Below are 112,062 nucleotides of genomic sequence, written 5' to 3' on the forward strand. Positions count from 1 at the left end.
CCCATGCCGCCGCCCATCCCTCCACCCATGTCGCCGCCGAAGGGATCGTCGTCGCCGTCCATACCCCCGGAACCGTCGTCGCCGGATCCGTCGTCGTCGAGGAACCTGTCGAGGACGCTCGCACCGACGAGCCCCAGCGTGGCGACTGCCCAGGCGGCGGTTGGAGCTCCCCACACCGGTAGTTCGAGGCCCATTACCGTGTACGACCCGCAGAACGCACTTCAATTCACCCCTCAAAATATCAACCGTGAGAAAGCATGCCGTCGGTCGAATATCGGACGTTACAGGACTAAATGCGGAGAACTGAGACGGAAAGGGGACCGAACCGCCGCCGATCGGCGCTCAGATCGCCCGCTCGAAGCCGTCGGCGGCGCGGACGACGAGCCGACCGTCCGAGCGGAACCGGACCGTGCGGCCGACCGCGTCGCCGACGTCGCTGGCGACGATCGGGACGCCGGCGGCGTCGAGCACCTCGCCGACCCGCTCGACGTTCCGCGGACCGACCGCGTCAGTGAGGTCGAGCATCTCGGCGCCGCCGGCGACCCGCGCCTTCAACCGCCGGGGGTCGGCGCCGGCGTCGTCGAGGGACGCGATCAGCGAGTCGACCCCGGTGTCGACGTACTTCGCGGGTCGCGAGGTCGCGGTCGTCCGCCCCTCGCCCGCGGGCAGCATGGCGTGGAGGAGGCCGCGAGCGCCGGCCCGCTCGTCGACGAGCGCGACCGCGACGCAGGAGCCGAGCCCGCTGGTGGTCAGGACCGCGTCGTCGGTCGTCACCGCGAGTTCGCCGACGCCCACTTTGATTCGGCCGGGGTCGTCGGCCGCGGCACCGCCGGTGACGGCGGCCGGGTCGGCGACCGCGTCGCTCTCCGTCCGCTCCGCCGGGTCGTCCGGTGGGTCGTCGGAGAGCGAGCGGGTCACGAGTCGGAGAGTCGGTCGAGCGCCCGAGCCAGTTCGCGCTCGTCGGGGAGCGCGTACACGTCACAGCGCGCCTGGATCCCCTCGGTCTCGATGGCGGTGTCGATCACGAACCCGTAGTCCTGTCGCTCGCTCAGCTTCGCGACGAGCGGGCTGATCGTCGAGGCCCCGATGTCGTGGACGAACTCCGGCGGCGAGTGGGTGATCGACGTGCCGAGCACGTTCGCCCAGCCGTCGATGAACCCGCTCGTCATCACGTTGCCGAGCTCGCAGAGCGCGTTCTCGGCCATGTCGCCCAAGGGTTCGTCCGGCTCCATCGGGAGCATCGCGTCGGCGACCGCCGCCGCCGAGGACTCCTCGAAGAGGATCGCGAGGTAGCCGCTCGGCTCTCCCTGGAGCTCGAACACCGTGCCGGCATGCGGCTCGGTCCCCACTTCCGCGGGCACGTCAGCGAGCGGGACGAACCGGAGCCGGCTCACGTCGACGCTCGTCTCTAACCCGGTCATCATCGAGATGTTGTCGGCGGCGTTCGCCGACCCCCGCTTCGCCAGCGAGGAGAACGTCGACAGCGACTCGTACGGCACCGCCGTGCTCTCCGTCCCGCCGTTCGCCTCGCCGCCGGCCGTCGCCGCGGGGGCCGTCTTCCCGACGATGAGGTCGCGGAAGGGCCCCGAGTCGGGAAGCATGTAGATGGAGAAGTCGAGGTCGGTCGTCGTGGCGTCCAGCCGACTCTCGAAGAGGAACACGCCGTCGCCCGCGAGCGCGCCGTCGGGCAGCACCGCGGCGCCGTCCGCCTCGAAGTACCGCGGGGGCGACATGTCTATCGCCTTCCCGAGGTAGTTCGCCCAACCGTCGAGGAAGCCGCCGAGCGCGATGTTGCCGACCTCCGTCACCGCGCTGCGCTCCATCGACTGCCCGCCGGGTAAAAGCGAGAGGAGGGCGTCGGCGTTGACCGCGTCGAACGCGAGGACCGCCTCGCCGTCTAACCCGCCGCGGAGCCCGACGCTCACGCCGATCGACTCCCGGCCCGCGAACGACTCCGCGAGGTCCTCGCCGCTGGCGACGCTCGCGCCCGTCACCTCCACCGCGAGGTCGGTCCCGGTCAGGTCCGAGAGCGCGCCGGCGGCCTGTTTGGCCCCCCGCTCCGCGAGGCGATTACAGGCCCCGAGCGCGCGGACGTCGACGCGCATTATACCGCCGAGCCGATGGCGTCGAGCACGTTCGGCTTCTGGAACGGCTTCGTGATGTACCCCTCAGCGCCCGCCTTGATGGCCGCCTTCATCTTCTCCTCCTGCCCGACGCTGGTACACATGATTACCGTCGCGTCGGGATTCTCCTCTAAGATCTCCGTCGTCGCCTCGATCCCGTCGCGGATCGGCATCACGATGTCCATCATCACGAGGTCCGGACCGTGCTCTTCGTACATGTTGACCGCCTCCACGCCGTTCTCCGCCTCCCCGACGATCTCGAACTCGCCTTCGAGGATCTCTCGGAGGAGGTTCCGCATGAACTCCGAGTCGTCGGCGATGAGTACCCGCGTAGCCATTGTTGTCTGAATCCGGGCACAGCGATCACTTAACCGCTCCCCCGCGGTTCTCAGCGCTGAGAACGGAGCAGGACGCGGCCGGTCGCCGCCGGGTGAGTCACACCCAGTGGCCGAGGATGTGGATCGCACCGACGACGACGGTGCCGCCGAACGCCTCGCGGGTGCCGATGCCGAAGGGGAGGAAGGTCGCTGGCTCATCCTCGCCGTCACCCCCGCCGGAATCGCCGGTCGGGTCCGACGAGTTGCCGTCGGGGTTCGTAGAGTTGCCGCCGGGATTCGAGGAGTTCCCGTCGGGGTCCGCGGCGCCCGCGGAGTCGTTCGCAGTAGAGTTTCCACCGGCGTCCGTCGAGTTCCCGTCGGTGTTCGTAGCGTTCTCGTCACCCTCACTGACGTTCGAAGCGTTCTCGGCGTCGTCGGTGTCGCTTCCGTCGGCCTCGCCGTCGCCGTCGTCGATCGTCGTCCGCGCCGGGTTCTCCGCGACGGTCACCGTTCCGTTCCGCTGGTCGCCGTCGAGGGTGACGGAGAACGGGTACTCCCCGGGGTCGAGACGGACGGTCTCGGACGGGAAGCCGACAGTGCGCGACTCGTTCGACGACAGCGTCAGGTCGCGAGCGGTCGTTATGTTCCCGTCGTCGACATCGAGCGCGAGCGTTCCCGCTCCCTCCAGCCCGCCGGCGTTTCGGACGCCGATTCCGAGCGCGGAGAGGTTCCCGCCCGTCGCGACGGTGACGTTCTCGGGGACGCTGTCGATCGCGAGCCGGTCCGGGTCGTCGGTGTCCTCGACGACGACCACCGTGCGGCTGTCGCGGAGCGTCGTCCCGTCGTACAGCTCGTAGTTCAGCCGCGTTCCGGGGTCGGCGTTGCCGAGGTCGGCGCCGATGGTGAAGTTCCCATCGTCGGAGAGCGATACTTCGGACTCCGACCGGAAGGGCTCGTCGCGCTTGTCGTCGACGAAGGTGGCGGACATCTCGATCGGTGGGAGGATCGTTGTCGTCCCCGTCACCGCCCCGCCCGAGGCCTCGACGAGGAGTTCGCCGTCGTCGGTGACGTGGTCGTATTCGAAGTAGCGCTCCTGGATCGAGAACGACGCCTCCGCGCTCACGGTCCCGTCGTTGGTCTCCCAGTACGGGAACTGGTCCGGGGTGTTCGATTTATGTCTGAACGGGTCCGGCGGCTCCGAGTCAGTTTCAGCGAACGCGTACCGCTGCCCCTCGGTGCCCTCCAGAGCGAACTCGACGGCGAACTCGTCTCCCGGTTCGGGGTTCCCGAGGGGCCCCCCGTCGCTCGTGTCCAGAACGAGGTAGAACCGGCCCGGGGTTGAGTCACCAGTCTCTAGCTTCTTAGCGTCGGCAAGGAGAAGCGAGACGTCCTCGGGGTCGGCGTCCGCGAGGTCGAGCTTCGAGCGGGGCTCGTTCATGCTCGGGTTCGTCTGTCGAACGCTGAGGGTGACGCCCTCTTCGGCCCTGAGGAAATCTCTCAGAACGGTGTGGTTGATCGCTTGGCCGGCCTGAAGCGAGTCTTCACCCTCTTTCTCGGCGAAGTGCGACAGCGCTCCCCAGATGCCGGTCGCTTCGAAGCCGAGGACAACGCGGTCGCCCTTCGTCACCGCGGTTCGCTCAAGCCCGTTCTGTTCGAGTGCGCTGAGCGACTCGTCGCCGCCACCGCCTTCGACGTTCTCCGGATCTGCGGTGGTGAACACCTCGATCTCGTCGTGGAACGTCGGCTTCGTCAACACGAGGTCCGACGAGGCGGCCGACTCAACGGGAGGCACCGCGCCGGAGTCCTCGATCATGAACGTGCCGTTGGTGATCGCCAGCCGGTACCGCTGCGGAACGAGCGGACGGGCGAGTCCGCCGGCACCGGTGGCACCGCTGAGGTCGGAGAGGTCCTTGTCGAGCGTGTCGCCGTCCTGATCGCGGAACTCCAAGTCACAGGACGTGTTCTCTCGGGCACAGCTACTGGCGGTTCCCTCGGCCGTTCCGAGAAGGCGGGTGTTGACCGTGCCGTCGAAATCGTCTAGCTTCACGACGTCGGTGAACCCGACCAACTTTCCGGAGTCGGTGAGGCGATTCCCGCCGATCAGGAGGTACGCGCTTCCGTTGCTGTTGCTGGCGGTGTACCTGATATTGACCGGGTCGCCCGCGATTCCGGTGTAGGTCGGACGGGAGAACGAACCGCTGAGTTCGGGTCGGGCCGTCGGGGCGGGTTCCGTCGAGTCGGTAGAGACGGCGTTGGTTTCGAGGGAGTCGCCCGAGGGCACGTGGTCGGCCGCCGAGAGGCCGGCGGCGACGGGACCGGTAGCCACGACGGAGAACACGGCGACGAGGGCGACGAACACCGCCATGCCTCGTCGGAGCGTCGAGCGCCGGCGGAGCCGAGACGCGAGCGCTTCGTCGGTGCCTCCGGGAGCGTCGGGACCACCGAGTCGGGCGGGTCTCGGCCGCGGGGGCGAGTCTCGGTCGTCGTCGTCGGGCGTGTCTGTCATTGTGAGTCGGACGGATCGTCGACCCCGCGAGTGTCACGGGGGCGTGTCAGTCGTTCGACGCTCCGCCGTTCTCCGACTAAAACGTACCCTCCCGATTATCACTCCTGTGAACGGAGTCGGGGAGACAGCGTCGAACGAGCGCCAGATCGACCGACTGCGAGGGTGTCGACCGCTCGGCCGTTCCCCGAAGAATTAAGCCGAACGGGCGTCCGCTTTCCACCACGATGGCATCGTGTCCCCGCTGTGAGGCGTCGATCGACGAGGAAGCCCGGTACTGCGCGCAGTGCGGTGCCCCGCAGACGGAGGACGCGGCCGAGGAGTTAGACGAGTACGTCCAGCGACAGGCGGAGCAGGTGGCGGGGGGCGGCGGAGACGGCGGAGGCGACGCGAGCGGGTCCAGCGGATTCGCCGACATGGCCGACCTCAGCGACCGCGAGCAGCTCTGGCGGCGCGGCTGTTACGTCGTCGGGTACGGCACCGTCGTCGTCGCGCTCACCCTCGTCCCCGCGATCGGGTCTTTCCCCCTGATCCTCGCCGGGATCGCGATCCTCCCGCCGATCCGCCGGCTCACCGCCGAGCCGCTCGGCAGCCCGCTGAAACGCGAAGTGATGGCGGGACTGTACGCGATATTCGCGGTGGTCGGCGCCGCGCTGCTGTTCCTCCTGTAGCTTCCCGTTCTCCTTCCCGACTCACTCGACCCGGAACCCGCCCTCTTTCTCGGCGGCGCGCACCAGATCGCCGATGCTGTCGCTCGCGGAGAGCCCCTGACTCGCCGCGAACCGCTTGATCATCACCGGCGGGAGGTCGACGGTCGTCTCGGAGGCGGCGAGCAGCAGCCCGATCGCCTCCGGCGTCGGCGAACTCGGGCCGGCGTTCGACGCGAACCACGAGATCAGCGTGTCGAACGTCGCCGTCACGTCGTTCGACACCATGCGCTGGCGGGTGGTGTCGCCTTCCGCGTGGAGCGTCGCGTCGATGCCGTAGTCGAAGCCGTCGCCGTCGAAGGAGGTCGCCAGCCACCGGCTCACCGCCTGTCGATCGACCGCGTCTGCGCCAGTCGGCCGCTGGCCGCCTGAACTCGCTCCGGCGCTTCCACGGCCGTCGTTCCGTCCGCCTCCGCCGCCGCGTCCCTGTCCGGCTGCGCGACCCTCCCCGCCAGCCTGTCGCCGATCGCGGTCCTCGACGCCGGGCCCGGCGGCGCTCGCGCGGGGGTCGTCACCCGCGGGCCGGCGGTCGTCCGGGTTCGCGGGCTCCGCGGCGGTGAACCCGGCTCCCTCGTTCGCCCGCTGCTCCCGCTGCCGCTCCCGCGATCGGCCGACGTTAGGGCGGCCGTTGGTCCCGACGACGTACCGACCCTCCTCGATCTCGACGACGTTCTCGTCGTCGGTGAAGTCGAGTTCATCGGGGTCGGCCGGCGGCGCGTCGGGGTCGGCGGCCGGTGCGTCGCGGTCGCTCATAGTAATGCCGTGAACGCGCGAGAAAATAGGTGTTCCGGGCGGATCGGTTCCGCAGAAGGTGGTTCGCGAGCGGTTCGGGGCTCGTTAGAGCCGGACCGCTTCGCCCTCCTCGCTGAAGAGGTCGGGGGCGGTCAGTTCGATCGACGTCGTCGCCGACGACGGCGAAACGATCTCGAGTGACGAGGTGTCGCTCTGGCCGAAGGAATCGTAGCCGTCGTCGAGATGGGCGTAATTGAAGCCTGAACTACCAGCACCATCATTGTAGTAGACGCCGCCATCCGAGCTATTTTCTGCGACGAGGTCACCGAACGGCTCTGCGCCGGGATTGATGACGATCGTGTAGTCCTCTTCACCGTTCAGAACGGCGCTGTCACCAGAGACCCACGCGCCGGTGCCGTTCTTGACCGCGAACTTGGTCTGGTTGAGGTGAGTGGCATTGCTGGTGAAACTGTCCAGCGACGTGCTGTTCGCGGCCTGATCAGTGAACACGAGGTTCGCCTGGCCGTTCGGCCCGACCGCCTGTATCGTCGTTTCCGACAGGTCGATCTGATCGGAGCCGGCGGCGCCGGAGACGGCGACGCGGATGGAATCCAGTTCGCCGGAGGTGGCGTTACCGACGATCCCGACCTCACTCGTCACGTCGATCCGCTCGGAGACGAGGTCCGTACTCTCTTGGCCGGTCGCCTCAGCCTGCGACTGAAGGAAGCCGGCCGTGTTGATCAGGACGCCGGCGGCGATCGCCGCCACCAACACCATCGCGATGAACACGATGAGCGTCCCGATACCAACCTGACCGCGGTCTTCGTTGTCAGTGATGAATTCGAACATTGTTACAGCCTCACAGAAGTCTGTTCCTCAGTCAGCGTCGTCGGGACACGAAGTTCGGTCGTCGTTGACGAACCGGACGCCGTCGTGAACGTCACCGAGAGACTGTCGCCGGCCTCGATCCCGCCATCGCTGTTCGTGGGATCGAGGTTGTAGCCGAAGTCACCGTCGGTAGAGTTGAGGTTCAAGGTGATTTCCGCGCGGTCGCCGCTGTCGGTGAGGACGACGGCATCCTCATTCTCATCCGTGAAGATATCGATGTTCTCTGTGCCGTTAAGCGTCCCCGACACCTGTCCGCCGGTGCCGATCAGCTCGACACTCACTTCAGAGAGGTCGATGTTGCCGGCGCCGGGCGACTGCGCGACCGTGATCTGTAGCTTGTCGATCGCGCGTTCGGTACTCGTGTTCGTGATGTTAAGATCGGTCACATTCCCGGACTGACTCACGACCTGAAGCCGGTCAGAGACCTGACTTGTACTCTCTTCGCCCGTTGCTTCCGCCTGCGTTTGGAGGAACCCGGCCGTGTTGATCAGGACGCCGGCAGCGATCGCCGCCACCAGCACCATCGCGATGAACACGATGAGGGTCCCGATCCCCACTTGACCGCGCTCTTCCTCGTCCAGTATGGTTTCGAACATTGTGTGTTGCGTCGGCCCCCGGCCTGCCCGGCGGGCGTTATCGATAGCGAAGTGGATTTCCTACTTAAGATCACGTTCCCGGTTATCCAAGTTGATAAACGCGTCACGTCGTGCGATTTTTGGGTTATTTTGAGTAATTTAGTTACAGAATATATCAACGACTTCGGCGAGAGAGTATCAGATCTGGATCTGCGGCGCAGCGGCGGTACCGACCGGTCTCCGGACGAATCCGATGTGCGAACGAGCGGCGGCCGCGTCGGGCGAGACTGACGAGCAAGAAGGGGTGAATACCGGGTGTCAACGACGCCGTTCGAAAGAGCGATCCCCCCGAGGCCGTTTCAGCGCTCGTGCTCGGGGGCAGTCGTCTCGGGCGTCCCGCGTCGAGACGCCGAGTCGGTTCGGTCGCGGTCGGCGGAGACCAGTCGGTCGAGGCGGCGCTCGAACTCCGCGTCGGAGATATCGCCCTCGACGTAGCGGTGTTTGAGGCGCTCGATCGGCGTCGCGGGCGCCTCGGGGTCGGCGTCCGCCGGCGAGGTACCGCGGTCCTCGGCGATCCGGTCCGCGAGGTAGCCGCCGAGCGCGCCGCTGCCGACGACGTACGCCGCGCCGAACAGCGTGAGCGCGAGGACGCCCACGGTCGCCGCGGGCGACACCGCGGCCGCGACCCAGACGGCGAAGAACGTCAGCGGCAGCGACAGCAGCGCGACCAGCGCGCCCGTAGCGGCCCCGATCTTCGGGCCGCGGGGGCGCTCCGCGTCGTCGGTCCAACTCGCCACGCCGGCGCCGACCGCGGGTGCGACCAGCCCGACGACGGGCAGGACGCTCACGAGCACCGTGACCCCGGCGCCGACGCCAGCGCGCGCGGCGAGGTCCGAGAGGCGCGCGACCGGCGAGAGGCCGCCGCGGCCGTCGGCGGTCGTCATCGTCGACGCCCCGGGCCTCGGGGCGATTCACCGGGTCGGCGCCGCCGCGGAGCCGGTGGCGGGCTCGCGGTCGCGCCGCTGTCTCGACAGCGATCTGTCATCGAGATCGCTACGGACCGAGAACGCAAAAGGGCGTCGGGGAGCGGGGTACGCCTCCGGTTTCGCGGCGTTCGCTCGGGATCGATTCGGCGGCGGCGCGGGGGGTTGGGGCTCGGACCCGACTGTCACCGATCGCGGAGGCGCGACAGCTCCGACTCGGGGATCACGAACTCGCGCGTCCCCGGCTCGTACACCGCGAGGCTCCCGGCGACGAGCGCCATCGACGCCGCCAGCAGCCCGGTGTTGACTAAGAGTAGCGCCTCGGCGTTCGCGAAGCCGGTCCGGAAGGCGACCGCGGGCGTTCCGACCGCCGCGACGACGACGAGGCCGAAGCCGGCCGCCAGGTACGCCATCGCCGTGCGGCCGGACGACCGGTACGCCGCGACGGCGAACGCGACGAGCGTCGCGCTCGCGCCGGCCAGCACGGTGGTCGTCATCAGGTACAACCCCTCGATGAGCTCCATACCCCACCTGCTCGAACGCGGATAATAAACCCACGGTGGCGGGTATCAGCGGCGATAACACGGCGAACCGATTCGAGTCGCCGAACCGCCCGCGGTCCCGTACCGCGCGCCGGATCGCGAGGATTGCCGCCCGGGGCACTCACCGGTACCATTATAAGAGATAAAAATCAATCTCGATAACGTGAATGGTGGGGGACGATCTGATCACCGTACTCGGTAACAAATACAACACGGACATCCTGACGGCGACGGGCGACGCGAAGTCGGCGCAGGACCTCAGCGACCAGTTGGACGTCCCGATCGCGACGTGTTACCGACGGATCAACGAGTTGGAGGAGGCGGACCTCCTCGAGTTACACGATCGCCCGCTCTCGGACGAACACCGGCGCGTGAAGGTGTACCGCCGGAAGGTCGACGGGGTCGAGGTCGACTTCCGCGACGGGCTCACCGTCGAGGTGGAGGAGCGGTCGGCGGTGAAGAACCGCCTCGACGACGTCTGGCGCGACCTCTCGTCGCGGGAGTAGCGGGCCGAACGGCCGGACGCGTCGGGCGCCTACCGCCGGCGTCAGAACGACGGCTGGTCGTCGGAGCCGCCCATCATCGAGAACCCGCCGGCGCGCTCGTGGACCGTGATCCCGCCCTGCCCGATCTCCATCGGGAAGATGTCGGTGTCGATGTCCTGTTTCCGCATCTTCGCCACCCAGACGTAGCGGTTGACGCCCGAGTCCGTCGGCGTCTGGATGAAGTAGATGTTCCCGTCCGTGAGGAAGTTCTCTAAGCCGACCTCGGTGTCGGGGAAGACGGCGCCCTGCTCGTTGATGAGCAGCGAGGTGAGCCCGTTCGCCTTGAGGATGTCCGAGAACTTCAGCAGGTAGGTGCGCTTCTCCTGTTCGGCGTCGAAGAAGAGCTGGAACATCGACAGCGAGTCGAGGACGAGCCGGTCGAACTCGCCGTCCTCGACCGTGTCGAGTAGGCGGTCGACCGCGGTCGAGAAGTCGGTCTCGCGGAGCATCTCCCGCTTGTCGAGGATCACGATGTCGCCGTCGTCGACCATCTCGTCGAACCCCTCGAAGCCGACGGACGCGGCCGCGCCGCGGATGTCGGCCTCGTCCTCCTCGAAGGAGACGTACACGCCGCGCTCGTCGTGTTCGGAGACGCCGTGATGGAGGTACTGGATGCCGAAAATGCTCTTGCCGGTGCCCGGGTTGCCGGAGACGAGGACCGTCGACCGCTCGGTGATGCCGCCGGTGAGAATGGAGTCGAGCCCCTCGACCCCGGTGGAGACGAGTTCTGACATTCGTCTCCCCCTTGGCGGCCGGAGTATATAAAAGACGGTTGAGCACATCGGGCGATCGAACGGCGACAGTTTTATCTCTCGACACGCCGCCCGTTCGTGTATGCCCGGTGAAGCGTGTCCGGTCGCCCTCGGCGGTGATCGGCGGTGAGCGATCCGTCGGTGCTCGTCGTGGAGGACGAGCCAGACATCGCGGCGCTGTACGCCGGCTTCTTAGAGGAGCGGTACGCCGTCGACGTGGCGGAGACCGCCGCCGAGGCGATCGACCGCGTCGACGCCGCCGTCGACGTGGTGCTCCTCGACCGCCGCCTCCCCGACGGGAGCGGCGACGACGTCTTGGGACACATCCGCGAGGAGGGGTACGACTGTCGCGTGGCGATGGTCACCGCGGTTGAACCCGACTTCGACATCATCGACATGGGGTTCGACCTCTACCTCACCAAGCCGGTGAGCCGCTCGAAGCTGCTCGCAGCCATCGACACGCTACTGACGCGCAGCGAGTACGACGACCTCGTTCAGGAGGCCGCCGCCCTCGCCAGCAAACGCGCGGTCCTCAGCTCGCAGAAACCGGCCGCACAGCGCGAGGAGAACGAGGCGTACGCCGAACTGGTCGACCGGTTGGAGGACTTGGACGCCGACATCGACGACCTCGGCGAGTCGCTGTCGACCGACGACTACCGCGCGATGTTCCGCGACCTCGGCGAGGCCTGAGGCGGCGACTGTTTTCTCCGCCGCGCTCATCGACCCCGAGCGTCGCCTGCCGCGCCGGTAGCGACGGGTGGCGGAACCCGCCGACCGCGTCCGGATCCCGAACGAAGTTTGAACGGAGTTCGCCCCGACTCCGCACCGAGTTTGTTCCGTACTTGAAAAATCTATATCCCCGTCATCGCCCTCGCCGAAGCCATGACGCACCGAGACGCGCGGCGACGGTTCCTGACGGCGAGCGGCGGACTCGCGACGCTGGCACTCGCCGGTTGCCTCGGCGACGGCGGGACGGGTGACCGAGGCGGCATGGATGACGGCAGCGGGATGGACGGCGACGGTGCGATGAACGGTGACGGCGGGGCGGACGACGATGAGGCGATGGACGGCGACGGCGGAACGGACGACGACGAGACGGGTGACGACGGGATGGCGGAGTCCGCCACCGTGCGAGTGCGGATCGAGAACGTCGCGTCCCCGGACTTCTATCCCGCCGAGACGCCGACGGACGGCGCCGTCTGGATCACGCCGGGCGCGTACGCCGTCCACGAGGGAGAGAACCCGGTCTACGAACTCGGCGAGTCGGCCTCGATCGGCCTCGAAGGGCTCGCGGAGGCGGGTCCGCCGACCGGCTTCGAGGGGGCAGACGGGCTCGTCGACGAACTGGAGGCGTCGTCGGTCGTCGCCCACTCGGGGGTGTACGCGCCGGCCGACACCGTCGCGGACCCGAACGACCCGACTGGCGAGGTTCCGGGGGCACCGCCGATCGCGCCCGGCGGCGCGTTCGAGTTCGAGGTCGACGTCTCGCCCGGCCACCGGCTCTCGTTCGCCTCGATGTTCGTCCCCTCGAACGACGTGTTCGTCTCGACGGAGGAGACGGGGATCGTGCTCTGGCCGGAGGACGGCGACCCGGTCGACGGCGACGTCACCGACGCCGCGGCGCTGTTCGACGCGGGGACGGAGCCGAACGCGGAGCCGCCCGGAAGGGGCCCGGACCAAGCCCCGGCGCAGGAGGCGCCGGACCAAGGCGCGGACGAGGGCGGCGTCGTGCGTCGACTGCGCGAGGTCGACGACGGCCATGAGTACCCGGCGGTCGGGGACGTAGTTCAAGTGACCGTAACCCCGACGTAAAGTATGATCAACGGTCCCAAACGCCGAGACGCGCTGCTGGCGGCGGCTGCCGGCGCCGCCGCGGTCGCGGGGTCGTACCTCGCGACGGGATGGACGCCGTCGTTCGTCGTGCGGCCGGTCGACCAGGCGATCGTCAACCTGACTCCGGGGCCCGTCGTGACGTTCGCGATCGCGACGTTCGGCGACGCCGGCCACCTGATCCACATCGGGATGGCGGTCGCGGCCGTCGCGGGGCTGTTCGGCGCGGTCGCGTTCGCGGGCCTCCGGGTCGCCGCGCGCACAGAGCGACGGGCGACCGCGGCGGCCGCGGCGGGCGGCGGGGCGTGGCTCCTCGCGGCGGCGCTGACCGGCGTCTCGATCGGGGCACTGGGCGCGGCGCTCCCCGCGGCGGCGGTCGCCGGGGTCGGCTGGCTCCCGCCGAGCGCCGACGGCCCCGCGTCTCCGTCCCCGTCGGACTCTGCGCCGGACGACGCTTCCGACCGGGAGGGAATCGCCGCGGACGGAAGTCGGCTACCCGCCGGCGTCGACGCGGTGCGTCGTCGGACGCTCGGCGTCGTCGCGGGGGCGCTCGGGTTCGTCGTCGCGGCGGCCGGCGGCCGGCGGCTGTCCGCCGCGGGCGACGACCCCCTCCCGGACGCCCCGCGGTCCGAGGGCGCCGCAGTCCGACTCCAGGAGCTCGACGCGGCGGGGCTGGCGTTCGAGAGCGACGACCTCCACGACATGGTGAGTCCGATCGGCGAGTTCTACAACGTCGACATCGCGGAGTTCGACCCGGAGGTCACCGCCGCCGAGTGGTCGCTGACGTTCACCGGCGAGACCGAGACCGACCGGACGGTCACCTTCGACGAGCTGGTCGACCGGCCGGTCGAACACCGCGCGATCACGCTGCGGTGCGTCGGCGAGGACCTGAACGGGCGGAAGCTGGACAACGCCGTCTGGACCGGAACGCCGATCCGGCCCCTGATCGAGTCCGTCGACCCGCAGGGCGAGTGCGACTGCGCGATGCTGCGCGGCGAGGACGGCTACTACGTCCAGTTCCCGGTCGACGTGCTCGCCGAGGGGTTCCTCGCGTGGGGGATGAACGGGAAAGAACTCCCCTCCGGTCACGGCCACCCGGTCCGGGTGCTGATCCCGGGCCACTGGGGCGAGACGAACGTGAAGTGGCTCTCGGAGATCGAGCTCCTCAGCGTCGAGGACGACGGCTACTGGGAGGAGCGCGGTTGGGAAGGGACCGGCGAGGTGAAGACGGTCGCCAAGCTCTGGGACGAGGGGATCACCGAACTCGGCGACGGGCGAGTCGAACTGGCCGGCCACGCCTACGCCGGGACCCGCGGGGTCGAGCGCGTCGAGGTGTCGACCGACGGCGGCGACTCGTGGACGGACGCCGCCCTCTCCGACGCGCTGCCCGACACGGACGTCTGGCGGCAGTGGCGCCACGTCTTCGAGCCCGACGGGGAACACGAGGTCGTCGTCCGCGCCACCGACGGGACGGGGGCCCTCCAGTCGGGCGAGGAGTCGGGCTCCGTCCCGAGCGGCGCGTCGGGGTGGGTCCGGCGGACGGTCGGCTGACGTGGCCGCCGCGCTCGGTGCGCTCGCCGGGACCGACCCGGGGCGAAACGACTTTCATCACATACCGGACACACCAGTACGTCAGATGGAGAAGGCCCTGTGGTACCTGTTCGTCGCGAGCCGCGGTGGCGCCAACAGGGCCCGGATCGTCCGGCGGCTCCGCGACCGTCCGCGGAACGCGAACGAGCTCGCGGAGGCGCTGGACGTCGACTACAACACGATCACACACCACCTCGACATGCTGAAAGACCACGACGTCGTCGAGCCGAGCGACCACGACTACGGGAAGCTGTACTTCCTGACCGACCGCTTCGAGCGCCACGCGGAGACGTTCGAGGAGATCACCGGGGAGGTGGACGCGGAATGAACCCCGCGTCGCCGACCGGCGTCGCCGTGCTGATCGCGGTCGTCAACAGCGCCCTGCTGGCGGTGCTGGGTTCGGTCTGGCTCCGCAACTACCGCGAGTTCGGGTCGACGCTGCTGCTCGGGCTGGTCGGGTTCAGCGGCGTGCTCCTGATCGAGAACCTCGTCTCGGTCGCCTTCTTCTTCGCGAGCATGCGGACGCTGTACGCGATGGACCCGCTCGTGGGGCGGGTGGTCCTCGCGATGAGCGTGCTGGAACTGCTCGCGGTGTCGCTACTGACCTACGCGACGGTCAGGTGACCGGGGCGGCGGTGAGTTGACGAGGCGACCGCGTCCCCGCGAGCGGGGAGCGCGGCGGCTCACGAGAGCTGGTCGCCGACGATCCGGTCGGCCGCGGCGAGGAACGCGTCGCGCTCGTCGATGGGGATCGTCGCGCCCGCGGCCACGTCGTGCCCCCCGCCGTCGCCGCCGACCGACCGGCTCGCCTCGCGCATCACCGCGGAGAGGTCGAGCCCCTTGCGGACGAGCGCGTGCGAGCCGCGCGAGGACACCTTCAGCTCCTCGGCGCTCTCCTCGGCGAAGGCGATCACCGGCTTCGATCGGTCGACCGCGGGGGAGCCGACCGCCATCCCTGCGACGATGCCGACGATGGTCTCGCGGATGCGCGACCCCGCGTCGAACCACTGGAGGTGCTCCTCGTGGGTGACGCCCTCGTTTTTGACCCACTGGAGCCCCTCGGAGAGGTTCTGTCGGTGGGTGCGGAGGAGCCGGCGCGCCTCCGCGAGCGCGTCGCCGCGGTCGCCGAGACACACCGCGAGCCCGACGTCGCCGCGCTCGTAGCGCGCGGTCGCGTTGAGCAGCGTGGAGAACTCGCTGACGTCGCGAAGCTCGGTGCCTGGCTCCTCGTCGGTCAGGGTGTAGGCGGTGCCGACGAGCGCCTCGATCCGCTCGGAGGGGACACCGGAGGCGACCGCGCGGCGCATCAGCGCGGAGGCGAGCCGCTGGCGCTCTTCCGCGTCGAGGTCGACCCAGCGGCGCCACTCCCCGTCGCGTTTCACGTCGAGGTCGAGGTCGGTGAGGAAGGAGATGGCCCCCGCCTCGTCGTTCGAGATCCCCGGGATGTCCACGTCGGAGGCGTACTCCAGCAGCTTCGGGAGCGGGCGGGTCTGTCTGCCGTACAGGTCGAGATCGGTCTGCGCGTCGAGGACGCCGGCGTCGACACCGTCAGCGACGATCGACTCGTTGGCGCCGACGAGCCCGTCCGCCGAGTCCTGCATGTCGCCGACCGCGCCGACGACGGCGAGCCCGGCGAGGTCGCGGTTGTCGCCGTCGGGCCCCTCCAGCGCGCGGGCGAGGAGGTAGCTCGCGCCGGCACCCGACAGCTCGCTCGCGCCGTCGATCCCCTCCAAGAGGGGGTTGAGGTGGTACCGCGTGTCGCGGTCGGCGGGCTGGTGGTGGTCAGCGATGACGGGGACGAAGTCGCCGCGGTCCTCGTGGTCGGCGATGGCGTCGAGCTGGCCGGAGCCGAAGTCGGTGAACAGCACCACGTCGAACTCGCGGGCGGCGATTCCGGCGATCGAGTCGGCGTCCAACTGCTTCTCGAAGACGACCTCGTGGTCGATCCCCGCACGGGCGAGCCCGGTGGACGCGACCGCGGCGCTCGTGATCCCGTCGGCGTCGATGTGGGACGCGAGCAACACCCGGTCGGCCTCGCGCAGCCGGTCGGCGCAGTCGGTCGCGCGGTCGGCGAGGTCGGGGACTGGGACGGCGACTGCCATTACCACCGGTTGGCGCCCGACCGGTCATAAACGCACGCTTCGGGCGCGGAACGACGCGACGGCGACGGCGGCGGCGCCCAGCGGCGCCGCCCGGCGGACGCGGCGCCGAAGGGGCATCAATTGCCGTAACTGACAGTTATAGATGTATGTGGTCGTATGAGCAACAAACATGACACGTGGGTTTTCGACCCGGAGTCTCCACGCCGGCGCCGAGCCCGACGCGGCGACCGGCGCCCGCGCCACGCCGATCCACCAGACGACCTCGTACGTTTTCGACGACGCGGACACGGCGGCGGAGCTGTACGCGCTCCGGGCGGAGGGCCACGTCTACTCCCGGCTCTCGAACCCGACGGTGAACGTCTTAGAAGAGCGGCTCGCCGACCTCGCCGGCGGGTCGGACGCGGTCGCGACGGGCTCGGGGATGGCCGCGTTCGACGCGATAACCACCGTCCTCGCGAGCGCGGGCGACAACGTCGTCGCCAGCTCCGAGATGTACGGCGGGACGGCCGCGTACCTCACCAGCGTCGCGGACCGCCGCGGGATCGAGACGCGGCTCGTGGAGACCCTCGACTACGACGCGTACGCCGACGCGATCGACGACGACACCGCGTTCGTCCACGTCGAGACGCTCGCGAACCCCTCGCTCGTCACGCCCGACTTCGAGCGGCTCGCCGAGATCGCCCACGAGAACGCAGTGCCGCTCGTCGTCGACAACACGTTCGCGACGCCGTACTGCTGTCGGCCGTTCGAGCACGGCGCCGACGTGGTCTGGGAGTCGACGACGAAGTGGATCACGGGCAACGGCACCACCGTCGGCGGCGTCGTGATCGACGGCGGGCAGTTCCCGTGGGACCACCCCGACGCCGACTACGCCGAGCTCGACGGCGAATCGCCCGCGTACCCGATCGACTTCGTCGAGCAGTTCGGCGACGCCGCGTTCGCGAACGTCGCCCGCCAGCGCGGCGTGCGGCCGACCGGCGGCCAGCAGTCGCCCTTCGACGCGTGGCAGACGATCCAGGGGCTGAACACGCTCCCCTTGCGAATGGATCGCCACTGCGAGAACGCGCGGCGGGTGGCCGAGTTCCTCCGCGGCGACGACCGCGTCGACTGGGTGACGTACCCCGGCTTCGAGGACCACGAGAGCCACGGCAACGCCGCGGAGTACCTCGACGGCTTCGGCGGGATGGTCACCTTCGGCGTCGACGGCGGGTACGAGGCCGCAAAGACCTTCTGCGAGTCGGTCGACCTGACGAGTTTCCTCGCGAACATCGGCGACGCGAAGACGCTCGTCATCCACCCCGCCTCGACCACCCACGCGCAGATGGACGAGGACGAGCAGCGGCTCGCGGGCGTCTACCCCGAGATGCTCCGGCTCTCGGTGGGGATCGAGGACCCCGACGACGTGATCGCCGACCTCGACGCGGGACTGGCCGCGGGCGAGCACGTCGCGGCGGGCCGGACCGAGGAGGAGCGGGCCGCGGACGAGGGGGCGGACCGATGAGCGCCGTCCCGACCGACCACGGCGTCGCCTCGCTCGGCGAGTTCACCTTCGAGTGCGGGCAGTCGGTCCCCGACTTCGAGGTCGCCTACGAGACGCACGGCGAGTTCGACGGCGACAACGTCGTGCTCGTCTGCCACGCGCTCACCGGGAGCCAGAACGTCGCGCGCTCCCCCGAGCCGGAGCGGGACGCGGAGACCACCGGGGCCGGGCAGGCCGGGCAGGCCCGGGCGTGGTGGGACGACGTCGTCGGCCCGGGGAAGGCGATCGACACGACCGAGTACTACGTCGTCTGCGCGAACGTCCCGGGCTCCTGTTACGGGACGACCGGTCCCGCCAGCGAGCGACCCGCGGACCTCGACCTCCGCGAGGAGCCCGACCACGACCGGTGGGGGACCGCGTTCCCGCCGGTCCAAGTTGAGGACTGGGCGCGCGCGCAGCGCCGGCTGCTCGACCACCTCGGCGTGGGGCGGCTCCGGGCGGTCGTCGGCGGCAGCGTCGGCGGGATGAACGCCTTGGAGTGGGCGAAGCGGTACCCGGACGACGTCGACCGCGTGGTCGCGATCGCGACGGCCGGACGCCTCGACGCGCAGTGTCTCGCGCTCGACGCGGTGGCGCGCCGGGCGATCCGCGCGGACGCGGACTGGAACGGAGGCGACTACTACGGCGACGACCGGCCGGCCCCGACCGAGGGACTCGCGATCGCCCGCCAGATCGGCCACATCATGTACCTCTCGAAGGCGTCGATGGAGCGGAAGTTCGGGCGCCGGTCGGCCGGCCGCGACTCCCTGACGCGCGAGGACGGGGACCTCGGGCTGCCGCCGGAGCCGACGGCCGGGTTCTTCCCGTACCGCGAGGTCGAGTCGTACCTCGACTACCAGGCGGAGGGGTTCGGCGACCGCTTCGACGCGAACAGCTACCTCTATCTGACGCGCGCGATGGACGAGTACGACCTCGCCGCCGGCCACGGGACCGACGCCGACGCCCTCGCCGCGTTCGAGGGCGAGACGCTGCTGATGAGCTTCACCGCCGACTGGCACTTCACCGTCGAGCAGTCGGCGTCGTTGGGCGACGCGTTCCGCGAGGCCGGGGTGCCGGTCGCCCACCACGTGGTCGACTCCGACCACGGCCACGACGCGTTCCTCGTCGAGCCGGAACACGTCGGCCCGCCGGTCCGGGACTTCCTCGCCGACGGCGTCGACGGCCGCGCCGTCTCCGACGAGGACGGCGACGACGGCGACGACCCGCGGCCAGACTCCGACCACGCGCCGGTCCACGCGAGCCTGTTTCGGGGGTAATCCACTCGCTTGAATTGGGTGCGGTGGCGCGCGCCTCCGAGCGGGCCACCGACCCGCGAGGAGCGCGTGCGAGGTCGCCGGCGCTACGCGCCGGCCGCCAGGGAATATTCGATTCTCGCTGGAGTCGGCCGACCGGAGCGAAGCGGAGGGAGGCCGACGAGGCTGGGGCGGCGTGAGGTGCGGTGCTGTGCGGTGCGGGGCGGGACGCGAAGTGGCAGCCGCGAGGCGGCCGCAGGCGACGTAAGCACCGCAGGAGCGACTGACACGAGCGACGGGGTGCGTGGTGCGAGACGCCAGAGGCGTCTCGTCATCACGAAAGGCGCTCCGGACCTTTCGACCGGCAGCGAGCGTACGCCCGCCTCACGGCCGGGGCTCCGGTGGTGTTCGTGTCGATCGGCCATTTATACGCAGATGCGTAGAGACAAGTGTCCGGGGCTTCGGCGGCGTCCACCGAGGATCCGCGATCAATCAGTTACTCGTAAAGAATCACGATCAATCATGATAACGTTCATAGTTCCAGACCGCGTGAGGTGAGAAGTATGCCAGGCGGACACGCGCAGACCCTGCGACCGTTCATGTGGCGCGCCGAGCGACTGTACCCCGACACCGAGATCGTCTCGCGGACGCACGAGGGGCGGACGCGGCACACGTATGCCGAGTACGCCGACCGGACGGCCCGGCTCGCGAACGCCTTAGACGACCACGGGATCGAGCGCGGCGACCGCGTCGCGACGTTCTGTTGGAACCACACGCGGCACTTCGAGACGTACTTCGGCGTCCCGAACACGGGCGCGCAGCTCCACACGATCAACCCGCTGCTGCCCGACGAGCACATCCGGTACATCGTCGACGACGCACAAGACGAGATCATCTTCGTCGACCCGTCGCTCGCCGAGAAGATCGCGGGCGCCGCGGAGGGGGCAGCGGAGTTCGACGGCGTCGACTTCGTCGCGATGGGCTCGGAGGGCATCGACGCGCTCGACGCGCCCGCCTACGAGGAGTTCATCGCGGACCACTCGACCGAGTACGACTGGCCGGACCTCGACGGCGACCAGCCCGCCGGCCTCTGTTACACCTCCGGCACGACGGGGAAGCCGAAGGGGGTCGAGTACACCCACTCGATGCTGTGGAGCCACACGATGGCCTCCCAGACCCCGCAGGGGATCCCGATGGAGGACTCCGACGTGGTGATGCCCGTCGTTCCCATGTTCCACGTCAACGCGTGGGGGATGCCGTTCACCGCCGCCGCCGCGGGCGCGAAGCACGTCTACCCCGGTCCCTCGCCGGACCCCGCGGACCTCGCGGCGCTGATCGAAGAGGAGGGCGTGACCATCTCCGCGGGCGTGCCGACGGTGTGGCTCGGCCTCCGCGAGTACATCGAGGGGGGTAACGAGGTAGACCTCTCGACGCTCGACACCGTGATCATCGGCGGCGCGGCCGCGCCGCAGGCGCTGATCGAGTGGTACGACGAGCGCGACGTGGAGGTGCTCCACGCGTGGGGGATGACGGAGCTGTCGCCGATCGGCACCGTCTCGCATCTCAAAGACGACCTTCGCGACGCCGAGTACGAGACTCAGGTGAACAAGCGCTCGAAGCAGGGGCTCGTCGCTCCCGGCCTGGAGTTCGAGGTCATCGACGAGGACGGCGAGGAGATCCCGTGGGACGGCGAGGCGTTCGGCGAGCTCCGGATCCGCGGCCCGTGGGTCACGAAGGAGTACTTCAAGCGCCCCGAGGCGAACGAGGAGGAGTTCGTCGACGGCTGGCTGAAGACCGGCGACGTGGTCACCGTCGACGAGGACGGCTACATGCAGCTCGTCGACCGGACGAAGGACGTGATCAAGTCCGGCGGCGAGTGGATCTCCAGCGTCGAGCTGGAGAACGCGATCATGGCCTACGACGGCGTCAGCGAGGCGGCCGTCGTCGGCGTGCCCCACGAGCGCTGGCAGGAGCGCCCCGTGGCGTTCATCGTCGTGGCCGAGGGCGTCGACCGCGACGAGCTCGTCGAGCGGATCGAGACCGGGCTCCGCGAGGAGTACCCCAAGTGGTGGGTCCCGGACGCGGTGGAGTTCATCGACGAGGTTCCCAAGACCGCCACCGGGAAGTTCTCGAAGAAGGACCTCCGGGAGCAGTACGGCGACCAGTCGCTCGTCGACGGGGCCGTCCCGGAAGACGACGCGCCCGAGCAGGAGTAGTCGAGCCGAGCGGGTAGCCGGTCGCTCGGCGGGCTTTCAGTCGTCGCGGTCGCCGACGACCCACTTGTGCGAGTAGCTCTCGCCGCAGGTACAGTGAGCGTACGCGTGAACCACGTCGCCCTCGGCGTAGAGGCCGCCGACCTCCTCGTTTTGCGCCTCGGCGAACGCGAAGATGAACTGGATGTCGTGGTCGGCTTCGGGATCCTCGCTCGCGTCGTCCGCGTCCGGGCCGTCCGCGAACGGACACGCGCCGTCGTCGAGCGAGCGCGCGATCTCGCCCTCCGCGGCCATCGCCGTCTTCGCGAACTCCATCGCGCCCATGCCCGTGCCGGCCTGGAACGCCGACCGCCCGGTCTCGCCGTCGAGGATCAGCCGCACGCCGCCGGCGGTCTCGGTGCCGACCTCGCGCAGCCGGGAGTCGTCGTCGAGGTACGCGTCGCTCAGGTAGAAGACCACGTCGTCGAGCCGCTCGCCCGCGAGGAACTCGTCGAGGTTGCTCATGCCGGCCGGAGGCGCGTGAGCGGTAAAAGGCGTGCGTGTCGCCCCGAGCGGAACCGGCTCCGGTCGCGGGCGATCGCGGAGCGGCGATCCGCCGAGCAGATAATAGATCGTGTGGAATCGGGGTAACTGTTAATACGCACCACGGAGATCCGTCGCGTGATGAGCACGCAGAACAGATCCGACGACCGGCTCGCGGAGTGGGCGCAGCTGGTCGACGAGGACGTTCCGGAGGAGCTCCGAGAGGAGCGTTCCGTCGACGGATAACTTTCACCCCGCTTCGCGAAGGCTTTAGGCCGACGGCGGCGAAGCACCGCCGATGGCGACCGAGGCCGCCGGGATCGACAGACCCCTGCTCGTCGACGACTTCCTCCAGCGGCGCCGCTACCAGCTCCAGCTGGCGGACGCCGCCGCCGACGAACACACGCTGGTCTGTCTCCCGACCGGCCTCGGCAAGACGACGGTCAGCCTGCTCGTCACCGTCGAGCGCCTCCACGAGGCGGGCGGGAAGGCGCTCTTCTTGGCCCCCACGAAGCCCCTCGTCCAGCAGCACGCGGACTTCTACCGCGAGGCGCTTGAGATTCCGGACGACGAGATCGTCGTGTTCACCGGCGACGTGAAGCCCGACGACCGTGCCGCGCTCTGGGACGACGCGCGCATCGCGATCGCGACGCCGCAGGTCGTCGAGAACGACCTCGTCGGCAACCGGATCTCGCTGCGCGACGTGACCCACCTCACCTTCGACGAGTGCCACCGCGCGACCGGCGACTACGCGTACGTCTACATCGCGGAGCGGTACCACGCCGACGCGGCCGACCCCCTCGTCACCGGGATGTCGGCCTCGCCGGGCGGCGACACCGAGGAGATCGAGACGGTCTGCGAGAACCTCGGGCTCGTCAACGTCGAGGTGATGACCGAGGAGGACGCCGACGTCGACGAGTACACTCACGACACCGACGTCCAGTGGGAGCAAGTCACCTTGCCGGACGAGGTGCTCGCGATCCGGGACGCGCTCAACGAGGTAATCACGGACCGGCTAGAGAAGCTGAAACAGCTCGGCGTGACGAACACGACGAACCCCGACCTCTCGCAGAAGGACCTCAACAAGATGCGGGGGCAGCTGAAACAGATGATGGACAACGACCAGTCGGAGGGGTACAAGGGGATGTCCACCCACGCCGAGGTGATGAAGCTCCGGCGCGCGACCGAGCTTGTCGAGACGCAGTCCGTCGAGTCCGTGCGTCGCTACTTCGAGCGCCAGCGCGAGGCCGCCCGGTCGTCGGGCGCGTCGAAGGCGAGCCAGCGCATGGTCGCGGACCCCAAAGTGAGAGAAGCGATGCGGAAGGCGGAGTCGTTCGACGGGCTCCACCCGAAGTTCTCGAAGGCCCGCATCCTGCTGGCGGAGACGCTCGGGATCAACGAGGGCGAGCGCGCCATCCTGTTCACCGAGTCCCGCGACACCGCCGAGGCGCTCGTGGAGTTCCTCTCCGCCAGCTTCGACGTGCGCAAGTTCGTCGGACAGGGCGACAAGGACGGCTCCGACGGGATGAGCCAGAAACAGCAACAGGAGACGCTCGACGAGTTCAAGGCGGGCGAGTTCGAGGTGCTCGTCTCCACCTCGGTCGCGGAGGAGGGCCTCGACGTGCCCGAGGTCGACCTCGTCTGCTTCTACGAGCCGGTACCCACTGCGATCCGCTCGATCCAGCGCAAGGGGCGGACGGGCCGGCAGGCCGAGGGAAAGGTCGTCGTCCTGATGGCCGAGGACACCCGCGACGAGGCGTTCTTCTGGATCTCACGGCGCCGCGAAAAGAAGATGGCCAGCCAGCTCGCCGAGCTGAAGGAGGCCACCGACGACATCGAGGAGTCAGTCGGCGACGAGGGACAGGCGGGCCTCGACGCGTTCGCCGGCGGGTCCGCGAGCGAGGGCGACTCTGGCGAAGGCGGCTCGGGCGATGACCAGGGTGAGGCTGAGGGCGAAGTCGATGGTGACGATGAAGGCGAGATCGGCGGTGACGACGAGGGCGACGCCGGTCTCACCGACTTCGCTGCGGAAGCGCGGGAGGGAGAAGACGACGTGGACGACGTTGAGGCCGAGGCTGACGGAGAGACGGAGGTCGAGGGAGAGACGGGCGCAGGCGACGACGGCGTCGTCGCCACCGCCGGGGTCGACGAGGGCGTCGAGGTCGTCGTCGACCAGCGCGAGCTCGACTCCTCGATCGCGAAGGACCTCTCGACGCGCGACGGCCTCGTCACCCGGCTGGAGACGCTCGCGGTCGGCGACTACGTCCTCTCGGACCGCGTCGCGGTCGAGCGCAAGTCGGCGGCCGACTTCGTCGACTCGATGCTCGATTCCGACCGGTCGATGTTCGAGCAGGTGGGCGAGCTCTCGCGGGCGTACGCTCGCCCCGTCATGGTCGTCGAAGGGACGAACCTCTACGGCCAACGCGATATCGACCCGAACGCGATCCGCGGCGCGCTCGCGTCGCTCGCGGTCGACTTCGACGTGAGCGTCCTCCGCACCGAGGGCGAGGAGGATACCACCGAGCTGCTCGCGACGATCGCCAAGCGGGAGCAGGAGACGCGCGACCGCGAGGTGAGCGTCCACGGCGAGAAGACGACGAAGACCCGCGCGGAACAGCAGGAGTACGTCGTCTCCTCGATCGCCGACATCGGGCCCGTGACGGCGCGGACGCTGCTGGAACACTTCGGCACCGTCGAGGCCGTGATGACCGCGCCCGAAGGCGACTTACTGGACGTCGACGGCGTCGGCCCGGTGACCGCGGAGCGCATCCGCGAGGTCGTCGGGACCGAGTACGAGTGAGGCCGGACCGGCCGCGGAGTTAGTCGAACCCGCTCACCAGCGTCACCACCCACTTCCCGAGGTCGTACTCCGACCGGACCTCCACGCGCGTCACCCATTTCACCCACTGGAAACCCCGGCGGTCGGGCGCGACCAGTCGGGCGGGCGCGCCGTGCCCGTGGCTCAGCCGCTCTCCGCCCACGTGCGTCGCGAGCAGCGCGTCCTCGGCCTCGTCGAGGGGGAGACTCCAGCGGTAGCCGGTGACGGACGTGAACCGGACGTATGCCGCGTCGTCGTCGATATCTCCGGCCGCGTCGAGCAGGTCGCCGACGCGGATCCCGCCCCACTCCTGGACCGTGTACCAGCCGCTCGTACAGTCGAGCAGCGCCTCCGTCTCGTGGCCCGCCGCCAGCTCGTCGGCGGTCAGTTCGACGGCGTCGCTCACGAGGCCGTCGACCGCCAGCCGGTACGCGTCGCGGTCGATCGGGTCGGGGTCGTCGGCGACCCACGAGGTGATCGGGAAGGCGCCGTTTCCGTCGCCCTCGCGGGGCTGCGAGCCGGTGAACCGCCGGTCTGCCCCGGCCGTGTCGAGCGCGTCGTTGATCCCCTGCTGGAGGCGGTAGGTCGTGCCGCCGGCCGCGAGCAGCGCGAAGTAGGTGACTGCGGTCCGACGGCGCTCGAAGTCGACGCGCCGAGGCGGGCGGAACCGGGTGGCGGCGTGCGCGGCCACGAGCGGGACGAGCGCGAGCCCGAACCCGACGTGAACGGAGAGGAGCGTCCAGTAGGAGAGCCGCACGTCAAGGCCGAACACCCACATGGTGCCGGTCGCGAGCGCGCCGACCGCGGCGACGAGCGTCAGGACGGAGAGCGCGGTCGACCGCCGCCACAGGTTCGGGTCGGTGAGCCGACGCCGGACGCGGGCGAGCTTCCACCCGAGCAGCGCGACGATGCCGACGCCGAGCGCGCGGTGGAGCCAGAACAGCGGCCACCCTTCCGGGACGCCGACGGTGAAGGAGACCAGCCCGGTGGCCGCCTCGGCGACGACGAACGCGAACAGCGACCAGTCGACCGCGCGCGGCGGCGGCTCCAAGCGGTCGAGCGCGGTTCGGAGTCGGTCCGTCGCGGCCATCTACGCGTGCTACGTGCTAGCGAGACAAAAGGATACAGCCCGCGGAGAATCGCCGTGCTCGCTACAGCTCGTACACCTCGCCGTCGACCGCGAGCGGCTCCTCGAACGCCTCGTCGGCGGGGTAGTAGTGGGCGAGGTGGACGAGCCGCGTCCGGTCGGGGTCGAGCTCGTCCGCGAGCGCGAGCGCCCCCTCCCGGGTCATGTGCTTCGTGCCGAACGTGCGGGCGACGCCGTCCGGCCCCTCGTGTCGGCCGCCGATCGGGTGGTGTTCACAGAGCGAGGCGGGGACGATGGCGTCGGCGAGGAGGAGGTCCGCGCCGGCGAGCGCCTCGCGGGAGCGTTCGGGAACGTCGTAGCTGGTGTCGCCCGTGAGCGAGAGTTTCGCGCCGGTCACCGGATCTCGGACGACGACCCCGTAACAGACGAGCGGCGGGTGGTCGACCGGGACGAACCGCACCTCGAAGCCGCAGGTCTCGAAGGGCTCGAAGGGGTCGCGGGCGTGGACGCCGATCCGGTCTTCGAGGTAGTCGTACTTGTCTCGGATCGTCTCCGCGACGCTCTCGTCGGTCGCTGGGTCGGTCTCCGCTGGCGCGTGGACCGGCAGCCCGTCGACGAGCCGGTAGACGTTCCCCAGCCCGTCGAGGTGGTCGAAGTGGATGTGCGTCACGAGGCCGGCGTCCGGCAGCGGGACGTCGGCCGCGAGGAACTGCTGTCTGAAGTCGGGGCTGAAGTCGACGAGCAGCGACTCGCCGGTCCGCTCGTTGGCGACGTGGACGGAGAAGCGCGACCGCGACACCCCGCGCTCGCGAGCCGTCTCGCAGGTGTCGCAGTCGCAGCCGACCGTCGGCGTCCCCGTCGTGTCGCCCGTCCCGAGCAGGGTGACGCGCATGGAACGTGGTGTGCGGGCCACGGCCTTAGCGTCCGCGGTCGGACGGGGGTCCGTAGGGGTCAGAGTCACACCCGGACGTATAACTCCGAGCCGGCCCGAGCCGCTCGCATGCACACAAGTCGCAGCCTCACCCTCGCGCGGCTCCCGTCGGGCGTGCCGATCCGGACGACCGTCCACGCCTACGGCGAGGGGGAGATCGTCCACGGAGACGGCGGGCCAGAGCTCGACGCGCCCGGAGACGCGCCCGTGGTGTACGCGCAGGCGGCTCAGCACGGTCGGGAGGTGAACGGGACCGCGGTGCTCCGGCGGCTCCACGACCGGCTCGTCGGCGACGGCGCCGAGGGCGCGTCCGGAGCCGAAACCGGGGACGGAGCCGAGTCCACGGCCGCCGGTCTCACCGGCACGCTCGTGACGGTCCCCGTCGCCGACCCGCTCACCTTCGACCGGGTCTCGTACACGACGCCGGAGTCGCTCGACTCGCGCCAGCCGAACATGAACCGATGCTGGCCCGGCGACCCGGAGGGGTCGCTCCACGACCGGATGGCCGCCCGGCTCTGGGCGTTCGCGGGCGAGGCGGACGCGATCGTCGACCTCCACACCGGGTCGCCGTCGATGGCGACCCACGCGGTGTACATGCGCGGCGACGACGCCTGCCGCGGGCTCGCGGAGGCGTTCGGCACCGACCTGCTGCTCGCGGAGGCGGCCGGAGACGACGCGGACACGGAGTGGGACGAGCGCGGGTTCGCCGGGAAGCTCCGGGTCGCGGCCACCCGCGAGGGGATCCCGACGATCACGCCCGAGCTCGCCCACAGCCGGGAGGTCGTCCCGGCGGCGGTCGAGACCGGCGTGGCCGGGATGATCGGCGCGCTGCGACACGAGGGGCTGCTCGACGGCGAGCCCGAGCCGTGGGACGGCGTCGTCGCGCGCAACCACCTCGGGCGGGTGACCGCCGGCGACTCCGGGCTGTTCGTCCCCGAGCCAGACCTCGCCGTCGGGGACCGGGTGACCGAGGGTGACCGCGTCGGCGAGGTGTTCGACCCGACGACGTTCGAGACGCATCAGGTCGCGCGCGCCGACCGCAGCGGGATCGCGTACTCGGTCGCCCGCGAGGCAACGGTCACCGCGGGCGCGACGCTCGTCGGCGTCGCGGAGCGGATCGACGTGGAGTGAGAGAGCGGAAACCGACTGCGGCGCGAGGCTACGGCCGCCGGACGCGGATCTGCCCGTCGGCGGCGACCGTGACGAACAGCCGGTTGCGGACCTCGCGGCCGTGGACCGCGTCGCCCGCGCGGTCGCCGATCGCCTTCATCAGCTCCGGGGCGGTCTGGTTCACCTTGACGCCCGCCTCGTCGCAGGCGTCGTACACCCGCTTCGGCGCGTCGTAGAGGTCGGTTCCCGCCTCGATCTCGACGCGGACCGGCGAGGACAGCGCCTCCGCGAACGCGACCGTCTCGCGGGCGCGCTCGACGTTGTCGCGGGCGCTCGCCTCGACGCTGGAGACGTTCGCGCGCGAGGTGCCGAGTCGGTCGGCGATGTCCGACTGTCGGAGCCCGCGCTCGCGGAGCGCTAACACCTCCGCCTGCCGGCGCGTGAGCACGCTCTCGTCGGCGTCGAACCCGGCCCCCTCCAGGATCGAGTCGGCGTCGACGTCGGCCGGCTCCGGCTGCTCGTCGTCTGCCACCATGTGGTCATCGACGGGCCGGTCGCTCAAAAAACGGCGGTTTCAGGCGACGGGCGTCGCGGGAGTCGGGCGGCGGAGAATCGCGCGACGGATCGACGGCGTCCGGACTGTCCGTGGGGCGGGGCTCCCCCGAGACGCCGTCACTTGCCCCAGAAGTTCTCGCGGCTGCCGAGCCGTTCGCGGTCCGGGCGGTCGCGGCGACTGCGACCCTCGTCGTCCTCGCTCTCCTCTTCGTCGTTCCCCTCGGCGTCCGCGTCGTCGTCGGACTCCTCGGCGTCCGGGTCGTCGGGGAGGCGCTCGACGACTTCCTGCGCCGTCGCGTGGCTGGACTTCACGCGGTGGATCTTGACCTCGGCGCGCGCCGGGGGGAGGAGCCCGTCGACGAGGACGATGAACCCGTCGTCGGTGCGGCCGACGCCAGCACCGCTCTCGTGGATGTCGTCGACCTCGACGACGACCGCCTCGCCGGGCTGGACCGGCTGCTGTTTCAGCTCGTAGATCGGCATGTCGTAGTGGTTACACCACTCCGCGCCGCCTTTGTTGCCGTAGTGTTGACACCCCATCCCCTGGATCCGTTCGTCGAAGCTGGGGCAGTCGTCGGCGAGTGGACAGTCCGCCATACCGTAGGGGAGACCGGCCGCTGTTGTAAACGTTTTCGACTCTCAGACCGAAGTTCGCGAAAAACGTCGCCTCACGCGGGCGAGCGGCGGCTGTTTCGGTGGGGTCCGACGACGCAGAGCGGCGGCAGAGAAGCTTCGACGCTCGGCGGCGCGGGCGGCGGCCTCAGAGGAACTCGCGGACCTCGGAGTACCACATGTCGTGGTGGTCGACGGCGTCGAGCGCGTCCGCGACGTCGACCGCGATGGCGTGCCAGCAGCGCTCGTCGGGGTCGTCGGCGTCGAGGTTGTACGTCGCGTCCGCGCAGGTACACTCCCCGTCTTCGACCACGTACTCGTCCTCGTGGCCGACGACGACGGTGAAATCGCGGTACCGCTTCACGCGCCCCTCGCCGACGGCCTCGATCGCGCGCTGGCCGCGGTCGCCGTGGGCCTCGACGAGGGCCGCGGCGATCGGGCCGGTCAGCTCGCCGGCCTCGGCGATCGCCGACCGCCAGTCGTCGACCGGTTCCATACCCCCTCGTTCTCGGGCGTTCGGTTAAACAGCGTCGGTCAGATCGGCCCGACCGACGTCGCGGTCCCCCCGCTCCGACTCGGGTGCGGCCCTACGCGGCCGCGTCGAACTCGAACCGCGCGCCGCCGTCGCTCCCCCCCGTCACGGCGACCGTCCAGCCGTGCGCCTCCGCGATGTCGGCCACGATCGAGAGCCCGAAGCCGGTCCCTCCGTCGCTGGACGTGACGCCGTGACGGAGCACCTCGTCGCGTCGATCCGGCGGGATCCCGCTCCCGTCGTCCTCCACGTAGAAGCCCCCGTCACCGTCCAGCCGCCCGACGGTCACGGAGACGGTCGACCCGCCGTGTTCGACCGCGTTCCGGAAGAGGTTCTCGAAAAGCTGCGTCAGGCGCCCCGGATCGCCGGTGACCGTCGGGACGGCGTCCGCGACCGCGAGCGCCGCCTCGTCCGTGTCGACGTACCCCCACGCCTCCGTCGTCACGGTCCCGAGGTCCACGGTCTCGGCGTCCTCGACCGCGGCCTCGCCGCGAGCCAGCGCGAGCAGGTCGTCGATGAGCCGCTCGGTCCGGTCGTGCGCCGACTGTACCCGGTCGAAGTGGTCCGGGTCGCCCGTCTCCGCCGCGATTTCGAGGAACCCCTGCGCGACGGTGATCGGGTTCCTGAGGTCGTGGGCGACGACGCTCGCGAACTCGTCGAGCCGCTCGTTCTGTCGCTGGAGCTCCGCCTCACGGCTCGCCCGCGCGAAGGCCGCCTCGACGGTCGCGCCGAGGATCCGGAACAGGTCGACGTCGGTCTCGGAGAACTCGCGGGACGACGTCGACCCGGTGATCATGACGCCGTACTCGCCCAGCGGGACGATGACCACGCTCTGGATCGCCGTGTCGGGGTCGTGTCGGCGGTCCGCGTCGCCGAGGTCGTCGTACACCCGCGTCTCTCCCGACTCGAACGCGTCCCACGCGAGCCCCTCGCCGCGGTCTAACCGAGGCGCCGCTCCGAACAGGTCCGTCGTCGCCGGCGTTTCGCTGATCGGGACGAGCGCGTCCGCCCGCTCGTCGTGCTCCCACGCCGCGGTGACGTCGAGGCCGAGCACGTCGGCCGCGGCGTCGACGGCGACGGAGCCGATCGCCCCGGCGGACTCGGCGCTGCTGAGCCGCTGAGCGGTCTCCTGGAGCGCCCGGAGCCGGCCCTCCAGCTGCTTCTGGTCGGAGATGTCCTCGACGACGGCGAGCGTGCCCGTGACCTCGGCGTCGGGATCCGTTATCGGGGCGATAGACAGGAGGAGATCCAGCTCCGCCCCGGCCTTCGTCTCCAGCCGCACCTCCTCGGCACGGACCCGCTCGCCGCGGAGCGCCCGTCGCCGGTGCGCGGCGAACTCGTCCCACCGCTCCGCCGAGACGAGCGGGTTCTCCTCGCCGCGCACCTCCTCGTGGGACCAGCCGAACATGGTCTCGGCCTCCTCGTTCCAGCGGACGACGCTCCCGTCGGCGTCGACTTCCATGACGGTGAGCGGGGTCGCCTCGATGAGCGACTCCAGCCGCTGGTTCGTCGCCTCGAGCTCCCGCTCCCGTTCGACCCGCTCGGTCACGTTCCGGGCGATACCCACGAGCCGGACCGTCTCGCCGTCGACGATCACCGGTGCGAGGCTGGTCTCCCAGAAGCGGCCGTCGGCGACGGTCTCGAGCTCCTCGCTGTACGATATCGGCTCGCCCTCCGCGACGCAGCGGGCGTAGTTGGCCGCGAGTTCGGCCCCCTGCTCCTCCCCGAACACCGCCCGCGGCGTCTCGCCCCGGACGTCCGCGGTCGTGAGCCCGGTCTGCGACTCGTAGCCGGGGCTGAGTCGGGCGAACTCGAACGACGGCTCGTCGCCGGCGGCGTCGACGTCGAGCAGGAATATCGTGTCGCCGGACGTCTCCAGCAGCGCCGCGTACTCCTCCGCGAGCGCCTGGTGTTCGCGGCGCTTCGCCTCCCGCTCCGTCACGTCTTGGAACACGCCGCGAAGCGCCGCGTCGCCCCGCCGCGCGTCCTCGACGTACTCCCCCCACGCTCGGACGTCGCGCACCTCGCCGTCCGCCCGCTCGATCCGGAGGTCGAGGTCGTACCGCTCCCCGTCCTCGACCGCGGCCTCGACCGCGTCGGTGATCGTCGCGCGGTCGTCCGGGTGGTAGAACTCGACCGCGTTGTCGATCGACGGCTCGTACCCCGCGTCGACGCCGTGGATCCGGCGCGTCCCGTCCGACCACGTGAGCTCCTCTCGCGACGGGAAGTACTCCCAGACGCCGATGTCCGCGATGTCCTGGACGCGGTCGAAGAGGAACTCCTGTCGCTCCAGTTCGGCGCGGTCTCGCGCCCGGGAGAGCTCGGCGCTCACGAGCTCGGCCAACAGCTCGACGAACGTCCGTTCGAGCGCCCCGAACGGGGCAACCCGCGTCGTCGGGCTCGAGAAGTTGACCGTCCCGTAGCGGGCGTCGTCGACGACGAGCGGCACGCCGATGTACGACTCGAGTTCGAGGTCGCGGTACGCGGGATGCGTCTCCTTCCCGTCGCTGACCGCGTCGGCGAACGAGCAGACGGAGTCGGTCTCGACCACTTCCGCGCAGTACGTCGTTTCGAGGTCGAACCGATCGCCGGCCTCGAGGTCGGCGTCCGGCGCGTGAACCGCTTCGACCGTGTAGTCGTCGTCGCGGATCCGCGAGACGATGCCGATCTCGAGCCCGAGCGTCCGGCAGCCGACACGGAGGAGGTCCCGGAGGCGAGCCGTGGCCGAGATGTCGTTTTTCCCCATGACGGTCTGGAGCTCTCGGAGCGCGTCTCGCTCCCGTTCCAGGTGGCGTTTCGCCCCGCTCTGTTCGGTCACGTCGCGGGCGACGACGAGCACCTGGTTGGTCGATCGGCGCTGGAACGGCGTCAGCCGAATGTCGAACGTCCGCTGGCCGCCTCCGACGGCGACGTCCATCTGGAGGTCTGCGTCGTAGAACCCGGAGGTCCCGCCGTCGCTCTCCATCTCGTCGAGCGTCAGGTCGACGGTCTCGGAGAACGCGCGAGCGTCCGACTCGCCGACGCGGTCGCCGACGAGGTCGGAGAGCCGCTCCCCCGTGAGGTCCGCCAACCGATCGTCCGACAGCAGTCGGCCCGCGGCCGCGTTCGCGAAGACGACGGACCGGTCCTCGTCGACGACCGTCACCGCGTCGTGGACGTTCTCCAGTACCGCTTCGCTGCGCTCCAGCTCCAGTTCGCGTTCCCGGTCGTCAGTGATCTCCCGCGAGAAGACGGTGAGCCCGTCCTCGTCCGGGAACGCCCGCACCTCGACCCAGTAGTCGAACGGCTCGCCGAGCCGCTGCTCGAACGACGCCGGTTCCCCGGTGGCCATCGCCGTGCGATACCGCTCTTCGAGCTCCGTCCCCACTATCGACGGGAACGCCTCCCAGATCGTGTTCCCGACGATGCGCTCCGGGTCGCGGTCGACCCGCTCGGCCATCGTGTCGTTCATGTACTCCACCCGCCAGTCGTCGTCGACCGCGTAGATCGCGTCGGTGGCGCGTTCGAGCGTCCGCTGGAAGCGGTCCGACAACCGCTCGGCGGCCGCCTGCTTGCGCGCCGCGTCGACGAGCGTCCGGATCCGCCCGGCGAGCAGTTCGAAGCTGTCCTGGGTCCCGTGGATCGGGATGTAGTCCGACACGCCGGCCTGGGTCGCCTCGCTGGCGATCCGTTCGCTGCCCCTCCCGGTGAAGAGGACCGTCGGCAGGTCGGGGCGCTCGGTCCCGACTCGCGAGACGAGGTCGATCCCGGTCCCCTCCGGCAGCGAGTACGAGGTGACGAGGCAGTCGGCGGAGCCCTCGATCGCCCGATCGAGGGCGGCCCGCGCGTCGCCGACGGTCGTCACCGTGACTCGCGGGGCGATCCGTTCGAGTTTCGCCCGGGCGAGTTCGGCGAAGTCGGCGTCGCCGTTCACGTACAGCACGTGAATCCGCTCCGGGTGTTCGTCGCTCGGGTGTTCCATTACGGACTCTCGGCGACGCGGTCGTATCAATCATTCCCGCCGATTATTTCCAGTGATAGAGCCACCGAGAGTGCCGTGAGAGACGGGTTCGTCACCGAGGAAACGCGCGAAGCGACTCGCGGGGACGGGAGTCCGACTACTCCAACACGATCAGCACGTCGCCCATGTCGACGCTGTCGCCCTCCGCGACGTGGACCCCCGCGACGGTGCCGCCGCGCTCGGCGACCACGTCGTTCTCCATCTTCATCGCCTCGAGGACGCAGACCACGTCGCCGGCGGCGACCTCGTCGCCCTCCGCGACGTCGACCGAGAGGATCGTTCCCTGCATCTCCGCGTCGATCGCCTCGCCGCCCTCCGCGACGTCGACGTCGCCCTCGTCGCCGCCGTCGTCGGATTTCGCTTGCGGCGGGCGTTGCTGGCCGCTACCACCGCCCTCCGGGACCGGGATCGCGGGCGCGCCGCGCTCCTCTAACTCGACGTCGAAGCGCTTGCCGTTCACCTCGACGGTGAACTCGCGTTCGGTCACCTCCTCGTCGTCGTCCGCGGCGCCGACCGTCTCGGAGCCCCAGCGCTCCTGCGCCTCGGCGACCAGCTCCCGGTCGAGCTCCTCGTCGAGGTACTTCGTCGTGTGCGTCCCGTCGACGAAGCGCTCGTCGTCGAGCATGAGCCGGTGGAACGGGACGATGGTGACGACGCCGTCGATGTCGTACTCCGCGAGCGCGCGCTTCGAGCGGGCAAGACAGGTCTCGCGGTCGCCGGCCCGTACGATCAGCTTCGCGATCATCGAGTCGTAGTCCGTGACGAGCTCGTCGCCCTGCCGGAGCGCGTCGTCGACGCGGACGCCGATCCCGCCCGGCGGGTCGTACGTGTCCAGCGACCCCTCGTTGGCGGGCTGGAAGTCGTCCGCGGCGTTCTCGGCGTTGATCCGGAACTCGATCGCGTGACCCTCCAGCTCGACGTCGTCCTGCGAGACGGAGAGCCCCTCGCCGCTGGCGACCCGGAGCTGCTCTTTGACGATGTCGATCCCGGTCAGCTCCTCGGTGACGGTGTGTTCGACCTGAATCCGAGTGTTGACCTCGAGGAAGTAGAATGGGGTGTCGGGCCCGAGCGGCTCCGACGGGTCGCGGTCGGGGTCCTCCTCGACGAGGAACTCGACGGTGCCGGCGTTGGTGTAGTCGGCGGCGGCGACGCCCCGGCGGGCGGCCTCGCCGATCTTCTCGCGCAGCTCGTCGGAGAGCGCGGGGGAGGGCCCCTCCTCGATCACCTTCTGGTGGCGGCGCTGGAGCGAGCAGTCGCGCTCGCCGAGGTGGACCACGTCGGACGTGTCGGCGGGGCCCTCGCCGTCGTCGCCCTCGTCGGCGACGATCTGGACCTCGACGTGGCGGGGGGTCTGGAGGTAGCGTTCGAGGTACACCGAGTCGTTCGAGAAGTACGCCTCGCCCTCGCGTTTGGCGGATTCGAGCGCCTCCTCGGCCTCGTCGGCGCTCTCGACGACCTTCATCCCGCGGCCGCCGCCGCCGCCCTCCGCTTTGATCGCGACGGGGTAGCCGTACTCGTCGCCGAACGCCGTGACGGCCTCCACGTCGGTGACCGGCTCCGTCGTCCCGGGGACGATTGGCACGTCCGCGTCGTCCATCACGCGGCGCGCGTGCGTCTTCTCGCCGAGCCGCTCCATCGCGTCGCTCGCGGGACCGATCCACGTGATCCCGTCGGCAGCCTCGACGCGGGCGGCGAACTCGGCGTTCTCAGCGAGGAAGCCGTAGCCGGGGTGGATCGCGTCGGCACCGGCGGACCGCGCCGCGTCGACGACCGCCTCGCCGTCGAGGTACGAGTCGGCCGCGCGGGCGGGCCCGACGTTGTACGCCTCGTCCGCGTACCGGACGTGGCCGCCGTGCTTGTCGGCGTCGCTGTAGACGGCGACGGTGTCGACGCCGAGCTCTTCACAGGCGCGCATCACGCGGACCGCGATCTCGCCGCGGTTCGCCACGAGAACCTTATCGAACATTCCTGTCGGTTCTTCCACGAACTGCTACCAAACTCTGTCGGTCCGTGCCGAGACGGTTAAGGGGGCGGCGGGCGCCACGGTGAGGTATGCTCGACGCCGGGAACCCGTACATGCTGCCGTCGGTCCTCGTCGGCGCCGCCGTCTACCTCGGACTCACGGTAGCGACCGACGCGTCGCTGTTGGTCCGAGTCGGCGCCCTCCTCGCCTTCGTGGTCGTCGTTCCGATGGTCCTCAACCGGCTGTTCGGCGACCGGGGGGGGCCGTCGACCTCCGGCGGCGACGAGCTCGGAGAGGAGTGACCGACCGCGAGAGAGACTACCACAGGTATATATGTCAGTGGACGGATCTACCAACGCGCCCTGAGTCAGGGCCGGGTCGACGGCGCGACGGGTCGACGGCGCGCCGTCGGGGGAATGTACGCGGCCGGACGCCACCGCGTCCGGCGACGCTATTCGACGTGTCGAGTGTCCGACCAGCGACGGCGCGAGCGACCGTCTGAACTCGACCGTCACAGAGCGAAGCGAAGTGGGTCTGGCGAGAAGTCGGGGTCGGTCGCCTCCGCCGAGAGGGTCAGAACCGGTCGCTCCGACCGGCCGCGGTCCACGGGTCCGTCGGCGCGTCGACGGGGACGCGCACCCGGCGGCGGTGGAGCCGGTCGATCCGGGCGGCGAAGCCCCAGCGGTCCTCGTCGCGGTCGTCGTCCGCGTCGCTCGCGGCGGCCGCCGCGGCGAGTTCGCCGTCCCGGAGGTGCGCGGCGACCGCGGCGGCGATCGCGGCCGCCTCGTCGTCGCGGGCGTCGTCGGGGATCGAGAGGCCGGCGAGCGCGGGCGCCGGATCTGTGGTCGGAGCCTCGTCGGCCGCACCCTCGCCCGCCGACCCCTCGCGGCCCGGTTCGTGGTCGGTCGCCATCAGATCGGGATGTTGCCGTGCTTCTTCGCGGGCTGGTCCGAGCGCTTCCCCTTCAGCATTTTCAGGTCCTCGATCAGGCGGGCGCGCGTCTCGGTCGGTTCGATCACGTCGTCGACGAAGCCGCGGTCGGCGGCGGTGTAGGGGTTCGCGAACTCCTCGCGGTACTCGTCGATGAGCTCCTGTCTGCGCGCGTCGGGGTCGTCCGCCTCGGCCAGCTCCTCGCGGTAGAGGACGTTGACCGCGCCTTTCGGTCCCATCACCGCGATCTCCGCGGTGGGCCACGCGTAGTTGACGTCCCCGCCGATGTGCTTCGACGACATCACGCAGTAGGCGCCGCCGTACGCCTTCCGGGTGATGACGGTGAGCAGCGGGACGGTCGCCTCGGAGAAGGCGTACAGCAGCTTCGCGCCGTGGCGGATGATCCCGTTGTGCTCCTGATCCGTGCCGGGCATGAACCCGGGCACGTCCTCGAAGGTGACGATGGGGATGTTGAACGCGTCGCAGAAGCGGACGAACCGCGCGCCCTTCTGGCTCGACTCGATGTCGAGGGTGCCGGCGTTCACGCGGGGGTTGTTCGCGACGACGCCGACGGAGTGGCCGTCGAGCCGGGCGAAGCCGACCACGATGTTCTTCGCGAAGTTCTCCTGAACCTCGAAGAAGGAGCCCTCGTCGGTGACGCTCTCGATCACGTCTTTCATGTCGTACGGCTTCCGGGGGGCGTCGGGGACGATCTCGGCGAGCGCGTCGTCCGCGCGCTCCGGGTCGTCCCACGGCTCGACGCGCGGCGGGTCCTCCACGTTGTTCGCCGGGAGGTACGACAGCAGCCGCGCGATGTTGTCCAGCGCCTCCTCCTCGCTCTCCTCGGCGAAGTGCGCCACGCCGGATGTCGACGAGTGGGTCACTGCGCCGCCCAGCTCCTCGAAGCTCACCTCCTCGCCGGTGACCGTCTCGATGACGTCCGGCCCGGTGATGAACATGTGCGACGTGTCTTTCACCATGAAGGTGAAGTCCGTGATCGCCGGGGAGTACACCGCGCCGCCGGCGCACGGCCCCATGATCGCCGATATCTGGGGGATCACGCCCGAGGCCTCCGTGTTGCGCCGGAAGATCTCGGCGAAGCCGCCGAGCGAGGCGACCCCCTCCTGAATGCGGGCGCCCGCGGAGTCGTTGAGGCCGACGACCGGCGCGCCCACGTCCATCGCCTTGTCCATCACCTTACACACCTTCTCGGCGAACACCTCGCCGAGGGACCCGCCGAAGACGGTGAAGTCGTGCGCGAAGACGAACGTCTTCCGGCCGTTCACCTCGCCGTAGCCGGTCACCACGCCGTCGCCCGGGATCTGCTTCTCCTCCATCCCGAAGGTGTGGTTGCGGTGGGTGCGGAACCGGTCGAACTCGTGGAACGTGCCGTCGTCGAGGAAGTAGTCGATCCGCTCGCGAGCGGTCATCTTCCCCTTGTCGTGTTGCGACTGGATCCGGTCTTCGCCGCCGCCCCTGGCCGCCCGCTCGCGGCGCTCCCGGAGGTCGTCGATGCGGTCGTCCATCGTCACGGCGGACCACCCTGCGTCATTACTTCGTGGGTCGAAGAGCGCCGTCAAAAGGGTTCCCCTATCCGACGTTTTGGCGTTCGACGCCCGTCGAATCCGAGTCCTGCGGCCCGGCGAAGCGGGCGCGACCGCGTGACCGCCGGCGAGCGGCCCTGCCTCCGGTTCACACGGCGACCGGCGGTTCGACGCTTTTAAACCTCCGATGAACCACTCTCCGATGAGACAGGCTTCGCCTGTTTCACTGACCCGTAGGAGCGACCTGCGTACTACGGAGGTGAAAATGGCAGACACAATACAAGAGGCCGTAACCCTCGCACTCGACGATGCGCCCGAGCGGAACTTCCGCGAGACCGTGGACATCGCGATCAACCTGCGAGACCTCGACCTCAACGATCCGTCGAACCGTATCGACGAGTCCGTCGTGCTGCCGGCTGGAACGGGGCAGGAGACACAGATCGTCGTCTTCGCGGAGGGCGAAACCGCCGTCCGCGCAGAGGAGGTCGCTGACGAAGTGCTGGACAGCGACGACCTCGAAGACTTAGGAGACGACGACGACCGCGCAAAGGACCTCGCCGGCGAGACCGACTTCTTCGTCGCGGAGGCCAACCTGATGCAGGACATCGGTCGGTACCTCGGTACCGTCCTCGGTCCGCGCGGGAAGATGCCTACCCCACTGCAGCCGGACGACGACGTCGTCGACACAGTCAACCGGATGAAGAACACGGTGCAGCTCCGGTCGCGCGACCGGCGCACGTTCCACACCCGCGTGGGCGCCGAGGACATGGGCGCCGACGCGATCTCGGACAACATCGACGTCATCATCCGGCGACTCGAAGCAGACCTCGAGAAGGGCCCGCTCAACATCGACGGGATCTACGTGAAGACCACGATGGGTCCCGCGAAGGAGGTGCCCGTATGAGCTCGGTCCGCAAGACCGAGACGATCCCCGAGTGGAAACGAGAGGAAGTCGACGAGCTCGTCGAGTTCATCGACTCCTACCAGTCCGTCGGGATCGTCGGCGTGGCCGGCATCCCGAGCCGGCAGCTCCAGGCCATGCGCCGGGAGCTCCACGGCTCGGCCGCCGTCCGCATGAGCCGCAACACGCTCACGACCCGAGCGCTCGAGGAGGTCGGCGACAGCGTCGAGGCGCTGACGGAGTACGTCAGCGGCCAGGTGGCGCTCGTCGGCACCAACGACAACCCGTTCGGCCTCTTCAAGCAGCTCGAAGCCTCGAAGACCCCCGCCCCGATCAACGCGGGCGAGGTGGCCCCCAACGACATCGTGATCCCCGAGGGCGACACCGGCGTCGACCCGGGACCGTTCGTCGGCGAGCTCCAGACGGTCGGCGCGTCCGCCCGCATCATGGACGGCTCGATCAAGGTGACCGAGGACTCGACCGTGCTGGAGGAGGGCGAGGTCGTCGACGACGACCTCGCGAACGTCCTCGTCGAGCTCGGCATCGAGCCCAAGGAGGTCGGTCTCGACCTGCGCGCCGTCTACTCCGAGGGCGTCCTGTTCGAGCCGGAAGAACTCGAACTCGACGTCGACGAGTACGAGGCGGACATCCGGTCCGCCGCGGCCGCCGCGCGAAACCTCTCGGTCAACGCCGCGTACCCGACGGCCGCCACCGCCGGCACCCTTCTCGCGAAGGCGTCCGGCGAGGCGAAGTCCGTCGGGCTGTTCGCGGAGATCGAGAGCCCGGACGTCGTGCCCGACCTGATCGGGAAGGCCGACGCCCAGCTGCGCGCGCTCGCGGCGCAGATCGACGACGACGAGGCGCTCCCCGAGGAGCTCCAGGGCGTCGAGGCCGCGCCGGCGGCGGAGCCGGCGACAGACGACGCCGACGACGAGGAGGAACAGGCGGACGACAACACGGAAGACGCCGAGGAGGCCGACGCCGACGACGCCGACGAGGACGACGGCGACGACGGCGGCGACGGTCTCGGCGCGATGTTCGGATAACACGAGGTACACACCAATGGAATACGTTTACGCTGCGCTCATCCTGAACGAGACTGGCGAAGAGATCAACGAAGACAACGTCACCGGCGTGCTGGAAGCCGCCGGCGTCGACGTCGAGGAGTCCCGCGTCAAGGCGCTCGTCGCCGCGCTGGAGGACGTCGACATCGAGGAGGCCATCGAGACGGCCGCCGCGGCCCCGGCCGCCGGCGCGTCTGCCGGTGGCGCCGTCGACGCCGACGCCGCCGACGAGGCGGACGACGACGAGGAGGAAGAGGCCGACGAGGCCGAGGAGGCCGACGAGGCCGGCGACGACGAAGAGGACGGCGACGGCGGCGAGGGCCTCGGCGAGCTCTTCGGCTAACGCCGGAGCCCACCGACCCCCGACCGCATCGACCGACGCTCGAACGCGATTTTTTCGACCGCCGATATCCGGAGTGATAACGCCGGCCGCGATTTTATGTACGGATCCCGGGTACCGAGAGGCGATGAAGATCGTCGACGGCGACAAGGCGGAGTGCGACCGGTGCGAGTCGGTGTTCCCGCTCGAAGACGTCTCCCTGTTGGAGAAGGAAACGAACCGCGACTACGAGCGGGTGCTGTGCGCCGACTGCCTGGAGGTCGTCGGCGTGCCGCGGGGGTACAGCCTGCGGCGGGACATCACCCATCTCGCGCGGTGAGCCGCCGGGCGGGACGCCCATCGAAGTCCTTTTTTAGCGGCGACGGGAAGCCGCAGCCATGGAAATCGACGCGGAACTCCGTCGGCAGATCACCGTCTCGCTGGCGGCGGCCGCGGTGTTCATCGTCGGGTTAGTCGGGATCGGGGTCACCTTCGGCGGGTCGACGGTCCTCCCCGAGGCAGGGGCGATCGCGCTCATCGCGCTGCTGGCCGGATTCGTCCTGCTGATGGCCGGCATCGGGACGTACCTGATGCGCGCGAAAGACGAGCCGTAGCCGGTCCGACCTCGCCGACTCTTTCTCCGCGTCCGGGGCGTCGCGTTCACGCCCCGGTCGTCTCGTCCGGGCGTCGCTCGGCCCGCCAGTCCGTCACCTCGTCGGCGGCCGCCACGCGCTTCTCGTAGTACGAGAGCGGGTCGACCGCGACCTGCATGTGGTCGTCCTCGTTGTGGCAGATCCCGTAGTTCGCGAGCGTCTCGCAGGTCGGCGGGGGGTACTGGGTGCCCCGGTCGTCGGTCAGGAACTCGGTCTGGTAGCGGATCCCCTCGGCGTCGAGGCTCGTGTCGGCACAGAAGGCGACGACCTCGTCGGGCGTCATCCCGATGCCGACGAGGAACGCCATCAGCGCGAACGACTCGGCCGACGAGAGCGCGGCGTCGCGCTCCGCCTTCTCGACCAGGTTGGTCATACACGGCGGGAACAGCGGGGGGGCGACCACGTCCGGCGGTTCGGCGTACGTCCGCTCGGAGAGCAGGCGCCGGAGGTCGGCCACGCGGGGCTCCAGCGCCTCGGCGAGCGATTCCCCGAGGTCCTCGAACGGGAGCCCCTCGGCGACGCGCTCCTCGACGGCGGCCTCCAGCGCCGCCAGTAGCTCGTCGCGCGTGACGCGCACCGCGCCGTCGGCGAGCGCGCGGTTGACGAGCCGCCACGAGTCCCCCCACTCGGGCGAGGTGAGCCGGAGGTAGGATCCGACGTCGATCCGGTAGTGGTCGGGGTCGCGGCCCGCGACGTTCCCGGTCGGTCCCCCGGCCGCGCCGCCCCTCGAACCGCCGCTGACGCCGGCGGGGGCGCTACGGTCGGGGCGCACCGCGTCCGCGAGGTCGAACTCGGCGAGCAGGTCGTCGAGCGCAACCGTCGCGGTCGACACCGACCGCAACTCGTCGTCGGTCTCGAGGTCGCGACGAACCCGGTCCATGGCAGTCGCCGCCTCAGCGGCGGCGTACTTCTCGATGGCGGGGTCGGAGTCGAGCAGCGAGACGAGGATCCGGGCGATGGGGTACGAGAGGAGTTCGGCCTGTACGTCGTACGCCGACTCGCCGGGGAACGCGCCGCTCTCCGAGGCGACCGTTCCTTCGAGGAGCGCGCGCTCGACGCGCTCGCGGGCGCGCTCGACGGCCGGGGCGTCGGCCGCGACGAGGTCGGGCAGCGACACCCCGGCGGACGCGACCGCCTCGCGGGCGCTCGCGAAGAACGGGTACTTGGCGTCGAGCGCGTCCATGTCGGCCCGAGGTAGTGAGGGCCGGCGAATAAGCGGTGCGGTCCGCGGTCGGTCGAGCGGGATCGGACCGGGCGGGTCGAAGCCGCAGACCGGGCGGGCGGTGCTACTCCTCGGATTCCTCGGCGTCTCCGGGCTCCTCGACGGCCGCGCCCGGCGCGTTCGACTTGACGCTGCGCAGCCCCTGTTTCGCCTTCTGTTTGGAGGCGTACCCCTGTCCCCCGTCGGCGATGACGTTGCCGTTGTCGTGCCGGAGCCGCCAGCGGTACTTGTCCGCCTTGTCGCGGAACAGCTCGAAGACGGCGTCGCTGCCTCCCTCGTCTGGCGCCTCCTCGTCGCGCGAGACATCGACGACGTGCGCGCCCGGGGCGTTCCGCTGGACGCTCTCGATCCCCGAGCGGGCGTCGCGCTTGTCGGCGTACCCCTCACCGCCGTCGGCGATGATGTTCCCGTTGTCGTGTCGGAGCCGCCAGCGGTACTGGTCGGCGCTGTCGGCGTACAGTTCGAACGTGGCCTTGCTCGCAGTCGCGTCGGCGTCGACCGCGGCCTCCTCGTCGGGCCACTCCATCTCGACCTCGAGGTGGACCGTCCCGTCGTCGCGTTCGAGCTCGACCTCGACGTCGCCGGTGGCGGCCGCGTCGACGGTCACCGTGCCGGCCTCGTCGACCGGCACCGGCTCGCCGCGTCCCAGCGCCCGAGCGATCCGGCGGAGGTACGTGGCCAGCCCCTGTCGGGTCCGCGACCGCTTCGACTCGTGGATGGTATCGTCTGCCATACGCGATAACGGTCACTGCCGCGAAACAAAAGCGTATGCCCGAACTCGGATGTCGGTCGTGCGGTCCGAGGCGACGCCCGACTCGACGCCGTGCGCGACAGCGCCGCGCGAGGGGTCCGGAGCCGTTCGACCGCGTCGCGCGAGGGAGCTAAGGATCGTCCGGCCGCTCCGCGATGATCGTCTCGCCCGCGCGCACGCCGTCGCCCTCCCTGACGAGGAGGTCGTCGCGCGTCACGTCCGCGGGCAACACGACGTCCGCGCGCGAGCCGAAGGAGACGTGTCCGACGCGGTCGCCGCGCTCGACCCGGTCGCCCGCCTCGACCGAGGGGTGGATCCGGCGGGCGAACCAGCCGGCGATGACGAGCAGTTCGTAGTCGCCGAAGTCGATCGCGACCTGCTCGTTGCGGTCCGACTCCTTGTCGAACGCGGGGCGGTTCGCGCCGGGGCGGTGGCGGACCTCCGTGACCTCGCCCGCGATCGGCGCGCGGTTGACGTGGACGTCGGTGACGTTCATGAACACGCCGACGCGGAGCCGCGAGCCCTCCTCGCGCACGACGGAGACCGTGCCGTCGGCGGGGGAGACGACCGCTTCCTCCGGGTCGGGCGGATCGCGTTCCGGGTCGCGGTGGAACCAGAGGATCCCGACCGCGAGCGCGACGAGCGCGACGCCGACCGGCGAGAGGACGGGCAGCGCGACGGCGCCCGCGAGCGCCGGGACGAGCGCCAGGTCCCACGCGGCGTCGACCACCGGGAACGGGAGGAGCCGCGAGAGCGGCGGCGCGCGGCTCACGGGGGCACCTCCGCGTCCCGCAGTCCGGGCGAGAGCTCGGTCCGTCCCGCGGCCCACGCCGCGAGCAGGTGGACGAGGTGCGTCGTGTCGTCGAGCCCGTCTGTCATGTCGAGGTCGGCCTCGCCGGCGAGCGCGTGGAGCCGCGCGAGGTCGTCGCCGCCGAACTCGGAGCCGGCGCGGGCGACGCGGAGCGTCTCGCGGAGCAGCTCCTGCCCGCTGTACCCCTCGTCGAGGAGGTCGTCGAGCGTCGAGCGCGCGCCCTTCAGGTCGCCGTCGCGGGCGGCGGCGAGCGCCTCGCGGAGCGCGTCGTCGTCGCCGACCTCGCCGAGCGTCTCGTAGGCGGTCGACATGGTGATCTCGTCGCCCTCCACGGCGGTCGCCTGCGCCGAGAGGATCGCCTCTCGGAGGTCGCCGCCGGCCGCGCTGGCGACGAACTCCAGCCCGTCGCCGTCGTAGTCGACGCCCTCGCGGTCGCAGATCGTCTCGAGGACGTCGATCGTCTCGTCGGTCGTCGGGGAACGCACGCGGACCGGGAAGCAGCGCGACCGGATCGGGGCGATGAGCTTCGAGGGCTGGCGGGTCGCGATCACGAACTCCGTGGTCCGATGGTGCTTCTCCATCACGCGGCGCAGCGCCTGCTGGAAGTCCTCGCGGATCGCCTCCGCGTTGTCCAACAGGACCGTCTTGTACTCGCCGGACATCGGCGCGTACGACGCGGACTCCTTCAGGACGCGGTTTATCATGTCGCGTTTCGCCATGCCGCTCCGCCCCGCGAGGAAGCCCTCGAACCGCGGGTCGGTGCGGATCTCTTTTTTCGTCCGGCCGAAGAAGTCGGCGACGTTGATCTCGATCAGGTCGGCGTCCGGGTCGGCGTGCGACGCGTCGGCGAGCGCGCGCGCGGCCGCCGTCTTCCCGACCCCCGGCGGCCCCTGAACGACGAGGTTCATCGGCTCGTCGACGGCCCGGCGCAGGCGGTCGCGGGCCTCGTCTTGCCGGATCTCGTCGAGATCTGGCGCGTGCGTGTCTATCCACAGCGGTCCCTGCATTACCGTCACCTCCGGGCCGCCCGGTCAAGAATCGGTCGGTCGCGGCGCCCCCGGGGGCGTGCGTTCGGCGGCCGACGGGCGCGGCCTACCGTCGCCTCGCGCGCTCGACGGCGCGACCCAGGAGGTACGCGGCCACGAGGAGGCCGTACGCGAGGACGAGGGTCCCGGCGAGGGGGCCGAGACGCGACAGGGTGAACAGCGCGCCGCCGACCCCGACGGTGACCACGAGCGCGGTGAAGCCGAGCGTCCAGCCGAAGAAATACGCCGCGTGTCCGGCGACCGGGCGGACGGCGTCCGGGGAGAACGCTCCGCGGAGCGACCCCTCGCGCCCGTACACGGTCAACGCGATCGGCGCGAGATACGTGCCGAGGATGCCGAGGAAGAGGACGGCCGTCGAGCCGGCGAGGATCCGACCGACAGGCGCGTTCGCGCCGGGTTCCAGCGAGACGACCCCGTAGAGCGTCACGAGGAGGGCGGCGAGCGGAACGCCGAGGTACGCCAGACAGACGACCGCTCCCCCGATCGACCGACGAACGAGCGTCCGCGGCTCGGAGAGGAACGGCGGGATCGACTCGCCGCGCTCGCTGGCGGCCAACACGCGGACGAGGTAGCCGACGACCGGCACCGCCGGGAGCACGGGGACGACGACCGACAGCGCGAACAGCAGCCAGACGGCAAGCAGCGGTCGCTCGGCGGCGTCGCCGGCGATCGGGTACGTGACGGCGGCGATCGAGGGGCGCATGAGTACGCTCATCGCCCGAACCGTGGTATGCCCGTCGGTCCCGGGTCGCTCGGGACAGAAACCGTCCGTAAAGAAATCCGTCAGAAATAGTTCTAAAAAAATGAGTAAGTATATATGCCAAAGATCCATTGTACATCGTGAAGTACCATGACAGATCAAGACAAGCGGTTGTCGCGGCGACACTTCGTCGGAGCGACGGGGGCAGCGACGCTCGCAGGCCTCGCTGGCTGTTCCGGCGGCAACGGCGGCGACGGTAGCGACGGCGGCGACGGCGACGGAAGTGACGGCGGCGACGGCGGCAGCGGTAACACGCTCGAAGTGCTCCACGCGTGGACCGGCGGCGACGGCGCCCGCGCGGCCGAAGCACTCGTCGCGGCCTTCGAGGAGGAGTATCCGGACGTCGACCACGAGTTCAACCCGATCGGCGGCGGCGGGAATCAGAACCTCGACGCGGTCGTCGCGAACCGGCTCCAGAACGGCGACCCGCCGAGTTCCTTCGCCAACTGGCCCGGCCCGAACCTCCAGCGGTACGAGGGCGTGCTGGGCGAGGTCGGCGGCGTCTGGGAGTCCGAAGGCTTCGAGGACGTGATGGTCGACGAGGCGGTGGACCTCCACCAGTACAACGGCGCGTACCGGGCCGTTCCGCTCGGTTCGCACCGGCTAAACTGCCTGTTCTACAACACGTCGGTCGTCGAGGAGGCGGGCGTCGACCCCGACTCGCTGACGAGCGTCTCGGCGCTGATCGACGCGCTGGAGACGGTCCAGAGCGAGACCGACGCGATTCCGATGACCCACGGCGCGAGCGGCACCTGGACGACGACCCAGCTGTTCGCCTCGACGATGCTCGGACAGGAGGGGTACGACGCGTACATGAGCTTCCTCGACGGGAGCCCGGACGAGGCCGCCGTCCGCGCGACCTTCGAGTCGCTCGCGGAGATCCTCGGGAACTACATCAACGACGACGCCTCCTCGATCGGACTCACCGAGTCCAACCAGAACATCATCGAGGGGAACGCGGCGTTCATCCACCAGGGGAACTGGGCGGCCGGCGCCTACCGGAACGCCGAGGACTTCAATTACGACGAGGACTGGGGCTTCAAGACGTACCCCGGCTCGGAGGGCATGTACATGCTCCACTTCGACTCGTTCCTCTACCCCTCGGACAACCCGAGTCCGGAGGCCACGGAGCAGTTCATGGCCTTCGTCGGGAGCGAGGCGGCACAGGTCGCGTTCAACCAGTATAAGGGCTCGATCCCCACGCGCACCGACGTGGACATGAGCCAGTTCGGCCCGTACCTCCAGGAGACGCAGGAGGACTTCGCCAGCGCGGACCAGCGACCGCCGAACCTCCAGCACGGTCTCGGCGTCCCCTCGGAGACCATGACGTCGCTGAACGACGTGATCTCCAGCGAATTCTCCGGACCGTACGACGTCGACGCCGCCACGCAAGGATTCGTCGACGCGGTCTCTAACTGACTCCGGTCCACGATGCGACCGGATTTCGGCGGTTTCGGCGCACGAAGAACCATATGACACGAAATACTGACACCGGCGACGACAGTGGCGACGCGGTCACGGATGGCGGCGTCGCCGAGGACGGGCAGCGCTCCGGCTTCAGTCCGGTCGCCGCGCTGAACGAGCGCTTCGGCAGCGACTTCGTGGAGTCGTCGCAGTTCTGGCTCCCGCCGTTCCTGTTGGTGGGACTGTTCGTCTACGGAGCGATCATCTGGAACCTCCTGATATCGCTGACGGACTTCACCGGATTCGGGACCCCGGACTACAGCGACCTCGACCTCCAGATGTACAGCCGCGCGTTGGCGGACAGCGGGTTCGTCGACGCCGCGATCAATACCTTCATCCTGCTCGTCGGGTTCACCCTCGTGACGCTGGCGCTCGGGCTCGGGCTGGCGATCCTCATCGACCGGAACATCAGGTTCGAGAACACCTTCCGGACGATCTACCTGCTGCCGATGAGCCTCTCGTTCGTCGTCACCGCCCAGTTCTGGGCGTGGATGTTCAACTTCAACAACGGGGTGATCAACATCGTGATCACGTCGCTCGGACTCGGCCGAGTCGACTGGATCGGGAACCCGGACATCGTCCTCTGGGCGGTCATGTTCGCGCTGATGTGGCAGTTCGCTGGGTACGCGATGGTCGTGTTCCTCGCGGGCCTGCGGGCGATTCCGAACGAACACTACGAGGCGGCGAAGGTCGACGGGGCCTCCACGGTCAGGATGTACTGGCGCGTGATCATCCCCCAGCTGAAGGGGTCGACGATCAGCGCCTCGGTCGTCCTGATGGTGTTCGCGCTGAAGGCGTTCGACTTCCTCTACTCGCTCGTCGGCGGGTACCGACCACCGAACGGGGCCGACATCCTCGCGACGAAGATGGTCCGCGAGGCGTACGCGAACCTGAACTGGGCGTACGCGTCCGCGGTCGCCATCACCCTGTTCGTGATGACGCTCGGCATCGTCGGTCCGTACCTCTACTACCAGTACAACCGAGGGAACCTATGAGCAACGACGCACGAACCGACGGCGGTACGGTAACGGAAGCGGACCCCGGAGCGTCCGCTGGACTACTCTCGGGCCTCGACGCGTACCGGGTCCTCCTGTACCTCGGGCTGCTCGGGATGTTGACGTTCTTCCTGATCCCGATCGAGTCGGGGCTCGTCACCTCGTTCAAGACGGCCAGCGGCGTGAGCGGGTCCCTTCCCTTCGCGCCGCCGACGGGCGGTACGTTCACGTTTGAGAAGTGGCGGGCGGCGTTCGACGCGCTCGGCCGGGGACTCATCAACAGCGCGCTGTACGCGATCCCGGCGACCGTCATCTCGGCGCTCCTCGGGAGTTTCACCGCCTACGGGCTCACCCAGTCGAATTGGAAGCAGAAGTACAAGGCGCCGGTCCTCGCGCTGTTGGTCGCCGGGGTATTCATTCCCTATCAGGCCGTTCTCGTGCCGCTCTCGCAGTTCTGGTCGATGATCCCGCTCCAAGAGTGGTTAGGGTTCCTGTGGGCGCTCGGGATCAACAACGACTACGCCAGCGTCATCGAACTGATCATCACGCACGTGGCGTACGGCCTGCCGATCTGTACTGTTCTGTTCAGGTCGTACTACAAGAACATGAGCGACGAGATGATCGAGGCGGCGCGGCTGGACGGCGCGTCGATTCGCCGGATCTACCGCCGCATCGTGCTCCCGCTCTCGGGACCGATGTTCGCGGTGGTCCTGATCTATCAGTTCACACAGATCTGGAACGACCTCCTGTTCACCCTCGTGTTGGTCCAAACGGAGTCCAGCGCGGCCGCGCCGATCGTGTTGATCCTCGCGGGACTGGGAACGTCGCTCGAAGGCCAAGACTTCGCGCTCCGCATGGCGGGCGCGTTCATCGCCGCCCTCCCGACGCTCGCGGTGTACATCGCGTTCGGCGAGGAGTTCGCCGAGGGGGTGGCGACGTGACCGCCATCGCTCGCCAGCAGCAATCTATGACTCGACAGCACTCACGCAGCCGACCGGAGGAATCGCTCTCAAACCGCCGCGCCGACTCGCGGGGGCGATAGGATGGGAACGCTCGAACTCGACGGCGTGACGAAGGTGTTCCCCGACGGCGACGGCGAGATTGTCGCCGTCGACGACGTCGACATCGAGATGCGCGACGGCGAGTTCCTCGTCGTCGTCGGTCCCTCGGGCTGTGGCAAGTCGACGACGCTCCGGATGGTCGCTGGCCTTGAAACGATCTCCAGCGGGGAGATCCGCCTCGCGGGCCAGCGGGTCAACGACGTGAAACCGCAGCACCGGGACATCGCGATGGTGTTCCAGTCGTACGCCCTGTACCCCCACATGACCGTGGAGGAGAACATGGCGTTCGGGTTAGAGGAGTCGACGGATCTCTCCGACGGGGAGATCGAGACGCGCGTCGCCGACGCCGCGGAGACGATGGGCATCGCCGAGCTGCTGGACCGGAAGCCAGCCGACCTCTCCGGCGGCCAGCGGCAGCGGGTGGCGCTCGGGCGGGCGATCGTCCGCGACCCGGAGGTGTTTCTCATGGACGAGCCGCTCAGCAACCTCGACGCCAAGCTCCGGTCGGAGATGCGGACGGAGCTTCAGCGCCTCCAAGACGAGCTCGACGTGACGACGATGTACGTCACGCACGACCAGACCGAGGCGATGACGATGGGCGACCGGATCGCGATCCTCAACGCCGGCGAGCTCCAGCAGGTCGCGACGCCGCTGGAGTGTTACCACGAGCCGGCGAACCGGTTCGTCGCCGGGTTCATCGGCGACCCGTCGATGAACTTCTTCCCCGTCGAGCGGGACGGCGAGACCCTCATCGGCGACATGTTCGACTACCCGCTCTCGGGGTCGACGCTCGACGACGTGGGCGACGTGACCGACCTCACCCTCGGGGTCCGTCCGGAGGACATCTCGCTGGCCGGCGACTCGGCCGGCGACCACACCTTCTCGACGGTCGTCGAGGTCGTCGAGCCGATGGGCGACGAGAACACCGTGTACCTCCGGTTCGCGGACGCCCCGGAGGGCGAGACGTTCATCGCCACCGTCGGCGGCCTCCAGCAGGTCTCGGCCGGCGACGAGATCACCGTCGAGATCCCCGAAGAGACGATCCACCTCTTCGACGGGACCTCCGGCGAAGCGGTCCACAACCGCGAGATCGACGAGTAACGCGCCGGAATCGCTTTCGGGAGGTGGCCTCGTTTTCACTCCCGCAGCCGCTCTACCTCGCGCCGGACGCCCTCGCGGACCCTGTTCGCGACGTCCTCGCCGGGGGCGTCGACCGTCTCGGCGTCCTCGGTTTCGAGGAGGCGGTCCAGCTTGCGTTCGAACTCGCGTTCGTCGATGTCGCCGTTCGCGTAGCGCTCGCGGAGGGCGTCGAGCGCGGGGTCGCCGGTCGCGTGCGCGTCCTCGTCGGAGCCGTCGTCCGGGACCGGCTTCACCAGCGTGTGGAGGATCGGGAGCGCGATGAAGAGGCCGAAGAACCACACGAGCGGGAGCCACCACCAGACGCCGGTGACGAGGGGCGCGGCGACGCCGGCGCCGACGACGCAGAGCGCGAACATCCGCCGCCAGCGGTGGCGGAGGTTCCACGCGATCCGGGCGGGGAGTCCGGTCATGGTCGTGGCGACGCCGGCGAGGCTGAAAGCGGTTTCGTCGCCAGGCGCGACCGCGGCGCCGCGGCGTCACTCGCGGTCGATCACCAGTCGGTCGCCGGGGTCGACGCCGTGGCGCTCGCTCCACCCGCGGGGGACTTCGAGGACGTACTTCCCGGTGCCCTCGTAGCGCGTGAGCGAGCCCGACTCCGGCGCGGCCTCGTGGATCGTCGTGACGGTCCCGTCGGTATCGACGAAGACGATATCGATTGGGAACGCCATGTCGCGCATCACGTAGGCGCGCTCGGCGGCGTCGCCGTGAACGAACAGCATCCCCTCGCCCGCGTCGAGGTCGTCGGTCGCGGAGAGTCCGACGTACTGCTTCAGGAAGCCGTCGGCGACGCGGGCCTCGACCGTCGCGAGCGACTCCCCGGTGTCGCCGTCGACGGCCTCGACCGCGGTCGTGTCGTAGCCGGTGATCAGGAACGCGGGATTGGTCGCGGCGACGGCGGCGACGGCGAGGAGGACGAGCGCGAGCGCGGCCGCGACCCCGGCGAGACGGCGGTTCACGGTCGATCGTCGCGGCGGAGAAAGAAACCGTTTTCCGCTCCCGGTGGGTTCAGACGGATGAGGGCTCGTGGTCTAGCTGGTTATGACGCGGCCTTTACAAGGCTGAGATCGGCGGTTCGAACCCGCCCGAGCCCATTTCTGGGACGAACGAAGTGAGTCACGGGAATGTCTGCGAGGGCTGTCGAACCCTATCGGTCGCGCGCAGCGAGCGGAGCGAGCGAGCACGTCCGATTTCGGTTCGAACCCGCCCGAGCCCACTGTCGCTGTCGCGAACACACCGTGAGCGACAGCGACGTGCGTGTCTGAGGGCGCGATTCGAATCCCCCCGATCCAACTTCCTGCGGCGAGCAACTCCGTGAGCCGCAGGCGCGGCTCCCGCTTACAGGTCGTCGGTGTCGAACTTCAGCAGGCCGGCGAGCGGCGGCGCGAGTGTCCAGAAGACTAACATCGCGGCCGCGGAGAGCTGCTGGTTCGCCGTCTCGCCGCTGAACAGCTGTTCGCCGAGGAACGCGTTCGACAGCGCCTCCACCGCGGTCGTGGGGTTCGAGACGCGGAGGAACACCCGGAGCTGCGTCGCCGACACCGGGAGCGCGTCGACGAGGGGGCCGGCCGCCCCGACGAGCCGCCCGGTGACCGCGCCCCAGAGCAGGACGAAGAGGACGTAGATCGCGACGCCGCCGATGAGCGCCCGGCGCTGGGTCGACGACGCGGCGGAGAAGCCCACCGCGATCGAGACGAACACGACGCCGAGCGCGGCCGCGAACACCGTGTACCCGAGGAACGCGCCGCCGTTGAACACGACGGGCGCGGCGATCAACACGAGCGCGGGGAGCAGGAAGCCGGCGAACACCGCGAGCGCGAGCGCCGCGCCGCGGCCGACGACCTTGCCGAAGACCACGTCCGCCCGCGAGTGCGGCAGCGACAGGAGCAGTTTCAGCGAGCCGGACTCGCGCTCGCCGCTCACCGCGTTGTAGCCGACGACGACGCCGACGAGCGGGACGAGCGTCGTGACGAGGAACGGACCAATGAAGACGCTCAACAGCACCTCCGTGGCGAACTGCTCGCTCTCGGCCGTGGGGCGCACGGCGAACGCGAACGCCGCGACGAGCAGCGAGAACAGCATCACCAGAGCGATCATGCCCCGCGACCGGACCGTCTCTTGGAAGTCCTTCCGGGCGATGGCGACGAGGCTCATCGGTCCACCTCCTCGGGCGCCGAATCGTCGTCCGTCGCGTCGTCGGTCGGTTCGCCTTCGGTCGGCGCGGAGGCGGCGGCGCCGGCGTCGCGCGTCGCCGCGTCGCCCTCCGTGTAGGCGAGGAAGAGGTCCTCCAGCGACGCCTCGCGGGTGTGGAAGTCGGCGACCGCGACGCCGGCGTCCTCCAAGGCGGCGATGACCTCGGTCTTCGCGTCGCTGTCGCAGTTCACCACCAGTTCGTCGCCGTCGCGGGTGACGCCCGAGACGCCGTCGAGCGCGCGGACCGCCGCCATCGCCTCGTCGTCGGCGCCGGCAGCCGCGACGTCGAGCGTCTCCTCGCCGCCGACGGCCTCGCGGAGCCCCTCGACGGAGTCTTCGGCCACCAGTTCGCCGTCGCGGAGGATGCCCACGCGGTCGCAGACGGCGTCGACCTGTTCGAGGATGTGCGAGGAGAAGAAGACGGTCGCACCGCGCTCGGCCTCCGCGCGGACGATCTCGCGCATCTCCTTCGCGCCGGCCGGGTCGAGGCCGGAGGAGGGCTCGTCGAGGACCAGCAGGTCGGGGTCGTCGACGAGCGCCATCGCGAGGGCGAGCCGCTGGCGCATCCCCTTCGAGTACTCCCCGGCGGCCCGGTCGGCGGCGTCGGCGAGCCCGACGCGCGCCAACAGCGCGTCTGGGTCGTCCGCGGCCTCTTTCGACTCCACGGCGAACTCGACGTGTTTCCGCCCGGAGAGGCGGTCGTACACAGAGAATCCGTCGGGGAGCACGCCGGTCCGACGCCGGACATCGACCCCGTCGGTCGCCACGTCGGCACCGAGGACGCGGACCGTCCCCGCCGTCGGGCGGACGAGGTCCAAGAGCATGTCGATCGTCGTCGACTTGCCCGCGCCGTTCGGGCCGAGGAACCCGTACACCTCGCCGTCTTCGACGGTGAGATCGAGGTCGCGGACGGCCGTGACGTCGCCGAACTCCTTGGTCACGCCCCGCAGTTCGATCGCGGTCATATCATTCGGTTCCGTCGTAAGTTGATAAATGGTTGCGGGTCGCCGCGGAGCGCGGCCGACGGTGCCCCCGTTCCCGTCGCCTCAGTCGTCGGTCGGCGGCCAGTCGACGCCGCGGTCCGCGAGCAGGTCGCCGAACCCGTCCTCGTCGACGACCGGCACGTCCTCGGCGGCCGCGTCGTCGCGCTTCGACCGGCCCGGGTTCTCGCCGGCGACGAGGTAATCCGTGTTCCCGGAGACGCTCGACGTCGCCGACGCGCCGTGCGCCTCGACGTGCGCCTGGGCCTCGCTCCGCGGGACGGAGAGCGACCCGGTGAACACGAAGGTGAGGCCGTCGAGCGCGTCGGCCGGAGCGTCGCCCGCGTCGCTCTCGAACGGCTCGGGGTCGACGCCGCGCTCGCGGAGCCCCGCGATCGCGGCGCGGTTCTCCTCGCGGGCGAAGAACGAGCGGATCGACCCGGCCACTTCGGGGCCGACGTCGTCGACCTCGCGGAGGGCCGCCTCGTCGGCGTCGAGGAGGGCGTCGAGCATCCCGAAGTGCGCGGCGAGCGCCCGCGCCGTCGTCGCGCCGACGTCCGGGATCCCGAGTCCGGCGAGGAAGTCGTCGAGCGGCGGGTCGCGGGTGGCGTCGAGCTCGGCGATCAGGTTCTCGGCGCTCGTCTCGCCCCACCCTTCCAGTGCCGCGAGATCGGCGGCGGTCAGGTCGTACAGGTCCGGCAGCGACTCGACGAGGCCGGCCTCGCGGAGCTGTTCGACGCGCTCCGGGCCGAGCCCCTCCACGTCGAGCGCGTCGCGGCGCGCCCAGTGTTCGACCGCCCGCTCCAGCTGCGCGGGGCAGCCGAGCCCGCCGGTACAGAACGCGAGCGGGCCGTCGCGCTCGACCGCGGCGCCGCAGACCGGGCAGGCGTCGGGGAACTGGTAGGTCCCCTCCGACCGCTTCTCGACGACCTCCGGGACGTAGGGGATCACGTCGCCCGCGCGGTAGATCCGGACCCGGTCGCCGACGTTCACGCCGAGCGCCTCGATCTCCGCGGGGTTGTGGAGCGTCGCGCGCGAGACGGTGACCCCGCCGACCGCGACGGGGTCGAGCTCGGCGACGGGCGTGAGCCGTCCGGTGCGGCCCACCTGGACCGTGACGCCCTCGACCGTCGTCGTCGCGGTCCGCGGCGGGAACTTATGCGCGAAGGCCCACCGCGGCGCGCGCGACGTGCTCCCGAGCGCCTCGCGGTGCGCTTGCGCGTCGACCTTGATCACGACGCCGTCGACCGCGTAGTTCAGCTCGTCGCGGGCGGCGAGGATCTCGTCGCGGTAGTCGATCGCGGCCTCGACATCGTCGACGACTTTCACGCGGTCGTTCCGCCGGAGACCGAGCGACGCGAACGCGTCGAGCGCGTCGCGGTGGCGCGCGGGGCGCTCGGGGCCGTCGTCGCCCGCCTCCCACGCCAGCACGTCGAAGAAGAAGACGTCGAGGGGGCGCTCGGCGACGACCGCGGGGTCGAGCTGGCGGAGCGTCCCGGCCGCTGCGTTCCGAGGGTTCGCGAAGGGCTCCTCGCCGCGCTCCATGAGCGCCTCGTTGTACGCCTCGAATGCGTCGCGGGGCATGTACACCTCCCCGCGGACCGCGAGGCGCTCAGGGTGGTCGTCGCCCCGGAGCCGCGCGGGGACCGATCCGATCGTCCGGACCTGCTCGGTCACGTCGTCGCCCTCGCGCCCGTCACCGCGCGTGGCCGCGCGGACGTACGCGCCGGCTTCGTACACCACCTCGACGGAGAGCCCGTCGAACTTCGGCTCGCAGACGTACGCGAGGTCGCCGGGGTCGAACCCGGGGAGGTCGCCGGCGTCGGCCGCGCCCGCCAACCCCTCGCGGACGCGCTCGTCGAACTCGCGGACGGCGTCGGCGTCGGTGTCGTTGTCGATCGAGCGCATCGGCGCGACGTGCTCGACGCTCTCCAGCTCGTCGAGCGGTTCGCCGCCGACTCGGCGCGTCGGCGAGTCCTCGGTCGGGAGGTCGAACGCCGCTTCGAGGTCCGCCAGTCGGGCGAACAGCCGGTCGTACTCCTCGTCGGTGACGAGGGGGGCGGCCTCGACGTAGTACCGGTGGTCGTGTTCGCGGACGGCCGCCCGGAGCAGGGCGGCCTGTTCGGCGGCCTCGTCCTCGGAGAGGTCGGCGACCGGGTCGAAGTCTGTCGGCGGGTCTTCGACGTAAGGGTTCTCGTCCGGGTCCGCGTGCCGGGTCGACGAGGTCGTCATCGGTCAATCGTCGGGGCGCGACCCGGTAAAAAGGCCGGTTCGCGAGCGGCCGTCGGACGGTGTCCGGGTCGGCCGTCAGGCGACGCGCTCGCCGCGGGCGAACACCGCGTCCGGGTCCCGCCACGCCTCGACGTCCTCGGTCGGGTCGGCGTCGAGGACGACGAGGTCGGCCCGATACCCCTCGGCGACGAGCCCCACGTCGTCGAGTCCGAGCAGGTCGGCGGCGTTGACGGTGGCGGCCTCCAGCGCGCGCTCCGGCGAGAGCCCGTAATCGACCATGTACCCCATCTCCTGCGGGATCTCCTCGAAGAAGTTGAACGGCGTGCCCGCGTCGGTCCCCATCGCGATCGGGACGCTCGCGTCGAGCGCGTGGTCCCACGCGTCGCCGAAGCGCTCGGCGGCGTCCTCGGCCTTCGCGACGGCGTCTTCGGGGATCCCGGCCTCGATCCCGTTGTCGACGATGCCGCGGAGGGCGCTCGCGGTCGGCACCCAGTAGGTGCCGCGCTCGGCCATCATTTCGGCGGCCTCGCGGTCCATGAACGTCCCGTGTTCGATACTGGAGATGCCGGCCTCCACCGCGTTCTTGATCCCGACCTCGCCGTGAGCGTGGGCCGCGGTCGGCGTGTCCGTGGGCGCCGCGGCGTCGGTGAACGCGGCGAGCTCCTCGGGTGTCAGTTCGGGCGCACCCGTCACCGCGCCCTCGGTGAGCACACCGCCGGTGGCCATACACTTGAGCACGTCCGCGCCCGCCTTCAGCTGCTCGCGGGCCGCCTTCCGCACCTCCGCGGGGCCGTCGGCCTCCCGACCGAACCAGTTGCCGTGGCCGCCGGTCATGATCACGTTGCGGCCGCAGGCGAGCACACGCGGCCCGTCGATGTCGCCGGCCGCGATCGCCTCGCCGGCGTCGAGCGCGAGCGTCCCGCGGCTGCCGAGGTCGCGGACGGTCGTGACGCCCGCTTCGACCGCGGCCTCGAGGTTGCTCGCGGCCCGGTAGCTCGCCGCGTAGTCGCTGTCGGAGACCGCCGTCGAGACGTCCGGTCGCCCGTCCATCATCGCGTGGACGTGCGCGTCGATCAGTCCGGGCGAGACGACCCGCCCGTCGGCGTCGACCTCCGTGACCTCCCCCGCGTCGCGCTCCGCGACCGCGTCGTCGACCGCCGCCGGCTCGCCGACCGCGACGATATCGCCGTCCGCGACCGCCACGTCGGCCTCGCGGGTCCCCTCGGCGTCCGCCACGCGACCGCCTCGCAGTACGTACATGCCACCACGAGGGAGCGTCAGGGTCGTAAACGCTCGGGTCGCGGTAGTCGGGGAGGCGAGCGCGCGCTCGTGTCAATCGCCACTACATATAACCGGCTGGCCGGAGTCAGCCGTTATATGGCAACAAATGACAAACAAGACGGCGGCGGACTGTACCGGCGGCGAATCGGCACGCCGACGACGACCGACGAGGTGAACGGCTACTGGCTGTTCGGCTTCGGCGTGCTGCTCGGCCTCGCCGGCGTCGCGGTGTTTCTCCTCACCGAGTCGGCGACCGTCGCCCGCGGCGTCGGGTACGCGCTGGCCGCGCTGGCCCCGCCGTTCGTGATGCTCGGGGCCGTGATCCGGTTCCCGCTCCGGCGGACCGGGACGTACCTCGGCTACCTCGGCACGGCGGTGAGCGTCCTCGGCGTCGTGTGGTTCGTGAACGTCTTCCCGGACGGGTGGCTCACCGCGTCGGGCGACCCGGCCGTGATCACCGTCTACGGGGTCGGGCTCCTCCTGATCGGGGTCGCGGGGACGGTCGTCACCCTGCTCTTGGACCCCGTCTACGAGGACTACGAGCGCATGCGCGACGAGGCCGCCGCGGCGACCGCGACGGCCGAGGAGGCGGGTGAGGAGCTGGCGGCGACCCGCGGCGAGCTGGCGGCGACGGAGTCCGAGCTGGAGGCGGCCCGTGAAGATCTCTCGGAGACAGAGGCCGACCTCGAAGCGACCCGTGACGAGCTGACGGCCGCGGAGGCCGTCGTCGCGTCGCTGCGCGAGAGCAAGCCCCGGTTCGAGCTGTTCGAGGACGCGAGCGGGAAGCCGCGCTGGCGGCTCCGCCACCGCAACGGCAACGTCATCGCGACCGCCGGACAGGGGTACAGCAGCCGCGGGAAAGCCCAGCAGGGCCTCCACAGCGTGCGCCGGAACGCGCTCGGCGCCGGCCTCCTCCGGATCGAGACGCCGGTCGAGGAGGCGGCGGCCGTGGCCGACGACGACGGCCCGGAGCCGACCGACGCGACGGACCCGGACGTGGCCATCCCGGACGAGACGGAGGGCCCGGAGAGCGACGCGACGTTCGAGCTGTACGCCGACGCCGCCGACGAGTGGCGCTTCCGGCTCCGCCACGACAACGGCGAGATCGTCGGCGACTCCGGCGAGGGGTACGCCTCCAAGTCGAACGCGAAGCGCGCGCTCTCGAAGCTGCGCGACCACGTCGCGGCCGCGGACTACCTCCGGATCGACCCCGCCGCGTTCGAGGTGTTCGAGGACGCGGCCAGCGAGTACCGCTGGCGGTTCGTCCACCAGAACGGGAACGTCATCGCCGACTCCGGCCAGGGGTACGCCTCCCGGTCGAAGGCACAGCAGGGGCTCGACAGCGTCAGGTCCAACGCGGGCGGCGCGGGGCTCGAGTTCCCGGACGACGAGGAGGCGGAGGGCCGGGCGGGCGACGGCGAGAGCAAGGCGACGTTCGAAGCCTACGAGGACAGGGGCGGCAAGTGGCGCTGGCGGCTCGTCCACGACAACGGGAACATCATCGCCGACTCCGGCCAGGGGTACGCCTCCGAGTCGAACGCGACGGACGCGGTCGAGCGCGTCGGCGAGTACGCCACCGACGCGAGCGCGCTGGCGGCCGGCGGGGCGGCGTTCGAGATATACGAGGACGCCGCCGACGAGTGGCGCTGGCGGCTCCGTCACCGCAACGGCAACGTCCTCGCGGACTCAGGCGAGGGGTACGCCTCCCGGTCGAACGCCGTCGAGGCCGTGACGGGCGTGAAGGCCAACGCGCTCGGGGCGAAGACGGTCGAGCAGTAGACCGGGCGGTAGAGCCGGGCGGTCCGTCGCGCGTTTTCACCCGGATCAGGTCGCCGCGAGGAGCTTCAGCCGCAGGTCGCGCTCGTCGACCTCGTACTTGAACGCCGGGTGGCCGTCGACCAGCACGTAGGGGACGCGCTCGCCGTACTCGTCGGCCAGTTCCGGGTCGGTATCGACGTCTATCTCGTCGATATCGACCGTCACGGGGTCGAGGTCGGCGGCGACCGACTCGATCGTCTCGCGGGCGACGACGCACAACGAGCAGTTCTCGCGGGTGTAGAGGGTGACCGGGACGGTCGTCGGGCCGTCGTCGGCCGAGGCTTCGTCCCCGGTCACGGCTCGGAGGAGCCGTCCGCGTCGTCGGCCGGTTCGGCGGGGTCGTCCGCGTCGCCGGTCAGCTCCTCGGCGACCGTCGCGGCGTCCAGCAGTTCGGGGCCGACCGCGAGGTCGGCGACCGTCGCGACGAACTCCGGCAGCGACCGGCTCGCGTACGTCACGATCTGGACCTCCGGATTCTTTTCTTTCGCGACCGGGATACCGGTCGCTTCCTCCACGTCGGTGAGGACGAAGTACGCGGCGTCGGCGATGCCGGCCTCGGCGAGCGCGTCGGCGGTGACGAGCCCCTCGATACGGTTGATCGCGACGCCGCACGCGGCGAGCTCCTCGCCGAGCCCGTGCTCGTCGGGGCCGGCGACGACGGCGAGTGGTTGGTCCGTCATCACTCGTACTCGATCGTCGCGGGCGGCTTGTGGGTCACGTCGTAGACGACCCGCGCCACGTTCTCGTTCTCGCCGGTGATCCGGCTCTGGATCCGCTGGAGCGTACTCCAGTCGAGCTCCTGCGCGCGGGCGGTCATCCCGTCACGGCTCTCGACGGAGCGCACGGCGACTACCCAGCCGTGGACGCGGTTGTCGCCCTTGACGCCGGTCGCCTTGCCGAGGACCGCGGCGAACGCCTGCCACGGGTCGTACGCCGCTAACTCCTCCTCGACGACGTGGGTCGCCTCGCGGGCGACCGCGGCCTTCTCGGGGGTCACCTCGCCGACGATCCGGACGGCGAGCCCGGGCCCGGGGAACGGCATGCGCTCGGAGATGATCTCCTCGAGGCCGAGCTCCCGGGCGACCTCGCGCACCTCGTCCTTGTAGAGGTCGCGGACGGGCTCGACGATCCCCTCGAAGTCGACGACCTCGGGGAGCCCGCCGACGTTGTGGTGCGACTTGATGTTCCCCTCCGACTCGATGCGGTCGGGGTAGATCGTCCCCTGAACGAGGTAGTCGGCGTCCACGTCGCGCGCGACCGTCTCGAACTCGTCGATGAACCCCTCGCCGATGACGTGGCGCTTCTCCTCGGGGTCGGTGACGCCTTCGAGCCGGTCGAAGAACCGGTCCTGCGCCTCGATGACGCGCAGCGACTCCATGAAGTCGAACGTGTCGCGTATCTCCGCGGTCTCCCCCTTCCGCATCAGTCCCGTGTCGACGTAGACGGGGGTGAGCTGGTCGCCGACCGCCTCGTAGGCGAGCGTCGCCGCGACCGAGGAGTCGACCCCGCCGGATAAGGCGATCACGGCGTTCGCGTCGCCGATCGCCTCCCGTATCTCCGCTTTCGCCTCCGCGATGAATTCCTCCGTCTCGACCATCTATAGCCTCACGTCCGCGTTCCGCTCGGTTGTGTCCGTCGATCCCAGCGCCGCCTCGACGAGGGAGACGAACGGCGGGCTCGCGCGGTCGGGCCGCGACCGGAACTCGGGGTGCGCCTGCGTCCCGAAGAAGAACGGGTGGTCCGGGCGTTCGAGTATCTCCATCCGGTTGTCGGCGCGCCCCGAGAAGACGAGTCCGTCGGCCTCCAGATCGTCGATGTACTCGGGGTTCACCTCGTAGCGGTGGCGGTGGCGCTCGGTACAGGCGTCGGCGTCGTACACCCGGGCGGCGAGCGTGTCGGGCTCGATGTCGGTCTCGTGGGCGCCGAGCCGCATCGTCCCGCCCATGTCCTCCGTCTCGTACTGCTCGGGGAGCAGGTCGATGACGGGGTGCGGCGTGTCGGGGTCGATCTCCGCGGAGTGGGCGCCGTCGAGCCCGAGGATGTTGCGCGCGTGTTCGACGACGGCCATCTGGAAGCCCAAGCAGAGCCCGAGGAACGGCACGCCGTTCTCGCGGGCGTAGCGGATCGCCTCGATCTTCCCGTCGGTCCCGCGGGAGCCGAAGCCGCCGGGGACGACGACCGCGTCGGCCTCGGCGAGCCGCTTCTCGTGTTCGGCCTGCGTCTCGTCGGCATCGACCCACAGCACGTTCACCTCGGTGCCGGTCTGGATGCCGGCGTGTTTCAGCGCCTCGTGGATCGACATGTACGCGTCTTCAAGCGCGTACTTGCCCACGAGCGCCACGTCGATCTCCTCGTCGCGGTCGCGGGTGACCAGCTCGCGCCACTCCGTCGACCGCTCTTCCTTCGGAAGCGCCTCGTCGGCGAGGCCGAGCCGCTCCATCACGTACTCGTCTAATCCCTCGTCTTCGACCATCAGCGGAACGTGGTAGATGTCCTCGACATCGGGGTTCGAGAAGACGGCGTCCGTGGGCACGTCACAGAAGAGCGCGATCTTCTCTTTCGTCTCCGGGTCGAGCCGGTCCTCCGAGCGGCCGACGAGGATGTCGGGCTGGAGGCCGATCGAGCGCAGCTCTTTCACGGAGTGCTGGGTGGGCTTCGTCTTCTGCTCGCCGTTCTTCGAGTACGGGACGAGGGTGACGTGCGTGAAGAGGATGTCATCGTCGTCCTCCTCGTGGGCGAACTGGCGGAGGGCTTCGAGGAACGGCATCGACTCGATATCTCCGACCGTCCCGCCGATCTCGACGAGACAGACGTCGCTCCCCTCGGCGGCCTCCCGGATGCGACGCTTGATGTCGTCGGTGACGTGCGGGATGATCTGGACGGTCTTGCCGAGGTAGTCGCCGGCGCGCTCGCGCTCGATGACGTGCTGGTACGTCTTCCCCGTGGTAACGTTGTGGTCGAACGTCATGTCGGTGCCGAGGAAGCGCTCGTAGTTGCCGAGGTCGAGGTCGACCTCGCCGCCGTCCTTGAGGACGTACACCTCACCGTGCTCGTACGGGTTCATCGTCCCGGCGTCGACGTTGAGGTACGGGTCCACCTTGACGGCGGTGACGTCGAAGCCCGCGTTGGCGAGAAGGCGCCCGGTGCTGGCGGCGGTGATGCCCTTGCCCAGCCCGGACATCACTCCGCCCGTGACGAACACGAACTTCCGACCCAGCGAGGGGTCGTACCCCGTGTCGGGATCTGCTGGCATATCGACCGTCCGGCAGGCCGGGGCAAAACCGTTTCGGACCCCGCGGTTCGCTGGACGTTCGTGTCGTTTCGGGACGTGTCGGATCACCGTGGAGAACTGTGTGGTGGCGGCGAGGTGATCGAGGCCGTCAGATCGACCGCTTGTTCGGAAGTCGGTGACCGTGGATCATCGGCGAACACCGCCAAAGCCCCGGTCGCGAGGACTCGCGCGACTCGCTGTGGTCCTCAGTCGCTCACTCCGCTCGCTCCCTGCGGTGTTTGTTCGTCGTGCTTCGCCGTCGCGACCGCCCGTTTGAGTCCCGCCCCACACAGCAACCGCACCTCGCGCCTCCCCGGCCTCGTCAGTCGTCCTCGCTTCGCTTCGGACGACTGACTCCAGCGAGGGACCGAAGGTCCCTCTGGCAGCCGATTTGACAGAGCAGTCGCTCGCGGCGTTCGAGTGGATTTTGCGAGGGAAGAGCGCTCCGAGAGCGTCTTCCCGCATCACGGGGGGTGGACCCCGGCGATGCGAGGGGAGGGATTTGAACCCACGGACCTCTACAGGAGCGGAGCTTGAATCCGCCGCCGTTTCCGGGCTTGGCTACCCTCGCACGCGGACTGGCGTTGGATCGGCCTCCTCTTTATCCCGTCGGTTCCGCACCGACCAGCGTCGCCCGGAAGCCCCCCTCTGGGGACTCGTCGACTTCGAGCGTCCAGCCGTGCGCGGCCGCCACGCGCTCGACGATGGCGAGCCCGATCCCGGTCCCGCCCCCGGGAGAGACGCCGAAGTCGGTCAGTTCCGCGCGGTCGCGCTCGTCGTCCGAGAGCCCGGGACCGTCGTCGGCCACGTACAGCCCGCGGTCGTCGACGCCGACTCGAACCGTGGGGGAGTCCCCGCCGTACTCGAAGGCGTTGCCGATGAGGTTCCCGACGGCGCGCCGGAGCAGGGCCGGGTCGCTGGTGACGGCGCCAGCGTCCGCGACGGCGAGGTCGGCGCCGGCGGGGATCTCGCCGAAGTCGCCCGACCCCAGGCAGTCGGCCGCGAGGTCGGCGAGGTCGACCGCGGCGTCCTCCGTCTCGATCGCGTCCGGATCGCGGGCCATTACGAGCGCCTCGTCGATCATCGACTCGATCCGACCGAACGCGCTCGTCGTCGGCTTCGGCCCCGAGGACGCGCTCGACCGCGGTGCGGTAGCGCTCGCCCGCCTCCTCGCTCCAGCGCCCCTCCGCGACGAGTCGCTCGGGGTGTTTCGCGTGGAGGACCGCCTCGTCGAAGCCGGTCACCTCGCGGAGGCGGTCGTTGACGAACACGCGGTTCCGGTCGGCGTCGAGGACGTACGCGCCGTCGCCGAGGGCGTTCACGATCGACTCGGCGTGATCGATCGGGACCGACTCCGGCGGGGTTTCCATACATCCGTACGGGCCCCAGAGACGAGTGTTACTCGGGTAGCGGCAGGCGTGGCGGCGAGCGGCCGACCGCGTCAGCCGGCGATCATCGCGACGCCGGCGACCGCGAGGACCGCCGCGGCGAGCCGGAGCCGGAAGTGCCGCTCGCCGAGCAGCACGCCCCCGAGGACCACCGCGACGATCGCCTGCGTGTTGATCACGGGGGAGGCGACGCTCGCGGGCAGCGCCGCGAACGCGACCGTCGTCAGGTGCTCGCCGAGCGCGACGAGCCCGCCGGCCGCGAGGAACTTCGGGAGGTCCCGCCGGGTGACCGCGAACGGGCTCCAGAGCGCCGCCGGAAAGAGGACGACCGCGACGCCGGCGAGCAGGAGCGGCACCCACAGCGTGCCGGGGATCGAGAACTCCTGGAGCGCGACCCGCTTGCCCACGTCGGCGACCGCGTAGCAGGCCGCGCTCGCGAGCGCCAGCTGCGCCGGCCGGGAGCGCGCGGCCCGCGCGAACGGCGCGAAGAAACCCCCCGGCTCGTAGTTCGCGACGTACACCGCGAGGGTGGTGACGACGACGCCGGCGACCTGGACCGGCGCGAGGACCTGCCCGAGCAGTCCGACCTCCAGCGGGAGGACGAACATCGGGACGATCTTGTTGATCGGCGCGACGTACGACACCGCCCCCTGGTCGATGGCGCGCAAGAAGAGGACGAAGGCGGCGGCCGTCCCGAGGGTCGTGACGGCGACGACCGCGGCCCGACGCGGCGCGACGAGCCCGGACACCCCCGCCGCGGCGTCGCCGAACCCGACCGTCAGCCCGGTCCCGGCGAGGAACCACGAGACCGCCGCGACGTTGATCGCCACCGTCAGCGCGGCGGGCGGGTATCCGGCGAAGGCGCGCTTCAGGACGAAGAGGTACGCGCCCCAGACGACGGCGGCGGCGACCGCGGCGAGGAGTCCGGCGTCCATGCGCTCGACCCGAGCGCGAGCGGGGGAAAGAAGGGTTTGGTTCGCGGGCCGGTCGACTTCGCCGCCGGCGCCGCGAAACGATTAGGTCGCTGCCGCGTGAACGGCACGCACATGGACGACCACACTCGGGACCCCGGCGTCGCCCCGCCGCTCGGGAACCCGACCGGGTGGCACGCGGGCGACGAGTCGCGCGCGGCGTCCGGAGAGGCGGAAGCGTCGTCCGGCGACGCGGACGCGTCATCCGGCGACGCGGACGCGTCATCCGGCGACGCGGACGGGCTGCCAGACGCGCAGGCGGTCGGCGGGTACTGGGAACACGCGACGCTCCGACGCGCGACCGAACACGGCGTGCGGCTGTTCAACGACGGCGCCTACCACGAGAGCCACGACTGCTTCGAGGACGAGTGGTACAACTACGGCAGCGGCACGGCCGAGAGCGCCTTCCTCCACGGGATGGTCCAGGTGGCCGCGGGCGCGTACAAGCGCGTCGACTTCGAGAACGACGCGGGGATGCGGTCGCTGTTCGAGACGGCCCTCCAGTACCTCGACGGGATCCCGAGCGACTTCTACGGGGTCGACGTCGACGACGTGCGAGAGACGCTCCGGGCCGCGCTCGACGACCCCGCCGCGGTCGACGGGTGGCAGATACCCCTCGACGGCGCACGTCAGCCGGCGTACCCCGCCGACTACGAGTACACTGAGCGCGTCGACGAGGGGCACTGAGCCCGGGCGTTGCCTGACGCACGGGGATCGGACCGCTCGCCGCGGATCCGAACGCCACTTATTCGCCGCCCGTCAGGGTGTGGTATGGAGATCCACGATCTGGGCGACGGGGAGCCCGAGGTCGCCGTCGTCGGCGCGATCCACGGCGACGAGCCCTGCGGCGCCCGCGCCGTCGAGCGCCTGCTCGACGCCGACCTCGACCCCGAGCGACCGGTCCGCCTCGTCACCGCAAACGAGGCGGCGCTCGACGCGGGCGAGCGCTACCTCGACGCCGACCTCAACCGGGCGTTCCCCGGGAACCCCGACGCGGAGGCCCACGAGGTCCGGCTCGCGGCCGAACTGGTCGACGCGCTGGAAGGGTGTACGACCCTCGCGATCCACTCGACGCAGTCGTACGCGGAGCCGTTCGCGGTCATCGACTCGATGGACGAAGTGACCCGCGCTGTCGCGCCGCACCTCCCCGTGGACGCGGTGATCCAGACGGACGCGTTCACCGAGGGCCGACTCATCGAGCACCCGCACACGCTCGAAGTGGAGGCGGGGCTCCAGGGCTCCGAGGCGGCCGCTGACAACGCCTACTGGCTGTCGCGCGCGTTCCTCGCCGCGACCGGCGCCATCTCCGCGCCCGGCGCCGACGACGTGCTCGACGCCGGCGGTCGGGAGGACGTGTCGGTGTTCCGACTCCGCGAGCGGATCCCGAAGCCGGAGGCGGAGGCGTACGAGGTGTTCGCGCGCAACTTCGAGCGCGTCGAGCCCGGCGAGCGGTTCGCGGCCGCCGACGGCGAACCGCTGCTCGCCGACGAGCCATTCTACCCCGTACTGTTATCGCCGAACGGCTACCGCGACCAGTTCGGCTACGTCGCCGACCGCGTCGGCACGCTGGAGTAGGTGCCCGCCTCGCGGCGCGCGAGGCCGAGCCTGGACGCCCGCTACTCGACGAGTTCGATCGCGTCGTCGCCGTTCGGCACCGCACAGATGAACGCGCCGGGCTCGTCGCGCTCGTTGCGGTACCAGTGTTCGACCCCCGGCGGGATCAGGAGAGTGTCGCCGGCCGACACGGTGCGTTCCTCGTCGCCGATCCCGACGACGTACTCCCCGGCGAGGACGTACTGCTCGTGTTCGATCGCGTTGGTGTGGCGGGGGACCTCGGCGCCCGGTTCGAGCTCGAACCGGCGCATCGCGAAGGTCGGCGCGCCGTCCGACTCGTCGAGGAGGACGCCCTTCGAGAGCCCCTCGGCGGCCTCGACGGGCTCGTACGCGATGTCGTCGCCGCGCTTCACGACCGACTCGGCGTCGCCTGCGTCGCTCATACGCGACCGTGACGGGAGGCGCGTATTTAATTGCTCACCGCCCGGTCCCGGCGGCTCGAACGTCGACCGACCCCTGTGACTTAACCGCACACCGGCCGAACGCGATGGCATGCGTGGAATCAAGATCGGGAGCGCGTTCGGAATTCCGATCCGGCTCAACTGGACGTTTCTGATCGTCTTACCGCTGTTCGCGTACCTGATCGGGTCGCAGGTCGGGATGATCGCGGAGGTGATGAACGAGACGGCCGGTCTCGGGATCGACGCGACCGCGGTCGCGAGCGGCACCACGCCGTGGGTACTCGGGCTGTCGGCCGTGATTGGGCTGTTCGTCGGGGTGCTGCTCCACGAGTTCGGCCACTCGCTGGTCGCCATGCGATACGGCTACGAGATCGAGTCGATCACGCTGTGGCTGCTCGGCGGCCTCGCCAGCTTCGCCGAGTTCCCCGAAGACTGGAGACACGAGTTCTGGATCGCGATCGCCGGCCCGCTCGTCAGCGTCGCGGTGGGGATCGCCTGCTACGGGGTCGTCCTCGTCGCGCCCGTCGGCTCGAACGCCGTCCTCTTCGTCTTCGGCTACCTCGCGCTCCTGAACATCGTCCTCGCCGTGTTCAACATGCTGCCCGCGTTCCCGATGGACGGCGGGCGGGTCCTCCGGGCGCTGCTCGCGCGGAACCAGCCGCACGCGCAGGCGACCCAGCGGGCCGCCTCCGTGGGGAAGGTGTTCGCGTTCCTGATGGGGATCTTCGGCCTGTTCACCTTCCAGCTGCTGCTCATCGTGCTCGCCTTCTTCGTCTACATCGCCGCCTCGGGCGAGGCCCAGCAGACGACCCTGAAGGCCGCCTTCGAGGACGTGACCGTCGGCGACGTGATGACGCCCCGCGAGGGGCTCCACACGGTGACGGAGGACACCTCGGTCGGCGACCTGATGAGCCGGATGTTCGAGGAGCGCCACACTGGCTACCCCGTCCTCGACGGCGACGAGCTCGTCGGGATGGTCACCCTCGAAGACGCCCGGTCGGTCCGCGAAGTCGAGCGCGACGCCTACCGCGTCGACGACGTGATGGTGACCGACCTCGTCGCCGTCGACCCGGACGCCGACGCCCTGACCGCCCTCCAGACCATGCAGGAACACGGCGTCGGCCGCCTCCCCGTAGTCGACGCCGACGGCGAACTCGTCGGCCTCATCTCGCGGTCGGACCTGATGACCGCGTTCAACATCATCCAGACGGGCGGGACGCCGGGCGTCATCAGCGGCCGGCGACAGCAGGCCGGCGAAGAGCCCCGAATCCTCTGACCGCTCGCTCCCGCGGTGGCGGTCCGCGACCGCCCCCGGCGTGGGGTATATACGCGGCAACGACCTACTCGGGATGTGACAACCCGGACCATCCGCGCCCGCGACCGGCCGGTGTTCGGCGTCGACGTCCACAGCGGCGACGTCCGCGGCGACAGCCCCTCCTACGCGCTGGTCATCCTGGACCCCGTCGACGAGGACGACCAGGACGCCCCCGACGCCGACGGTCCGATGGCCCGGATCACCCGCGACGTGGTCTCGTTCCGGAAGCTCTGGCGGCTGATCGACGACCGCGAGCCCCTCTACGTCGCCACCGACAACGCCTACGAGCTGGCGGCGGACAAGGGGGAGCTCGTCAACTTCCTCCGGTCGCTGCCAGACGGGACCCGCCTCGTCCAGGTGACCGGCGCGGAACGGCCGGAGCCGCTCTCGCGGGTCGCCTCCCGGCACGGCATCCCCTACGGCAAGAAGCCGATGAAGGAGGCGGAGGCGTCGGCGCGGCTCGCCGCCGCGAACGTCGGCCACGAGGTGACCGCGTTCACCGACGAGACGACCGTCAAGGTGTCCCGCGGGCGCTCGACCGGAAATGGCGGGTGGAGTCAGGACCGCTACACGCGGCGGATCCACGGTAACGTCCGCAAGCGGACGCGCCAGGTCCAGTCGAAGCTGAAGGATGCGAACCTCGACTTCGAGCGGGACGTGACCGAGAAGTACGGCGGCTACGCGAACGCGACGTTCACCGTCGAGGCCCGCCCCGAGGATATCCCGGTGTCGAACTCGCGGGCGGGCGACGTGCGCGTCGAGGTCGAGCGGGAACGCCGCGACGGGATCGAGTACGAGCCGCTGGTGAAGCGGCGCGACCGCGTCATCGTCGGGATCGACCCCGGGACGACCACCGCAGCCGCGGTCGTCGGCCTCGACGGCACGGTCCACGCGCTGTACTCCTCCCGCACCGGCGACACCGCCGAGGTGACCGAGTGGATCGTCGAGCAGGGGCGACCGATCATCGTCGCCGCCGACGTGGAGCCGATGCCGGAGACGGTCGAGAAGTTCCGGCGCTCGTTCGACGCCGCCGGGTGGCGGCCGACGACCGACCTCCCGGTCGACGAGAAGCTCCACCGCACCCGCGAGGCGAGCTACGCGAACGACCACGAGCGCGACGCGCTGGCGGCCGCGCTGTACGCCTACGACGACCACGAGGACCAGTTCGAGCGGATCGCGGCGAAGACGCCCCCGCGGCTCGACCGCGGGGCGGTGATCGCCGGCGTCGTCGCGGGCGGCTCGTCCGTCGAGGCCGTCATCGAGGACCTGAGCGAGGACGACGGCGGGGACGGAGACGAGGACGACGCGGACGAGGCGGACCCCACCGAGCCCGACCGCACCGAGGAGGAGGAGACGATCCGCCGGCTTCGCGAGCGCGTCGACCGGCTGGAGTCGCACGCCGAGTCGCTGGAGGAGGACTTAGAGGAGCGCGACGACCGGATCGCTGAGCTGGAGGGCGAGCTGGAGGAGGCGAAACGCGAGGAGCGCATCGAGGCGCGCTCGCGGCGCGCGGTCTCGCGGCTCGAACGCGAGACGGACCGGCTGGAGCGCGAGCGCGACGAGGCACAAGAGCGCGTCGCCGACCTCGAACGCAAGGTGGAGACGCTGAAGGAGCTGTGGCGGCTCGACCACTCGAACTTCGGCGACGTGGCCGAGGGGCGGGGGCTGGTGAGCGTGAAGGTGGTCGAGCAGTTCACGCTCGACGCGCTCGACGCCGCGGACGACGCCTACGGGCTCGTCGCCGGCGACGTGGTCTACCTCCGGGACGCGTCGGGCGCTGGCCGGCGGACCGCGGAGCGGCTCGCGGAGGCGGAGCCGCGGGCCGTGATCCGCGGCGAGGGGAACCTCTCGGACGTCGCCGACGAGGTGTTGTTCGAGCGCGCCGTCCCCGTGGTGCCGGCCGACGCCGTGCCGGTCCGCGAGGTGGACGAGCTGGCGGTCGCGAGCGAGGAGGACCTCGCGGCCGCCGTCGAGGACTGGGAGGAGCGCGCCGAGCAGCGCCGGCGCGACGAGAAGGCCGAGCGGATCGACCGGATCATCTCCGAACACCGGGCGGGGCGGACGCTGCCCGAGACGGAGGAGTGAGCGCACCCGGGGACGACCGGAAGGCGAGTCAAAGCGGCCGACGGGCGCGCTGGCGGCGCTCCGCGTGAGTCGTCGGCACGCATCCAGAAGTCATATGTCCGGGAACGCACACTCGGAGGTATGGACGCTCACGAGCTGATCACCCGGAACGCGGCCGAGGTGGTCACCGAGTCGGAGATCGAGGCGCTGGCCGACGACCCCGAAGGAAAGCGGGCGTACGTCGGCTACGAGCCCTCGGGCGTGCTCCACATCGGTCACATGCTCACCGCGAACAAGCTCATCGACCTCCAGGAGGCGGGCTTCGAGGTCACGGTCCTCCTCGCGGACGTACACGCCTACCTCAACGACAAGGGGTCGTTCGAGGAGATCCGCCACACCGCCGAGCGGATGCGCGACCAGTTCATCGCCTACGGGCTCGACGAGTCGAACACGCAGTTCGTGCTCGGCTCGGACTTCCAGCTCGACGACGACTACACGCTCGACCTCCACGCCCTGGAGCTCGAGACCACCCTCGCGCGGGCCGAGCGGGCGATGGCCGAGATCAGCTCGGGCGACTCGGTGAAGGTGTCGCAGGCCGTCTACCCGCTGATGCAGGCGCTCGACATCCCGTACCTCGGCGTCGACGTCGCGGTCGGCGGGATGGAGCAGCGGAAGGTCCACATGCTCGCGCGCGACGTGCTGCCGAGCATCGACCGCGAGCCGCCAACGAGCCTCCACACGCCGCTGATCGCCGACCTCGCGACCGGCCGCGGCAAGATGTCCTCCAGCGAGGGCGTCACCATCTCGATGGAGGACTCCCGCGAGGACATCGAGTCGAAGGTGAACGACGCCTACTGCCCGCCGACGGCAGATCCGGAGCCGACCGACGACGGCGCGGAGCGCGAGAACCCCGTCCTCCAGGTGTTCGAGTACCACGTCTTCCCGCGGTTCGACGCGGTCACCGTCGAGCGCCCGGAGGAGTACGGCGGAGACCTGGAGTACGACGCCTACGACGCCCTCGAAGCCGACTTGGAGTCGGGCGAACTCCACCCCGCGGACGCGAAGGGCGCGCTCGCCGAGTACCTCGACCGCCTCATCGCGCCGGGCCGCCAGCAGCTCGCCGAGTAAGCCACCCCGCCGGGCGGAGCGCTGTTAGCCGTCTCTTTTCCCCGTGAGCTCCGGCTTTTCGCCCGTCGCGCGGCCGTCGACCTCGCAGGTCCCGTCAAGACAACCCAGTCCGGCCGCCGTCTCGAAGACAGGGAGCCCGCAGTCGCACTCGTCGACGGCGACGCCCGCGGGGAACGAGAAGGTGGTGTCGCAGTCGGGATAGCGCTCGCAGCCGAGGTAGACGCGACCCGGCGCGGAGCGGACCCGGAGGTCCCCCTCGCAGTCCGGGCACTCCCAAGCGCCGTCGAACCGGTCGCTGACGGCCGCCTCCATCGGGTCGCACGCGGGGTCGAGACAGAGGTGGAACGGCTCGCCGCGCTCGACGCGGATCTTCGGGAGCCCGCAGTCGTCGCAGGTCCCGTCCGTGACGCTCGCGCCCGCCGGGAGCCCCCAGCGCGCCTCGCAGTCGAGACACGCCACGTCGCCGCGCGACCGCACGAGCGGGCCGCCGTCGTCGGGGCAGGTGCCGACCGGGACGCCCGCCTCCGTGACGGGGAGCGCCCGGCTGGCTGTCGCCTCCTCGGCGACGACGCGGAGCCGCCGCGATCCGTCGCGAGCGGTGACAGTGAACCCGTCGCCATCACCCTCGACGACGACGCTCTCGGGGCGGGTGAGCCACGCGACGGGCTGGTAGCCGTCAGCGTCGTGGACGAGCGTCGTGTCGTCGGGTTTGATCAGTACCACGACGCGGCCCCGATAGGTTCGGGTGCGGTCGCCGCGGTCGGTCACCTGACAGTCGCCTGCGAGCACGCGGAGTCGTTCCGGCATAGGACGGGTGGCCGCGGAATGGGTGTTAAGCGGTCGTTGCGGGAGTTTAAGAGAGATACCGGGCGGGTGGCGGTGAGAACGGGTGACGCGACGAGACGGCAGATCGCTCGAACGTCCCGGCCGCTCGTTGATAAGCGGATACCGACGGATCGCAAGATCGGATTCGGACGCCGGCGCGCCTACGCCACCCGAACCGTCCGCGTCGCCGTGACGGGCAACAGCGGGAGGTCCGGGAAGACGACCTCGACGACGAACTCCAGTTCGTCGGCGTCCGGCGGGCCGAACACGCCGACCGGGACCGTCGTCTCCCCGTCGAGGTACGTCGTCGTCGCGGTCATCTCCACGTCGTTGACGGTGACGCGGATCCCCGCGCGGGCGCTCCCCGAGACGGCCGTGACGGCGACCTCGCACATCTCGTTCTCGCCGACCGCGATGCCGTCGGGGAACTCACCCCAGTCGACGTCGATCCGGGGGCAGTCGCGGGCGGCGTCGACGATCCGCTCCGCCACGGAGTCGCTCATCCCGGCGTTCGCCAGTTCCGCCGGACCGGCGTCGACGACGTCGGCCGGCGAGGTGAGCCCGGCGTCCGCGAGGCGCTCCGCGCGGCCGGAGCCGACCCCCTCGATCGCCGTGAGCGCGACCGCCTCGCGGGAGACGCCGTGTTCGACGCGCGCCTCCACGCGACGGGCGAGGTTGGCGGCGCGCGGGCCCGCGAACCGGTCGAGGAACTCCGCGAGCGCGGCGAGCAGGCGGAGCGCGTTCTGCCGGATCACCCACGCGTCGGAGCGGAGGTCGGAGGGGATCGAGTCGGCCATCCCCGCCAGCAGGATGGCGAACACCTTGCGGTGACCGTCCTCCAGATCGGTGTCGCGGCCGTCGAGGATGCGGTCGACCGCGTCGGCCTCGGCCGAGCGCGCGGAGACGGAGTCGAACTCGCCCGCCGACGCGACGGTCTCTAACACGGCGTCGGCAGTCAGCGTCTCGCGGTCGGCGAGGCGCCGGAACCGGCGGGCGGTGTCGAGCCGGAGGTAGTACTTCGAGGCCAGCCGACCGAGGGCGGTCGGCTCGATCGCGAGGTCGTCGTCGGCCGCGACGAAGCCGTCGTCGACGAGCGATTCGAGGGTGTTCCGCACCCGGTCGCGGAGCGTCGAGAAGTCGTACTGGTCGGGCTTCGACTGCGCGCGGACGTAGTAGAACGTCGTCTCCAACCACGCCATCACGTCTTCGAGCCCCCGGATCGTCCCCATCGCGATCTCGGCGTTGAGGTGCGACTCGAGGTCGGCGGCGAGCCGCGACTCGATCGCCTTCCCCTCGCGCAGCAGTTTCCGGTACTTGTCCGCGTCGGCGCGGTCGCAGACCACCCAGCCGTACCCCACGTCGTCGTACTCCGGCCGACCGGCGCGCCCGAGCATCTGGAGCACGTCCAGCGGCGAGATGTCCGTCTCCCCCTCCAGCGGGTCGTGGTACTTCGTGTCACGGATGACGACGCAGCGAGCGGGGAGGTTCACGCCCCACGCGAGCGTCGACGTCGAGAAGAGGAACTTGATCTTCCCCTGTTTGAACCACTCCTCGACGCGGTCGCGGTCGTCCTTCCCGAGGCCGGCGTGGTGGAACCCGACGCCGTCGGTGACCGACTGGCGGAGCGTGTCGTTGGTGAGCTCTTTCGCCTCGTTGTGGAAGTCGTAGTCGTCGCGCGAGTCGATCGGGATGTCGCGTTCGGTGATCTCGTCGCGCGCCTTTTTCGCGGCTTGGACGGTGTCCTGCCGCGAGGAGACGAACACGAGCGTCTGTCCGTCCTCGCGGACGTGCGGCTCGGCGAGGTCGAGCGCGCGGTAGAGCCGGCGGTACTTGTCCGCGAACGCGTTCGAGCCGTGCGAGTACGTCTTCACGCCGGTCTCGAGGTCGACGGGACGGTACTCGTCGCCGAAAGCGTACGTCGTCTCCGCGGGCGCGTCGAGCCACTCCGCCACGTCGCCGATGTTCGGCATCGTCGCCGAGAGCGCGACCACGCGGGGGTCTTGGAGCCGGCGGAGCCGCGAGACGGTGACTTCGAGCACCGCGCCGCGCTTCTCGGAGTCGAGCAGGTGGACCTCGTCGATGACGACGCAGTCCACGTCGGTGATAAAGGAGTACCGCGCCGAGTCGTGTTTCCGCGTCGCGCTGTCGGCCTTCTCCGGCGTCGTCACCAGCACGTCCGCGCGCTCGGCGCGGCGGGGGTTCAAGTCGCGCTCGCCGGAGACGACGTACACGGAGTAGCCGAGATCCTCGAAGCGCTCCCACTCGCTCTCCTTCTCGTTCGTGAGCGCCCGCAGCGGCGCGACGAAGAGCGCGGTCCCGCCCGCGGCGAGCGTCTTACAGATGGCGAGCTCCGCGAGCGCCGTCTTCCCGGAGGCGGTCGGCGCCGACGCGACCACGTTGTGGTCGGTCTCCAAGATGCCCGGCAGCGCCTCCCGCTGCATCCGGTTGAACTCGTCGAACCCGAAGGCCTCCGCGAACTCCGGCACCGCGTCCGCGACCTTCACGGCACACCACACCCGTGCGCGAGTCGTCGGGAACCGCGGCTGTGTCGCATCGGATCGAGAGGGGGGCTTCGAGGGCAAAGGCGTTTCTCATGCGGGCGCGGCGGGACTCGGGCCGCGCGAGCGGCGAGATGTCGAGGTCGCCGAGCGCCGAAGCGTCGCCGCGGACCCACACCGTTTAGGCGACCGCGGTCGACCGCACGGGTATGATCCCCTCGTCGCCGCTCGTCGTCGGTGCGGGCGTCGCGGTCGCGCTGTTCGCGCTGTTCGCGGTCGCCCGTCGGCTCCGCGGCCCGTCGACGGAGGCGCGCGAGTCGAAACGCGCTCACGAGGCGGCCCAGGAACGCGAACCGCCGGTCGAGATCGGCGAGACGTACGAGTTCGGCGTCACCGAACTCACCGACCACCACTCGGGGAACGAGGTCGCCGTCGGCAAGGTGGAGGGATTCGTCCTCTTCACCGAGGACATCCCGAGCGGGCTCGAACCCGGCGACGTGATCCGCGCGAAGGTCCTCTCGTTCAACGAGGGGCGCACCTCAGCCGACGCGACCTTCGTCGGGCGGGCGTAGTTCGGTCGGTTGGGGCGCGGTCGCCGCCGAGTCGGCCGGCGCGACGACGCCGGACGCCGCGCCCGAGGCGACCACGTCCGCCCCGAACCGGAGGTTGATACGTGATGGTGACGAAGAGGTGTCGCAATGGCTCAGGCCGGCACCCAGGACCTCACGGAGCGGTTCATTCAGTTCTATCGCAACTACTACCGGGAGGAGATCGGACAGCTCGCCCAACGGTACCCCAACGAGCAGCGCTCGCTGTACGTCTCCTACGACGACCTCTTTCAGTTCGACCGCGACCTCGCCGAGGACTTCCTGAACAAGCCGGAACAGATGCGCGAGTACGCCGAGGAGGCGCTACGGCTCTATGACCTCCCCGCCGACGTCAGCCTCGGCCGCGCGCATGTCCGCATCGAGGACCTCCCCGATAGCGTCGACATCCGCGGTATCCGCGTCCACGACGACCATATCGGGAAGCTCGTCTCGATTCAAGGGATCGTTCGTAAGGCCACCGACGTACGCCCGAAGGTGACGGAGGCCGCCTTCGAGTGCCAGCGCTGCGGCACGATGACGTACATCCCGCAGTCCGACGGTGGCTTCCAAGAGCCCCACGAGTGCCAGGGCTGCGAGCGACAGGGCCCGTTCCGCGTCAACTTCGATCAGTCCGAGTTCGTCGACTCACAGAAGCTCCGTATCCAAGAGTCGCCCGAGGGGCTCCGCGGCGGCGAGACGCCCCAGTCGCTGGACGTCGACATCGTCGACGACATCACCGGGAAAGTGAGCCCCGGCGACCACGTTACCTGCGTCGGTATCCTCCACATCGAGCAGGTCGAACAGGGCAACGAGAAGTCCGCCATCTTCGACCTGTACATGGACGGCGTCTCTATCGCCATCGAGGACGAGGAGTTCGAGGACATGGACATCACCGAGGCGGACAAACGCGACATCATCGAGCTCTCCGAGCGCGACGACATCTACGAGGCGATGGTGGGTTCGATCGCGCCCGCCATCTACGGGTATGAAGAGGAGAAGCTCGCGATGATCCTCCAGTTGTTCTCCGGAGTCACCAAGCACCTCCCCGACGGGTCGCGGATCCGCGGCGACCTCCACATGCTCCTGATCGGTGACCCCGGAACGGGTAAGTGTCTTAAATTTGATACCAATGTGACACTTGCTGATGGACGAGAAGTTCCGATAGGCGATCTCGTCGAGGACAATCTCGATGATCCGAAACCGATCGACGACGGCGTCTTCGACGAGGTCGATTTCGAAATACCCTCGCTACAGTCGGACGGAACGATCGGATCCGCGCGAGCGACGAAAGTCTGGAAGCGGGAGGCTCCCGAGACGATGTATCGTGTCGAGACTGCCTCCGGCATGGAACTGGAGGTGACGCCGTCGCATCCGCTGTTCGTTCAGACTGGTGCCGGACACGTTCCGCGGCGTGCGGATGAACTCGACGTCGGTGACCGTGTGGCCGTCGCATCGCGCGCTGCCACAGATGGCGGTATCGCCGTGTCTGGTAGTCAGAACACCTCGGTCGTAGAGGAAGTCCGATGGGACTCGATCGAGTCCATCGAACGGGTCGAATCCGATGAAGACTGGGTCTACGATCTCGAAGTGGAGAGAACGCACAACTACGTCTCGAACGGGGTCGTCTCTCACAACTCCCAGATGATTTCGTACGTCGAGAACATCGCACCGCGGTCCGTCTACACCTCTGGGAAGGGATCGTCGGCGGCCGGCCTTACAGCTGCAGCCGTGAGAGACGACTTCGGCGACGGCCAGCAGTGGTCGCTCGAAGCCGGCGCTCTCGTCCTCGCGGACAAGGGAATTGCGGCAGTTGACGAGCTCGACAAAATGGACTGCGTCACGGGCGACGCGCTGGTCTCGCTCGCGGACGGCCGCGTCGAGCGCATCGACGAACTGGCGCGGGAGGCCGCCGAAGACGGAGATGTCGAGGAACTCTCGAACGGACGCCATATCCGCGACGTCGACCTCGACGTCTGGTCGATGGACGAGGACGGGAACCTCGTCGAACGGTCCGTCTCCGCGGTCCACGAGTACGACGCGCCGTCGGAGCTGACCCGAGTGACGACGGAGACCGGCGAGTCGCTGACTGCGACCGCCGACCACCCGTTCTTCGTCCTCGACGACGGGGAGCGTGTCGAGCGCGAGGCGGCCGCCCTCGACGGGGGCGACTGGGTGTACGTCCCTCGCGAGATTCCGACGAAGGCGGCGGACGGCGGAGCGGTGGCTGCGAGCGGTGGAAATGGGCCAGCGGCCGAGCCCGGCGACGGGGAGAGCGTCGACGCCGCGATGGCGAGCGTCCTCGGATACCTCTCCGGCGACGGGAACGTCTACTACGACCGCGACGAGGGCGTCTACGGCATTCGGTTCACCAACACGGACGACGACCTCTTAGACGACTTTGAACGCGCGGCGCGCGAGGCGTTCGACGCGGAGCCGGTCCGCCCGCCGAGCGAACGGCGCGACGGCGGCGTCGAGACGGTCCGCGTCACCGGGAAGGAACACGCCGACGCCGTCCTCAACCCGGGGATGAACCTCGGCCGGTACGACGAGAAGTGCTTCCCGACTCCCGTTTCGACCGGAAGCCGCGCGGCGAAGGCCGCGTTCGTCCGGGCGCTCGCCGACAGCGAAGGCCACGTCGACGAATCGGCCGGAAACGTTCGGATAGCGTCGGCGAGTCGGGACCTGCTCCGCGGCACGCGGAACCTCCTCTTAGGGTTCGGCGTGTCGAGCCAGCTCCAGTACCGCGAGCGAGACGGCGGTCGCGACGTGTACTACCTCACGGTGACCGACGCGGATTCGCTCGCGGCGTTCCGGCGCTTCGTCGGATTCACGGCCACCCGGAAGGCCGAAGCCCTCGACCGCGTCGTCGATTCGGCCGACGGCGGCCGAACGATTCTCGACGTGGTCCCGGACGTCGGCGACGCGCTCGCGCGGTCTCGCGAGTCGCTCCGGCTTCACCAGCGCGAGTGCGGGCTCGACGCGGTCACATACCACGACTTCGAGAGCGGGACTGCGAACGTCTCGCTCCACCGCGCCGACCGGATACTCTCGGCGTTCGAGGATCGGCGTGAACGCGCGACCGAAGACGTGGACGCGCTCGACGCGACGGCGGCGTGGGAGACGCTCTCGGAGCTTCGGCACCGATACCACGTCTCGCAGTCCGAGCTTGCCGAAGGGACGGCGCTGTCCCAACAGCAGATTTCCCGCGAATGGGGCGAACGCGACGAGGTCCGCCGGACGGTGACCGAGCGGCTCCGAGAGATTCTCACCGGAGTCGGGGAGACCGACCTCGACGACCTCCGCGAGTTCGTCCGCGGCGACGTGAAGTGGCGTCGGGTCGAGTCGGTCGAAACCGTCCCGCCGGAGTCGACCGAACACCGCGGCGAGGTGCTCCGACAGCGGCTCGCAGACGTCATCGAGGGACCGGTCGAGACGGCCGAAGAGCGCGCTCGCGACCTGCTCGACCGCGGTCCGGTCGGCGAGACGCGATCGGAGCTGTCGGCGGCGCTGGACGCGTACGGCGTCGGTCAGTCGGACGTGGCGTCGAGGCTCGACGTGACGCAGGCGACCGTCTCCCGCTGGCTGTCCGGCGCCGTCGAGACCGACCGGCTCGACGACGTGCGTGAGGCGGTCGTGGAGGAGGTAAACGCCGTGAAGGCGGAACTGCGGTCGATACTGGCGCGGATCGAGGACGGCGAGCGACCCCGGGTGTACGACCTGACCGTCGAGGAGACGCACAACTTCGTCGCGAACGGGCTCGTCGTCCACAACTCCTCGGACCGCTCCGCGATGCACGAGGGGCTCGAACAGCAGAAGATCTCCGTCTCGAAGGCGGGGATCAACGCGACGCTGAAGGCGCGGTGTTCCCTGCTCGGCGCCGCGAACCCCAAGTACGGCCGGTTCGACCAGTACGAGCCGATCGGCGAGCAGATCGACTTGGAGCCGGCGCTGATCTCGCGGTTCGACCTCATCTTCACCGTGACGGACAGCCCGGACCCGGAGCACGACTCCCGGCTGGCGAAACACATCATCAAGACGAACTACGCCGGCGAGCTCAACACCCAGCGCGAGGAGCTGGCGAGCTCGGAGTTCACCTCCGAACAGGTGGCGGAGGTGACCGAGGAGGTCGCGCCGGAGATCGACTCCGAACTCCTCCGCAAGTACATCGCCCACGCGAAGCGGTCCTGCTTCCCGACGATGACGGAGGAGGCGAAGGAGCTGATCGAGGAGTTCTACGTCGACCTGCGCTCGAAGGGCGCCGACGAGGACGCGCCCGTGCCGGTCACCGCCCGGAAGCTGGAGGCGATGGTGCGGCTCTCCGAGGCGAGCGCGCGGGTACGGCTCTCAGACACCGTCGAGCGCGAGGACGCGGACCGCGCGACGGACATCGTCGAGTCCTGTCTCAAGGACATCGGCGTCGACCCGGAGACGGGCCAGTTCGACGCCGACGTGGTCGAGACGGGCACGTCGAAGAGCCAGCGCGACCGCATCAAGAACATCAAGGGGCTCATCGCCGACATCGAAGAGGAGTATCAGGAGGGCGCGCCCGTCGAGGAGGTGCTCGACCGCGCGGGCGAGATCGGGATGGACCAAGGAAAGGCGGAGGGAGAGATCGAGAAGCTCCGCACGAAGGGCGAAGTGTACGAGCCCAAGCAGGGCCACCTCCGGACGACGTAGATGGACCGGATCTCCGCGATACGGAACGTCGAGGACGCGCTCCGCGAGTTCGAGGACGGCGACACCGACCTCGCGGCCACCGAGCGTCGCGTCGCGGCCGTGCTCCGGACGTACGCGACCGAGTTCGACGGCGAGGGCGACGTGTTCCGCGCGGTCGGGGACGACCCGGTCGACGGCACCGTGGTCGTCGCGCCCTCTGAACCGGCCGCGCGCGAGCGCGTCCTCGCGGCCAGCGGGGTCGACGACGCACCGGACGGCGGGGAGGAGCCCGCGTTCGACGTCGAGCGGTTCTAGTTACTGACCCCGGCCCCGCGGACGCTGAATCGATCCGGCGTCACTGACGCCGACTGAAACGTTCCGGTCCGGAACGGATATATTTCAAAATCGACCACCGGCGGGCGTGCTGCTGGTCGTGACGTACTCGGCGGCCGCCAGGACCGGCCTCCGAAACCTCTGTCGTCGCCACGAGTCGGTCGTCGCGCGGCGGTTCGGTCGCGCCGCGCTGCTCGACGAGACGGAGTACGCGGCGTTCCTCGCGCTGCGGCTGCGGGAGTCGCACGGCGGGGACGTACAGATAGAGCGCACCGAGCCGTTCAACGAGTTCGTCGCCGTCGACGACGCGGTCCGAGAGGCGGCCGCGGCCTACGCCGACCGGTCCGCGAAGTCGACGCCGTACGCCGCCTTCGCGGCGGGGACGGACCACCCGGACCCGGACGCGATGCGCGGCAGAGAGCTGTGACCGGGGCGAGGTCGACGCAGTCGGGGTCGAACCGAGAGGACAGCGAGGACGGGTCGAACGCCGTCAGGGGGTGTCCCGCTCCGGGCGAGGTTCTCGGACGACTCCCCACCGACGCCGGGCTCCGGCGACAGCTCGCGGCGGCCGCGCGCTCGCGGGGGCGGACCGCGTCCGTCGCGGGAGAGATCGCGGACATCGAGGCGGAGCTCGCGGGGATCGAGGTCGAACCGGTCGACCTGACGGCGGCGCGGCGGCGGGTCGCCGAGGCGACCGGAGAGATCGAGCGGCTGAAAGAGCGGGTCGCGGCGCTGCGGGGCGACGCGCGAGCGCGCCGCGCGGTCGACGCCGAGACGGACGAAACGCTCGACGACTTGGAGGCGGCGGCCGCGGAGCTGTCGGCCGCGCAGACGGAGGCGATCGCCGCCGAGCAGGCGCTCGAACGCGCGAGAGCCGAAGCCGCCCGCGCCCGGGACGAGCGTCGGCGTCGACTGCGGCTCCGCGACCGGCTCCGAAACCGGCGCGGCGTCGCGCGCCGCGAACTCGCCGAGGCGATGTATCCCGAGTTCCGACGCGCGCTCGCGGTCGTTCCGAGCGGCGATCCGAGCGCGGCCGGGACGGGACCGGGCGCGTACGACGGAGACCCGGTCGCGGCGTCGCTCGCGGCCGTCAGGACCGCGGCGCTCAACGGACCGGTCGAGCTGCGCGGCAGCGCGGCGCGGCGGATCGAGGAGTCGGAGCGGAGCCCGCGGTCGCTCCTTCGGACGGCCGATGTTCGCTTTCGAGGCGCGCGCGACGGGCGCTGAACCCGACGGGGGCGGGTTCGCCTGAGCGTTAAATACGATTCCGCGGGACCCGGCGCATGGAACTCGACTGGTCCGTCGACCGCGAGGGGGACACGTCGCTCGTCGGTTTTCGGGTGCGCAACGACGGGGCGGTCCCGCGGCGTGTTCGGATGGAGAGCCGGCTGAACGGTCCGCTGCTCCCGCCGCGGCGCGGCGGCGTCCCCGAAGCCGGGTGGGACGCAGCGGGTGTGACCGCGGTACTCGACCCGGGCGAGCGCGCGGCGTTCGGGTTCGCCGCGCTCGCCGACCCCGTCGACCCGCCGGTCGAGATCGCGAACGTCGAGCCCGTGTCGTCGGACGCCGACGAGGCGCACGAGACGGCCGCAGGCGGGACCGACCTCGCACGGGCGGCGGTCCGGGACCTCGAATCGTATCGGCCGCCGCGCGCCGCCGTGGACGGAGCGGAAGGGCGCCACGGGACCCCGGACGCGGGCGGCGACGCGGGGGCCTCCGGTTCGGACGGGCACTTGCCGGGCCGGGAGGATGCCGAGGTCGACGGCAACGCGGAGAGAGTCGCGGCGCGAGTCGAGCGCGACCCGGACCAGTCGGCTACGGCCGAGTCACCGCGGGGAAGTGCGGCCGGTGGCGGCGTCGACGCGTGGTTCGCGGCCGTCGAGGCGCGGATCGAGCGGGCGGAGCGCCTGACCGACGCCGACCTCGCGGCGGCGACGACGGTCGTCGAGGAGGTCGACGGCCTCGACGGGGTCGGAGCGCTCGACGAGCGCGTCGCGGCCGACGCCGAGCGGCTGCGGGCGGTCCGCGACCGTGCCGCGGCGCTGGCGGACCGCGCCGAGGAGAGCGAAATCCCGGTCGAGGCGCTGGAGGCGCTGGCGTGATCCTCGCGGTTGCGGGCGGGAAAGGCGGCGTGGGGAAGACGACGCTCGCGTACAACGTCGCCGCCGCGCTCGACGCCGTCGTCGTCGACGCGGACCTCGGGATGGCGGACCTGCCCGACGGCCGCGGCCCCGACCTCCACGACGTGCTCGCCGGCGCGGCGGCCCCGACGGAGGCGCTCCGTCCCGGCCCGGTCGACATCGTCCCGTGCGGGCGGACGCTGGCGGGCGCTCGGGCGGCCGACCTGACGCGGTTGGCGGAGGCGGTCGCCGCGGTCGAGCGCGAGTTCGGGACGGTCGTCGTCGACTGTCCCGCCGGACGCCGCGCCGACGCCGGCGTGCCGCTCGCGGTCGCGGACGCCTGCCTCCTCGTCGTCTCGCCGCGCGCGTTCGCGCTCGCCGACGCGATCCGGACGCGAGAGCTGGCCCGAGAACTCGACGCCGGGTTGGTCGGCTGCGCGGTCAACCGCGTGACCGAGCCGCCGCCGGTCGACCCGATCGGCGACGCGCTCGGGGCGCCCGCGGAGGTCGTCCCGGCCGACCCCCGCGTCGGCCGCTCGGTGGCGACGGAGCGGCCGGTCACGACCGCCGCGCCCGAGAGCGAGGCCGCCGCGGCGGTCCGGGCGCTCGCGCGACGCGTTCCGGAGTGAACGCCGGAGGGGGCGCCGCCGTCGCGACGGGCGCGGCGCGACATCGGGCCTTTTTACCTCGGGCGTGCCCTCAGCGAGGACGATGCTCGGAGTCGCGTTCGTCGTCGGCGTCGCGGTCGTCGCCGCGCTCGCGGTCGCCGTGGGGCCCCTGTACGCGGCCGACCGGTTCCGCGACCTGCGGGAACCGACGGACGCGGAGCGAGCGCAGATCGTGGCGCTGGCGGAACCGGGCGGACTCGCCGTCGAGCGCGTCGCGATCGAAGCCGTCGACGGCGCGGGCGGAGACGGCGCCGCAGCCGACGGTCCCGCCGAGGTGTTGGTCCGGGGACCGCCCCGTAGACGGGTGCTGTTCCTCACCGAAGACGTGTTGACCGACCTCGACGAGGACGCCGCGGTCGGGCTGTTCGCGGCGGAGGCCGGCCGCGTGACGACGTACTACGCCGAGTTCCGCGCCGTCGCCGTCGGCGCCGTGCTCGGGGCGCTGGCCGCGGTCGTCACGACCCTCGTCCCCTTCGAGTCCGGGTTCGCCGCGCTCGTCGCCGTGGGGCTCGTTTCTTTCTGGGCCGGTCGGCGGGTCCAGTACGCGGCGGACGCCCGCGCCGCGGACGCGGTCGGCGCCGACCGCGTCGCCGACGCGTTCGAGCGCGTCGCGGAGCGCCGCGGCGTCGAGCCGGAGACCGGCGACTGGTCGACGTGGTTCGAGGTACAGCCCCCGCTCGGGGATCGGGTCGCGCGGCTCCGCGAGCGGGCTGCCGACGCGGAGTAACGAGTGAAGGGACCGAGGCGGCCGGGGTCAGTTCCCCGAGCGCTGAGCGACGGCGGAGTCGGGGCCGACGCGGACGTCGTAACCCGCGACGGTGAGGGAGACGTCGGCGTCGGACCGCCCGGCGACGAGCGAGTTCAGCGCGTCGGGGTCGACGTGTTCGTACAGTACCACGCCCTCCTCGGGGAGGTCCGCCGGATCGACGCCGGCGAGATCAGCTATCGCTTCGACGACGGCGAGACTGGGACTGGGACCGCTACCCCCGTGACGGACGCGGGCCCGCTCCGGAACCGAACCGGAGCCGCTCGATTCGGCCGTTACGCTGCTCATACCCCTTAGAGGCGGATATCACACATAAATCAGTCGTTCAATTTATCATATATGATGCCTTGCCCGCGACAGAGTCTCTGAACCGGGAGCCGGGCGCGTCTCGGTCCCGGAACCGTTACCAACCAGCCGCACGCGTGTAGAGACAACTCGAATGCGACTCCCGGAACGACAGCTCGCGGTCCTCGAGGCCGCGAGCGCGACGGACGAACGAACGGTGGCAGAGATAGCCGCGGAGACCGACCTGAAGCCGGAGACGGTGGCCGGCGCGGCCTTCGACCTCGCCGACGAGGGGCTCGTCGAGGTCGGTTCGGTGACCGACCGGACGCTCGCGCTCACCGACGAGGGGCGGCGCTACGTCGACGAGGGGCTACCCGAGACGCGGCTCTACCGCGCCGGCCGCGACGCGGGGGCCGACGCCGACTCGGTCTCGATGGGCGCAGTCATCGGTGAGGCGGCGTTGGACGGTCCGGAGGTCGACATCGCGCTCGCGAACTTCGCGCGGAAGGGGTACGGGACCGTCGACGGCGGCGAGCTCTCGGTCGACCCCGACGCCGATCCCGACGACGCCGAGGCGACGGCGCTCGCGGCGCTCGCGGAGGCCGACGCCGACGGGGAGAGTCTCGACGGGGACGCCCTCGACGTTGACGAGGCCGTGATCGATCGGCTCGACTCGCGCGGGCTGATCGCGGTCGGCGAGTCCGTCACGCGGACGGTCCGGCTCACAGACGAGGGCGTCGACGCGCTGATGACCGGCGTGGAGGCGGCCGAGACGGTCGGGGCGCTCACGCCTGAGCTCCTCGCCAGCGGCGAGTGGCGGGACGCCGAGTTCGCCGCGTACAACGTCGAGGCGGAGGCGGAGACGGCCCGCGGCGGTCGCAAGCACGTCCTCCGTCGGACCGCCGACCGCGTGAAGGACGTCCTCGTCGGCATGGGGTTCCAAGAGATGGAGGGCCCGCACGCCGACGCCGACTTCTGGATCAACGACTGCCTGTTCATGCCGCAGGACCACCCTGCCCGGACCCACTGGGACCGGTTCGCGCTCGACGTGGACCGCATGGAGTCGATTTCGGACGAACTGATGGCCCGCGTCGAGTCGGCCCACCGCGACGGGTGGGGCGACGACGGCGACGGCTACCACTCGCCGTGGTCGGAGGAGTTCGCCCGCGAGGTCGCCCTCCGCGGACACACCACGTCGCTGTCGATGCGATACCTCTCCGGGGTTGCCGGCGCGGAGCTGGAGCCGCCGCAGCGCTACTTCTCGGTCGAGAAGGTGTACCGCAACGACACCCTCGACCCGACGCACCTCCTGGAGTTCTTCCAGATCGAGGGGTGGGTGATGGCCGAGGACCTCTCGGTGCGCGACCTGATGGGCACCTTCGAGGAGTTCTACCGGCAGTTCGGGATCACGGACATCCGGTTCAAGCCGCACTACAACCCGTACACCGAACCCTCCTTCGAGCTGTTCGGGGAACACCCGGAGACGGGCGAGGAGATCGAGATCGGCAACTCCGGCGTGTTCCGGGAAGAGGTCACCGGTCCCCTCGGCGTCGACTGCGACGTGATGGCGTGGGGGCTCGCCTTAGAGCGGCTCGCGATGCTCACCACCGGCGCGGAGGACATCCGCGACCTCCACGGGACGCTCGCGGACATCGAGTTCCTGCGGGACGCGGAGGTGAGCTACTGATGCCCGTCGTCGACGTCGACCCGGACGAGCTCCGCGAGCTCACCGGTCACGAGGAGAAGGACGACGAGGAGCTGAAGGCGGACCTGTTCGGGCTCGGCCTGGAGTTCGAAGGCGAGACCGACGACGGCATGTACCAGTTCGAGTTCGCGCCCGACCGGCTCGACCGCCTCTCCGTCGAGGGGGTCGCCCGCTCGCTGCGCTACCACTACGGCGACGCGCGAGGCGTCTACGTGCCGAACACGAACGACCCCGAGTGGAGGATCGAGGTCGACGAGTCGGTGCCCGACGAGCGCCTGTACGTCACCGGCGCGGTGGTCCGCGGCCTCGACCTCGACGAGGCGGCGCTGGAGTCGCTGATCCAGCTCCAAGAGAAGCTCCACGCGACGATGGGACGGGGGCGCGCGAAGGGCGCCATCGGCATCCACGACCTCGCGATGGTGAAGGGCGCGCCGCTCCAGGAGGGCGCAGAACCGTCGATCACCTACCGCGGCGTCGACCCCGAGGGCGACACGTTCGTCCCCCTCGACGCGAACGACGAGCTGAGCCCGGCCGCGGTGCTGGAGGAGCACGCCACGGGCGAGACGTACGCCGAACTCGTCACGGACCTCGATCGCTACCCGGCGATCTACGACGAGCTCGGCCTGTTCTCGTTCCCGCCGGTGATCAACGGGAAGCGCACCGAGGTGACGACGGGGTCCCGCGAGCTGCTCGTCGAGCTCACGGGCACCGACCAGTGGACTATCGACCGGATGTGTAACATCATCTGTTACGCCCTGTCGGCCCGCGGCGCGACGATCGAGGAGGTCGAGGTGAACTACGCCGACGGCGCGACGCACCCGAGCGAGTACGGCGCGGAGCTCGTCCGGCCGAACCTCGACGTCGATGAGAAGACGGTGTCGCACGAGCGGATCGAGACGCTGCTCGGCGTCGACTTCGAGCCCGAGGAGGTCGTCGACTGCTTCGAGCGCGCCGGACTGGACGCCTCGTACACGCTCGGCGAGGACGTCCGCTACGAGGTGGAGATCCCGCCGTACCGCGTCGACGTGCTCCACCCCCTCGACCTCGTCGACGACGTGGGGCGCGCGTACGGCTTCGACAACCTGACGCCGCGCTACCCCGACGTGGGCACCGTCGGCGGGCGCCACGAGCGCTCCCGGCTGGAGGACGCGGTCCGTACGAGTCTCGTCGGGCTGGGCTTCGAGGATCTGCTGAACTTCCACATGACGAGCGGGACCGAGAACTACGACCGGATGCGGATCGAACCGGGCACGGGCGGCGCCGCGGTCGGAGACGGCGACGGGGTATTCGGCGGCGGCTCCCCCGTCGAGATCACCGAGCCGTACAGCGAGGAGTACACCCAGCTCCGAACGTGGGCCCTCCCGTCGCTCGTCATGCTGTTGGAGCGGAACACCCACAACGCCTACCCGCAGGACGTCGCCGAGGTCGGCTTCGTCGCCGAGCGCGACGACGACGCGGACACGAACGTCGCCGAGTCGCGGCACGTCGCCGGCGCGGTCGCCCGGCGCGACGCCTCCTATGAGGCCGCGAAAGGCCGGCTTCAGGCGCTGTGCGACGACTTCGACGCCGACCTAGCGACACCCCGAGTCGAGCATCCGACGTTCATCGATGGCCGCGCCGCCGCGGTCGTGATCGACGGTGAACGCGTCGGCGTGATCGGTGAGATCCATCCCGCGGTACTCGTCGAGCACGATTTGGAGGTGCCGGTCGCCGCCTTCGAGTTCGACCTCGACGCGCTGCGGTAGACTCTCGACCGGATCACGTACCGACGCCGGACTTTCCGTTCGGTCGGTTCTATCACGGATTATCACGGAGAGTGGCTGGAGCAGAAGACATATATTCCCCTTAGCGCAGTTCTCGAGCATGGACTGCGAGAGATGCGGCGTCGACGCCACGCTCACGCACCGGGACGTCGACGGGTTCGCGTACTACCTGTGTGAGGCCTGTATCGGCGGGTGGGACGCGGTTCGGACGCGATCGCCCGAGGCTTCGGACGAGAGTCGCTCGGCCGCGCAGTAGGCCCGAGCACCGGGTCGGCGGCGCGCGGTGACGCCGGGGGGACGCTCGCCAGCGAGAGCGACGCGCAGTGCCCCCGACAAGATGCGTGCCCGCGAGAGCGACGCGCGCAGAGTGGTCAGTAGGATCGAAACGGAAGGCGGTGATCGGGGCGCCCCCCCCTCCCACCGCTTCTCGGCAGGGAGCACGCCGACGCGGGGGAATGATCCCTCGACGCGGTCGATGACGGGATCAGTTCTGTGTTGGGAAATCTAGCTCTGAATACCCGTACCTGTAGCACGTAATGCCGTTCTCCTCACAGTGCTTCGCAAGCTCTCTCGGCGGGACACCCTCCTCAAAATCACCCAAGAATGCGACTGTTACATTGCCATCGACCGTGTAGCCGAACACCTCGAAGTCGTGCCCGGAGAAGCTCTCGGAGTTACACCGTCGGATCGCTTCCTCGTTTTCTCCGTCGTCGTACATCGCGAGCTGTCCGGCGATCCGGCTGGCGTGTCCCAAGTCGTCGCTCATTCGCCCGGCCCACCGTCGAGATCTCGGTCGTAGGGGCCGATCGGCGTCACCAGTTGAACGAACTCACGGTACTACCATATCACCGACCGCGGTCAGGCGTATCTCGCGGGCGAAATCGACCCCGGCAAGCTCGAGTAGCTACGCGAGACAAAGCGTACGGGCCGCGTCCGCCGAGATCGTCACGTTGTGACCGCTCACCGTGACTGACTCGCCGGTCACGTCTGTCAGAAACTCGCTCAGTCCCTCAAGGTACGTCTGCGACCGTTTTTCTTGTACTACCAGCGTGCGTTTCTCCGAGTACTCCCGTGCGCGGTGGTTGACATAAATCCGAGCGAACGACTCGCGAGCGGCTGTTGGAACGTCCCACACGACTGGCGGGAACTCGTCGAGATCCACTTTCTCACCCGCCGGCGCACCCATGGTGACGAGGCACCGACTGAGAACCGACCTGTCCGGCTCCGGTAGTACTTCAGTCGCACGTCCACTGTCGTTAGCCCGACGAACGACCGACTCAACTCCAATCCGATCGAAGACTGCCTGAACGTCGTCGAGATCGACGCGTCGGCCCGTGGTCACCGACGGGACGTACGTCTGATTCGTGATACTGCCGCCAGCGAGGACATGCGCGAGCAATTCGACGAGAGCGGCGGCGGTCTCGCCTTCGGGGTCGGGGTCGAGCCACCCGTGGTCGATCCCAGTCTGGATTCCGCGGACCGAGTCGGGCATTCCATTGCTAATCCATCCACGTACACGGCTGGGGGGGAGAGATCGAGAGCTTTTCCGACGCAGGTGCGGCCGTGGTTCGGATGTTCGGCAGCGTATTCCTGTACACGTCGATAGTCGAGGACCTTCTCCCACGGATCCGGGTACTCCTGGTCACTGTACGTCCGGGCAAGGGCTTGTGCCGTGGGTTTCATATCTTGAGTAATGGACACTTAGGGCTTGAACGTGCCGAACCAATTTTCACGACTGAGAGGCAGGCCAGCAAGTATTTATGTAGGATTTGCCTATTTTACGGTAGCCAGCGACCCGACAGACGCGGCCCGTAATTATTCCGGGACCGCACTCTTCGGACCCTGCTGGGTTCAACCATGAAACTAGGTAAACTATTCAACGAAGACGATCGTGGTGTGAGTCCCGTAATCGGGGTCATACTGATGGTCGCTATTACCGTCATCCTGGCCGCTGTTATCGGAACATTCGTACTCGGACTCGGTGACCAAATCGGTGGATCCGCTACTGCCGGCGTCACGATCGATGGCGACAATACGACAGAAGTCACCGTGACTCTCACCAATACAGGCACGGCCGAGAGGGTTGATATCGTGGATTCCAGCAATGGCTCAGTCGTCGGAAACCTGAGTACTACCGGAACCAGTATCACTATCAGCAACACGCTCAGTGAGGATAGAAGGTATAATGTAGTCGCGGTTGGGCCGAACGAAGAATCGTCAGTTGTCCGTTCATTCATCGTCGAAGGGTAATCACTCAACCCTATCGGTTTTGCGTATTTTTGAGGAAGTGACTGAATCAACCAGATACGTTCTTGTGGTTGGGATCGTTTAAGATTATTTCACCGCAACCGGCTTTGAACCTCTGTCCGATACCGCAGTCCAAGCACATCAGTATTGAATTTCTGGATAGTCGCCGGATCTAGTTCGTCGTGTGATTCGCAAATGTTCGTCTCAGACTGAATAAGATGCGCAAGCGCGGCGTCAATCACCACGCTCATCGGTGGGTCGTCGTCTGGACCCCCCGCCACGATCTCGCTCACCTTTTCAATTTGCCGTTCGCGCCTGTCGGTGGGCTTGAGACTAGTTCGACGGCCCATTTATATCACATCGTATGTACGGGGGTCACGATCCCGTCGTTCTGGAGTGGCTGAAACGGTCCATATTGAAGTGGCACCGTCAGATCGGCCACAATCGCGCCGACCGTCGACCGTAACCCGGCCGATTTCTATGTACCTCACGCGCCGATCGCATCGACTGAGGTATGTAAATCGCTGATCGTGAATACATCCACGTCCGACCCCACGGAGTCGGTCCGAGATCCCCTCTCCAGCGGTTTTCATGCCCGCCCCACGAGTTCGAGCAGCGTCGGTACTTCACCATCTTCCGGGAAGCGCACTAGGTACGCGCGCTCGCCGACGCGCTGCGTGTGAGCGTCGGCCTCCTTGGTCGAGCTGTCCTCGGCGACTAATCCGTCGAGTTCGAGGTGCTGTTTGTCGATCGTCACGGTTCCGCTACCGTCGCGGTCGACGAGACTTTTGAATCCCATCGACTCTCGGGGGCACGGTGGTTCAATTAAGGATACCTCAAGGTGACACCAATAGATTATTTAGCTACCACCCGGTGGTTGACTCGAAATCACCAGACAGGAGCGACCCCCGTGATGTTACATTACGGACTTGATCCGGGGGACGGTAGGGTTCTTTATAAAAAGTCCACGCCGTCTTGTGTTTCAGAAACGTAATGTAGCGACACGGGCGCGACGGGATTTGAACCCGCGGCATCTTGGTCCGGAACCAAGTGCTCTGTCCGCTGAGCTACGCGCCCTCACGAGCCGGTATCCGCGGCGAGCGTTTAACGCTTCTGACTCGGATCGTCGTCCGAGGCCCGCGGGTCAGTCTGCCACTCGAACGCTTCGCCCGGAGAGTCGGCGGCGGCGCCACCGGCGGACGCGCCGCCGTCGGTTCGGGCTCGGTCGGTCGTGTCGCTCTCGCCGTCGATCGCGCCCGCGGCGTCGAACAGGCGGCCGACGAACAGCAGTCCGGGGCGGCGCTCGACGACGGCGACCCAGGCGACGAGCGCCGGGGGCAACACGATCAGCGACGCGAAGTAGGCGAGCGTGATGCTGGCGGCGGTGAGGAGGCCGAACTGCCCCAAGACGGGGGTGATCGCCAACACGAGGACCCCGGTCCCGAGCGCGGTCGTCGCCCACGTGCCCGTGAGCGCGCCGCCCGTCCCGCGGAGCGTGGTGATCACCGCGGCGTCGACGTCGCCGCCGCGCGCGTACTCGTCGTGGAAGCGGTGCGCGACGTGGACGGTGTAGTCGACGCCGAGCCCGATGGTGATCGCAAGGATCGTCGCGGTGATCGCGTTGAACGGGATCCCGCCGAGCCGCATCGTGGCGGTGAGCGTCGCGACCGCGACCGTCACGGGCATGAGCGTGACCAGCCCGAGCGTCGGGCTGCCGAGCAGCAGCCAGAAGAGGATGACGAGGAACACCGCGGAGAGCCCGAGCGCGGCCGCGAGCGAGACGATCGCGGAGTCGAATATCGTGTCGGCGACCGCCTGAAAGACGACGATCTGGCCGGTCGCGATCGTGTCGCCGCGGTAACGGTCGGCGACGCGGCGGGCGTCGGCGGCGATCTCGGCGTCGCTGGCGTCGGACTCGACGGCGTACACGATCCGCGTCGAACGGTCGTCGTCCGCGAGGTACTCGCCGGTGAAGTCGTCGTACGGCGAGTCGCGCAGCTCCGCGTAGATCCGGTCGAGGTTGCGGTTGGGACGACCGTCGTCGAGCGACGACTCCTCGACGAGCTGTTCGAACTCGGGGTCTTCCGAGGCGTACGCGTCGATCGCGCCCTGGACACTGTCGGTGCTGGCCCGGCCGTCGACCGTGACGAACGTGTCGGGCGGGTCGCGCTCGGCGCGCGCCAGGCTGCGGAGGGCGGCGTCGCTGGTCATGCGCCGCTCGACGTAGATCGTGACGGTGTCGTCCTCGCTCGTGGCGAAGTTGTCGGAGAGGAAGTTGATCGTCTCCGTGGCGGTGTACTCGCCCGGCTGGAGCGGGCCGGGGAGGTAGTCGACGTACGCCGGCTCCTCGCTCGGCGGCAGGAAGTCGTCGTCCTCGAACGTCGTATCGACGCCGGCGCCGTAGCCCGCGGCGCCGGCCGTGATCAGCAGGACGACGACGAGGAAGACGGCGGGCGCGGGCCGCGAGATCCCCGAGAGCCGCGGGAGGAGCCGACCGAGCGCGGAGTCCTCGGAGCCGAGCGGGCGCGAGCCGAACTCGGGCAGCGAGCGCTCGGCGCGCCAGCGGTCGAGGAGCAGCTTCGCCGCCGGCAGGAAGCCGACGAAGATGACGAGGGTGAAACAGATCCCCAGCCCGGCGACGAGGCCGAACTCGCGGAGCGGCGGCAGCGAGCTCGTGAGGTTCGCGAGGAAGCCGATGATCGTCGTCCCGGCGATGATCGAGTAAGCGACCACGAGCTGACCGAGCGCGCCGCGCATCGCCGTCTCCGGGGGCGCGCCCGCCGCGCGGTCCTCGCGGTAGCGGTTCACCGTGTGGATCCCGAAGTCGATCCCGATCGCGAGGAGGAGGACTGGCACCGCGATCAGCACCTCCGAGAAGGCGATCCCCGCGTAGCCGGTGAAGCCGAACGTCCAGACGACGGTCATCAGCAGCGCGATCCCGCCGAGGACGAAGTCGAACGGGTCGCGGTAGGCGTACGCCAGCAGGCCGAGTATCACCGCGAGCGCCGCGGGCACGACGATGCCGAGCGAGTCGAAGATGACGCGCTGGAACTCGTCGTCGACGATGCCGCTCCCGAACGCGGTGATGTCGCCCGGGGCCTCCTCGGCGACCGTCTGCGCCTCGGACTGGATCGCCTGCGTGTCGGCCGACGCCGGGAACCCGTGGTTGACGACGCCGAGCGACGCCGAGGCCGTTCCGGACTCCTTGTTGAAGTCGTCCGAGAGGAGCGTCGCGAAGCCGGGGTCCCGCGCGGCGGCGGCCACCGCGTCCTCGATCTGCCCGTCGCTGGCGCGCTCGATTGCGTCGCGAGCCGCTTCCGGGGTGTCGGCGTCCTCGTCGAGTTCGGCCGCGACGTCCATCGCCGGCGCGGAGAAGCTGGTTACCCGCAGGCTGTCGCGCTCGTCGAGCCGTTCGGCGGTCGCCAACATGTCGAGGAGCCCGCGGCGGTCGAGCACGTTGGTGTCGCGCTGGATCAGCTGCGTCGTCGGGTCGTCGCCACCGAAGGCGGGCTCGAACTGCTCGTTCACGCGGTCGAGCGCGTCCGACTCCTCGATCCCGTCGGTGAACTGGTCGCTGCCCGCGCTCGCCTCCAACAGCGCCATGCCGGGCGCGAACAGGGTGGTCACGACGAGGCAGGCGATCACGACCCGGCGCGGCTGCTCGATGACCCGATCGGTGATCGCGCCGAACAGTCGGGTGACCGGGTCCATCTATCGGGAGCGGAGTCGACCGCGGAGCCGTGAGATCGCTCCGCTCACCCGACCGCGCTGCCAGACGACCACGCCGCCGACCGCGAGGACGCCGAGCAGGGCGACGATCCCCAGCGGCGAGGAGAGTGCCCCGCTGTCGTCGGCGGTGACGACCTCGACCGGGAGCCGGTAGGTGTCGGAGAGCTGTTCGTCGCCGTCCGCGTCGTCGTATCGGAAGTCGACCGCGGCCGCGTACGTCTTCGGCGTGGCCCCGCCGTCGACCTCGACCTCGAAGGTGACCGTCGTCGCCTCGCCCGGGTCGAGCGAGGTGACGAACGCCTCGTCGTCGGACGACGAGAGCGGCGAGTCGACGAACAGTTTCGCCTGGACGTTCGAGATCGGCTCCGGACCGGTGTTGCGGACGACAGCGTGGTACTGGACGGTCGACCCCGGCGTGACCGCCGAGGGGTCGGTGGCGTTCGGCTCCGCCGGCGACACCGCGAACACGTCCGCCTCGGGCGCGACGTCGACGACGGCGTCGAGCGCGTCGGAGGTGACCACGTCGCCGGCCGATCCGGTCGACACGAGCGAGATGCCCCCGTCGTCCGTCCGCCTCGCGCTCACGCCCTCGTCGGTGCCGATCCCGCGGTAGCGGACGGCCACGTTGACGGTCCGGGGACCCGGATTCGCGTCCGTCCGGAGGCCGGCGTCGAACGTGGCGGTCGCCGTCTCGCCGACCGCGAGGTCGCCGACCGTGTCGCGAGTGGAGCGCGGCACGATGTTCTGGTCCGTCTGGACCGTGTCCTGTCCCACGCCCTCGGGGGCGGGTGCCTGATTGCTGAACACGACGACCGCGTTCTCGATCTCGCGGGGGCCGCGGTTGCGCACCTCGACGGTGAACGAGCCGTCCTCGCCGACGCGCAGCGTGCTGTTGACGGCCTCGGCGACGAACGACTGGGGGGGCAGCGGCGTCACGCCCGTCCGGACCGTCCGGGCGGCCGCGTCTGCGCGCTCGGCGTCGCGGTAGTAGACCTCGAACTCCAGCGTCGACGACCGGGCGGTCGCCTCGCCCGCGGAGGCGAACCGGTAGGCGAACGTGCGGTTCTCGCCCGGGGCCCACGCGCCGACGTACGTCTCGGTCGTGCCCGCGTCGGTGGCGAAGGTGAGGTCGGGGTCGATCGGGTTCGCGGCGACGGAGGCCTCGTGTGCGGTCTCGTTGCGCACGTTCCGCATCGTCACCTCGACGATGCCGTTGTCGCCGGCCTGGACGACGCCGTCGACGTCGACGACCGCGAACTGCGCGCGGTCGGTGATCTCGACGGAGACGTACACTGTCTCGGACGTGATCTCCTCGTCGCGGACCGTCGAGCCGTCGTCGACCTCCGCGCTCTCGACGTTCCGGTACTCCAGTCGGATCGGGACGCGGTAGACGCCGGGCTCGGCGTCCTCGTCGGGGACGACCGTGAACTCGATCGGCCCGGTGACCCCGCGGGCGATGTCGCCGACCGTCTGCTCGCCGGTCCGCACGTCGAAGGGGACCTCCCGGTTCGCCTCGTCGCCGGCGAGGATCCGCGCCGTCGTCTCGTGGGCGGTCACGACCTCGCTCTCGAGGTCGTCGGCGCCTTGTTCGTCGATGTCGCCGCGGTTGTTCAGGTTCACCTGAAGGGTGGACTCCTCGCCGGGGACGAACGCGGTCTCCGGCGCGAACGCCTCGATGTCGGGGTCGCCGCGCACCGTGTCGTTGGCCTCCTGCGCGACTACCGCTCCGGTCGCGACGAGGGACACGACGAGAAGCAGGACGACGACCGTCCGGATTCGACTCATGTTGGTTACCACCGGATTGGAGGCTGCGACGTAATACCCTTCGGGAACCCGCGACAACAACGTATCTGTTTCCGTATAGGTGTCGCAGACGGGTCTCGGTAGTCGATGCGACAGAAATTCGAGACACACCGGATTCTACCGGTTTGACGCCAGTTGCTGTCGAACTGCCGAGAGGCGCAGAAGCGATCGTCAAAACGATCTATCGTTTCGCAATCGCTTTTTTATATACTTAACCGGCGTCAAGCGCCGAGGCTTTGTGGGGGCGTCACGGAGGGCGCATATGGAGTCGCTCCGCGACCTCGGGCTGTCGAGCTACGAAGACCGGGCGTACCGCGCGCTGCTCGCCCTCGGCACCGGGACCGCCGCGGCCGTCGCCGAGGAGAGCGGCGTGCCGAAGGGGCGCATCTACGACGCGCTCGGCGGGCTGGAGTCGCGCGGCTTGGTCCGGGTCCAGACCGACCGGGAGCCGAAGCGGTACGCGCCCGTCGAGCCCGCCGTCGCCGTCGACCGGCTGGTCGAGGCGAAGCGCCGGGAACTCAACCGGCGGATCGAGACGTACGAGTCGGGGAAAGGGGAGCTGATCGACCGGCTGGCGGACGCCGAAACGGCGGACGACGAGTTCTGGACCGCCGCGGTCGGCGCCGACGACTCCCTCGACCTCCTCTTCGAGCGGATCGACGCCGCCGAGGAGTCGATCGTGGTCGTCGCCACCGACGTCTCCGCGCAGTTCGACGTCGACCGCGACGGACCGGCGCTCCTCGACCGGCTCCTCGCGGCGATCCGGGGCGGCGTCGACGTCTCCGTGCTCATCTCGCCGAGCGTGTTCGACGACGCGCGCGCCGCCGTCGACGAGGACCGGGCGACGCTGACGATCGCGCAGGGGCCCTTCGAGCTACGCGTCACCGAAGACGCGTACGGGAACTTCTATCTCATCGACGGCGAGGAAGTGTGCCTAGAGGTCGCCGACCCGCTTTCGCCCGACCGGCTGTTCGGCATGCTCGACCTCCGCGACCGGGGATTCGCGGCGCGCGTGAACGAGGGCTTCGAGGCCGCGTGGGCGGACGGGACCGTCGTCGACGAGGTGTGACGCCCGCGGATCCGGCCGCTCGGAGGGTCGTCGGAGCGCGACCTGACCACCAGTCCGGACGGCCGCACCGGGTCCGGATGGATCGGGGCGTCCGTCGATTATCAAAACCGATTTCTCCGGCGCGCAGCTTTATCACCCCGCGTCCGTACCGTCGGTAGAACCCATAGTGACCCTCCGGCCATCCGACACGTCGACGCCCGACCGCAGCGGCGACGAGGGCGACGCCTCGGCGACGGATCCCCCCGAGACCGACGACGCAGAGCGGGCGGCTCGCGCGGAAACACGACCGGAGACCGTCGGGACGTGCGGCGCGCCCGCCGACCGGGAGTCGGGGACTCGCGACGGGGCGCCCCCGGACGGCGGCTCGGTCGAAGCGGACCGGTTCCTCCTCGCCGTCGCCGTGGACGGCGAGGTGTTGTTCGCCGGCCCGTCGGCGACGGACGTCGTTGGCGTCGAGCGCGACGCGCTCGTCGGGAGCGACCTCCTCGACCGCGTCCACCCGAGCGACCGCGACCCGGTGGCCGACGCGCTGTCGGCGGTCACGGCGAACCGGACGGTCACCCACCGCATCCGCCGCGCGAGCGGCGGGTACGCGTGGGTCGAGTCGATCGTCGACGAGGAGCTCGCCACGGAGTTCGGCGGCCGGATCGTCACGGTCCGTCGAGTCGACGTCGACCGAACCTTCCCAGAGCGCTACCGGGCCTTCCTCGAGTACGGTAGCGACCTCGTCACCGTCGTCGACGGCGACGGCCTCGTCGTCTACGAGAGCCCCTCCGTCGAGGAGGTGCTCGGCTACGAGCAGGGGGCGACCGTCGGGCGCTCCCCGCTCGGCTACGTCCACCCCGACGACCGCGAGCGGGTGACGGAGCGGTTCTATCGCGCGCTCGACGAGCCGAACGCGGCGCCCACCCTGGAGTACCGCTACCGCACCGCCGACGGCGACTGGGTCTGGCTGGAGTCGCGGACGCGCTCGCTGCCGGCCGACAGCCCCGTCGGCGAACTGCTCGTCAACTCCCGCGACGTCACCGAGCGGAAGGCGCGCGAGCGGCGGCTCACCGACCGGAACGAGCGGCTCGACCGCTTCGCGAGCATCGTCTCGCACGACCTCCGGAACCCGCTGTCGGTGATCCGCGGCTCCATCGAGATGGCGCGGCTGCGCGGCGAGACGGAGCCCCTCGAACGCGGCGAGCGCGCCGTCGAACGGATCGACCAGCTCGTCTCGGAGCTGCTCACCCTCGCCCGGCAGGGGACCGGCATGGACGAGCCGACCGAGTTCGCGCTCGCGAGCGTCGCCCGCGACGCGTGGGAGACCGCCGCCGAGGGCGACGAGTGCGCAGAGCTGGTCGTCGCCGGCGACGCGCAGGTGTACGGCGACCGGGGGCGGATGCGGCAGGCCCTGGAGAACCTGTTCCGCAACGCGAGGGAGCACGCGACGCCGGGCGCGGCGGAAGCCGCGGTCGACGGTTGCGAGGACGTGCCGACAGACGGGGACGAGGAGGCGCCGGCGTCCGGCGACGACGCGCTCACCGTGCTCGTCACCGCCACCGACGAGGGGTTCCTCGTCGCGGACGACGGGGCCGGGATCGACCCCGAGGACCGCGGCTCCGTGTTCGAGTCCGGGTTCACGACCCGAGCCGACGGGACGGGGTACGGGCTCGACATCGTCCGCGAGATCGTCGAGTCCCACGGGTGGACGGTCGAACTCCGCTGCGACGCCGACGGCCCCGTCGGGCTCCCGGACGGGCGGCGGCTCCGGATCCCGGAGGGCGCGTGCTTCGAGGTGTGCGCCCCCGATCCGGCCGACACCGACCCCGAGGAGCCCTGGATCGATCGGTAGGGGGAGGACCCGGCGCGTTTATTCCTCGCGGCCGCCAATTCGGCCCGTGAGCGTCGCCGACCTGACGGTCCGGCAGGCCGAGCGCGCCGACCTCCTCGCGGTGGTCCGGATCGAGCGCGCCTGCTTCTCGGACCCGTGGCCGCACGACGCCTTCGAGCGACTGCTGGACGAGCCGGCGTTCCTCGTGGCGGAGCGTGAGGGCGCGGTCGTCGGGTTCGTCGTCGCCGACCGGACGCCGAACCACGGCCGGGACATCGGCCACGTCAAGGACCTGGCCGTCCACCCCGACGCCCGCGGCGAGGGGATCGGGCGGACCCTCCTCCGGTCGGCGCTGACGCGGCTCCGCGCGACCGGCGTCGCGGTCGTCCGCCTGGAGGTGCGCGAGGGGAACGACCCCGCCCGCTCGCTGTACGCCGACGAGGGGTTCGAACCGGTCCGGCGGGTCGGCGGCTACTACCGCGACGGCGAGGACGCGCTCGTGCTCGTCGTCGACCTCGCCGCGTGGGCCGGGCGAGCGGGGTCGGGCGGCGGCGACGGTGTAGAGTCGAGGTAACGCGCCGCATGCCTATCGGCTTGCGGCGCGGGGTTTGCCAAGGCTTAGTGTCCGGGAGGCCGACCCGATCGGTATGAGTTCGGTTCCCGAGCGGTCCGAGATCGACGCCGAGTACAAGTGGGACCTCGACGGCATCTACGCCGACGACGAGGCGTGGGAGGCCGCCTACGAGACGGTTTCCGACCGGATCGGCGAGCTGGCCGACTACGAGGGGCGCGCGACCGAGGACGCCGCGACCCTCCTCGAGCTCCTCGAGCTGCGCGAGGAGATCTTCCGCGAGCTCCAGCAGGTGATGACGTACGCCCGGCTCCGGAGCGCCGAGGACACGCGGAACCAGGAGTACCAGGCGATGTCGGCGAAGGCGTCGTCGCTCGGCTCCGAGGCGTCGAGCGCGATCTCGTATCTCGACCCCGAGATCCAGTCGCTGACCGAGGCGGACGTGGCGGACTTCGTCGACGACGAGCCCGGGCTCGCGGAGTACGAACACTACTTCGACGACGTGCTGCGAAAGAAGCCGCACACGCGGTCGAGCGAGGTCGAGGAGGTGCTCGCGGACCTCTCGGAGGTCACCGACGCACCGAGCGAGATCTACTCGATGTTGACGAACGCCGACATGACCTACGGCGTCGTCGAGGACCCGGACGGCGAGGAAGTCGAGATCACGCAGGCGAACTTCACGAAGCTCCAGACCAACCCGGACCGCGAGTTCCGCGAGCGCGTCCACGAGACGTTCTACGACGAGTGGGTCGACGTGCGCAACGCGGTCGGCACGTCGCTGGAGAAGGCCGTCCGCGAACAGGTCACGAGCGCCGAGATCCGCGACTACGACTCCGCGCGCGCCGCCGCGCTCGACGGTTCGAACGTCCCCGTCGAGGTGTACGACACGCTCGTCGACACCGTCGACGACAACCTCGACGTGCTCCACCGCCACGCCCAGCTGAAGGCCGAGGCGCTCGGCGTCGACCGGCTACAGAGCCACGACCTCTACATGTCGCTGACGGGCGACCAGGGTCCGGACGTGGAGTACGAACAGGCCCGCGAGTGGGTGATCGAGGCGGTCGCGCCGCTGGGCGAGGAGTATCAGGAGCGACTGGCCGGGGGGCTCGACTCGCGGTGGGTCGACGTGTACGAGAACCGCGGGAAGCGCTCGGGCGCGTTCTCCTCGGGCACCTACGACACCCAGCCGTACATCATGATGAACTACCAGGACGACATCGCCTCGATGTACACGCTGGCCCACGAGCTCGGCCACTCGATGCACTCCGAGCTGGCGGGCGACGCGCAGCCGTGGCACGACGCGAGCTACGAGATATTCGTCGCGGAGATCGCGTCGACGGTCAACGAGACCCTGCTCACCCACCACCTGCTCGACACCGTCGAGGACGACGAGCTCCGCACCCACGTCCTCGACGAGTACCTCGAACGCTTCCGCTCGACCCTCTTCCGCCAGACGATGTTCGCGACGTTCGAACAGGAGATCCACGAGCGCGTGGAGGCCGGCGACGCGCTCACCCCCGACGCGTTCGACGAGATCTACGGCGACCTGAAGGGGGACTACTACGCGCCCGCCGAACTCACCGGCGGCATCGAGCGCGAGTGGCAGCGTATTCCGCACTTCTACTACGACTTCTACGTCTACCAGTACGCGACCGGCATCTCCGCCGCGGCCGCGATCGTCGAGCGCGTCCTCGACGAGGGCGACGAGGCCGCCGCCGACTACCGCGAGATGCTGCGGGCGGGCGGCTCCGACTACCCGCTCGACGTGGTCGAACTCGCCGGCATCGACATGGCCTCGCCCGACCCGATCGAGTCCGCCGTCGGGATCTACGACGAGTACCTCGACGAGATCGCGGCGCTGCTCGACCTAGAGTAACGCCGACGCGCGGGAGTCGACTGATCCCTCCGACGGGCCGGCGCAGTCCGGCCCCCGAACGACCGAGCCGGCGGCCCAAAGCATATGATTCGCTCGGCCGAACCCGCCCGCCGGGATGGACCGCAGGCTGCTCGTCGTCCCGGGTGTCCTTCTCCTGCTCGCCCTGATCGCGGACGTGAGGGTCGTCCGCTGGGAGGCGGCGCTCCGCGCAGGACCGGGGCTCGAACGACACCCGACCGTGAACGCGACCGGCCTCCCCGCGAGGTGCGCAGAGGCCGCCGTCGCCCTCGCCGACGGCGACGACGTCTCGATGCGGGGGTATCGGATCGCTCCCGGCTCCCTTGACCTCGTCGTCGAACGCACCTCCGCCTCCGGTCGGTGGGCGCTCGGCGACGCGAACTGCGCGGACCGCCTCGCCGGAGTCGACGACCTGCGCGTCGACGGCCGCTCGTACCGGGTGCTCGGTCAGTACTTGCGCGGGCGAGTTGACCGGACCGCGCTGTTCGGGCTGGCGCGGCTCGGGAGCGGAGTCGTGGGCGTCGGACTGCTCGCGGTCGGGCTCCTCGCGACCGTCAGTCGGGAATCCGAGTGACGGCGGTGGCCGGTTCCGACCGGCCGCTCACCGGGAACCACCGCCGCTCATCCTCCAATTTTATTAGCTGTCTGAGCAGTTACCGACGGTATGGAGTGGCACGAGCGTTCGGAGGCCGGGGCGGACACGCTGCGCCGACAGGCGGTTCGAATTCCGCTCCCCGACAGGGAGGCGGAACGGGACCTCCACGAGAACATGGCCCGGATCGCGGACGCCGGCGAGCGGAAGGCCCAGCTACTCGACGATCCGGACGTCCCGCTGACGGAAGTGTACGAGGACGAACTGGACGAGATGCGACAGAGCTTCGAGTACCGCTTACAGCAGGTCGCCGGCGAGGAGTACTACGACGTCGCGACCGCGTATCTCGACGGCGAACGCGACGACTGGATCGGAGCGCTCGCCGCGTACTACTTGGAGTGTTACTACCGCTTACAGGAACGCTACACTGTCGACGAACAGATCTTCTTTCTGTTGATCCTCCGATATCCGGACTGTTTCACGGTGAACCTCAGTTTCCTCGGCGGTGAGATCAGCCGAGACGCGGTTCGGTACGAGTCCTCCGCGCTCGCGGACGCGGACCTCACGGAGCGTGGTCAGGAGCAGTACTACGCGGACAGCCAGTACTCCCAACACGAGGCCGCGGAGTACCTCCGCGAGAGCGTCGGCTGTATCCGCGAGGCGTTCCCGGACCCGGACGCGACCTCGGCCGAACGGCGGCAGTACGGCGGGTTCATCCATCTCACCGGACGGCAGGGGCCGACGTTCGCGGAGCGCCTCGACTCCTGGGCTCCGGACCCGGACCGGTTCGACGAGCCGGCCGCCACGCCCGATATCGTTCCGGAGGGGCCGGAGGCAAGACGAGCGAAGCGAACGCTCCTCACCGACGCCGAAGTGTTGATCTGACGGTCGCGGACCGGTCTCGACGGTCGGCGGCAACCGGGCGGACTCGTCGCGGCCCAGCTTGCGGGGACCGGTCCGACCGTCCCGGCACCGATTTACCGCTCCCCCGCGACACGAGTAATCATGGACGAACGCGTACGCGAGCACGCCGAGGTGCTTGTCGACTGGAGCGCGCGGATCGAGGCCGGCGACGACGTGGTTGTCAGCGTCGCGGAGGACGCCCACGAGCTGGGGGTCGCGGTCGCCGAAGCCCTCGGCGAGCGGGGCGCGAACGCCACGACGATGTACGGCTCCGCGGAGCTCTCCCGCGCCTATCTGAAAGGCGTCGAGGCCGGGACCGACGGCGATGTCGACGCGGACGACTTCGACTCGGACCCCGCGGTCGAGCGCGCGATGTTCGAGGCCGCCGACGCCTACCTCCGAGTCGGGGGCGGGCGCAACACCACCGCGGTCGCGGACGTCGACCGCCCGACCCGGCAGGCGTACGCGAAGGCGCGGCAGGGCGTCCGCGAGGCGCGGATGGACACCGACTGGGTGTCGACGGTCCACCCGACGCGGAGCCTCGCCCAGCAGGCGGGGATGGCCTACGAGGAGTACCAAGAGTTCGTCTACGACGCCGTCCTCCGCGACTGGGAGTCCCTCGCCGACGAGATGGCCGAGATGAAGTCGGTCCTCGACGCGGGCGACGAGGTCCGGATCGTCACCGAGCGCGACGGCGCTCCCGACACCGAGGTGACGATGTCGATCGCGGGCCGCACCGCGGTTAACTCCGCCGCCTCCGTCGCGTACGACTCGCACAACCTCCCTTCCGGTGAGGTGTTCACCGCGCCGTACGACACCGAGGGCGAGGTCTTCTTCGACGTGCCGATGACGATCGACGCGACGCGGGTCCGGAACGTTCACCTCGCGTTCGAGGGCGGCGAGGTCGTCGACTTCTCGGCGGAGTCCGGCGAGGAGGCAGTCGCGGACGTCCTCGACACCGACGACGGCGCGCGGCGGCTGGGCGAGCTCGGGATCGGGATGAACCGCGGCATCGACCGGTTCACCGACTCGATCCTCTTCGACGAGAAGATGGGCGACACCGTCCACCTCGCGGTCGGCCGCGCCTACGACGCCTGCCTGCCGGAGGGCGAGTCCGGCAACGACAGCGCGGTCCACGTCGACATGATCTCCGACGTGAGCGAGCGCTCCCGGATGGAGATCGACGGCGAGGTCGTCCAGCGGAACGGGACGTTCCGGTGGGAGGACGGCTTCGAGGCGGAGAACTGACCCTGTCAGAAACGGGGCAGCGAAGGGCGGACCGCGGCTATTCGGTCGCCGCCTCGATAGCCGCTTCGAGGTCGGCGACGATGTCGGCGGGGTCCTCGATGCCGACGGAGAGGCGCACCATGTCTGGGGTGACGCCGGCAGCCTCCTGTTCCGCTTCGGTCAGCTGCTGGTGCGTTGTCGACGCCGGGTGGATGACGAGCGTCTTCGCGTCGCCGACGTTCGCGACGAGCGATGCGAGGTCGGCCTCCTCGACGGTCGCGCGAGCCGCCTCGTAGCCGGCCTCCAGCCCGAACGTGAGCATCCCGCCGTAGCCGCCTTCCAGGTACTCGCTCGCCTCCTCGTGGGTCTCGTGGCTCTCCAGCCCGGGGTAGTTCACCCACGCCACGTCGTCGTGGTTGTCGAGGTACTCGGCGACGATCCCCGCGTTCTCGCAGTGGCGGTCCATGCGCAGCGGGAGCGACTCCGTCTGCTGGAGCGTGTTCCACGCGTCGAACGGCGACTGCTGGTCGCCCAAGTCGCGCAGGCCGCGAGTGATCGCCGCGAAGGTGAACGCCGCGTCGCCGAACCGCTCGGCGAAGTTGATCCCGTGGTACGCGGGGTTGTCCTGCGCGATCTCGGGGTACTTCTCGGCGTGGTCGGCCCACGGGAACGAGCCGCCGTCGACGACGACGCCGCCGACCGTGGTGCCGTTCCCGGTGAGCCACTTCGTCGTCGACTCCCAGACGAGGTCGGCGCCGTGTTCGAGCGGCCGGCAGAGGTACGGCGTCGCGAACGTGTTGTCGACGAACAGCGGCACGCCGTGGTCGTGCGCGATGTCGGCGATCCGCTGGATGTCGGGCGTGACCAGGGCGGGGTTCCCGATCGTTTCGAGGTGGACGTACGCCGTGTCCTCGTCGATGGCCTCGGCGTACCCCTCGTAGTCGAGGGGGTCGACGAACCGCGTCGAGACGCCGCGGCGCTCGACGGAGTGAGTGAGGTAGGTGTAGGTGCCGCCGTACAGCGCCGACGAGGTGACGATGTTGTCGCCCGCCGAGGCGAGGAGGAACGTCGTCACGTCGAGCGAGGCCATGCCCGAGGCGGTCGCGACCGCGCCGACCCCGCCCTCAAGCGAGGCGATCCGCTCTTCGAGGGCGGCGTTGGTCGGGTTCATCAGCCGGGAGTAGACGTTGCCGGCCTCCTCCAAGCCGAACAGGTCCGCGGCGTGGTCGGCGTCGTCGAACTGATAGGCGGTCGTCTGGTAGATGGGCGTCGCGCGGGCGCCCGTCGCCGGGTCCGGGTCGGAGCCGGCGTGGACGCTTCGCGTGCTGAACTTCGGGCCGTCGTCCCCATCGTCGGATGGCATGGATCTGTGTTCCGCTGCCGCGTAGTTAAAGCCGACCGGCCCACGCGGGCGTTTCCGGTATCTCTGAGATCGGCGGTCGAGCGCGTGCGAGGACGACGGCGGGAACGACGGATCGCGAGAGGTGACGCGTCAGCGCGCGAACTCGTGGCAACCGTTAACAGCGTCGGGCCGTAACTTCCGGTATGGGAACACAAGGTCCGCGCGGCGATTCCGCCGAGCTGGAGGAGCTGCTGGGGGAGATCCCGGACGGGGTCTGGCAGTACCTCGCGCTCGGCGTCGCCCTCCTCGTCGCCGTCGCCCTCCTCGGGCAGAGCCTCGCGTTCGGCGTCGCGGCGCTGGCGGTGCTTTTGGCGGCCGTCACGGTCGTCAGCGCCGTCGAGATCGTCGACGCCTACGACAAGGAGGCGCTCACCGTCTTCGGCGAGTACCGCGAGCTGCTCGAACCGGGCGTCCACCTCATCCCGCCGTTCGTCTCCCGCACGTACCCGTTCGACATGCGGACCCAGACGATCGACGTGCCGAGCCAGTCGGCGATCACGCGGGACAACTCCCCCGTGACCGCCGACGCGGTCGTCTACATCAAGGTGATGGACGCGAAGAAGGCGTTCCTCGAAGTCGACGACTACAAGAACGCCGTCTCGAACCTCGCACAGACCACCCTCCGCGCCGTCATCGGCGACATGGAGCTCGACGACACGCTCTCGCAGCGGGAGCTGATCAACGACCGGATCAACGAGGAGTTAGACGAGCCCACCGACGAGTGGGGGATCCGCGTCGAGGCCGTCGAGGTCCGCGAGGTGAGCCCCTCACAGGAGGTCCAGCGCGCGATGGAGCAACAGACCGGCGCGGAGCGCCGCCGCCGCGCGATGATCCTCGAAGCGCAGGGTGAACGCCGCTCCGCGGTCGAGCAGGCCGAGGGTGACAAGCAGTCCAACATCATCCGCGCGCAGGGCGAAAAACAGTCCCAGATCCTCGAAGCGCAGGGAGACGCCATCTCGACGGTCCTCCGCGCCCGCTCCGCCGAGTCGATGGGCGAACGCGCCATCATCGAGCGCGGCATGGAGACCCTAGAGGAGATCGGGAAAGGCGAGTCCACCACCTTCGTCCTCCCGCAGGAGCTCACCAGCCTCGTCGGCCGCTACGGCAAGGCCCTCTCCGGCTCCGACGTTCAGCAGATGGAGGGGTTAGAGGGCAAGGAGTTCGACGAGGAGACGGAGAAGCTGCTCGGGTTGGAAGACATCGAGAGCGCCCTCGAACAGATCGACACCGTGGCCGACGACGACCTCCGCACCGACGAGACCCGGGACGGGGACGCGGCCCGCGACGTCGACCTCGCCAAGCAGGAGGCGGCGACCCGCGAGGCCGACCGCGACATCGAACTGGAGGCCGAAAGCGAGCGGCCGAGCAACTGAGACGCGCGGGCGATCGTGAGCCGGGTCAGGGCCGCCAGCGGTCCGGGTCGACCGCCCAGAGGAGGGCGACTGCGACCGCGCCGCCGACTCCTCCCGTGACCAACGAGAGGGGGTCGGACGCCCCCGCCGCGAGCGCCGCGAGCAGCAGGACGGAGCCGGCGAGGAGGGCGACGGTGTCCTCGGTTGTCGTCGCGCGGACCACCGGCGCCACGGCGCCGCCGACGGCCGCACCGGCGGCGATCCGCGCGGGCGGACCGGTCGTGAGGACGGCGTGTGCCGCCGGGTTCGTCGCCGTCGCGGGGGCCGATCCGGGCGCCGCGACGAGGCCGACGCCGAACGCGAGCGCGGCGACGGCGCCGAACGCGGGCGCGACCAGCGCCGCGCGGGCGGAGCCGTCGCCCCCGGTCGCGGCGGCCGCGCCGCCGACGAGCAGGACCGACCCGGCCGCGAGGAGCGCGGGGGCGGCGAGCGACGAGAGAGGAGCGGGTGCGGTCAGTGCGATTCCGTCGGCCGCGGACGAGGAGGGGACGAACGCCGGCGCGACCGTTCCCGCGAGACCGATCGCGGCGACGCCGACGACGAGGAGGGCCGAACCGAGGAGTCGACTGCGGAGTGACATGCGTGGCCGGAAGCGTCCCGGCCACAAAACGATCGCGGGACCGAGCCGGGATCGCTGCGGAGGGGGGCCCGACCGTCACACCGTGATGCCGGCGCGCTCGTCGCCGATGGCGACGATCACGCGCTCCGGGGGGCCGCGCTCGTCCGCGAGGCGCAACAGGAGCGTCTTGACGACCGGCTCGTCGGCGTCGATCTCGCCGCGGACGCCGCCTTGGTCGACGGCGATCCGAAGCGAGTGGTCGCCGGTGCGGCTGATCCCGCCGAGCCGGAGGCGGACCTCGGGCGCGGTGAGCCGCTGGGCGATCACTAAGATCGCGTCGCCCCCGTCGTCGACGAAGTCGGTGCGCTCGACGAACGCGCGGGACTCGGTCGCGTCGGGTTTGAGCGCGCCGCGGGCCGCGGCGGCGGACCGGAAGGAAGCGGCGTGAGTCGGTAGCTCCTCCGGGCGCGCGAGGACGCTGCGCGCGTCGATCATCGGGTTGCCGTCAACGTACCGGCTCCGCACGCCGAGGTCGCGCGGCGTCGAGGCGGCCACGTCGTGGAGGCGGTCGACGCACCCGGCGGTGGCGACCGCGAGCGCTCCGGAGACGACAGCACGACGGTACACGGGCGAGAGTGTGGCACAGCGACGTAAAAACCCCGCCGTCACGGTGACGCGGGCTGAGAATCGGGCGCTACTCGTCGATCATCGGCGCGGGCACGCCCTCGTCGCCGCCGTCGATCTCGAAGGCGCGGCGCAGCTCCGCGATCCGGTCGCGGATGTCCGCCGCCAGCTCGAACTCGAGGTTGCTCGCGGCCTCGTCCATGCGGTCCTCGAGGGCCTCGATCTGGGCTTTCGCCTCGGCTTCGCTCTCCACGTCGCCGACGCTGACCGACGAGGTGTCCGTCTTCGAGCCGGGGAGGTTCGTCTCGCTGACCGGCTTGTCGATGGTGGTCGCCTCGTAGCCGTGCTCGGCGTTGTACTCCAGTTGGATCTCGCGCCGGCGCTGGGTCTCCTCGATCGCCGCCTCCATCGAGTCGGTCACCTCGTCGGCGTAGAGGACGACCTCGCCGTTGACGTTGCGCGCGGCCCGCCCCATGGTCTGGACGAGCGTCGTGGTGGAGCGGAGGAACCCCTCTTGGTCGGCGTCGAGGATGGCGACGAGGCTCACCTCCGGGATGTCGAGCCCCTCGCGGAGCAGGTTGATCCCGACGAGCACGTCGATGTTGCCCAGGCGGAGGTCGCGGATGATCTCGTGGCGTTCGAGGGTGTCGGTCTCGTCGTGCATGTACGCCACGTCGACGCCCGCTTCCTCGAGGTACTCCGTGAGGTCCTCGGCCATCCGCTTGGTGAGCGTGGTGACGAGGACGCGCTCGTCGCGCTCGATCCGGTCGTCGACGCGCTCGAGGAGGTCGTCGACCTGCCCGGTGGCCCCCGTCACCTCCACCTTCGGATCGACGAGGTGGGTCGGCCGGACGATCTGCTCGACGATCCGGTCGGAGGTCTCGCGCTCGTAGTCGCCCGGCGTCGCGGAGACGTAGAGGGTGCGGTCCGTCTTCTCCTCGAACTCCTCGAACGTCAGGGGGCGGTTGTCGTAGGCGGTCGGGAGCCGGAACCCGTTCTCGACAAGCGAGTCCTTCCGCGACTTGTCGCCCTCGTACTGCCCTTTGATCTGCGGGATCGTCTGGTGGGACTCGTCGACGACGGTGAGGAAGTCGTCGGGGAAGTAGTCCAGCAGGGTGTAGGGGGCGTCGCCGGACTCGCGGTCGTCCATGTGGACCGAGTAGTTCTCGATCCCGGAGCAGTAGCCCGCCTCCCGCAGCATCTCGATGTCGAAGGTGGTCCGCTCCTCGATGCGCTGGGCGGCCACGAGGTCGCCCTGCCGCTCGAAGTAGCTCACCCGCTTCTCCATCAGGTCCTCGATCTCCGCGATCGCCTGCTCCAGCTTGTCGTCCGGGATCGAGTAGTGCTCCGCCGGGTGGAGCATCACCGCGGGCTCCTCGGAGACGACCTCGCCGTGCATCGGGTCCACCTTGATCATCCGGTCGATCTCCTCGCCCCACAGCTCGACGCGCACCGCGTAGCGCCCGTACATCGGGTAGATCTCGACGGTGTCGCCCCGGACGCGGAACGTCCCCTGCGTGAAGTCCACGTCGTTGCGCTCGTAGTTCAGGTCGACGAGCCGGGTGAGCAGCTCCTCGCGGCCGACCTCCTCGCCGACCTCCAGGCGGAGCGCCATGTCGCGGTAGTTCCCCGGGTCGCCTAGCCCGTAGATGGCCGAGACGCTCGCGACGACGATCACGTCGTCGCGGGTCAGCAGGGAGCGCGTCGCGGAGTGGCGCAGACGGTCGATCTCCTCGTTTATCGACATCTCCTTGTCGATGAACGTGTCCGTCTGCTCGACGTACGCCTCCGGCTGGTAGTAGTCGTAGTAGGAGACGAAGTACTCGACGGCGTTGTCCGGGAACAGCTCGCGGAACTCCTCGTACAGCTGGGCCGCGAGCGTCTTGTTGTGGGCGAGAACGAGAGTGGGCTGGTCCAACTCCTCGGCGACCCACGAGACGGTGTTGGTCTTCCCGGACCCCGTCACGCCGAGCAGCGTCTGCTTTGTCGCGCCCGACTCGTACCCCTCGACGAGTTGCTCGATCGCCTCGGGCTGGTCGCCCGCGGGCTCGAACGGGGCGTCGACGCGGAGCGGGCGGTCGACGGTCGGGCGGTCCTCCGAGAGGGGGGAGTCGGCGTCGCTCACGATACGCGTCGTTGGGCGGCGAGCCACTTGAGCGGCGCGGCGATACGAGCTGACCGTCTGCGCCTGCGAGCCTCGCGGTTCGTCCGATTATGGATCGGTGATCGAGACGAACACCTCCGAAGCCCCAGTCGCTCGATACAGAACGACGAACTCGGTGACTGCGACCACCGAAGCCCCAGCCGCGAGGATTCGCGCGACTCGCTGTGCTCCTCGTCGCTTACTCCGTTCGCTCCTGCGGTGCTTGCTTCGTCGTGCTTCGTCCTCGCGGCTGCCCCTTCGAGTCCCGCACCGCTCCGCGACCGCACCTCACGCCTCCCCAACCTCGCGGCTCACGGCTCGCGGCTTCGCCGCTCGCGTTCGCCGCGTCCCTCGCACGCGCTCCGAGCGCCCGCTGGCGCTCGGAGGCGCGCGCCACAGCAGTAGATCGAGCGAGCGATTTCGCGTCGACACCCTGCTTCATCTCCGGACGAAAACGTTTCCCCCTACCCCCGCGACGCTCCCCGTATGCGCATCGCCGTCCCCAACAAGGGCCGCCTGCACGAGCCGACGCTCTCGCTGTTGGAGCGCGCGGGGCTCCACGTCGAGGAGACCGCCGACCGCCAGCTGTACGCCGACACCGTCGACGAGGACGTGACGGTGCTGTTCGCGCGGGCGGCCGACATCCCCGAGTACGTCCGCGACGGCGCGGCCGACCTCGGCGTCACCGGCCTCGACCAGGCGGCCGAGTCCGGCGGCGTCGTCGACGCCGCGAGCGCGGCGGCCGAGGGCGACCTCGTGGACCTGCTCGATCTGGGCTACGGTTCCTGTCGGCTCGTCCTCGCCGCGCCCGAGGCCGGCGGGGTGTCGGCGGTCGAGGACCTAGCGGACAGGACGGTCGCGACCGAGTTTCCGAACGTCACCCGCGACTACCTCGACCGCGTGGGCGTCGACGCGGACGTGGTCACGGTGACGGGCGCGACGGAGCTGACCCCGCACGTCGACATGGCGGACGCCATCGTCGACATCACCTCGACGGGGACGACGCTGAAAGTGAACCGGCTGGCGGTGATCGACGACGTGCTCGACTCCTCCGTCCGGCTGTTCGCGCGCCCCGACGTGGTCGACGACGCGAAGGTCGAGCAGGTGGTGACCGCCTTCGAGTCCGTCCTCGCCGCGGACGGCCGTCGCTACCTGATGATGAACGCGCCGAAAGAGCGGCTCGACGCGGTGAAGGACGTGATCCCCGGGCTCGGCGGCCCGACCGTGATGGACGTCGAGGCCGACGAGAACGGGAACGGGATGGTGGCGGTCCACGCCGTCGTCGACGAGCGCGACGTGTTCGAGATGATCTCGGATCTCCGGTCGGTCGGCGCGACCGGCATCCTCGTCACGGAAATCGAGCGCCTCGTGGAGTGAGCGAGAGGCGAAGCGGTCAGTCCCCCGCGTCGTCGCCCTCGCCGATCAGCCGCTCTTTCTCGGCGCGCGACAGCGACTTGACCGCGTACTCCCGCGACATCGCCGCCGACTTCGAGTCGAACGACTCGACGTGGCGGAGGGTGACGGGGGTCCGCCCGCGGGTGTACTTCGCGCCCTCGCCGGCGTCGTGTTCGGCGACGCGCCGCTCGACGTCGGTCGTGTACCCGGTGTAGAGGGTGCCGTCGGCGCACTCGATGACGTACACGTGGTGGTCGGCCACGGTCGGCCGTCCGAGCGCGAGCGGCAAGTGTGTGCGGGTGTGCCCAGAGGGGCAGGCGAACGGAGCAGTCGCTCCCCGTACGCTCGTCCTTCGATCGGCGTTTCGCCGGTCAGTCTCCGGTTCGAGTCCGCTCGCGAGACACCTCTGCGATGCCCGCGTTCGCGGAGCACTTCGGGCACGCGTTCAGGTCGCCGCGTTCGTCCGCGAAGACGCGAGCGAAGCGGTCCGAGACGTGCGACCCGCAGTGGTCACAGCGTGGCATGTGATGCCGACATACGTCGGCAACTACCATACGGGCTCGACGAACTAATACCCTTTTTCGACCCAGTCGGCTGCCGGTATACGGTCGGTTAAGCGAGTCCGGATGTCGCCGGATCTCCTCGCTCGATCCCCCCGCTCACTCGGCGCGCGCGGCGTCGACCGCGCGGGCGATCAGCCCGGCCTGCGCGCCGGCGACGAACCCGGCGTCGACGTTGACGGTCGTCAGCACGGAGCACGACTGGAGCGCCCCCTCCAAGGCCGCCACTCCCTCGCCGCCGACGCCGTAGCCGGTCGAGACGGGGAGCGCGATCACGGGGGCGTCGACGAGGCCGGCGACGACCGTCGGGAGCGCCCCCTCGCGACCCGCCGCGACCACGACGGCGTCCGCCTCGCGGACCCGGTCGGCCTGGTCCACGATCCGGTCGAGGTTGGCGACGCCGACGTCGTCGACCCGGTCGACGGTCGCCCCGATCTCGCAGGCGACGACCGCGGCCTCGCCGGCGACGGGCGCGTCCGCGGTGCCGGCGGCCACGACCGCGACCGCGGCGTCGAGCGAGGGGAGTTCGAAGTCGGCCGCGTGCGCGACGACGGTCCCGGTCCGATCGTCGCGCTCGACCGTCGCGTCCGGTCCCACGTCGCCGACCGCCGACGCCACCGCGGCCGCCGTCGCCTCGTCCGCCCGCGTCACGAGCGCCCGGCCGGTGGTGTCGAGCGCCGTCGTCGCCAGGGCGGCGACCTCCGCGGGTGTCTTCCCCTCCGCGAGGATCGCCTCCGGGATCCCGCGGCGTCGCTCGCGGGCGGCGTCGAAGCGCCCCGCGTCCGTGGTCGCGTAGCCCGCGAGCCGCGACTCCGCCTCCTCGATGCCGATCTCACCCGCCTCCAGCGCCGCTAACGTCTCTCGCATGGGGCGTCGTCGGGGGCGGCCTCGGTCGAAGCTGTCGGTTCGAGCCGGGCGCGCCGCGCGCGAGGTCGAGCCGGGGTCGAAGCGCGTTCGCGAGCGTCACGCGACGACGCGCGCTCCGTCCGGACCGCGCTCGGAGCGGGGTCGGGCCGCGTTTCGCGTCGTGCTCGCGGCGGGGCGGAGACGAGAATCTCACAAGACTTATACGCGCTTGTACTCGCGGCCTCCCGCGAACGGGCCGCACGGCGCCCCTCGCGGTCGAATTCAGGAACTCTTATTAACCATCACCGGGTAGGCCCGATCGCATGGCAGACCTCATTGTCAAAGCGGCCGTCAAGGAAGCCCTGGACGACAAGAACGTCGCTTCGGACTTCTACGACGCGCTGGACGACGAAGTGGACGAGCTGCTCGAAGACGCCGCGCGCCGC

At 69.9% G+C, this 112,062-nt stretch carries 103 protein-coding genes, 3 tRNA genes and 3 pseudogenes (1 of these 109 only partly in view); 51 read left to right on the forward strand and 58 right to left on the reverse strand.

Annotated elements, in window-relative coordinates:
• The 5 genes and pseudogenes from EXE41_RS05140 to EXE41_RS05160 all read right to left on the reverse strand — a co-directional run.
• Positions 1-194 (reverse strand): annotated as a pseudogene (locus tag EXE41_RS05140) (flagella accessory C family protein); the annotation flags it as partial.
• A gap of 148 nt (positions 195-342) precedes the next feature.
• Complete coding sequence (locus EXE41_RS05145; protein WP_086219913.1) at positions 343-918, reverse strand: chemotaxis protein CheD; 576 nt, start codon at positions 916-918, stop codon at positions 343-345.
• Positions 915-2,105 carry a chemotaxis protein CheC gene (locus tag EXE41_RS05150; RefSeq protein ID WP_086215276.1) on the reverse strand — a complete coding sequence of 397 codons (1,191 nt, stop codon included), beginning with the start codon at positions 2,103-2,105 and terminating at the stop codon, positions 915-917. The genes EXE41_RS05145 and EXE41_RS05150 overlap by 4 nt, the downstream gene beginning before the upstream one ends.
• Positions 2,105-2,461: a chemotaxis protein CheY gene (cheY, locus tag EXE41_RS05155; protein ID WP_004597560.1), complete on the reverse strand. Its 357-nt coding sequence runs from the start codon at positions 2,459-2,461 to the stop codon at positions 2,105-2,107. Before cheY ends, EXE41_RS05150 begins: the two co-directional genes overlap by 1 nt.
• A 97-nt stretch (positions 2,462-2,558) precedes the next feature.
• Positions 2,559-4,946 carry a BGTF surface domain-containing protein gene (locus EXE41_RS05160; RefSeq protein WP_199240854.1) on the reverse strand — a complete coding sequence of 796 codons (2,388 nt, stop codon included), beginning with the start codon at positions 4,944-4,946 and terminating at the stop codon, positions 2,559-2,561.
• Positions 4,947-5,170: 224 nt separating this feature from the next.
• Here EXE41_RS05160 and EXE41_RS05165 point away from each other — a divergent pair, with 224 nt between their 5' ends.
• The gene (locus EXE41_RS05165; protein ID WP_094494445.1) at positions 5,171-5,614 is read left to right on the forward strand and encodes a zinc ribbon domain-containing protein; all 444 of its coding nucleotides are present in this window, start codon (positions 5,171-5,173) and stop codon (positions 5,612-5,614) included.
• A gap of 21 nt (positions 5,615-5,635) precedes the next feature.
• On the opposite strand, the gene EXE41_RS05170 is transcribed toward EXE41_RS05165, so the two are convergent.
• The 5 genes from EXE41_RS05170 to EXE41_RS05190 form a co-directional block, all read right to left on the reverse strand.
• Complete coding sequence (locus EXE41_RS05170) at positions 5,636-6,403, reverse strand: hypothetical protein (RefSeq protein ID WP_137690442.1); 768 nt, start codon at positions 6,401-6,403, stop codon at positions 5,636-5,638.
• Positions 6,404-6,487: 84 nt separating this feature from the next.
• Positions 6,488-7,231, reverse strand: coding sequence for an archaellin/type IV pilin N-terminal domain-containing protein (locus EXE41_RS05175; protein WP_137690443.1), 744 nt, complete (start codon positions 7,229-7,231; stop codon positions 6,488-6,490).
• A 2-nt stretch (positions 7,232-7,233) separates the two neighbouring features.
• Positions 7,234-7,866, reverse strand: coding sequence for an archaellin/type IV pilin N-terminal domain-containing protein (locus EXE41_RS05180; RefSeq protein ID WP_137690444.1), 633 nt, complete (start codon positions 7,864-7,866; stop codon positions 7,234-7,236).
• Between the two features lie 338 nt (positions 7,867-8,204).
• Positions 8,205-8,789: an SHOCT domain-containing protein gene (locus EXE41_RS05185; protein ID WP_137690445.1), complete on the reverse strand. Its 585-nt coding sequence runs from the start codon at positions 8,787-8,789 to the stop codon at positions 8,205-8,207.
• 224 nt (positions 8,790-9,013) lie between these two features.
• Positions 9,014-9,352: a hypothetical protein gene (locus tag EXE41_RS05190; protein WP_094494441.1), complete on the reverse strand. Its 339-nt coding sequence runs from the start codon at positions 9,350-9,352 to the stop codon at positions 9,014-9,016.
• Positions 9,353-9,537: 185 nt separating this feature from the next.
• On the opposite strand from EXE41_RS05190, the gene EXE41_RS05195 reads away from it, so the two are divergent.
• Positions 9,538-9,876 carry a helix-turn-helix domain-containing protein gene (locus tag EXE41_RS05195; protein ID WP_004597591.1) on the forward strand — a complete coding sequence of 113 codons (339 nt, stop codon included), beginning with the start codon at positions 9,538-9,540 and terminating at the stop codon, positions 9,874-9,876.
• A 41-nt stretch (positions 9,877-9,917) separates the two neighbouring features.
• Here EXE41_RS05195 and EXE41_RS05200 read toward each other — a convergent pair whose 3' ends face one another.
• Entirely contained in the window at positions 9,918-10,649 is a 732-nt protein-coding gene (locus tag EXE41_RS05200; RefSeq protein WP_094494440.1) for an ATPase domain-containing protein, read from the reverse strand.
• 144 nt (positions 10,650-10,793) lie between these two features.
• Here EXE41_RS05200 and EXE41_RS05205 point away from each other — a divergent pair, with 144 nt between their 5' ends.
• From EXE41_RS05205 to EXE41_RS05225, 5 genes are all read left to right on the forward strand, one after another.
• Positions 10,794-11,357 carry a HalX domain-containing protein gene (locus EXE41_RS05205; RefSeq protein WP_094553371.1) on the forward strand — a complete coding sequence of 188 codons (564 nt, stop codon included), beginning with the start codon at positions 10,794-10,796 and terminating at the stop codon, positions 11,355-11,357.
• 192 nt (positions 11,358-11,549) lie between these two features.
• Positions 11,550-12,479 carry a spondin domain-containing protein gene (locus EXE41_RS05210; RefSeq protein ID WP_137690446.1) on the forward strand — a complete coding sequence of 310 codons (930 nt, stop codon included), beginning with the start codon at positions 11,550-11,552 and terminating at the stop codon, positions 12,477-12,479.
• Between the two features lie 3 nt (positions 12,480-12,482).
• Positions 12,483-14,048: a molybdopterin-dependent oxidoreductase gene (locus EXE41_RS05215; protein WP_137690447.1), complete on the forward strand. Its 1,566-nt coding sequence runs from the start codon at positions 12,483-12,485 to the stop codon at positions 14,046-14,048.
• An 85-nt stretch (positions 14,049-14,133) separates the two neighbouring features.
• A complete protein-coding gene (locus EXE41_RS05220) occupies positions 14,134-14,415 on the forward strand; it encodes a winged helix-turn-helix domain-containing protein (protein ID WP_137690448.1) in 282 nt (93 codons plus the stop codon).
• Positions 14,412-14,711, forward strand: coding sequence for a hypothetical protein (locus tag EXE41_RS05225; protein WP_049932664.1), 300 nt, complete (start codon positions 14,412-14,414; stop codon positions 14,709-14,711). The genes EXE41_RS05220 and EXE41_RS05225 overlap by 4 nt, the downstream gene beginning before the upstream one ends.
• 59 nt (positions 14,712-14,770) lie before the next feature.
• On the opposite strand, the gene EXE41_RS05230 is transcribed toward EXE41_RS05225, so the two are convergent.
• Complete coding sequence (locus EXE41_RS05230; protein ID WP_086220296.1) at positions 14,771-16,189, reverse strand: DHH family phosphoesterase; 1,419 nt, start codon at positions 16,187-16,189, stop codon at positions 14,771-14,773.
• A 169-nt stretch (positions 16,190-16,358) separates the two neighbouring features.
• On the opposite strand from EXE41_RS05230, the gene EXE41_RS05235 reads away from it, so the two are divergent.
• From EXE41_RS05235 to EXE41_RS05245, 3 genes are all read left to right on the forward strand, one after another.
• Positions 16,359-17,690 (forward strand): O-acetylhomoserine aminocarboxypropyltransferase/cysteine synthase family protein, encoded by a 1,332-nt coding sequence (locus EXE41_RS05235; protein WP_049932666.1) that lies wholly within the window; start codon positions 16,359-16,361, stop codon positions 17,688-17,690.
• A complete protein-coding gene (metX, locus tag EXE41_RS05240) occupies positions 17,687-18,985 on the forward strand; it encodes a homoserine O-acetyltransferase (RefSeq protein WP_094494433.1) in 1,299 nt (432 codons plus the stop codon). The genes EXE41_RS05235 and metX overlap by 4 nt, the downstream gene beginning before the upstream one ends.
• A gap of 539 nt (positions 18,986-19,524) precedes the next feature.
• On the forward strand, positions 19,525-21,177 hold the full coding sequence (locus EXE41_RS05245; protein ID WP_137690449.1) for a long-chain fatty acid--CoA ligase: 1,653 nt from the start codon (positions 19,525-19,527) through the stop codon (positions 21,175-21,177).
• 36 nt (positions 21,178-21,213) lie between these two features.
• Here the strand turns inward: EXE41_RS05245 and EXE41_RS05250 are convergent, their stop codons facing one another.
• Positions 21,214-21,678, reverse strand: coding sequence for a DUF5807 family protein (locus tag EXE41_RS05250; RefSeq protein ID WP_049932670.1), 465 nt, complete (start codon positions 21,676-21,678; stop codon positions 21,214-21,216).
• 316 nt (positions 21,679-21,994) lie between these two features.
• Here EXE41_RS05250 and EXE41_RS05255 point away from each other — a divergent pair, with 316 nt between their 5' ends.
• The gene (locus tag EXE41_RS05255; RefSeq protein ID WP_137690450.1) at positions 21,995-24,496 is read left to right on the forward strand and encodes a DEAD/DEAH box helicase; all 2,502 of its coding nucleotides are present in this window, start codon (positions 21,995-21,997) and stop codon (positions 24,494-24,496) included.
• Positions 24,497-24,515: 19 nt separating this feature from the next.
• Here EXE41_RS05255 and EXE41_RS05260 read toward each other — a convergent pair whose 3' ends face one another.
• Together EXE41_RS05260 and EXE41_RS05265 are read right to left on the reverse strand one after the other, a co-directional pair.
• Positions 24,516-25,604 (reverse strand): molybdopterin-dependent oxidoreductase, encoded by a 1,089-nt coding sequence (locus EXE41_RS05260; RefSeq protein ID WP_137690451.1) that lies wholly within the window; start codon positions 25,602-25,604, stop codon positions 24,516-24,518.
• A 61-nt stretch (positions 25,605-25,665) separates the two neighbouring features.
• Positions 25,666-26,493, reverse strand: coding sequence for an MBL fold metallo-hydrolase (locus EXE41_RS05265; RefSeq protein ID WP_094582219.1), 828 nt, complete (start codon positions 26,491-26,493; stop codon positions 25,666-25,668).
• 108 nt (positions 26,494-26,601) lie between these two features.
• Between EXE41_RS05265 and EXE41_RS05270 the strand changes: the two genes are divergently transcribed.
• A complete protein-coding gene (locus tag EXE41_RS05270; protein ID WP_137690452.1) occupies positions 26,602-27,663 on the forward strand; it encodes a succinylglutamate desuccinylase/aspartoacylase family protein in 1,062 nt (353 codons plus the stop codon).
• A 28-nt stretch (positions 27,664-27,691) separates the two neighbouring features.
• On the opposite strand, the gene EXE41_RS05275 is transcribed toward EXE41_RS05270, so the two are convergent.
• The 5 genes from EXE41_RS05275 to EXE41_RS05295 form a co-directional block, all read right to left on the reverse strand.
• On the reverse strand, positions 27,692-28,177 hold the full coding sequence (locus EXE41_RS05275) for a Tfx family DNA-binding protein (protein WP_089308436.1): 486 nt from the start codon (positions 28,175-28,177) through the stop codon (positions 27,692-27,694).
• Between the two features lie 137 nt (positions 28,178-28,314).
• Complete coding sequence (locus EXE41_RS05280; protein ID WP_049932679.1) at positions 28,315-28,794, reverse strand: TRAM domain-containing protein; 480 nt, start codon at positions 28,792-28,794, stop codon at positions 28,315-28,317.
• A gap of 163 nt (positions 28,795-28,957) precedes the next feature.
• On the reverse strand, positions 28,958-29,305 hold the full coding sequence (locus EXE41_RS05285; protein ID WP_049932681.1) for a hypothetical protein: 348 nt from the start codon (positions 29,303-29,305) through the stop codon (positions 28,958-28,960).
• Between the two features lie 91 nt (positions 29,306-29,396).
• Positions 29,397-33,302 (reverse strand): PAS domain-containing protein, encoded by a 3,906-nt coding sequence (locus EXE41_RS05290; RefSeq protein ID WP_137690453.1) that lies wholly within the window; start codon positions 33,300-33,302, stop codon positions 29,397-29,399.
• Between the two features lie 136 nt (positions 33,303-33,438).
• The gene (locus EXE41_RS05295; RefSeq protein WP_049932684.1) at positions 33,439-35,307 is read right to left on the reverse strand and encodes a biotin carboxylase N-terminal domain-containing protein; all 1,869 of its coding nucleotides are present in this window, start codon (positions 35,305-35,307) and stop codon (positions 33,439-33,441) included.
• An 86-nt stretch (positions 35,308-35,393) separates the two neighbouring features.
• Between EXE41_RS05295 and EXE41_RS05300 the strand changes: the two genes are divergently transcribed.
• Positions 35,394-35,606, forward strand: a complete 213-nt coding sequence (locus EXE41_RS05300; RefSeq protein ID WP_049932686.1) for a hypothetical protein — start codon at positions 35,394-35,396, stop codon at positions 35,604-35,606.
• Positions 35,607-35,877: 271 nt separating this feature from the next.
• Here EXE41_RS05300 and EXE41_RS05305 read toward each other — a convergent pair whose 3' ends face one another.
• Both EXE41_RS05305 and EXE41_RS05310 read right to left on the reverse strand, forming a co-directional pair.
• Complete coding sequence (locus EXE41_RS05305) at positions 35,878-36,216, reverse strand: hypothetical protein (RefSeq protein ID WP_049932688.1); 339 nt, start codon at positions 36,214-36,216, stop codon at positions 35,878-35,880.
• The gene (locus EXE41_RS05310) at positions 36,216-37,760 is read right to left on the reverse strand and encodes an acyl-CoA carboxylase subunit beta (RefSeq protein ID WP_137690511.1); all 1,545 of its coding nucleotides are present in this window, start codon (positions 37,758-37,760) and stop codon (positions 36,216-36,218) included. The genes EXE41_RS05305 and EXE41_RS05310 overlap by 1 nt, the downstream gene beginning before the upstream one ends.
• Before the next feature lie 283 nt (positions 37,761-38,043).
• On the opposite strand from EXE41_RS05310, the gene EXE41_RS05315 reads away from it, so the two are divergent.
• The 5 genes from EXE41_RS05315 to EXE41_RS05335 all read left to right on the forward strand — a co-directional run bounded on the left by EXE41_RS05315 (position 38,044) and on the right by EXE41_RS05335 (position 40,676).
• Positions 38,044-38,682 carry a 50S ribosomal protein L1 gene (locus EXE41_RS05315; RefSeq protein WP_049932691.1) on the forward strand — a complete coding sequence of 213 codons (639 nt, stop codon included), beginning with the start codon at positions 38,044-38,046 and terminating at the stop codon, positions 38,680-38,682.
• Positions 38,679-39,725 (forward strand): 50S ribosomal protein L10, encoded by a 1,047-nt coding sequence (locus tag EXE41_RS05320; RefSeq protein ID WP_049932693.1) that lies wholly within the window; start codon positions 38,679-38,681, stop codon positions 39,723-39,725. Before EXE41_RS05315 ends, EXE41_RS05320 begins: the two co-directional genes overlap by 4 nt.
• Before the next feature lie 16 nt (positions 39,726-39,741).
• A complete protein-coding gene (gene rpl12p / locus EXE41_RS05325) occupies positions 39,742-40,086 on the forward strand; it encodes a 50S ribosomal protein P1 (RefSeq protein ID WP_137690454.1) in 345 nt (114 codons plus the stop codon).
• Between the two features lie 124 nt (positions 40,087-40,210).
• Entirely contained in the window at positions 40,211-40,402 is a 192-nt protein-coding gene (locus EXE41_RS05330; protein WP_094494425.1) for a hypothetical protein, read from the forward strand.
• Between the two features lie 58 nt (positions 40,403-40,460).
• Positions 40,461-40,676, forward strand: a complete 216-nt coding sequence (locus tag EXE41_RS05335; RefSeq protein WP_094494424.1) for a hypothetical protein — start codon at positions 40,461-40,463, stop codon at positions 40,674-40,676.
• Between the two features lie 46 nt (positions 40,677-40,722).
• Here the strand turns inward: EXE41_RS05335 and EXE41_RS05340 are convergent, their stop codons facing one another.
• The 5 genes from EXE41_RS05340 to EXE41_RS05360 form a co-directional block, all read right to left on the reverse strand.
• Positions 40,723-41,898: a DNA primase gene (locus tag EXE41_RS05340; protein ID WP_137690455.1), complete on the reverse strand. Its 1,176-nt coding sequence runs from the start codon at positions 41,896-41,898 to the stop codon at positions 40,723-40,725.
• Between the two features lie 103 nt (positions 41,899-42,001).
• Positions 42,002-42,670 carry an HVO_2922 family protein gene (locus EXE41_RS05345; RefSeq protein ID WP_137690456.1) on the reverse strand — a complete coding sequence of 223 codons (669 nt, stop codon included), beginning with the start codon at positions 42,668-42,670 and terminating at the stop codon, positions 42,002-42,004.
• Positions 42,671-42,818: 148 nt separating this feature from the next.
• Positions 42,819-43,460 carry a protein sorting system archaetidylserine decarboxylase gene (locus tag EXE41_RS05350; RefSeq protein ID WP_049932700.1) on the reverse strand — a complete coding sequence of 214 codons (642 nt, stop codon included), beginning with the start codon at positions 43,458-43,460 and terminating at the stop codon, positions 42,819-42,821.
• Complete coding sequence (locus EXE41_RS05355; protein WP_137690457.1) at positions 43,457-44,506, reverse strand: AAA family ATPase; 1,050 nt, start codon at positions 44,504-44,506, stop codon at positions 43,457-43,459. The genes EXE41_RS05350 and EXE41_RS05355 overlap by 4 nt, the downstream gene beginning before the upstream one ends.
• Before the next feature lie 85 nt (positions 44,507-44,591).
• On the reverse strand, positions 44,592-45,248 hold the full coding sequence (locus EXE41_RS05360; protein ID WP_049932702.1) for a DUF4013 domain-containing protein: 657 nt from the start codon (positions 45,246-45,248) through the stop codon (positions 44,592-44,594).
• Between the two features lie 147 nt (positions 45,249-45,395).
• On the opposite strand from EXE41_RS05360, the gene EXE41_RS05365 reads away from it, so the two are divergent.
• The 4 genes from EXE41_RS05365 to EXE41_RS05380 all read left to right on the forward strand — a co-directional run bounded on the left by EXE41_RS05365 (position 45,396) and on the right by EXE41_RS05380 (position 49,926).
• Complete coding sequence (locus EXE41_RS05365; protein WP_094552267.1) at positions 45,396-46,724, forward strand: ABC transporter substrate-binding protein; 1,329 nt, start codon at positions 45,396-45,398, stop codon at positions 46,722-46,724.
• 53 nt (positions 46,725-46,777) lie between these two features.
• Positions 46,778-47,764 carry a carbohydrate ABC transporter permease gene (locus tag EXE41_RS05370; protein WP_049932706.1) on the forward strand — a complete coding sequence of 329 codons (987 nt, stop codon included), beginning with the start codon at positions 46,778-46,780 and terminating at the stop codon, positions 47,762-47,764.
• Complete coding sequence (locus EXE41_RS05375) at positions 47,761-48,705, forward strand: carbohydrate ABC transporter permease (protein ID WP_094495655.1); 945 nt, start codon at positions 47,761-47,763, stop codon at positions 48,703-48,705. Before EXE41_RS05370 ends, EXE41_RS05375 begins: the two co-directional genes overlap by 4 nt.
• 102 nt (positions 48,706-48,807) lie before the next feature.
• Entirely contained in the window at positions 48,808-49,926 is a 1,119-nt protein-coding gene (locus tag EXE41_RS05380) for an ABC transporter ATP-binding protein (RefSeq protein ID WP_089308445.1), read from the forward strand.
• Between the two features lie 35 nt (positions 49,927-49,961).
• On the opposite strand, the gene EXE41_RS05385 is transcribed toward EXE41_RS05380, so the two are convergent.
• A complete protein-coding gene (locus tag EXE41_RS05385) occupies positions 49,962-50,375 on the reverse strand; it encodes an SHOCT domain-containing protein (RefSeq protein WP_137690458.1) in 414 nt (137 codons plus the stop codon).
• A 66-nt stretch (positions 50,376-50,441) separates the two neighbouring features.
• Positions 50,442-50,921 carry a DUF192 domain-containing protein gene (locus EXE41_RS05390; protein WP_137690459.1) on the reverse strand — a complete coding sequence of 160 codons (480 nt, stop codon included), beginning with the start codon at positions 50,919-50,921 and terminating at the stop codon, positions 50,442-50,444.
• A 61-nt stretch (positions 50,922-50,982) separates the two neighbouring features.
• On the opposite strand from EXE41_RS05390, the gene EXE41_RS05395 reads away from it, so the two are divergent.
• Positions 50,983-51,056, forward strand: a tRNA-Val gene (locus EXE41_RS05395).
• Positions 51,057-51,300: 244 nt separating this feature from the next.
• On the opposite strand, the gene EXE41_RS05400 is transcribed toward EXE41_RS05395, so the two are convergent.
• From EXE41_RS05400 to EXE41_RS05415, 4 genes are all read right to left on the reverse strand, one after another.
• Positions 51,301-52,116: an ABC transporter permease subunit gene (locus EXE41_RS05400; protein ID WP_137690460.1), complete on the reverse strand. Its 816-nt coding sequence runs from the start codon at positions 52,114-52,116 to the stop codon at positions 51,301-51,303.
• Positions 52,113-53,120, reverse strand: coding sequence for an ABC transporter ATP-binding protein (locus EXE41_RS05405; protein ID WP_137690461.1), 1,008 nt, complete (start codon positions 53,118-53,120; stop codon positions 52,113-52,115). The genes EXE41_RS05400 and EXE41_RS05405 overlap by 4 nt, the downstream gene beginning before the upstream one ends.
• 81 nt (positions 53,121-53,201) lie before the next feature.
• A complete protein-coding gene (gene ligA / locus EXE41_RS05410) occupies positions 53,202-55,367 on the reverse strand; it encodes an NAD-dependent DNA ligase LigA (RefSeq protein WP_137690462.1) in 2,166 nt (721 codons plus the stop codon).
• A 75-nt stretch (positions 55,368-55,442) separates the two neighbouring features.
• A complete protein-coding gene (locus EXE41_RS05415) occupies positions 55,443-56,627 on the reverse strand; it encodes an amidohydrolase family protein (RefSeq protein WP_199240855.1) in 1,185 nt (394 codons plus the stop codon).
• 117 nt (positions 56,628-56,744) lie between these two features.
• Between EXE41_RS05415 and EXE41_RS05420 the strand changes: the two genes are divergently transcribed.
• Positions 56,745-58,427, forward strand: a complete 1,683-nt coding sequence (locus EXE41_RS05420; protein WP_137690463.1) for a DUF1508 domain-containing protein — start codon at positions 56,745-56,747, stop codon at positions 58,425-58,427.
• Between the two features lie 45 nt (positions 58,428-58,472).
• Here the strand turns inward: EXE41_RS05420 and EXE41_RS05425 are convergent, their stop codons facing one another.
• From EXE41_RS05425 to EXE41_RS05455, 7 genes and pseudogenes are all read right to left on the reverse strand, one after another.
• Positions 58,473-58,763: a glutaredoxin family protein gene (locus EXE41_RS05425; RefSeq protein WP_049932718.1), complete on the reverse strand. Its 291-nt coding sequence runs from the start codon at positions 58,761-58,763 to the stop codon at positions 58,473-58,475.
• Positions 58,760-59,146 (reverse strand): CTP synthetase, encoded by a 387-nt coding sequence (locus tag EXE41_RS05430; RefSeq protein ID WP_049932720.1) that lies wholly within the window; start codon positions 59,144-59,146, stop codon positions 58,760-58,762. The genes EXE41_RS05425 and EXE41_RS05430 overlap by 4 nt, the downstream gene beginning before the upstream one ends.
• Positions 59,146-60,063, reverse strand: coding sequence for a glutamine-hydrolyzing GMP synthase (guaA, locus tag EXE41_RS05435; RefSeq protein WP_086215235.1), 918 nt, complete (start codon positions 60,061-60,063; stop codon positions 59,146-59,148). The genes EXE41_RS05430 and guaA overlap by 1 nt, the downstream gene beginning before the upstream one ends.
• Complete coding sequence (locus EXE41_RS05440) at positions 60,064-61,719, reverse strand: CTP synthase (RefSeq protein WP_049932723.1); 1,656 nt, start codon at positions 61,717-61,719, stop codon at positions 60,064-60,066.
• Positions 61,720-62,224: 505 nt separating this feature from the next.
• Positions 62,225-62,308: transfer RNA gene (locus tag EXE41_RS05445), tRNA-Leu, on the reverse strand.
• Between the two features lie 30 nt (positions 62,309-62,338).
• Positions 62,339-63,107 (reverse strand): annotated as a pseudogene (locus EXE41_RS05450) (ATP-binding protein).
• A 71-nt stretch (positions 63,108-63,178) separates the two neighbouring features.
• The gene (locus tag EXE41_RS05455; protein ID WP_137690464.1) at positions 63,179-64,060 is read right to left on the reverse strand and encodes a DMT family transporter; all 882 of its coding nucleotides are present in this window, start codon (positions 64,058-64,060) and stop codon (positions 63,179-63,181) included.
• A gap of 111 nt (positions 64,061-64,171) precedes the next feature.
• Between EXE41_RS05455 and EXE41_RS05460 the strand changes: the two genes are divergently transcribed.
• Positions 64,172-64,783 carry a DUF309 domain-containing protein gene (locus EXE41_RS05460; protein WP_137690465.1) on the forward strand — a complete coding sequence of 204 codons (612 nt, stop codon included), beginning with the start codon at positions 64,172-64,174 and terminating at the stop codon, positions 64,781-64,783.
• Positions 64,784-64,867: 84 nt separating this feature from the next.
• Positions 64,868-65,671 (forward strand): succinylglutamate desuccinylase/aspartoacylase family protein, encoded by an 804-nt coding sequence (locus EXE41_RS05465; protein WP_086215233.1) that lies wholly within the window; start codon positions 64,868-64,870, stop codon positions 65,669-65,671.
• Between the two features lie 41 nt (positions 65,672-65,712).
• Here the strand turns inward: EXE41_RS05465 and EXE41_RS05470 are convergent, their stop codons facing one another.
• Positions 65,713-66,093 carry a cupin domain-containing protein gene (locus EXE41_RS05470; RefSeq protein WP_049932736.1) on the reverse strand — a complete coding sequence of 127 codons (381 nt, stop codon included), beginning with the start codon at positions 66,091-66,093 and terminating at the stop codon, positions 65,713-65,715.
• A 109-nt stretch (positions 66,094-66,202) separates the two neighbouring features.
• Between EXE41_RS05470 and EXE41_RS05475 the strand changes: the two genes are divergently transcribed.
• The 3 genes from EXE41_RS05475 to EXE41_RS05485 all read left to right on the forward strand — a co-directional run bounded on the left by EXE41_RS05475 (position 66,203) and on the right by EXE41_RS05485 (position 70,618).
• Entirely contained in the window at positions 66,203-67,387 is a 1,185-nt protein-coding gene (locus EXE41_RS05475) for a CBS domain-containing protein (RefSeq protein WP_049932738.1), read from the forward strand.
• Positions 67,388-67,462: 75 nt separating this feature from the next.
• Complete coding sequence (locus EXE41_RS05480; RefSeq protein ID WP_137690466.1) at positions 67,463-69,511, forward strand: DUF460 domain-containing protein; 2,049 nt, start codon at positions 67,463-67,465, stop codon at positions 69,509-69,511.
• 120 nt (positions 69,512-69,631) lie between these two features.
• A complete protein-coding gene (locus EXE41_RS05485) occupies positions 69,632-70,618 on the forward strand; it encodes a tyrosine--tRNA ligase (protein WP_049932743.1) in 987 nt (328 codons plus the stop codon).
• A gap of 24 nt (positions 70,619-70,642) precedes the next feature.
• Here the strand turns inward: EXE41_RS05485 and EXE41_RS05490 are convergent, their stop codons facing one another.
• Together EXE41_RS05490 and EXE41_RS05495 are read right to left on the reverse strand one after the other, a co-directional pair.
• A complete protein-coding gene (locus tag EXE41_RS05490) occupies positions 70,643-71,425 on the reverse strand; it encodes a topoisomerase DNA-binding C4 zinc finger domain-containing protein (protein WP_199240856.1) in 783 nt (260 codons plus the stop codon).
• A gap of 179 nt (positions 71,426-71,604) precedes the next feature.
• A complete protein-coding gene (locus tag EXE41_RS05495) occupies positions 71,605-73,947 on the reverse strand; it encodes a DEAD/DEAH box helicase (RefSeq protein WP_137690467.1) in 2,343 nt (780 codons plus the stop codon).
• 203 nt (positions 73,948-74,150) lie between these two features.
• On the opposite strand from EXE41_RS05495, the gene EXE41_RS05500 reads away from it, so the two are divergent.
• The 8 genes from EXE41_RS05500 (at position 74,151) to EXE41_RS05535 (ending at position 83,032) form a co-directional block, all read left to right on the forward strand.
• A complete protein-coding gene (locus EXE41_RS05500) occupies positions 74,151-74,513 on the forward strand; it encodes a TRAM domain-containing protein (protein ID WP_049932746.1) in 363 nt (120 codons plus the stop codon).
• Positions 74,514-74,639: 126 nt separating this feature from the next.
• Positions 74,640-79,205 carry an LAGLIDADG family homing endonuclease gene (locus EXE41_RS05505; protein ID WP_137690468.1) on the forward strand — a complete coding sequence of 1,522 codons (4,566 nt, stop codon included), beginning with the start codon at positions 74,640-74,642 and terminating at the stop codon, positions 79,203-79,205.
• Positions 79,206-79,499: a hypothetical protein gene (locus tag EXE41_RS05510; protein WP_137690469.1), complete on the forward strand. Its 294-nt coding sequence runs from the start codon at positions 79,206-79,208 to the stop codon at positions 79,497-79,499.
• A 106-nt stretch (positions 79,500-79,605) separates the two neighbouring features.
• A complete protein-coding gene (locus EXE41_RS05515; RefSeq protein WP_086215227.1) occupies positions 79,606-79,944 on the forward strand; it encodes a hypothetical protein in 339 nt (112 codons plus the stop codon).
• On the forward strand, positions 79,941-80,744 hold the full coding sequence (locus EXE41_RS05520; RefSeq protein ID WP_137690470.1) for a hypothetical protein: 804 nt from the start codon (positions 79,941-79,943) through the stop codon (positions 80,742-80,744). The genes EXE41_RS05515 and EXE41_RS05520 overlap by 4 nt, the downstream gene beginning before the upstream one ends.
• A 56-nt stretch (positions 80,745-80,800) precedes the next feature.
• Positions 80,801-81,619 carry a hypothetical protein gene (locus EXE41_RS05525; RefSeq protein ID WP_137690471.1) on the forward strand — a complete coding sequence of 273 codons (819 nt, stop codon included), beginning with the start codon at positions 80,801-80,803 and terminating at the stop codon, positions 81,617-81,619.
• Complete coding sequence (locus EXE41_RS05530) at positions 81,616-82,266, forward strand: chromosome partitioning protein ParA (protein WP_049932764.1); 651 nt, start codon at positions 81,616-81,618, stop codon at positions 82,264-82,266. The genes EXE41_RS05525 and EXE41_RS05530 overlap by 4 nt, the downstream gene beginning before the upstream one ends.
• A gap of 82 nt (positions 82,267-82,348) precedes the next feature.
• Entirely contained in the window at positions 82,349-83,032 is a 684-nt protein-coding gene (locus tag EXE41_RS05535; protein WP_137690472.1) for a peptidase, read from the forward strand.
• Between the two features lie 27 nt (positions 83,033-83,059).
• Here the strand turns inward: EXE41_RS05535 and EXE41_RS05540 are convergent, their stop codons facing one another.
• Positions 83,060-83,359, reverse strand: a complete 300-nt coding sequence (locus tag EXE41_RS05540) for a HalOD1 output domain-containing protein (protein ID WP_049932767.1) — start codon at positions 83,357-83,359, stop codon at positions 83,060-83,062.
• Positions 83,360-83,510: 151 nt separating this feature from the next.
• Between EXE41_RS05540 and EXE41_RS05545 the strand changes: the two genes are divergently transcribed.
• From EXE41_RS05545 to EXE41_RS19025, 3 genes are all read left to right on the forward strand, one after another.
• Entirely contained in the window at positions 83,511-85,043 is a 1,533-nt protein-coding gene (locus EXE41_RS05545; protein ID WP_137690473.1) for a phenylalanine--tRNA ligase subunit alpha, read from the forward strand.
• Positions 85,043-86,806: a phenylalanine--tRNA ligase subunit beta gene (gene pheT, locus EXE41_RS05550; protein ID WP_137690474.1), complete on the forward strand. Its 1,764-nt coding sequence runs from the start codon at positions 85,043-85,045 to the stop codon at positions 86,804-86,806. Before EXE41_RS05545 ends, pheT begins: the two co-directional genes overlap by 1 nt.
• A gap of 118 nt (positions 86,807-86,924) precedes the next feature.
• Positions 86,925-87,080: a hypothetical protein gene (locus EXE41_RS19025; RefSeq protein ID WP_155120046.1), complete on the forward strand. Its 156-nt coding sequence runs from the start codon at positions 86,925-86,927 to the stop codon at positions 87,078-87,080.
• Between the two features lie 228 nt (positions 87,081-87,308).
• Here EXE41_RS19025 and EXE41_RS05555 read toward each other — a convergent pair whose 3' ends face one another.
• Both EXE41_RS05555 and EXE41_RS05560 read right to left on the reverse strand, forming a co-directional pair.
• Positions 87,309-87,590 carry a hypothetical protein gene (locus EXE41_RS05555; protein ID WP_137690475.1) on the reverse strand — a complete coding sequence of 94 codons (282 nt, stop codon included), beginning with the start codon at positions 87,588-87,590 and terminating at the stop codon, positions 87,309-87,311.
• A gap of 138 nt (positions 87,591-87,728) precedes the next feature.
• Positions 87,729-88,507 (reverse strand): annotated as a pseudogene (locus EXE41_RS05560) (hypothetical protein).
• 174 nt (positions 88,508-88,681) lie between these two features.
• Here EXE41_RS05560 and EXE41_RS05565 point away from each other — a divergent pair.
• Positions 88,682-89,074 (forward strand): archaellin/type IV pilin N-terminal domain-containing protein, encoded by a 393-nt coding sequence (locus EXE41_RS05565; protein WP_137690476.1) that lies wholly within the window; start codon positions 88,682-88,684, stop codon positions 89,072-89,074.
• 89 nt (positions 89,075-89,163) lie between these two features.
• On the opposite strand, the gene EXE41_RS20010 is transcribed toward EXE41_RS05565, so the two are convergent.
• The 5 genes from EXE41_RS20010 to EXE41_RS05590 all read right to left on the reverse strand — a co-directional run bounded on the left by EXE41_RS20010 (position 89,164) and on the right by EXE41_RS05590 (position 94,585).
• The gene (locus tag EXE41_RS20010) at positions 89,164-89,421 is read right to left on the reverse strand and encodes a hypothetical protein (protein WP_137690477.1); all 258 of its coding nucleotides are present in this window, start codon (positions 89,419-89,421) and stop codon (positions 89,164-89,166) included.
• Between the two features lie 239 nt (positions 89,422-89,660).
• Positions 89,661-89,870 (reverse strand): hypothetical protein, encoded by a 210-nt coding sequence (locus tag EXE41_RS05575; RefSeq protein ID WP_137690478.1) that lies wholly within the window; start codon positions 89,868-89,870, stop codon positions 89,661-89,663.
• Between the two features lie 205 nt (positions 89,871-90,075).
• Positions 90,076-90,148: transfer RNA gene (locus tag EXE41_RS05580), tRNA-Arg, on the reverse strand.
• A 27-nt stretch (positions 90,149-90,175) separates the two neighbouring features.
• Positions 90,176-92,782, reverse strand: coding sequence for an RND family transporter (locus EXE41_RS05585; RefSeq protein WP_137690479.1), 2,607 nt, complete (start codon positions 92,780-92,782; stop codon positions 90,176-90,178).
• Positions 92,783-94,585: a COG1361 S-layer family protein gene (locus tag EXE41_RS05590; RefSeq protein ID WP_137690480.1), complete on the reverse strand. Its 1,803-nt coding sequence runs from the start codon at positions 94,583-94,585 to the stop codon at positions 92,783-92,785.
• Positions 94,586-94,865: 280 nt separating this feature from the next.
• On the opposite strand from EXE41_RS05590, the gene EXE41_RS05595 reads away from it, so the two are divergent.
• The 7 genes from EXE41_RS05595 to EXE41_RS05625 all read left to right on the forward strand — a co-directional run bounded on the left by EXE41_RS05595 (position 94,866) and on the right by EXE41_RS05625 (position 102,696).
• Positions 94,866-95,672 (forward strand): TrmB family transcriptional regulator, encoded by an 807-nt coding sequence (locus tag EXE41_RS05595; protein WP_086216323.1) that lies wholly within the window; start codon positions 94,866-94,868, stop codon positions 95,670-95,672.
• Positions 95,673-95,838: 166 nt separating this feature from the next.
• Entirely contained in the window at positions 95,839-97,509 is a 1,671-nt protein-coding gene (locus EXE41_RS05600) for a PAS domain-containing protein (RefSeq protein ID WP_137690481.1), read from the forward strand.
• A gap of 46 nt (positions 97,510-97,555) precedes the next feature.
• Positions 97,556-98,062, forward strand: coding sequence for a ribosomal protein S18-alanine N-acetyltransferase (rimI, locus tag EXE41_RS05605; RefSeq protein ID WP_094580426.1), 507 nt, complete (start codon positions 97,556-97,558; stop codon positions 98,060-98,062).
• Positions 98,063-98,135: 73 nt separating this feature from the next.
• On the forward strand, positions 98,136-99,935 hold the full coding sequence (gene pepF, locus EXE41_RS05610) for an oligoendopeptidase F (protein ID WP_137690482.1): 1,800 nt from the start codon (positions 98,136-98,138) through the stop codon (positions 99,933-99,935).
• A 115-nt stretch (positions 99,936-100,050) separates the two neighbouring features.
• On the forward strand, positions 100,051-100,527 hold the full coding sequence (locus EXE41_RS05615; RefSeq protein ID WP_137690483.1) for a hypothetical protein: 477 nt from the start codon (positions 100,051-100,053) through the stop codon (positions 100,525-100,527).
• 90 nt (positions 100,528-100,617) lie between these two features.
• Positions 100,618-101,430 (forward strand): hypothetical protein, encoded by an 813-nt coding sequence (locus EXE41_RS05620; RefSeq protein WP_137690484.1) that lies wholly within the window; start codon positions 100,618-100,620, stop codon positions 101,428-101,430.
• Between the two features lie 120 nt (positions 101,431-101,550).
• Complete coding sequence (locus EXE41_RS05625) at positions 101,551-102,696, forward strand: aminopeptidase (RefSeq protein WP_137690485.1); 1,146 nt, start codon at positions 101,551-101,553, stop codon at positions 102,694-102,696.
• A gap of 37 nt (positions 102,697-102,733) precedes the next feature.
• Here EXE41_RS05625 and EXE41_RS05630 read toward each other — a convergent pair whose 3' ends face one another.
• Positions 102,734-104,038 carry an O-acetylhomoserine aminocarboxypropyltransferase/cysteine synthase family protein gene (locus EXE41_RS05630; RefSeq protein ID WP_137690486.1) on the reverse strand — a complete coding sequence of 435 codons (1,305 nt, stop codon included), beginning with the start codon at positions 104,036-104,038 and terminating at the stop codon, positions 102,734-102,736.
• Between the two features lie 182 nt (positions 104,039-104,220).
• On the opposite strand from EXE41_RS05630, the gene EXE41_RS05635 reads away from it, so the two are divergent.
• Positions 104,221-105,450, forward strand: a complete 1,230-nt coding sequence (locus tag EXE41_RS05635; protein WP_137690487.1) for an SPFH domain-containing protein — start codon at positions 104,221-104,223, stop codon at positions 105,448-105,450.
• 25 nt (positions 105,451-105,475) lie between these two features.
• Here EXE41_RS05635 and EXE41_RS05640 read toward each other — a convergent pair whose 3' ends face one another.
• From EXE41_RS05640 to uvrB, 3 genes are all read right to left on the reverse strand, one after another.
• A complete protein-coding gene (locus EXE41_RS05640; RefSeq protein WP_094520607.1) occupies positions 105,476-106,069 on the reverse strand; it encodes a hypothetical protein in 594 nt (197 codons plus the stop codon).
• A 75-nt stretch (positions 106,070-106,144) separates the two neighbouring features.
• Positions 106,145-106,675: a hypothetical protein gene (locus tag EXE41_RS05645; protein WP_137690488.1), complete on the reverse strand. Its 531-nt coding sequence runs from the start codon at positions 106,673-106,675 to the stop codon at positions 106,145-106,147.
• Positions 106,676-106,742: 67 nt separating this feature from the next.
• Entirely contained in the window at positions 106,743-108,797 is a 2,055-nt protein-coding gene (gene uvrB, locus EXE41_RS05650; protein ID WP_086216334.1) for an excinuclease ABC subunit UvrB, read from the reverse strand.
• Positions 108,798-109,301: 504 nt separating this feature from the next.
• Between uvrB and hisG the strand changes: the two genes are divergently transcribed.
• On the forward strand, positions 109,302-110,192 hold the full coding sequence (hisG, locus tag EXE41_RS05660) for an ATP phosphoribosyltransferase (protein ID WP_137690490.1): 891 nt from the start codon (positions 109,302-109,304) through the stop codon (positions 110,190-110,192).
• Positions 110,193-110,208: 16 nt separating this feature from the next.
• On the opposite strand, the gene EXE41_RS05665 is transcribed toward hisG, so the two are convergent.
• From EXE41_RS05665 to larB, 3 genes are all read right to left on the reverse strand, one after another.
• The gene (locus tag EXE41_RS05665; RefSeq protein WP_049932157.1) at positions 110,209-110,472 is read right to left on the reverse strand and encodes a GIY-YIG nuclease family protein; all 264 of its coding nucleotides are present in this window, start codon (positions 110,470-110,472) and stop codon (positions 110,209-110,211) included.
• 109 nt (positions 110,473-110,581) lie between these two features.
• On the reverse strand, positions 110,582-110,734 hold the full coding sequence (locus EXE41_RS19215; protein WP_008440770.1) for a hypothetical protein: 153 nt from the start codon (positions 110,732-110,734) through the stop codon (positions 110,582-110,584).
• A 135-nt stretch (positions 110,735-110,869) separates the two neighbouring features.
• Entirely contained in the window at positions 110,870-111,637 is a 768-nt protein-coding gene (gene larB / locus EXE41_RS05670; protein ID WP_086216848.1) for a nickel pincer cofactor biosynthesis protein LarB, read from the reverse strand.
• Between the two features lie 302 nt (positions 111,638-111,939).
• Between larB and EXE41_RS05675 the strand changes: the two genes are divergently transcribed.
• Positions 111,940-112,062, forward strand: the 5' portion of a protein-coding gene (locus EXE41_RS05675) for a DUF1931 family protein (protein WP_004047560.1). The gene runs 45 nt beyond the window's last position; the window shows 123 of its 168 coding nt (coding positions 1-123); it begins with the start codon at positions 111,940-111,942; the stop codon falls past the right edge of the window.

Origin of the sequence: Halorubrum sp. SD690R, from assembly GCF_005435035.1 — an archaeon.
Lineage (GTDB): Archaea > Halobacteriota > Halobacteria > Halobacteriales > Haloferacaceae > Halorubrum > Halorubrum ezzemoulense.

Bases quoted from the DNA above. Each gene is read 5' to 3' on its own strand.
- EXE41_RS05150 (WP_086215276.1), bottom strand. From the start codon at position 2,105: ATGCGCGTCGACGTCCGCGCGCTCGGGGCCTGTAATCGCCTCGCGGAG.
- cheY (WP_004597560.1), bottom strand. From the start codon at position 2,461: ATGGCTACGCGGGTACTCATCGCCGACGACTCGGAGTTCATGCGGAAC.
- EXE41_RS05160 (WP_199240854.1), bottom strand. From the start codon at position 4,946: ATGACAGACACGCCCGACGACGACGACCGAGACTCGCCCCCGCGGCCG.
- EXE41_RS05165 (WP_094494445.1), top strand. From the start codon at position 5,171: ATGGCATCGTGTCCCCGCTGTGAGGCGTCGATCGACGAGGAAGCCCGG.
- EXE41_RS05170 (WP_137690442.1), bottom strand. From the start codon at position 6,403: ATGAGCGACCGCGACGCACCGGCCGCCGACCCCGACGCGCCGCCGGCC.
- EXE41_RS05175 (WP_137690443.1), bottom strand. From the start codon at position 7,231: ATGTTCGAATTCATCACTGACAACGAAGACCGCGGTCAGGTTGGTATC.
- EXE41_RS05180 (WP_137690444.1), bottom strand. From the start codon at position 7,866: ATGTTCGAAACCATACTGGACGAGGAAGAGCGCGGTCAAGTGGGGATC.
- EXE41_RS05185 (WP_137690445.1), bottom strand. From the start codon at position 8,789: ATGACGACCGCCGACGGCCGCGGCGGCCTCTCGCCGGTCGCGCGCCTC.
- EXE41_RS05190 (WP_094494441.1), bottom strand. From the start codon at position 9,352: ATGGAGCTCATCGAGGGGTTGTACCTGATGACGACCACCGTGCTGGCC.
- EXE41_RS05195 (WP_004597591.1), top strand. From the start codon at position 9,538: ATGGTGGGGGACGATCTGATCACCGTACTCGGTAACAAATACAACACG.
- EXE41_RS05200 (WP_094494440.1), bottom strand. From the start codon at position 10,649: ATGTCAGAACTCGTCTCCACCGGGGTCGAGGGGCTCGACTCCATTCTC.
- EXE41_RS05210 (WP_137690446.1), top strand. From the start codon at position 11,550: ATGACGCACCGAGACGCGCGGCGACGGTTCCTGACGGCGAGCGGCGGA.
- EXE41_RS05215 (WP_137690447.1), top strand. From the start codon at position 12,483: ATGATCAACGGTCCCAAACGCCGAGACGCGCTGCTGGCGGCGGCTGCC.
- EXE41_RS05220 (WP_137690448.1), top strand. From the start codon at position 14,134: ATGGAGAAGGCCCTGTGGTACCTGTTCGTCGCGAGCCGCGGTGGCGCC.
- EXE41_RS05225 (WP_049932664.1), top strand. From the start codon at position 14,412: ATGAACCCCGCGTCGCCGACCGGCGTCGCCGTGCTGATCGCGGTCGTC.
- EXE41_RS05230 (WP_086220296.1), bottom strand. From the start codon at position 16,189: ATGGCAGTCGCCGTCCCAGTCCCCGACCTCGCCGACCGCGCGACCGAC.
- EXE41_RS05235 (WP_049932666.1), top strand. From the start codon at position 16,359: ATGACACGTGGGTTTTCGACCCGGAGTCTCCACGCCGGCGCCGAGCCC.
- metX (WP_094494433.1), top strand. From the start codon at position 17,687: ATGAGCGCCGTCCCGACCGACCACGGCGTCGCCTCGCTCGGCGAGTTC.
- EXE41_RS05245 (WP_137690449.1), top strand. From the start codon at position 19,525: ATGCCAGGCGGACACGCGCAGACCCTGCGACCGTTCATGTGGCGCGCC.
- EXE41_RS05250 (WP_049932670.1), bottom strand. From the start codon at position 21,678: ATGAGCAACCTCGACGAGTTCCTCGCGGGCGAGCGGCTCGACGACGTG.
- EXE41_RS05255 (WP_137690450.1), top strand. From the start codon at position 21,995: ATGGCGACCGAGGCCGCCGGGATCGACAGACCCCTGCTCGTCGACGAC.
- EXE41_RS05260 (WP_137690451.1), bottom strand. From the start codon at position 25,604: ATGGCCGCGACGGACCGACTCCGAACCGCGCTCGACCGCTTGGAGCCG.
- EXE41_RS05265 (WP_094582219.1), bottom strand. From the start codon at position 26,493: ATGCGCGTCACCCTGCTCGGGACGGGCGACACGACGGGGACGCCGACG.
- EXE41_RS05270 (WP_137690452.1), top strand. From the start codon at position 26,602: ATGCACACAAGTCGCAGCCTCACCCTCGCGCGGCTCCCGTCGGGCGTG.
- EXE41_RS05275 (WP_089308436.1), bottom strand. From the start codon at position 28,177: ATGGTGGCAGACGACGAGCAGCCGGAGCCGGCCGACGTCGACGCCGAC.
- EXE41_RS05280 (WP_049932679.1), bottom strand. From the start codon at position 28,794: ATGGCGGACTGTCCACTCGCCGACGACTGCCCCAGCTTCGACGAACGG.
- EXE41_RS05285 (WP_049932681.1), bottom strand. From the start codon at position 29,305: ATGGAACCGGTCGACGACTGGCGGTCGGCGATCGCCGAGGCCGGCGAG.
- EXE41_RS05290 (WP_137690453.1), bottom strand. From the start codon at position 33,302: ATGGAACACCCGAGCGACGAACACCCGGAGCGGATTCACGTGCTGTAC.
- EXE41_RS05295 (WP_049932684.1), bottom strand. From the start codon at position 35,307: ATGTTCGATAAGGTTCTCGTGGCGAACCGCGGCGAGATCGCGGTCCGC.
- EXE41_RS05300 (WP_049932686.1), top strand. From the start codon at position 35,394: ATGCTCGACGCCGGGAACCCGTACATGCTGCCGTCGGTCCTCGTCGGC.
- EXE41_RS05305 (WP_049932688.1), bottom strand. From the start codon at position 36,216: ATGGCGACCGACCACGAACCGGGCCGCGAGGGGTCGGCGGGCGAGGGT.
- EXE41_RS05310 (WP_137690511.1), bottom strand. From the start codon at position 37,760: ATGGACGACCGCATCGACGACCTCCGGGAGCGCCGCGAGCGGGCGGCC.
- EXE41_RS05315 (WP_049932691.1), top strand. From the start codon at position 38,044: ATGGCAGACACAATACAAGAGGCCGTAACCCTCGCACTCGACGATGCG.
- EXE41_RS05320 (WP_049932693.1), top strand. From the start codon at position 38,679: ATGAGCTCGGTCCGCAAGACCGAGACGATCCCCGAGTGGAAACGAGAG.
- rpl12p (WP_137690454.1), top strand. From the start codon at position 39,742: ATGGAATACGTTTACGCTGCGCTCATCCTGAACGAGACTGGCGAAGAG.
- EXE41_RS05330 (WP_094494425.1), top strand. From the start codon at position 40,211: ATGAAGATCGTCGACGGCGACAAGGCGGAGTGCGACCGGTGCGAGTCG.
- EXE41_RS05335 (WP_094494424.1), top strand. From the start codon at position 40,461: ATGGAAATCGACGCGGAACTCCGTCGGCAGATCACCGTCTCGCTGGCG.
- EXE41_RS05340 (WP_137690455.1), bottom strand. From the start codon at position 41,898: ATGGACGCGCTCGACGCCAAGTACCCGTTCTTCGCGAGCGCCCGCGAG.
- EXE41_RS05345 (WP_137690456.1), bottom strand. From the start codon at position 42,670: ATGGCAGACGATACCATCCACGAGTCGAAGCGGTCGCGGACCCGACAG.
- EXE41_RS05355 (WP_137690457.1), bottom strand. From the start codon at position 44,506: ATGCAGGGACCGCTGTGGATAGACACGCACGCGCCAGATCTCGACGAG.
- EXE41_RS05360 (WP_049932702.1), bottom strand. From the start codon at position 45,248: ATGCGCCCCTCGATCGCCGCCGTCACGTACCCGATCGCCGGCGACGCC.
- EXE41_RS05365 (WP_094552267.1), top strand. From the start codon at position 45,396: ATGACAGATCAAGACAAGCGGTTGTCGCGGCGACACTTCGTCGGAGCG.
- EXE41_RS05370 (WP_049932706.1), top strand. From the start codon at position 46,778: ATGACACGAAATACTGACACCGGCGACGACAGTGGCGACGCGGTCACG.
- EXE41_RS05375 (WP_094495655.1), top strand. From the start codon at position 47,761: ATGAGCAACGACGCACGAACCGACGGCGGTACGGTAACGGAAGCGGAC.
- EXE41_RS05380 (WP_089308445.1), top strand. From the start codon at position 48,808: ATGGGAACGCTCGAACTCGACGGCGTGACGAAGGTGTTCCCCGACGGC.
- EXE41_RS05385 (WP_137690458.1), bottom strand. From the start codon at position 50,375: ATGACCGGACTCCCCGCCCGGATCGCGTGGAACCTCCGCCACCGCTGG.
- EXE41_RS05400 (WP_137690460.1), bottom strand. From the start codon at position 52,116: ATGAGCCTCGTCGCCATCGCCCGGAAGGACTTCCAAGAGACGGTCCGG.
- EXE41_RS05405 (WP_137690461.1), bottom strand. From the start codon at position 53,120: ATGACCGCGATCGAACTGCGGGGCGTGACCAAGGAGTTCGGCGACGTC.
- ligA (WP_137690462.1), bottom strand. From the start codon at position 55,367: ATGACGACCTCGTCGACCCGGCACGCGGACCCGGACGAGAACCCTTAC.
- EXE41_RS05415 (WP_199240855.1), bottom strand. From the start codon at position 56,627: ATGTACGTACTGCGAGGCGGTCGCGTGGCGGACGCCGAGGGGACCCGC.
- EXE41_RS05420 (WP_137690463.1), top strand. From the start codon at position 56,745: ATGGCAACAAATGACAAACAAGACGGCGGCGGACTGTACCGGCGGCGA.
- EXE41_RS05430 (WP_049932720.1), bottom strand. From the start codon at position 59,146: ATGACGGACCAACCACTCGCCGTCGTCGCCGGCCCCGACGAGCACGGG.
- guaA (WP_086215235.1), bottom strand. From the start codon at position 60,063: ATGGTCGAGACGGAGGAATTCATCGCGGAGGCGAAAGCGGAGATACGG.
- EXE41_RS05440 (WP_049932723.1), bottom strand. From the start codon at position 61,719: ATGCCAGCAGATCCCGACACGGGGTACGACCCCTCGCTGGGTCGGAAG.
- EXE41_RS05455 (WP_137690464.1), bottom strand. From the start codon at position 64,060: ATGGACGCCGGACTCCTCGCCGCGGTCGCCGCCGCCGTCGTCTGGGGC.
- EXE41_RS05460 (WP_137690465.1), top strand. From the start codon at position 64,172: ATGGACGACCACACTCGGGACCCCGGCGTCGCCCCGCCGCTCGGGAAC.
- EXE41_RS05465 (WP_086215233.1), top strand. From the start codon at position 64,868: ATGGAGATCCACGATCTGGGCGACGGGGAGCCCGAGGTCGCCGTCGTC.
- EXE41_RS05470 (WP_049932736.1), bottom strand. From the start codon at position 66,093: ATGAGCGACGCAGGCGACGCCGAGTCGGTCGTGAAGCGCGGCGACGAC.
- EXE41_RS05475 (WP_049932738.1), top strand. From the start codon at position 66,203: ATGCGTGGAATCAAGATCGGGAGCGCGTTCGGAATTCCGATCCGGCTC.
- EXE41_RS05485 (WP_049932743.1), top strand. From the start codon at position 69,632: ATGGACGCTCACGAGCTGATCACCCGGAACGCGGCCGAGGTGGTCACC.
- EXE41_RS05490 (WP_199240856.1), bottom strand. From the start codon at position 71,425: ATGCCGGAACGACTCCGCGTGCTCGCAGGCGACTGTCAGGTGACCGAC.
- EXE41_RS05500 (WP_049932746.1), top strand. From the start codon at position 74,151: ATGATCCCCTCGTCGCCGCTCGTCGTCGGTGCGGGCGTCGCGGTCGCG.
- EXE41_RS05505 (WP_137690468.1), top strand. From the start codon at position 74,640: ATGGCTCAGGCCGGCACCCAGGACCTCACGGAGCGGTTCATTCAGTTC.
- EXE41_RS05510 (WP_137690469.1), top strand. From the start codon at position 79,206: ATGGACCGGATCTCCGCGATACGGAACGTCGAGGACGCGCTCCGCGAG.
- EXE41_RS05525 (WP_137690471.1), top strand. From the start codon at position 80,801: ATGGAACTCGACTGGTCCGTCGACCGCGAGGGGGACACGTCGCTCGTC.
- EXE41_RS05535 (WP_137690472.1), top strand. From the start codon at position 82,349: ATGCTCGGAGTCGCGTTCGTCGTCGGCGTCGCGGTCGTCGCCGCGCTC.
- EXE41_RS05540 (WP_049932767.1), bottom strand. From the start codon at position 83,359: ATGAGCAGCGTAACGGCCGAATCGAGCGGCTCCGGTTCGGTTCCGGAG.
- EXE41_RS05545 (WP_137690473.1), top strand. From the start codon at position 83,511: ATGCGACTCCCGGAACGACAGCTCGCGGTCCTCGAGGCCGCGAGCGCG.
- pheT (WP_137690474.1), top strand. From the start codon at position 85,043: ATGCCCGTCGTCGACGTCGACCCGGACGAGCTCCGCGAGCTCACCGGT.
- EXE41_RS19025 (WP_155120046.1), top strand. From the start codon at position 86,925: ATGGACTGCGAGAGATGCGGCGTCGACGCCACGCTCACGCACCGGGAC.
- EXE41_RS05555 (WP_137690475.1), bottom strand. From the start codon at position 87,590: ATGAGCGACGACTTGGGACACGCCAGCCGGATCGCCGGACAGCTCGCG.
- EXE41_RS05565 (WP_137690476.1), top strand. From the start codon at position 88,682: ATGAAACTAGGTAAACTATTCAACGAAGACGATCGTGGTGTGAGTCCC.
- EXE41_RS20010 (WP_137690477.1), bottom strand. From the start codon at position 89,421: ATGGGCCGTCGAACTAGTCTCAAGCCCACCGACAGGCGCGAACGGCAA.
- EXE41_RS05575 (WP_137690478.1), bottom strand. From the start codon at position 89,870: ATGGGATTCAAAAGTCTCGTCGACCGCGACGGTAGCGGAACCGTGACG.
- EXE41_RS05585 (WP_137690479.1), bottom strand. From the start codon at position 92,782: ATGGACCCGGTCACCCGACTGTTCGGCGCGATCACCGATCGGGTCATC.
- EXE41_RS05590 (WP_137690480.1), bottom strand. From the start codon at position 94,585: ATGAGTCGAATCCGGACGGTCGTCGTCCTGCTTCTCGTCGTGTCCCTC.
- EXE41_RS05595 (WP_086216323.1), top strand. From the start codon at position 94,866: ATGGAGTCGCTCCGCGACCTCGGGCTGTCGAGCTACGAAGACCGGGCG.
- pepF (WP_137690482.1), top strand. From the start codon at position 98,136: ATGAGTTCGGTTCCCGAGCGGTCCGAGATCGACGCCGAGTACAAGTGG.
- EXE41_RS05615 (WP_137690483.1), top strand. From the start codon at position 100,051: ATGGACCGCAGGCTGCTCGTCGTCCCGGGTGTCCTTCTCCTGCTCGCC.
- EXE41_RS05620 (WP_137690484.1), top strand. From the start codon at position 100,618: ATGGAGTGGCACGAGCGTTCGGAGGCCGGGGCGGACACGCTGCGCCGA.
- EXE41_RS05625 (WP_137690485.1), top strand. From the start codon at position 101,551: ATGGACGAACGCGTACGCGAGCACGCCGAGGTGCTTGTCGACTGGAGC.
- EXE41_RS05630 (WP_137690486.1), bottom strand. From the start codon at position 104,038: ATGCCATCCGACGATGGGGACGACGGCCCGAAGTTCAGCACGCGAAGC.
- EXE41_RS05635 (WP_137690487.1), top strand. From the start codon at position 104,221: ATGGGAACACAAGGTCCGCGCGGCGATTCCGCCGAGCTGGAGGAGCTG.
- EXE41_RS05640 (WP_094520607.1), bottom strand. From the start codon at position 106,069: ATGTCACTCCGCAGTCGACTCCTCGGTTCGGCCCTCCTCGTCGTCGGC.
- hisG (WP_137690490.1), top strand. From the start codon at position 109,302: ATGCGCATCGCCGTCCCCAACAAGGGCCGCCTGCACGAGCCGACGCTC.
- EXE41_RS19215 (WP_008440770.1), bottom strand. From the start codon at position 110,734: ATGCCACGCTGTGACCACTGCGGGTCGCACGTCTCGGACCGCTTCGCT.
- larB (WP_086216848.1), bottom strand. From the start codon at position 111,637: ATGCGAGAGACGTTAGCGGCGCTGGAGGCGGGTGAGATCGGCATCGAG.